104 protein-coding genes, 1 tRNA gene and 1 pseudogene (2 of these 106 running past the window's edge) are annotated in these 113707 nt (G+C 72.8%); 55 read left to right on the top strand and 51 right to left on the bottom strand.

The window, feature by feature from the left end; genetic code table 11:
* Positions 1-600 carry the beginning of a L,D-transpeptidase gene (locus GA0070613_RS02625; RefSeq protein ID WP_089010814.1) on the bottom strand. Its footprint begins 666 nt before the window's first position, so 600 of the gene's 1266 nt are visible here — the first part of the coding sequence; its start codon is at positions 598-600; the stop codon falls past the left edge of the window.
* A gap of 187 nt (positions 601-787) precedes the next feature.
* Between GA0070613_RS02625 and GA0070613_RS02620 the strand changes: the two genes are divergently transcribed.
* Positions 788-863: transfer RNA gene (locus GA0070613_RS02620), tRNA-Lys, on the top strand.
* Between the two features lie 82 nt (positions 864-945).
* On the opposite strand, the gene GA0070613_RS32890 is transcribed toward GA0070613_RS02620, so the two are convergent.
* The 4 genes and pseudogenes from GA0070613_RS32890 to GA0070613_RS02605 all read right to left on the bottom strand — a co-directional run bounded on the left by GA0070613_RS32890 (position 946) and on the right by GA0070613_RS02605 (position 2492).
* Positions 946-1194 (bottom strand): tyrosine-type recombinase/integrase, encoded by a 249-nt coding sequence (locus tag GA0070613_RS32890; RefSeq protein WP_197699035.1) that lies wholly within the window; start codon positions 1192-1194, stop codon positions 946-948.
* A 451-nt stretch (positions 1195-1645) separates the two neighbouring features.
* A pseudogene (locus tag GA0070613_RS34280) lies at positions 1646-1843 on the bottom strand (tyrosine-type recombinase/integrase); the annotation flags it as partial.
* 239 nt (positions 1844-2082) lie between these two features.
* Positions 2083-2187: a hypothetical protein gene (locus GA0070613_RS34275; protein ID WP_231929916.1), complete on the bottom strand. Its 105-nt coding sequence runs from the start codon at positions 2185-2187 to the stop codon at positions 2083-2085.
* Positions 2188-2261: 74 nt separating this feature from the next.
* The gene (locus tag GA0070613_RS02605; RefSeq protein ID WP_197699034.1) at positions 2262-2492 is read right to left on the bottom strand and encodes a hypothetical protein; all 231 of its coding nucleotides are present in this window, start codon (positions 2490-2492) and stop codon (positions 2262-2264) included.
* 158 nt (positions 2493-2650) lie between these two features.
* Here GA0070613_RS02605 and GA0070613_RS02600 point away from each other — a divergent pair, with 158 nt between their 5' ends.
* A complete protein-coding gene (locus GA0070613_RS02600) occupies positions 2651-3517 on the top strand; it encodes a GntR family transcriptional regulator (RefSeq protein WP_089010813.1) in 867 nt (288 codons plus the stop codon).
* Entirely contained in the window at positions 3514-4731 is a 1218-nt protein-coding gene (locus GA0070613_RS02595; protein ID WP_089010812.1) for an Imm21 family immunity protein, read from the top strand. Before GA0070613_RS02600 ends, GA0070613_RS02595 begins: the two co-directional genes overlap by 4 nt.
* Positions 4732-5208: 477 nt before the next feature.
* On the opposite strand, the gene GA0070613_RS02590 is transcribed toward GA0070613_RS02595, so the two are convergent.
* The 3 genes from GA0070613_RS02590 to GA0070613_RS02575 form a co-directional block, all read right to left on the bottom strand.
* The gene (locus GA0070613_RS02590) at positions 5209-5622 is read right to left on the bottom strand and encodes a hypothetical protein (RefSeq protein ID WP_089010811.1); all 414 of its coding nucleotides are present in this window, start codon (positions 5620-5622) and stop codon (positions 5209-5211) included.
* Between the two features lie 624 nt (positions 5623-6246).
* Entirely contained in the window at positions 6247-6909 is a 663-nt protein-coding gene (locus GA0070613_RS02585; RefSeq protein ID WP_197699033.1) for a hypothetical protein, read from the bottom strand.
* A gap of 295 nt (positions 6910-7204) precedes the next feature.
* Entirely contained in the window at positions 7205-7978 is a 774-nt protein-coding gene (locus GA0070613_RS02575; RefSeq protein ID WP_157746245.1) for a hypothetical protein, read from the bottom strand.
* Between the two features lie 874 nt (positions 7979-8852).
* Here GA0070613_RS02575 and GA0070613_RS02570 point away from each other — a divergent pair.
* A complete protein-coding gene (locus GA0070613_RS02570) occupies positions 8853-9905 on the top strand; it encodes an FUSC family protein (RefSeq protein WP_231929639.1) in 1053 nt (350 codons plus the stop codon).
* Between the two features lie 1023 nt (positions 9906-10928).
* Positions 10929-11366 carry a tetratricopeptide repeat protein gene (locus tag GA0070613_RS02565; protein ID WP_172875744.1) on the top strand — a complete coding sequence of 146 codons (438 nt, stop codon included), beginning with the start codon at positions 10929-10931 and terminating at the stop codon, positions 11364-11366.
* Between the two features lie 380 nt (positions 11367-11746).
* Here GA0070613_RS02565 and GA0070613_RS02560 read toward each other — a convergent pair whose 3' ends face one another.
* Together GA0070613_RS02560 and GA0070613_RS02555 are read right to left on the bottom strand one after the other, a co-directional pair.
* Positions 11747-12403, bottom strand: coding sequence for a GrpB family protein (locus GA0070613_RS02560; protein ID WP_197699032.1), 657 nt, complete (start codon positions 12401-12403; stop codon positions 11747-11749).
* A gap of 161 nt (positions 12404-12564) precedes the next feature.
* Positions 12565-13020, bottom strand: a complete 456-nt coding sequence (locus GA0070613_RS02555; protein WP_157746244.1) for a hypothetical protein — start codon at positions 13018-13020, stop codon at positions 12565-12567.
* A 771-nt stretch (positions 13021-13791) separates the two neighbouring features.
* Between GA0070613_RS02555 and GA0070613_RS02550 the strand changes: the two genes are divergently transcribed.
* Complete coding sequence (locus GA0070613_RS02550; protein WP_089010805.1) at positions 13792-14829, top strand: IS110 family RNA-guided transposase; 1038 nt, start codon at positions 13792-13794, stop codon at positions 14827-14829.
* Positions 14830-15317: 488 nt separating this feature from the next.
* Here GA0070613_RS02550 and GA0070613_RS02545 read toward each other — a convergent pair whose 3' ends face one another.
* The 4 genes from GA0070613_RS02545 to GA0070613_RS31845 form a co-directional block, all read right to left on the bottom strand.
* Positions 15318-15908, bottom strand: coding sequence for a GrpB family protein (locus GA0070613_RS02545; RefSeq protein ID WP_089015697.1), 591 nt, complete (start codon positions 15906-15908; stop codon positions 15318-15320).
* 226 nt (positions 15909-16134) lie between these two features.
* Entirely contained in the window at positions 16135-16749 is a 615-nt protein-coding gene (locus tag GA0070613_RS02540; RefSeq protein WP_089010804.1) for a nucleotidyltransferase domain-containing protein, read from the bottom strand.
* A gap of 263 nt (positions 16750-17012) precedes the next feature.
* Positions 17013-17690 (bottom strand): hypothetical protein, encoded by a 678-nt coding sequence (locus tag GA0070613_RS31850; RefSeq protein WP_157746243.1) that lies wholly within the window; start codon positions 17688-17690, stop codon positions 17013-17015.
* Between the two features lie 372 nt (positions 17691-18062).
* On the bottom strand, positions 18063-18230 hold the full coding sequence (locus GA0070613_RS31845; protein WP_157746242.1) for a site-specific integrase: 168 nt from the start codon (positions 18228-18230) through the stop codon (positions 18063-18065).
* A 176-nt stretch (positions 18231-18406) separates the two neighbouring features.
* Here GA0070613_RS31845 and GA0070613_RS02535 point away from each other — a divergent pair, with 176 nt between their 5' ends.
* The gene (locus GA0070613_RS02535) at positions 18407-18955 is read left to right on the top strand and encodes a GNAT family N-acetyltransferase (RefSeq protein WP_089010803.1); all 549 of its coding nucleotides are present in this window, start codon (positions 18407-18409) and stop codon (positions 18953-18955) included.
* Between the two features lie 198 nt (positions 18956-19153).
* Here GA0070613_RS02535 and GA0070613_RS02530 read toward each other — a convergent pair whose 3' ends face one another.
* The 4 genes from GA0070613_RS02530 to GA0070613_RS02515 all read right to left on the bottom strand — a co-directional run bounded on the left by GA0070613_RS02530 (position 19154) and on the right by GA0070613_RS02515 (position 22463).
* A complete protein-coding gene (locus GA0070613_RS02530) occupies positions 19154-19816 on the bottom strand; it encodes a DUF402 domain-containing protein (RefSeq protein ID WP_089010802.1) in 663 nt (220 codons plus the stop codon).
* Positions 19817-19964: 148 nt separating this feature from the next.
* Complete coding sequence (locus GA0070613_RS02525) at positions 19965-20768, bottom strand: class I SAM-dependent methyltransferase (RefSeq protein WP_231929638.1); 804 nt, start codon at positions 20766-20768, stop codon at positions 19965-19967.
* Between the two features lie 95 nt (positions 20769-20863).
* On the bottom strand, positions 20864-21466 hold the full coding sequence (locus GA0070613_RS02520) for a class I SAM-dependent methyltransferase (protein ID WP_408631033.1): 603 nt from the start codon (positions 21464-21466) through the stop codon (positions 20864-20866).
* A gap of 460 nt (positions 21467-21926) precedes the next feature.
* Entirely contained in the window at positions 21927-22463 is a 537-nt protein-coding gene (locus tag GA0070613_RS02515; RefSeq protein WP_089010801.1) for an alpha/beta hydrolase, read from the bottom strand.
* A 373-nt stretch (positions 22464-22836) separates the two neighbouring features.
* Here GA0070613_RS02515 and GA0070613_RS02510 point away from each other — a divergent pair, with 373 nt between their 5' ends.
* The 4 genes from GA0070613_RS02510 (at position 22837) to eccCb (ending at position 29228) form a co-directional block, all read left to right on the top strand.
* On the top strand, positions 22837-23073 hold the full coding sequence (locus GA0070613_RS02510; RefSeq protein ID WP_231929637.1) for a hypothetical protein: 237 nt from the start codon (positions 22837-22839) through the stop codon (positions 23071-23073).
* A gap of 17 nt (positions 23074-23090) precedes the next feature.
* The gene (locus GA0070613_RS02505) at positions 23091-24230 is read left to right on the top strand and encodes an SPFH domain-containing protein (protein WP_089010800.1); all 1140 of its coding nucleotides are present in this window, start codon (positions 23091-23093) and stop codon (positions 24228-24230) included.
* 225 nt (positions 24231-24455) lie between these two features.
* Entirely contained in the window at positions 24456-24899 is a 444-nt protein-coding gene (locus GA0070613_RS02500) for a hypothetical protein (protein WP_089010799.1), read from the top strand.
* A gap of 3 nt (positions 24900-24902) precedes the next feature.
* The gene (eccCb, locus tag GA0070613_RS02495; RefSeq protein ID WP_089010798.1) at positions 24903-29228 is read left to right on the top strand and encodes a type VII secretion protein EccCb; all 4326 of its coding nucleotides are present in this window, start codon (positions 24903-24905) and stop codon (positions 29226-29228) included.
* 13 nt (positions 29229-29241) lie between these two features.
* Here the strand turns inward: eccCb and GA0070613_RS02490 are convergent, their stop codons facing one another.
* Together GA0070613_RS02490 and GA0070613_RS02485 are read right to left on the bottom strand one after the other, a co-directional pair.
* Positions 29242-29724: a hypothetical protein gene (locus GA0070613_RS02490; protein ID WP_089010797.1), complete on the bottom strand. Its 483-nt coding sequence runs from the start codon at positions 29722-29724 to the stop codon at positions 29242-29244.
* Positions 29714-30016 carry a hypothetical protein gene (locus tag GA0070613_RS02485; protein ID WP_089010796.1) on the bottom strand — a complete coding sequence of 101 codons (303 nt, stop codon included), beginning with the start codon at positions 30014-30016 and terminating at the stop codon, positions 29714-29716. Before GA0070613_RS02485 ends, GA0070613_RS02490 begins: the two co-directional genes overlap by 11 nt.
* 104 nt (positions 30017-30120) lie before the next feature.
* Between GA0070613_RS02485 and GA0070613_RS02480 the strand changes: the two genes are divergently transcribed.
* Positions 30121-30855, top strand: a complete 735-nt coding sequence (locus GA0070613_RS02480) for a Clp protease N-terminal domain-containing protein (RefSeq protein ID WP_089010795.1) — start codon at positions 30121-30123, stop codon at positions 30853-30855.
* A gap of 50 nt (positions 30856-30905) precedes the next feature.
* Here GA0070613_RS02480 and GA0070613_RS02475 read toward each other — a convergent pair whose 3' ends face one another.
* From GA0070613_RS02475 to GA0070613_RS02455, 5 genes are all read right to left on the bottom strand, one after another.
* The gene (locus GA0070613_RS02475; protein ID WP_089010794.1) at positions 30906-31424 is read right to left on the bottom strand and encodes a hypothetical protein; all 519 of its coding nucleotides are present in this window, start codon (positions 31422-31424) and stop codon (positions 30906-30908) included.
* 108 nt (positions 31425-31532) lie between these two features.
* Positions 31533-31718 carry a DNA repair protein gene (locus GA0070613_RS02470; RefSeq protein WP_089015693.1) on the bottom strand — a complete coding sequence of 62 codons (186 nt, stop codon included), beginning with the start codon at positions 31716-31718 and terminating at the stop codon, positions 31533-31535.
* A gap of 64 nt (positions 31719-31782) precedes the next feature.
* Positions 31783-32811: a sensor histidine kinase gene (locus tag GA0070613_RS02465; RefSeq protein WP_089010793.1), complete on the bottom strand. Its 1029-nt coding sequence runs from the start codon at positions 32809-32811 to the stop codon at positions 31783-31785.
* Positions 32804-33496 carry a response regulator transcription factor gene (locus GA0070613_RS02460; protein ID WP_089010792.1) on the bottom strand — a complete coding sequence of 231 codons (693 nt, stop codon included), beginning with the start codon at positions 33494-33496 and terminating at the stop codon, positions 32804-32806. Before GA0070613_RS02460 ends, GA0070613_RS02465 begins: the two co-directional genes overlap by 8 nt.
* 101 nt (positions 33497-33597) lie before the next feature.
* Positions 33598-35037: a hypothetical protein gene (locus GA0070613_RS02455; RefSeq protein WP_089010791.1), complete on the bottom strand. Its 1440-nt coding sequence runs from the start codon at positions 35035-35037 to the stop codon at positions 33598-33600.
* A gap of 148 nt (positions 35038-35185) precedes the next feature.
* On the opposite strand from GA0070613_RS02455, the gene GA0070613_RS02450 reads away from it, so the two are divergent.
* The 4 genes from GA0070613_RS02450 (at position 35186) to GA0070613_RS02435 (ending at position 38109) form a co-directional block, all read left to right on the top strand.
* Entirely contained in the window at positions 35186-35908 is a 723-nt protein-coding gene (locus GA0070613_RS02450; protein WP_089010790.1) for a glycosyltransferase family 2 protein, read from the top strand.
* Positions 35905-36669 (top strand): TIGR04282 family arsenosugar biosynthesis glycosyltransferase, encoded by a 765-nt coding sequence (locus tag GA0070613_RS02445; protein WP_089010789.1) that lies wholly within the window; start codon positions 35905-35907, stop codon positions 36667-36669. The genes GA0070613_RS02450 and GA0070613_RS02445 overlap by 4 nt, the downstream gene beginning before the upstream one ends.
* Entirely contained in the window at positions 36666-37337 is a 672-nt protein-coding gene (locus GA0070613_RS02440) for a class I SAM-dependent methyltransferase (protein WP_089010788.1), read from the top strand. Before GA0070613_RS02445 ends, GA0070613_RS02440 begins: the two co-directional genes overlap by 4 nt.
* A 106-nt stretch (positions 37338-37443) precedes the next feature.
* Entirely contained in the window at positions 37444-38109 is a 666-nt protein-coding gene (locus GA0070613_RS02435; protein ID WP_089010787.1) for a GNAT family N-acetyltransferase, read from the top strand.
* A 19-nt stretch (positions 38110-38128) separates the two neighbouring features.
* On the opposite strand, the gene GA0070613_RS02430 is transcribed toward GA0070613_RS02435, so the two are convergent.
* From GA0070613_RS02430 to GA0070613_RS02420, 3 genes are read right to left on the bottom strand one after another with little or no spacing between them, the layout of a single operon-like run.
* Positions 38129-38842 (bottom strand): TetR family transcriptional regulator, encoded by a 714-nt coding sequence (locus GA0070613_RS02430; RefSeq protein ID WP_089010786.1) that lies wholly within the window; start codon positions 38840-38842, stop codon positions 38129-38131.
* Complete coding sequence (locus GA0070613_RS02425) at positions 38769-39257, bottom strand: thiol-disulfide oxidoreductase DCC family protein (protein WP_231929636.1); 489 nt, start codon at positions 39255-39257, stop codon at positions 38769-38771. The genes GA0070613_RS02430 and GA0070613_RS02425 overlap by 74 nt, the downstream gene beginning before the upstream one ends.
* A 29-nt stretch (positions 39258-39286) precedes the next feature.
* Positions 39287-39808, bottom strand: a complete 522-nt coding sequence (locus GA0070613_RS02420) for a hypothetical protein (RefSeq protein ID WP_231929635.1) — start codon at positions 39806-39808, stop codon at positions 39287-39289.
* 161 nt (positions 39809-39969) lie between these two features.
* Between GA0070613_RS02420 and GA0070613_RS02415 the strand changes: the two genes are divergently transcribed.
* Positions 39970-40332 (top strand): STAS domain-containing protein, encoded by a 363-nt coding sequence (locus GA0070613_RS02415; protein ID WP_089010784.1) that lies wholly within the window; start codon positions 39970-39972, stop codon positions 40330-40332.
* Positions 40333-40343: 11 nt separating this feature from the next.
* Here the strand turns inward: GA0070613_RS02415 and GA0070613_RS02410 are convergent, their stop codons facing one another.
* Together GA0070613_RS02410 and GA0070613_RS02405 are read right to left on the bottom strand one after the other, a co-directional pair.
* Positions 40344-41549, bottom strand: coding sequence for a PP2C family protein-serine/threonine phosphatase (locus GA0070613_RS02410; protein ID WP_089010783.1), 1206 nt, complete (start codon positions 41547-41549; stop codon positions 40344-40346).
* A 42-nt stretch (positions 41550-41591) separates the two neighbouring features.
* Positions 41592-43043, bottom strand: coding sequence for a glycoside hydrolase family 3 protein (locus tag GA0070613_RS02405; protein ID WP_089010782.1), 1452 nt, complete (start codon positions 43041-43043; stop codon positions 41592-41594).
* A gap of 174 nt (positions 43044-43217) precedes the next feature.
* Here GA0070613_RS02405 and GA0070613_RS02400 point away from each other — a divergent pair, with 174 nt between their 5' ends.
* Positions 43218-44393 (top strand): ROK family transcriptional regulator, encoded by a 1176-nt coding sequence (locus tag GA0070613_RS02400; protein WP_089010781.1) that lies wholly within the window; start codon positions 43218-43220, stop codon positions 44391-44393.
* Between the two features lie 142 nt (positions 44394-44535).
* Here the strand turns inward: GA0070613_RS02400 and GA0070613_RS02395 are convergent, their stop codons facing one another.
* Positions 44536-45546 carry an ABC transporter permease subunit gene (locus GA0070613_RS02395; protein ID WP_089010780.1) on the bottom strand — a complete coding sequence of 337 codons (1011 nt, stop codon included), beginning with the start codon at positions 45544-45546 and terminating at the stop codon, positions 44536-44538.
* Positions 45543-46562, bottom strand: a complete 1020-nt coding sequence (locus tag GA0070613_RS02390; RefSeq protein WP_089010779.1) for an ABC transporter ATP-binding protein — start codon at positions 46560-46562, stop codon at positions 45543-45545. The genes GA0070613_RS02395 and GA0070613_RS02390 overlap by 4 nt, the downstream gene beginning before the upstream one ends.
* Positions 46563-46687: 125 nt before the next feature.
* On the opposite strand from GA0070613_RS02390, the gene GA0070613_RS02385 reads away from it, so the two are divergent.
* Both GA0070613_RS02385 and GA0070613_RS02380 read left to right on the top strand, forming a co-directional pair.
* Positions 46688-47530: an ABC transporter ATP-binding protein gene (locus tag GA0070613_RS02385; protein WP_089010778.1), complete on the top strand. Its 843-nt coding sequence runs from the start codon at positions 46688-46690 to the stop codon at positions 47528-47530.
* Positions 47531-47547: 17 nt separating this feature from the next.
* A complete protein-coding gene (locus GA0070613_RS02380) occupies positions 47548-48447 on the top strand; it encodes a ribokinase (protein ID WP_089010777.1) in 900 nt (299 codons plus the stop codon).
* Positions 48448-48509: 62 nt separating this feature from the next.
* Here the strand turns inward: GA0070613_RS02380 and GA0070613_RS02375 are convergent, their stop codons facing one another.
* Positions 48510-49238, bottom strand: a complete 729-nt coding sequence (locus GA0070613_RS02375) for a hypothetical protein (protein ID WP_089010776.1) — start codon at positions 49236-49238, stop codon at positions 48510-48512.
* 452 nt (positions 49239-49690) lie between these two features.
* On the opposite strand from GA0070613_RS02375, the gene GA0070613_RS02370 reads away from it, so the two are divergent.
* Positions 49691-50098, top strand: coding sequence for a nuclear transport factor 2 family protein (locus GA0070613_RS02370; RefSeq protein WP_089010775.1), 408 nt, complete (start codon positions 49691-49693; stop codon positions 50096-50098).
* On the opposite strand, the gene GA0070613_RS02365 is transcribed toward GA0070613_RS02370, so the two are convergent.
* Positions 50044-50562 carry a DUF6232 family protein gene (locus tag GA0070613_RS02365; protein ID WP_089010774.1) on the bottom strand — a complete coding sequence of 173 codons (519 nt, stop codon included), beginning with the start codon at positions 50560-50562 and terminating at the stop codon, positions 50044-50046. The genes GA0070613_RS02370 and GA0070613_RS02365 overlap by 55 nt on opposite strands.
* Before the next feature lie 98 nt (positions 50563-50660).
* Between GA0070613_RS02365 and GA0070613_RS02360 the strand changes: the two genes are divergently transcribed.
* From GA0070613_RS02360 to GA0070613_RS02345, 4 genes are all read left to right on the top strand, one after another.
* The gene (locus tag GA0070613_RS02360) at positions 50661-51434 is read left to right on the top strand and encodes an enoyl-CoA hydratase-related protein (protein ID WP_089010773.1); all 774 of its coding nucleotides are present in this window, start codon (positions 50661-50663) and stop codon (positions 51432-51434) included.
* A gap of 108 nt (positions 51435-51542) precedes the next feature.
* Positions 51543-53165, top strand: a complete 1623-nt coding sequence (locus GA0070613_RS02355) for an acetolactate synthase (protein ID WP_089010772.1) — start codon at positions 51543-51545, stop codon at positions 53163-53165.
* A gap of 152 nt (positions 53166-53317) precedes the next feature.
* Positions 53318-54292, top strand: a complete 975-nt coding sequence (locus tag GA0070613_RS02350) for an ATP-binding cassette domain-containing protein (RefSeq protein ID WP_089010771.1) — start codon at positions 53318-53320, stop codon at positions 54290-54292.
* Entirely contained in the window at positions 54289-55101 is an 813-nt protein-coding gene (locus tag GA0070613_RS02345; RefSeq protein WP_089010770.1) for an ABC transporter permease, read from the top strand. The genes GA0070613_RS02350 and GA0070613_RS02345 overlap by 4 nt, the downstream gene beginning before the upstream one ends.
* Positions 55102-55109: 8 nt before the next feature.
* Here GA0070613_RS02345 and GA0070613_RS02340 read toward each other — a convergent pair whose 3' ends face one another.
* Genes GA0070613_RS02340 through GA0070613_RS02330 form a run of 3 tightly spaced genes read right to left on the bottom strand, consistent with a single transcriptional unit; the run spans position 55110 to position 56231 of the window.
* Positions 55110-55520 carry a PLD nuclease N-terminal domain-containing protein gene (locus GA0070613_RS02340; RefSeq protein WP_089010769.1) on the bottom strand — a complete coding sequence of 137 codons (411 nt, stop codon included), beginning with the start codon at positions 55518-55520 and terminating at the stop codon, positions 55110-55112.
* A 28-nt stretch (positions 55521-55548) separates the two neighbouring features.
* Complete coding sequence (locus GA0070613_RS02335) at positions 55549-55848, bottom strand: DUF202 domain-containing protein (RefSeq protein ID WP_089010768.1); 300 nt, start codon at positions 55846-55848, stop codon at positions 55549-55551.
* Positions 55845-56231 (bottom strand): YidH family protein, encoded by a 387-nt coding sequence (locus GA0070613_RS02330; RefSeq protein ID WP_089010767.1) that lies wholly within the window; start codon positions 56229-56231, stop codon positions 55845-55847. The genes GA0070613_RS02335 and GA0070613_RS02330 overlap by 4 nt, the downstream gene beginning before the upstream one ends.
* Before the next feature lie 41 nt (positions 56232-56272).
* Here GA0070613_RS02330 and GA0070613_RS02325 point away from each other — a divergent pair, with 41 nt between their 5' ends.
* The 9 genes from GA0070613_RS02325 to GA0070613_RS02280 all read left to right on the top strand — a co-directional run bounded on the left by GA0070613_RS02325 (position 56273) and on the right by GA0070613_RS02280 (position 65172).
* The gene (locus tag GA0070613_RS02325; protein ID WP_089010766.1) at positions 56273-57070 is read left to right on the top strand and encodes a GNAT family N-acetyltransferase; all 798 of its coding nucleotides are present in this window, start codon (positions 56273-56275) and stop codon (positions 57068-57070) included.
* A 2-nt stretch (positions 57071-57072) separates the two neighbouring features.
* Positions 57073-57477 carry a hypothetical protein gene (locus GA0070613_RS02320; RefSeq protein ID WP_089010765.1) on the top strand — a complete coding sequence of 135 codons (405 nt, stop codon included), beginning with the start codon at positions 57073-57075 and terminating at the stop codon, positions 57475-57477.
* A 387-nt stretch (positions 57478-57864) separates the two neighbouring features.
* Entirely contained in the window at positions 57865-58644 is a 780-nt protein-coding gene (locus tag GA0070613_RS02315; protein ID WP_089010764.1) for an electron transfer flavoprotein subunit beta/FixA family protein, read from the top strand.
* Between the two features lie 11 nt (positions 58645-58655).
* Positions 58656-59615, top strand: a complete 960-nt coding sequence (locus tag GA0070613_RS02310) for an electron transfer flavoprotein subunit alpha/FixB family protein (protein WP_089010763.1) — start codon at positions 58656-58658, stop codon at positions 59613-59615.
* Between the two features lie 417 nt (positions 59616-60032).
* Positions 60033-61208: a cysteine desulfurase family protein gene (locus GA0070613_RS02300; RefSeq protein WP_089010762.1), complete on the top strand. Its 1176-nt coding sequence runs from the start codon at positions 60033-60035 to the stop codon at positions 61206-61208.
* Positions 61209-61244: 36 nt separating this feature from the next.
* Complete coding sequence (gene mnmA / locus GA0070613_RS02295; RefSeq protein ID WP_089010761.1) at positions 61245-62318, top strand: tRNA 2-thiouridine(34) synthase MnmA; 1074 nt, start codon at positions 61245-61247, stop codon at positions 62316-62318.
* Between the two features lie 380 nt (positions 62319-62698).
* Positions 62699-63703 (top strand): uroporphyrinogen decarboxylase/cobalamine-independent methonine synthase family protein, encoded by a 1005-nt coding sequence (locus GA0070613_RS02290; protein ID WP_089010760.1) that lies wholly within the window; start codon positions 62699-62701, stop codon positions 63701-63703.
* Between the two features lie 36 nt (positions 63704-63739).
* Positions 63740-64108 carry a VOC family protein gene (locus GA0070613_RS02285; protein ID WP_172875743.1) on the top strand — a complete coding sequence of 123 codons (369 nt, stop codon included), beginning with the start codon at positions 63740-63742 and terminating at the stop codon, positions 64106-64108.
* 50 nt (positions 64109-64158) lie between these two features.
* Positions 64159-65172, top strand: a complete 1014-nt coding sequence (locus GA0070613_RS02280) for an ADP-ribosylglycohydrolase family protein (protein WP_089010758.1) — start codon at positions 64159-64161, stop codon at positions 65170-65172.
* 48 nt (positions 65173-65220) lie between these two features.
* Here the strand turns inward: GA0070613_RS02280 and GA0070613_RS02275 are convergent, their stop codons facing one another.
* Positions 65221-65781 (bottom strand): type II toxin-antitoxin system PemK/MazF family toxin, encoded by a 561-nt coding sequence (locus GA0070613_RS02275; RefSeq protein WP_089010757.1) that lies wholly within the window; start codon positions 65779-65781, stop codon positions 65221-65223.
* Between the two features lie 215 nt (positions 65782-65996).
* On the opposite strand from GA0070613_RS02275, the gene ligA reads away from it, so the two are divergent.
* The 6 genes from ligA (at position 65997) to GA0070613_RS02245 (ending at position 76869) form a co-directional block, all read left to right on the top strand.
* On the top strand, positions 65997-68132 hold the full coding sequence (ligA, locus tag GA0070613_RS02270; RefSeq protein ID WP_089010756.1) for an NAD-dependent DNA ligase LigA: 2136 nt from the start codon (positions 65997-65999) through the stop codon (positions 68130-68132).
* A gap of 154 nt (positions 68133-68286) precedes the next feature.
* Positions 68287-70884 (top strand): putative bifunctional diguanylate cyclase/phosphodiesterase, encoded by a 2598-nt coding sequence (locus GA0070613_RS02265; protein WP_089010755.1) that lies wholly within the window; start codon positions 68287-68289, stop codon positions 70882-70884.
* Between the two features lie 214 nt (positions 70885-71098).
* Positions 71099-71404, top strand: coding sequence for an Asp-tRNA(Asn)/Glu-tRNA(Gln) amidotransferase subunit GatC (gene gatC / locus GA0070613_RS02260; protein WP_089010754.1), 306 nt, complete (start codon positions 71099-71101; stop codon positions 71402-71404).
* The gene (gene gatA, locus GA0070613_RS02255) at positions 71401-72876 is read left to right on the top strand and encodes an Asp-tRNA(Asn)/Glu-tRNA(Gln) amidotransferase subunit GatA (protein ID WP_089010753.1); all 1476 of its coding nucleotides are present in this window, start codon (positions 71401-71403) and stop codon (positions 72874-72876) included. The genes gatC and gatA overlap by 4 nt, the downstream gene beginning before the upstream one ends.
* Before the next feature lie 12 nt (positions 72877-72888).
* Positions 72889-74388 carry an Asp-tRNA(Asn)/Glu-tRNA(Gln) amidotransferase subunit GatB gene (gene gatB / locus GA0070613_RS02250; RefSeq protein ID WP_089010752.1) on the top strand — a complete coding sequence of 500 codons (1500 nt, stop codon included), beginning with the start codon at positions 72889-72891 and terminating at the stop codon, positions 74386-74388.
* Positions 74389-74511: 123 nt separating this feature from the next.
* On the top strand, positions 74512-76869 hold the full coding sequence (locus tag GA0070613_RS02245; protein WP_089010751.1) for a transketolase-like TK C-terminal-containing protein: 2358 nt from the start codon (positions 74512-74514) through the stop codon (positions 76867-76869).
* Positions 76870-76899: 30 nt separating this feature from the next.
* Here the strand turns inward: GA0070613_RS02245 and GA0070613_RS02240 are convergent, their stop codons facing one another.
* The 3 genes from GA0070613_RS02240 to GA0070613_RS02230 all read right to left on the bottom strand — a co-directional run bounded on the left by GA0070613_RS02240 (position 76900) and on the right by GA0070613_RS02230 (position 81719).
* A complete protein-coding gene (locus tag GA0070613_RS02240) occupies positions 76900-78513 on the bottom strand; it encodes a metallophosphoesterase (protein ID WP_089010750.1) in 1614 nt (537 codons plus the stop codon).
* Positions 78514-78633: 120 nt separating this feature from the next.
* Positions 78634-79809, bottom strand: a complete 1176-nt coding sequence (locus tag GA0070613_RS02235) for a PQQ-dependent sugar dehydrogenase (RefSeq protein ID WP_089010749.1) — start codon at positions 79807-79809, stop codon at positions 78634-78636.
* A gap of 98 nt (positions 79810-79907) precedes the next feature.
* Positions 79908-81719 carry a SpoIIE family protein phosphatase gene (locus GA0070613_RS02230; RefSeq protein ID WP_089010748.1) on the bottom strand — a complete coding sequence of 604 codons (1812 nt, stop codon included), beginning with the start codon at positions 81717-81719 and terminating at the stop codon, positions 79908-79910.
* A gap of 202 nt (positions 81720-81921) precedes the next feature.
* Here GA0070613_RS02230 and GA0070613_RS02225 point away from each other — a divergent pair, with 202 nt between their 5' ends.
* Entirely contained in the window at positions 81922-82848 is a 927-nt protein-coding gene (locus tag GA0070613_RS02225; protein WP_089010747.1) for a 2-hydroxyacid dehydrogenase, read from the top strand.
* A 10-nt stretch (positions 82849-82858) separates the two neighbouring features.
* On the opposite strand, the gene GA0070613_RS02220 is transcribed toward GA0070613_RS02225, so the two are convergent.
* Positions 82859-83236, bottom strand: coding sequence for a PH domain-containing protein (locus GA0070613_RS02220; protein ID WP_089010746.1), 378 nt, complete (start codon positions 83234-83236; stop codon positions 82859-82861).
* Between the two features lie 259 nt (positions 83237-83495).
* Between GA0070613_RS02220 and GA0070613_RS02215 the strand changes: the two genes are divergently transcribed.
* The 4 genes from GA0070613_RS02215 (at position 83496) to GA0070613_RS02200 (ending at position 90703) form a co-directional block, all read left to right on the top strand.
* On the top strand, positions 83496-85967 hold the full coding sequence (locus GA0070613_RS02215) for a putative bifunctional diguanylate cyclase/phosphodiesterase (RefSeq protein WP_231929633.1): 2472 nt from the start codon (positions 83496-83498) through the stop codon (positions 85965-85967).
* 66 nt (positions 85968-86033) lie between these two features.
* Positions 86034-88499, top strand: coding sequence for a glycoside hydrolase family 2 protein (locus tag GA0070613_RS02210; RefSeq protein WP_089010745.1), 2466 nt, complete (start codon positions 86034-86036; stop codon positions 88497-88499).
* 129 nt (positions 88500-88628) lie between these two features.
* Entirely contained in the window at positions 88629-88967 is a 339-nt protein-coding gene (locus tag GA0070613_RS02205; RefSeq protein WP_089010744.1) for an ArsR/SmtB family transcription factor, read from the top strand.
* A 20-nt stretch (positions 88968-88987) separates the two neighbouring features.
* Entirely contained in the window at positions 88988-90703 is a 1716-nt protein-coding gene (locus GA0070613_RS02200) for a SulP family inorganic anion transporter (protein WP_089010743.1), read from the top strand.
* A 79-nt stretch (positions 90704-90782) separates the two neighbouring features.
* Here GA0070613_RS02200 and GA0070613_RS02195 read toward each other — a convergent pair whose 3' ends face one another.
* Together GA0070613_RS02195 and ilvD are read right to left on the bottom strand one after the other, a co-directional pair.
* Entirely contained in the window at positions 90783-91493 is a 711-nt protein-coding gene (locus GA0070613_RS02195; RefSeq protein ID WP_089010742.1) for a hypothetical protein, read from the bottom strand.
* Positions 91494-91624: 131 nt separating this feature from the next.
* Complete coding sequence (gene ilvD, locus GA0070613_RS02190) at positions 91625-93472, bottom strand: dihydroxy-acid dehydratase (protein ID WP_089015690.1); 1848 nt, start codon at positions 93470-93472, stop codon at positions 91625-91627.
* Positions 93473-93601: 129 nt separating this feature from the next.
* Here ilvD and GA0070613_RS02185 point away from each other — a divergent pair, with 129 nt between their 5' ends.
* The 5 genes from GA0070613_RS02185 (at position 93602) to serA (ending at position 101624) form a co-directional block, all read left to right on the top strand.
* Positions 93602-96046 carry a putative bifunctional diguanylate cyclase/phosphodiesterase gene (locus tag GA0070613_RS02185; RefSeq protein ID WP_408631032.1) on the top strand — a complete coding sequence of 815 codons (2445 nt, stop codon included), beginning with the start codon at positions 93602-93604 and terminating at the stop codon, positions 96044-96046.
* 189 nt (positions 96047-96235) lie between these two features.
* Entirely contained in the window at positions 96236-98122 is a 1887-nt protein-coding gene (locus GA0070613_RS02180; protein ID WP_089010740.1) for an acetolactate synthase large subunit, read from the top strand.
* Positions 98123-98183: 61 nt separating this feature from the next.
* The gene (ilvN, locus tag GA0070613_RS02175) at positions 98184-98699 is read left to right on the top strand and encodes an acetolactate synthase small subunit (protein ID WP_089010739.1); all 516 of its coding nucleotides are present in this window, start codon (positions 98184-98186) and stop codon (positions 98697-98699) included.
* A 55-nt stretch (positions 98700-98754) separates the two neighbouring features.
* Positions 98755-99768, top strand: a complete 1014-nt coding sequence (gene ilvC / locus GA0070613_RS02170; protein WP_089010738.1) for a ketol-acid reductoisomerase — start codon at positions 98755-98757, stop codon at positions 99766-99768.
* A 257-nt stretch (positions 99769-100025) separates the two neighbouring features.
* Positions 100026-101624: a phosphoglycerate dehydrogenase gene (serA, locus tag GA0070613_RS02165; RefSeq protein WP_089010737.1), complete on the top strand. Its 1599-nt coding sequence runs from the start codon at positions 100026-100028 to the stop codon at positions 101622-101624.
* 66 nt (positions 101625-101690) lie between these two features.
* Here the strand turns inward: serA and GA0070613_RS02160 are convergent, their stop codons facing one another.
* Together GA0070613_RS02160 and GA0070613_RS02155 are read right to left on the bottom strand one after the other, a co-directional pair.
* The gene (locus tag GA0070613_RS02160) at positions 101691-102047 is read right to left on the bottom strand and encodes a hypothetical protein (protein WP_172875742.1); all 357 of its coding nucleotides are present in this window, start codon (positions 102045-102047) and stop codon (positions 101691-101693) included.
* 388 nt (positions 102048-102435) lie between these two features.
* Positions 102436-103311: an FAD:protein FMN transferase gene (locus GA0070613_RS02155; protein WP_089010735.1), complete on the bottom strand. Its 876-nt coding sequence runs from the start codon at positions 103309-103311 to the stop codon at positions 102436-102438.
* Positions 103312-103533: 222 nt separating this feature from the next.
* Between GA0070613_RS02155 and GA0070613_RS02150 the strand changes: the two genes are divergently transcribed.
* Both GA0070613_RS02150 and GA0070613_RS02145 read left to right on the top strand, forming a co-directional pair.
* On the top strand, positions 103534-104565 hold the full coding sequence (locus tag GA0070613_RS02150) for a 3-isopropylmalate dehydrogenase (RefSeq protein WP_089010734.1): 1032 nt from the start codon (positions 103534-103536) through the stop codon (positions 104563-104565).
* Between the two features lie 222 nt (positions 104566-104787).
* Positions 104788-105885: a branched-chain amino acid aminotransferase gene (locus tag GA0070613_RS02145; protein WP_089010733.1), complete on the top strand. Its 1098-nt coding sequence runs from the start codon at positions 104788-104790 to the stop codon at positions 105883-105885.
* Positions 105886-106260: 375 nt separating this feature from the next.
* Here GA0070613_RS02145 and GA0070613_RS02140 read toward each other — a convergent pair whose 3' ends face one another.
* From GA0070613_RS02140 to GA0070613_RS02125, 4 genes are all read right to left on the bottom strand, one after another.
* A complete protein-coding gene (locus GA0070613_RS02140; RefSeq protein ID WP_231929632.1) occupies positions 106261-107007 on the bottom strand; it encodes a tyrosine-protein phosphatase in 747 nt (248 codons plus the stop codon).
* A 66-nt stretch (positions 107008-107073) separates the two neighbouring features.
* Positions 107074-107538 carry a hypothetical protein gene (locus GA0070613_RS02135; RefSeq protein ID WP_089010731.1) on the bottom strand — a complete coding sequence of 155 codons (465 nt, stop codon included), beginning with the start codon at positions 107536-107538 and terminating at the stop codon, positions 107074-107076.
* A 151-nt stretch (positions 107539-107689) separates the two neighbouring features.
* Complete coding sequence (locus tag GA0070613_RS02130; protein WP_089010730.1) at positions 107690-108220, bottom strand: carboxymuconolactone decarboxylase family protein; 531 nt, start codon at positions 108218-108220, stop codon at positions 107690-107692.
* A 1-nt stretch (position 108221) separates the two neighbouring features.
* Positions 108222-108782, bottom strand: a complete 561-nt coding sequence (locus GA0070613_RS02125) for a peroxiredoxin (protein WP_089010729.1) — start codon at positions 108780-108782, stop codon at positions 108222-108224.
* A gap of 367 nt (positions 108783-109149) precedes the next feature.
* Between GA0070613_RS02125 and cimA the strand changes: the two genes are divergently transcribed.
* The gene (cimA, locus tag GA0070613_RS02120) at positions 109150-110730 is read left to right on the top strand and encodes a citramalate synthase (protein ID WP_089010728.1); all 1581 of its coding nucleotides are present in this window, start codon (positions 109150-109152) and stop codon (positions 110728-110730) included.
* A 6-nt stretch (positions 110731-110736) separates the two neighbouring features.
* Here cimA and GA0070613_RS02115 read toward each other — a convergent pair whose 3' ends face one another.
* Entirely contained in the window at positions 110737-111729 is a 993-nt protein-coding gene (locus tag GA0070613_RS02115; protein WP_231929631.1) for an endonuclease/exonuclease/phosphatase family protein, read from the bottom strand.
* A 184-nt stretch (positions 111730-111913) separates the two neighbouring features.
* On the opposite strand from GA0070613_RS02115, the gene GA0070613_RS02110 reads away from it, so the two are divergent.
* Together GA0070613_RS02110 and GA0070613_RS02105 are read left to right on the top strand one after the other, a co-directional pair.
* Complete coding sequence (locus GA0070613_RS02110; protein WP_089010727.1) at positions 111914-112963, top strand: AAA family ATPase; 1050 nt, start codon at positions 111914-111916, stop codon at positions 112961-112963.
* A protein-coding gene (locus GA0070613_RS02105) for a DUF58 domain-containing protein (protein ID WP_089010726.1) crosses the window boundary here: on the top strand, positions 112960-113707 show its 5' portion. Its footprint extends 260 nt past the window's final position; the window shows 748 of its 1008 coding nt (coding positions 1-748); the start codon lies at positions 112960-112962; its stop codon lies off the right edge, out of view. Before GA0070613_RS02110 ends, GA0070613_RS02105 begins: the two co-directional genes overlap by 4 nt.

Here is a 113707-nt window from a genome sequence, read left to right as displayed (position 1 = left end):
CGGGTCGGTGCTGACGAACATCCGCTTCTGCACGGCCGCGCGGTCCTTCTTCGGGATGCCCGGGGAGAACTCGGCCACCACCGGCATGCCGACCCCGTAGGTCTTGCCGTCGAACATGTACAGCCCGGAGCCGATCATCGACTTCGGCTTGGCCATCGTGGTGAAGGTGCTGGCGCCCTCGTGGGTCTGGCCGTCCGTACCCGTTCCGGAGACGGTCGCGGTGTACCGGGTGGCGTACTTCAGTGAGGTGGACGGCACCCACGACGAGCCGTCGCGGCGCATCCGGCCCTCGACGGGCTTGCCGTTGGCGGCGGTGAGCACGACCTTCGACACCTTCCCGCCGCCCGGGATCTTGGCGCTGATCTCGGTGCTGACCGGCCGGCCGTCCGCCCCGTCGGCCGGACTCACCTGGAGCGCCGCAGCGGCCGGCTGTGGTGAGGGCTCGACGCTCGCCGTCCCCTCGGCCGCCGAGACGCTGGCTGGCTGGCCGCCACTGACGAACGCCGGCTTCTTCTGGTCGTCGCCGCACCCGGTCAGTGCCAGCGACGCCGTCAGGACCAGGACGCCCACCATCGCCCCGCTCCGCGCCAACCTGCCCATCCCCACCTCTGTTCTCGCGTGCCTGGCGCACATCGTGCCCCATGAACGCCGTCACCTCGGTCCCCTCGGTCGGCGCGCTGGGCACCTTGTCCCGCTTTGCGCCTTAAGCTCGACCGAAGAGGGGAGCCGGGGATCGGATTGGAACCCGGGTCGAGGGGCGTGCTAGTGTCTTCTCCGTTGCCAGCGAGCGCCGCTAGCTCAACTGGCAGAGCAGCGGACTCTTAATCCGCGGGTTCGGGGTTCGAGTCCCTGGCGGCGCACCACTGAAGGCCCAGGCCACAGCCCATCTCGGCTGTGCCTGGGCCTTCGCGGTTTTCAGCGGTACAGCCATCGGTACAGCCAAGCTCAACCGAAGAGCCGGTCGGCGGCCGCGTCCATGGCCGCCCGCTCGACCTCGGCCAAGACGTGTGTGTACGTGTTCATCGTCAATGTGATCTGGCTGTGGCCGAGGGTCTTCATCACCGTGCGGGGGGATGCGCCCGACGCGAGAAGGAACGTGGCGCAGGCGTGTCGGAGATCGTGCAGCCGTAGCCAGGGCAGGCCTGCGCGCGCTCGCGTCGCATGCCAGGCGCGGTCGACGTTGCGCGGCTCCATGGGCGTGCCGATCGTGGAGGCGAAGATCAGGCCTTAAGTCCTGCCAACGCTCGCCCGCCTGGAGCCGTTCGGCAGCCTGCCGGCGCCGATGGGCGCGGATGAGCGCCAAGGTCTGTTCGGGAACCGGCACGGTACGACGCGAGCGTTCCGTCTTCGGTTCCGCGAAGTGGAGCTGTCCGCCAGCGCGGAGCAGGGTTTGCCGAACGGTGAGGGTGTCAGCCGCGAGATCCACGTCACTCCAGCGCAGCCCGAGCAGCTCGCCGCGCCGCAGACCGACGGTCAGGGCACAGACCCACAGCGCTTCGAGCCGATCACCCCGGATTGTTTCGATCAAGCGCCGGGCTTCCTCGACCGTCAGTGCCCGCCGCTCCTGATGGCGGATCGACGGAGCCCGGACGGCAAGCGCGGGCTTACGGTGCAACAGCTCCTCGCGTACCGCGTCGCCCAGGACATTTCGGATCATGCCGTGAATGTGACGTACGGTGGTTGCCGAAAGATCTGCGCTCGCCTTCGCGGCGAGGACGCGACGGATCATCGTCGGTGTGAGCTTGCTCAACGCCACGTTGCCGAGCGCCGGCCGAATGTGGCTCTCGATCAACCAGCGGTAGCCGCGAAGCGTGGACGGCCGAGTGCCCTCCTGAGCCTTCATAGCGATCCACTCGTCCAACCAGTCCGACAGAGTGCGCGGCTGCGCGGCGAGGTTTTCGCCCAGATCATGCCGGCGCCGCAGCTCATCACGCTTGCGGATCGCCTCTGCCTCGGATTTCGCGTAGACGTACTTGCGCCTGCGTTTGCCGTCGATCCAACCGAGGTCGACCACGGCCGCCCATATACCGGGCCGCTGCTCATACACCGAACCCTCACCATGAGAGCGGCGACGCCGGCCGGTCATGCCGCGGCCTCCTCGGTTGCCGACAGGAAGTCATCAATCGCGGCGATCGGGATGAGGCGAGCCCGACCCAGCTTCACCGACCGCAAACGCCCGGACCGCATCAGGACGTAGACGGTGTCGCGGCAGACGCCCAGCAGGGCGGCAGCCTCAGCCGGACGAACACTCTTCTTCTCCATCATGCTTGCTTCCCTTCCTGCTCCTCTGACTGAGCTGAGCCGATTGCCGAATCGGGCGGGTCGGCGGTGCGTCTGGCGGCGTCGAGCTGCGCGCGCCATTGGATGCGTTCGGATATCGCGCGCAGGACCCGGTGCGCGAGGGGTGCAACATCGGGGTCGGTGGGTTTGGCGAGTTCCCATGCGTGCCGCTGCTCTCCGCCGGCCGGGGCGGTGTCGGCGTCGGTGGTCACGCCCAGGAGTGCTTTGACCCAGTCGCGGCGGTCGGCGAGGGTCTTTCCGGACCACTGGCGGGAGATGAGGACCCGGAGGTAGGCCAGCCTGGCTAGCCAAGTCAATAGCTACGCGCCGATTCGTCTAGCTTGGCTAGCCAGCACCTACGCTGGCCGGCATGACCAGCGAACTGGAAAACCTGGCCGGGCTGGACCCGGATGACCCCAGGCCCCCGTCGCAGCAGATCGCCAATGTTCTGCGAGCTGCGATCCGTACCCGGAAGTTCGAGCCTGGCGAGCGACTGCCGTCGCAGAACGACCTGGCCGAGCGCTACAACGTCGCCCGAGAAACGGTCAAGACGGCGCTGCGCATCCTGCGCGACGAGCGCCTGATCGTCACCCGCCAGGGCAGCGGCGCATTCGTCCGCGCACAGACCGAGCGCCCGGTAGGGCTGCGGCCGCACGTCGAGGCCGCCTTCGAGCGCGCCCACGTCACGATCGATTTTGCCGGCTTTTCCGGCGAGACCCTCCACGGAGTGCTGACCGAGCCACTCGACAAGATCCGCGCAGGGCTGCTGACGCCTGAGTCCGTTACCGTTCGCATCCTGCTCCCCGACACTAGGCAGCCGATGGCCCTGCCGTGCCTGGCCGAGACGCAGTCCGACGACCCCGGCGTACGCGAGCGCGCCGAGCGGATCACCCGCCGGCATACCGAGGCAATTGTCGAGGCAGTCCGCGAACTCGGAGAGCTCGGCCTGGTCAAGGAAGCCGTAGCAGATGTGCGAGTGCACCGCGCAGCGCCGCTGTTCAAGCTCTACATCCTCAACGGCGAAGAGGTCTTCTTCGGCTTCTATCCCGTGGTCGAGCACACGGTGACGATCGAGGGGAAGGAAGTCGGGATCTTCGATCCGATGGGCAAGGACGCGATCCTGTTCCATCGGGCCGTCAGCGACGACGAGACGTCGGATGCGCAGCAGTATGTGGAGCAGGCCCGAACCTGGTTCGACTCCATGTGGTCCACGATCGCCCACGAGTTCCAGCCATGACCCCGCCACACGACCGGCTCACCGAAGTCGCTGAGCGAGCCGAGGCTGTACTCATCGACTTCGACGGTCCGATCTGCAGCGTCTTCGCAGGGAAGTCCGCGCCGAGCATCGCGGCAGACCTTCGCCAGCTGATCCTCAGCCGAGGCGTCGACCTGCCCGACGAGCTGCGAGACCAGGACGATCCGCTGGAGCTCTTCCGCGCGGCCACCGCGTTTGCGCCCCAGCTGGTCGACACCCTCAGTTCGGCCCTTGAGGCGGCGGAGGTCGAGGCCGCAGCAACCGCGGAGACGACTATCGGAGCGTTCGACGTCGTCCGGGCGTGCGTCGCCACCGGGCGAGGCCTAGCCATCGTCAGCAACAACTCCACCGCAGCCATCAGCACTTACCTCGGGCGCCGCGACCGCGCTCGGTACTTCGCCGCTGTCATCGGACGAGGCGAGCGCCCGGAACTGATGAAACCCAGCCCGATTCCGGTCGTGCAAGCACTCCAAGCGCTGAACGTCCGACCCAGCGCCGCCGTCCTGGTCGGCGACTCCACCAGCGACATCGAAGCCGCCCACGCTGCCGGCGTCCCCTGCATCGGGTACGCCAACAAGCCGGGCAAGGCCGAACGTCTTGCCGCCGCCGGCGCCGATGCGATCGTTACGGACCTGAGCCACCTGGCGGCTGTCCTCGCCCGTACGCGCAAACCACAAAGCCAGCTGCCGTGGGTCGAATCGGCCGGCGGACCACTCGTCCTCGTGCCGTCATCAGCCCTCCCCAAGTGGAGAGGCGCACCATTCGACTTCGACCCCGGCGACCTCGACACCTGGGGCGACTACGGTCGCGCTTGCCAGATCGACGGCTACGCCGGTGTCCTGGATGCCGGTGACGACCAGGCGCTCGTCCTGGGCGACGAGCCAGCATCAACCACATACCTGCCGGACCAGCGACTCTTCGTCCGGTGGATCTACGCCAGCTCCGAGGCAGACCTCATCCGTCTCATTCCCAAAGCAGTCGAGACAGCCGATTGGGAAGACGCGGGCACATGGACGACCAGCGGACCGGGGCAGTTGTTCGACTCCACGCTCGCCGGCGACGAGCTTGAGCACGAGCCCCACCTCAAGGTGGACCTAGCTCCTGGCACCTATCTGATCCGCACTGCTTACGTGGAGCCCGAGGATAGGACGGCAATGGTGCTGGTCCAACTGGCTGAGCAGAGGCCGCCAGCTTGAGCACTCGCGCGCAGGCGCGGTGACGGCGTAGGTCTATGCCCACCACATGCTTAAATCCGTCCCAGCACATGCACGACAGCTGGCCTTGGTTGCTCGGTAGTCCTGGTTACAGTGGGTGATTCCTGGGCGGCGTCGGTGCACTCACATGCCGAGTTGAGTACGTTGGCCTGCCGGTCTTCGGTCGGGGTCAGTCGAGCTGCTCGAACTGGAGGTTGGCGTGCAGGACCTCTGACGTGTTCGCGATCTCGACGCCTTCCTGGGTAAAAGTCGAACGCGGCGTGCAGTACAACGTCGATGTACTGCGAATGGGCCGCACCGAACTCCATGCGGGTGATGTCGACCGGGTTTTGGCGCCCACCCAGGTAGACGCTCGTATCAATATAGCCAGTATGCGGGTTGATCGGGAAGTCGAAGGTTCGGCAGTCAGCGCAGCGCGAGTGAGGTCTGGTTGCCGCCCAGATCAGCAGACGAGATGCCTCAGGCTCCTCCTGGGCCCGGGTACTTGAGTGTTACCTCGGCGGCCCAGCCGGTACCCCCTGGCGGTTGCTTCCACTCGGCAGCACGCTTTTTCGCGATCGGCAGGTTGGGCCACCGCTTACGCGCCGCCTGCCGGCTGGCGCCCACCGCCGCGCCAAGCTCGGGATAGCCGGCACCGCACTCCACCGCTTCCTCGGCGCTTGCCGACACGAGCTCGGCGAGCACAGCCCGCATCTGCTCGCTGACCGTCATGCGTGCGAGATGAGTCCGCATCCGCTCCGCGTAGCTCGGCTCGTGGTCCGCCCTACGCCTGGCATCCAGCCCGGGCTCCTCGAGCCGCTGTGCCCAACCGATGGCGATCGTCCTCAACTGCCATCGCATTTCCTGCCGCTCGTCAGGTGTCAGATCCCGCATGACGACCCCTCCTCAGTGGTCTCACACTTCAGAGTCCGCCCGACAATCAAGGTTGTCAACCGCTGTACGCGTATCACTGCGCCCCTGCGGCAGTCAGTGCAGACCGGTCCTTGCCGGGCAAATCAATGAACTCGCCCCGCCGGATCACCGTCTTGATGATCTCGGGCCCATCAGTGCCGGGGCGGAAGGTCGTGGGGTCGAAACGGTCGGCTGCGGAGAACGGCGCGAGCGGTACCGTGACTGCCCAGGTACCGGCAGCTGGGCCTGACCGCAGCGGTGACAGGTAGACGATCTGACCGGGCTCGCAGCCGCAATAGCTCGTCCGAAAGTTCGAGCATGACGGGCATGCTAGGCGCTGAGTCAGGCGCTCTGCCCTCATGGCCTGCGTGATATCAGTTCCGGACTGCGCCGGGCGCACTCTTCTGCCGCCGACCGTGCGCGCTGGGCCTCGATGCGCCGTGACGCTCGGTCTTCAACAGCAGCTGGCGCGGCTGGGAATCATCTGAGTGGGGTCCTCACCGAGCGATCGGCGGCGGTCTTGCGGAATCCGCAGCATGGCGAGCTGTTCATCGTTGACCAGCCGACGCAACCCTGCCCTGCCCACGCGGACGCCCGGGCCCGCGCTCAGTCCACGTCGGCCGGGATCGGCTCGAACGACGTCCCGTCCGCCGGGCCCACCTCGTGCAACCGCCCGTCCCGCACCAGGTACACGAAATTGTGCCGGGTCCGCGCGGCGAAGTCGGCCCGCTGCTCGTCGGTCCAGTCGTCGCGGTGGGTGCGGGGGTACTCGGCGTGGTCCGGTTCGGTCAGCAGCCGGACCACGTAGACGGCGTTGGCGCGCACCTCGATACGCCAGCGGTCGTCGGGCCACTCGCCCTCGGCCTCGATGACGCCGTCGACGATGTGGTCGAAGGTGAACCTGTCCAGCGCGGGCGGATACACCCTGCCGGGCACCGGGTCGACCCGCTCGCGCACGACGGTGGCGTCCTGCTTCAGGAAGGTGTGCACCAGGTACCCCATCCAGAATTCGGCATCGTAGAACTTCTCGTGCTCGTTCCAGGCGATCGCGGTGCCGTCGGCGGTCGGCGCCCACTTGCACCAGTACCCGGGCTTGCTCGGGTCTGGATCCCTGGCGTCCTCGATCTCGTCGCCGTAGCCAAGGGCGTAGGGGCCGGTGGACCGGGGTTCGTGCCTGGTCTCGGCGAACGCCAGCAGGTAGTCGATCTCGTGCTGGTTCAGCGGAGGAGTGATCGTCACCTGGCCGGCAAACGTGGTCTCGTAACCCACGGCGGTTCCCTTCCACGAAGCGTCGCATGTGTATACCAAAGCGTGGAAAGCGCTGATCCGAGCGTGCAGGAGTTCGGGAGTGGAGCTGACCGGCACGTTGGCGGAGACCCACTGGGAATCGCATCGACCTGCGATCTTCGGGGCGGCCTACCGGATCCTCGGTTCCGAGGCCGAGGCCTGCCTGTCGGCGGCGTGGCAGCGCAGGAGCCGAACGCAAGATCTGAAATCGGCGAAGACATCCGCTTCTGCCGCCGACCGCACGTACGTTCATCCTCCGCCTCGTCGAACGGGGTGCTTACACGTCGACGAGTAGAAGTCCGTCGTTGTTGAGGTTCACGTCGGGCGTGGCGGCGTCTGGAGCGTAGGTGGTCACCGCCAGGGTCCGACGGCCGTCGAAGCGAAGCTGCTGGCCGGGCACGAGGACGTGGCCTTCGGCGAGCATTCGGGCGAGGTGGTTGAGGATCCGTGCGGTGTCTTCGATACGGTCGGCGGGTACACCGGAAATCAGGTCCGGCTGGCCGAACTTGATCATGCCGCGGGTATGTACGGGGTGCCCGAACCCAGGTGCCGGATCGGTTTCCGCGATCAGACTCACCTCCTGCTGGATGGTGAACGGCCGGTGGGGTGAAAGTGACGCCAGGGCTGGCCCGGAAAGCCAGTTGCAGGCATAGGTATCCAACGTCGCGCAGCTGCCGGCGTCGGCGAGCATGGTTGCCACCGCCCAGGCAAGTTGCAGATGCGTGAGGTCCGCCGGATCGTCGACCTCCACGGTAATCGAGTAGCAACACGATGCCGCGTCGAGGCGATCAAGGTTGTCCAGTTGTCGGGCGGCGATGTTGCGCAGAGCACCGGTGCGCCAGCCGTCGATCCAGGTGGGGCTGTCCACGTACTGGTGGACGCGCAGGTCGAGCGCGGCGGTGGGGGCGGTCTTCGGGACGGCGTCGTGAAGCCCGAGGTCGGGCCGGGTGTTCAGCACGTCCTCGTCGGCGAAGGCGATCAGTGTTACGGCGGCGCGGCGACCAGTTGGGCGAAACGCAGGACGACGCCAAGGGGCGATCGGAGCAGTCACCGCGGCATCCTTCCACAGCCTTCAACGAGCCGCGCCGGCCAGCGGTCGCACACATCTGCCGCGATCCGCGCTCGGCTGTCGCAGATCAGTTGGCGGACGACTGTCGCGCATCAGTCGACGGAGGACATCTGCATCTCGACAGCTCGCCGGATGCTCGCCGGATGCTCGCCGGACGGATGCTCGCCGGATGAAGTTGCCGAATTCCGCTCTATCAGATCAAGGCGGCCCGCAAAGCGGGCCGCGCCGGCCCGGCCCCGGCCTGCTGGCGACCTCCGGCCGGCATCGGCCGGGCCAGCCGGCCACCTTTAGGACGGCCAGGACCCAGGAAGACCTCGGGGCTCCGCCCCGAACCCCGGCCCTCCTCAGAGATGCCGCCGCGGCTCACCTCGCCAGGCACCACAAGGGCTACCAGCCTCCCCGGACGGGGCCAAGGTCGTTCGTCCGGTAGGGCGCTCCACCTTGTCCCCGTCCGGGGAGGCTGGACGGTCTGGCGACTGCCCGACGAGGAGATCCGCTTCAACAGCCCGGAGCTCAGCAACCGCGAAGATCCGGCTCGACTGCTACGGAATGCACCCAACAGATACGGACAGCACCCACAGTTGTCCCGCCCTGAACGCGGCCAGCTGCTCGGCCGCCAGCTCGAAGTGCAGCGGACGCGAAGCATTCAGGGGCCAGCCGAGGCCACGAGAGACCACCGCGACCAGGCGGCCAGGCCAGTAGGCAGCCGGACATCGACAATTCAGGGATCTCGAGCATGCAACGTCTGTTGGCATAGGACGATGTCGTTGGGCAGCCGATGGACTCGCGGAGGTGAAAGGTGCTCAGCCGGCTTCGGAGCACTTCGCGGGAGAGCGTACGGCGGACAGGCCGAGATGTGTACGAGCGCCTTCGCACGTACCTCATCGTCGCGGCGCAGGCGGGTTTGGCGGCCGAGCTGTCCTGGTTCATCACGCGCGATGTGCTGCACAATGCGGAGCCGTTGTTCGCGCCCGCCGTCGCGGTCGGCACGATCGCGGGAGCCATCGGTAATCGGATCAGGCGGACGCTGGAGGTCATTGCCGGGGTGATCGTGGGGGCGGTGGTCGCGCATTTGATCACACGGACGATCGGGGCAGGGCCGGCACTAACGGGCGTGGTCGTGGCAGTGGCCATCTCGGCGGCAGTCGCGGTTCGGGGCACCGGCGCGGTCACGGCGCAGGCAGGCGGCACAGCCTTGCTGTTGGGATCGGTGGCGCAAGGACCGGATCTGGTTGTGTCGAAAACGGAAAGTGCGGTAGTCGGTGGTGTGGTCGCCATCGCCGTCGCGTACCTGATCCTGCCACTCAACCCGATGCGCGTCGCACATCGCACCGTCCGTCCGACGGTGGATGCCTTCGCCCGTGAACTGACCGCTAGCGCCGACGCACTGACCCACCGTGACCTTCAACAGGCCGAGGACGCCCTACAACGCTTCTCCGCCGCATGGGAGCAAAGACAGAAGACGTCCGAGCTGGTCGAGGCAGCGCAGCAGGTCGTGGTCCTCTCACCGTGGCGAAGACGACGACTCGGCATGCTGCGCCGGTACCAGCACGCCGCCGAGCACCTCGAAGACGCCTACAGCAGCGCATGCGAGATGCTGCAGTGGGCGACGGCGACCATACGCGCCGGTGAGCCAGTGCCGGCCGGCCTTCCCGCGTCGATCGAGCACCTCGGCCAGGCGCTGAGGCTCCTGTACCGTGACTTCCTCGCCGGCGGCGAGCCGGATCCTCCGCGCGCGCGGGCACAGCAGGCGATCAAAGACGTCAACGAGGCATGCGCCGAAGGCGTCGAGTTCTCCGGGACAGTGGTCGCCACGCGAGTGCGCGCTGTCGCCAGTGACCTGCTCCAAGCGTCCGGACTGCCACAAGCCGAGGCGAACAAGCAGGCGGGCCTAAAGGCCGACGTCTAGCCAAGACGCCTGCGATCCGACTCCTGCCGGACCGCTCCGGTGAGGTCACGCCATGCACCGCCGAGGTCTTCATCATCCGGTCGACCATCGCCCGCTGTACGTCTTCAAGGCGGCCCGTATAGCGGGCCGCGCCGGCCCGGCCCCGGCCTGCTGGCGACCTCCGGCCAGCATCGGCCGGGCCGGCCGGCCACGCTGACGGACGACAAGACCCTTAAAACCTCAGGGCTCCGCCCCGAACCCCGGCCCTCCTCAGAGATCAGCCCAAACAGCCGCGCTACATCCTCCGCGACGTCTCCACGGCCCCACGCGCCCCATGAACTACCGGGCTGGTTGATCAACGGGGATGCATGCCAACCCGCGCTCGGCGATTGACGTCCAAGCGAAGGCGGGTTATTTGAGCAGATCGGACACGACTATTACCACGAAGATCAGGATGACCGCCTCGCTGATGAGCCACGAGTGTGCGTTGGCCCAGCAACGGGTGACAGCAACGGCGCTGGACAGGCCCACGCAGCAGCGGACGAGTAGAGCGCTTCCACCAGTAGTTGCCGACGCTCCTGCACGGAACCAGACAACCCGGCCGCGGCTACGAATCAGAAGGTCGACGGTGCATGGCTGTACAGCCAGCGGTACAGTCCAGCGGGTCCGCCAAGAACGACAGCAGCGACACATCCCGACCGTGCGACCAGGCACCCGGTCCTCTGACCCGGCATCCGCGATCTTCTCTTAGTCCGCGGGTTCGGGGTTCGAGTCCCTGGCGGCGCACCAGCAATCATCTGGGCATTCACCCTCACGGGTGGGTGCCCAGATGTCGTTTCCGGGTGAGTGACAGCAACGGCGACAGCAACCGTGTCACTCGTCAGCGTCATCACCCGCCTCCGCTTCCGGCTCGCTGAGCGCCGCGTCCATGTGGCCTGCCGCCTCCTGCTGCATCGCCGGCATGACGTGCCCGTAGATGTTCATGGTCACCGCGATCTTGCGCAGCGAGCCAAGGCGTGGGCAAGGTTGGGTGACAGGCGGCAGGTGGAGACAGCCCTGGACCGGGGGAGGGCATTGCTTGAATCCCTTCCGTACCCGGAGGACCCCGATCACCACTTCGTGGCGGACCCGGCGAAGTTCGACTTCTACGCCATGGACTGCTACCGCCTCGCTGGCGAGGACCGCCTAGCAGAGATGTACGCGCGGGAGGTTATCCGCTCTTCGACCGGCCCGGACGGCACGGAACGTAAGCCCATGCGTAACGCCGAAGCGCGGATCACTCTCGGGGTGGTGGCGGCGCGATCGGGCGACCTGGAGCGCGCAGTCTCGTACGGACGCCGCGCACTAGCGGGCGATCGGAAGTCGCTTCCGTCGTTGCTCATGTGCTCTAAGGAGTTGGCGACTCTTCTGCGGGAGAGGTACCCCCACGAGCCGGAGGCGGTCTCCTACCTCGACGAGGTGCGAGCGCTCAGCGCGAGCTGACACCGTCCGCGCTGTCGTCTGTCTCTGCTCGGACTGGCCGACCACCGACGCCAGGGCGAGGGCGGCTCTCATGCCAGGAGATCACTCGGCTCGGCCGCCACATGTGGGTACGTCCGACCGTCGGATCAGGCTCCGGCATCTGGCCCCGCTTCCGGTAGTTGATCACGGTCGCCACCTTCACCCCGAGGTACGAGGCAACGTCGGAGGTCGTCCACCACTCCGCGGTCGTTTCTGGGCCGGTTCCCACGGCACCCATTCTGGCAGAAGCGGCGACCCAGCCGCCGAGGTGAGCCGGCCGGCTGCCGATGTCTAGTCCCACCACATGCTTGACGCTCGGTCTAGAAGACGCACCGATTGACGAGGTGGACCGGGGCCGGCGGTTACGTTGTGCTGCTGGGCTTGCTGATCTTCATGTCTCTGGGTGTGGCCCGCGCCCGAGCCGCTTCGGTCAGCTTCCCGATCAGGTCAGTCTTGCCCTCGGTGTACGCCTCACGGTCGTTCGGATAGCGGTCTGCCAGGTCTCGCTTGAGGGCTTCGTAGTCGGCACGGGCGTCGGGATGGGCTCGTAGGTAGTCCCGGAAGGCCAAGACGTTGACGTAACGCGGCGAGCCGGTCGGTACCAGGTGCAGGTAATGGGTCCGGTGGCTGGGGCGTGGCTTGCAGAACCAGTGCATGGCCTCAGCGAGATAGGGCCAGTAGCGGTAGCTCAGCGGCTTCAGCAGTTCGATGCAGGGGCGCGACAACTCCAGGTCCGCGACGCCAACCATGATGTCGATGACCGGCTTGGCGGCGAGCCCGGGCACTGCTGTGCTGCCGACGTGGTGGACACCGCCAGTGATCCAGGGACCGATGGTCCGGCTGATCACGCTGGCCTCCTCGTCGAACCGCTCGGCCCAGGCGGCGTCGTGCGGCTCGATGTGGATAGTGGCGTTGACCTCGTGCGAATCGCTGCTATGGCTGTCCGGCATATCGGCCACTTTGCCAGGGAAGCCGTTCCGTCGCCGCCCCAGCAGTAAGCCGACGATCATGTCAAGCATCTGGTGAACCCGCCCTGTCAACCATGTCTCGTGACGGGACACCGGCCGGCTGCCGAATGTCGGGTCTCAGGACGTGCGTGATGGCAGATCAGTCTCAGGACGTGGGTGACACGTCCGGCTAGACGATCTTTGAGTGGGGGCAGCGCTCGTGGATGCCCTGGTTAACTGGGGTTCGCAAGGACTTCGATGTCGATCGGCTCTTGGCTGTTGAGGTAGAGGACGTACCCCGCTTCTTGGTCCTCGATCGCTTCGACAGGACCCACCTCAAGCACGTAGTCCGGCCGGGGTAGGACTCCGAAGTCGGCCGGAGGGTCGAACCTCTCGATCGCAGTAACCCGCATTTCCGTCGGTGGGATGCCCACGAAACAAGGGTCACCAGCTTGGAGTTCGGAGGCGTCGGGCTCCAGTCGCCAGGGTGTATTGCGCCAGCCGTGAGCCTCAGGGTCGCGAGGGAAGCCGATGGTGCAGTCCCAGGAGTTGGCTGACTCGGGGTCAGCCTCCCACCATGGCCAGTCAATGGTCAGGCGCTGGGGTGTGGTCCTGACGACCCGTGCGTCGAACGCCTCGGCTGAGATCATGAGCAGGTCGCCGACCGTATAGCCGAGCGCCTCCGTCAACCTGACGCTATCCACGGTCTGATCTGCCCGTTTCCTCGCTCCAGCTCATGACCGACAAAGCTAGGAACTGAACCGCAGGGCGTCAAGGGACAGCGGACCCCATGGGTTGTGGGCTCGGCCCCGCGGTCGGCGTGGTCAGGGAGCGGAGTGTCACGCAGGTCCTGAGACCGCCGTGTCACGCAGGTGCCGAGACCTGACACGGCCGGCTGCCGGCGGCTGCCGGCGTAGTTGTTCAAAGTTTCTGTACGTCTTCAAGGCGGCCCTGAACGGGCCGCACGCGCCGCCGCCTGGGCGCGCGCCGGCCGCTGCCGCTGTCGCTTTGCGGCCGTCACGCCTGTGCCCGGCGGCTGGCGCGGACAGCGGAAAGCCCGAAGGGCCGCCGCAGAACGACAGACCGTTGACGGGTGAGGTGGTGGGCCGTCAGCCGGCCAAGCCGCGCGGCCAGGACCCGCGCGGCGCAGGGGAGCGCACGCTGGCCGCGTCGGCGAGCTGGCGGCGGTCGCGGGGTTGCGGCTACGGCGCCTCCGGCGGGGGCGCTCCGGCTCCAGGATGGCCGAAGATCGTCGGCAGCTGCCGGGTCCGTGGGTGGTTGCGGTAGGCCATCCCGCCTGCCATCGACCCGGGCAAGCCGAGCAGACCACCGCCCGACCCGCCAGCGTCCGAACCTGCGTCAAGGTCCGCTTGATGGCATGAAGGAGCGGGGCCTCGCTCCTCGTGGGTCCCAGGCGGGATGCTCGGGGTGCTCACGTCTCACGACGAAGGAGGCCCCTCATGCAGGCAGAGCACGACGGCCGGCAGGTCGTGGGTATCGATCTGCACCGCCGCAGGTCGGTGATCGTGCGGATGACCGAGGCGGGCGACAAGCTCGACACGGTGCGCATCGACAATGACCCGGTCGCGCTCGGGTTGGAAATCGCGAAGGCCGGCCCGGATCCCGAAGTGGTCCTGGAGGCGACCTATGGCTGGTACTGGGCCGCGGATGTGTTGACCGCGGCCGGCGCTCGGGTGCATCTGGCGCATCCGTTGGGGGTGAAGGGGTTCGCCTACCGGCGGGTGAAGAACGACGCCCGAGACGCCGCCGACCTGGCGGATCTGCTGCGCATGGGCAGGCTGCCGGAGGCGTATGTGGCCCCGCCGGCGGTGCGCGAGATGCGGGAGCTGGTGCGGTACCGGGCCAAGCTGGTGGCCCTGCGCAGCGGGTTGAAGGCATCGGTGCATGCGGTGTTGGCCAAGCAGGGCGTGCACCTCCCGGTGTCGGATCTGTTCGGCGTCGGCGGGCGGGAACTGCTGTCCCGGGCACCGCTGGACGGCGCTTATCGGGGGCGAGTGAACTCGCTGTGCCGGCTGATCGACGCGGTCGGTTTCGAGATCGACGCGGTCGGCGGTCCGATCCGAGCCAGACTCGCCGGGCACCGCGGCTACACCGCGATCCAGGCCATCCCCGGTGTCGGCCCGGTGCTGGGGGCGGTGTTCCTCGCCGAGGTCGGCGAGGTCGACCGGTTCGCCGGCCCGGCGCAGCTGACCTCGTGGGCCGGGCTGACCCCGCGGCACCGCGAGTCTGACCTTGTCGTGCACCGGGGACGGATCACCAAGCAGGGCTCGACCCTCGTTCGGTGGGCCGCGGTCGAGGCCGCCCACGGCGTCCCGCACACGGCCGGCTGGCTGACCTCCACCCGCGCCCGGGTCGCTGAGCGACGCGGACGCAACATCGCCACCGTCGCGGTGGCCCGCAAGCTGCTCACCCTCGTCTACTACGGCCTGCGCGACGGACACATCCGTGCCCTCGCACCGGCCAAGGCGGCGGCGTGAGCAGGTTCGGACGTGACCGGACGCGAGGTCGTGCCACGTCTGGCCCCCGTCGGCCGACGGCGAGGCCGCCCGCTTGATTGACCCCGTCCGGTCACGGTCGCACACCACCATGCCCCCGAACCCGCGGGGCGAATGGATGACCGGCAGCCGAACCCTCGGCCTGCCCCTCCGACATCGGTCGGGACCTGGCGACGCGACCACACCCACAACGCCGCTTCCGGCATCACCACGATGGCGTCCACGGCGCCGGCGTCAAGGCCAAGCCCCTGCCGGGGTGGGCCTACGGCCCAGCCTTGACCCCGACGCCGCACACACGCCTGCCTCGAACCCATACCGGAAGACGGGCAAAAGAGTGTCAGCAGGTCAAACCCCCAGCCTTGACCGGCCCCGCTCCTTCATGGATGACGTGGCGGGCCGGGCGGCGGCCCGCTCCCCAGTTGGGCGGGTCGATGGCAGACGGGATGGCGAGGCAGCAGTTTCGCTGCTGTTCAGCGCAGTCCGCAGCGCTTGAGGATGTCGATGATGATGGTTGTCTTTGCTTGAACGTAGAGCGCCATGTCCATGGGGTGCTCTTGGGCGATTCGGTGCTTCTCGGCTGCGTAGCGGTCGCGGTCCTCAGGGTGGGCGCGAAGCCAGTCCCTGAGGATCAGGTGTCGGAGGTGCTCATCGCAGTCAGGGCCGAAGACATGCAGATTGACGCCATGGTCGTGGGTCCAGAGGCATCGGTGCTGGTACCAGTCAGGGTCACGGGTGCGTAGGAAGTAGCCAGCGGCTTCCAGTGGAGGCACGTATGCATCTTCGTCTGCCGGGTCCACGACGATGAGGTCGATGTCGAGTCGGTTCTTGGCCGCCAGACCGGGCACGGCAGTCGACCCTACGTGTTCGACGGCAAGAGCCCGGGATCCTAGAGCCGCCCGGATTGCCGCCTCCTCTTTGGCAAACATCGTGGGCCACTCGGGGTTGTAGGCGTCGATGGTGATGGGTGAGGTCACGTTCGCCGGACGGTTGCCGACTGCTCGCTTCGCAGCCTTGTCTCCCGTTAGGTCGAGCGATGCCTTGGGCAAGGGCGGAATGCGCATTGGAGGCACCTTAGTCAGGTCACCCGTCATCCGCAGCCCCGGGCGGTGGATTTCATGAACGGCCTTAGCCATGCTCGTGTCAGGCAGGCTCTCGGGGCACACAAGGGGCACAAGAAGCCGTGAAACGTCGGCAACCAGCCGGCAATGACGCGAGCCCGAGACGGGGCGCAACCAGCCTGCTGACCAGGTCGCCGCAGGTCACGGGACGGCCGATCTAAGTTCCGCTTCAACATGTAGCCGCTCGCCGAGGTTCGTCGGCCCACGGCGAGCGCGGGTGGGCCGTACGGATGGCCCTCAGCAGCCAGCGGTGTTCATCGGGGCGTAGCAGGCCGTGGGCGACGTTCAGGTCATGCTCGTCCTGCGGGCGCGGACTTCGCGCCTTCCACAGGAGTTGGGTGGCCGGCGTCCCGGTCGGTACGCCGCAGACGGTCGCGACGGCCGAACTCCACCGGAGCGTGATTCGTGGATCGCGGCGGTACCGCCAGACCGACTCGTCGCCGTCCTCCAGGTTGATCTGAAGGACGAAGCGATCGCCGTCCTCGTCGTGGATCCAGATGTTGTGCAGTTCCGGGTCGTCGAGGTGCTCCCCCAGCGGGAGAAGGTGCCCGCTCATGGCGGCGAACGGCCGCAGGCGCGTGGGCAGGCTGCTGAGCAGGGCTGGGAGCGCCGGCCGGAGACTGCTGACGTCGATGTCGCCGTGCCGGCGGCTGACCGCCCCCAGCCAGTGGTCGATGGCCCAGCCGCCGGAAAGCCACCAGCGAGCCGGGCACCCGCCGAACAGCGAGCGCACGTCGGCGACGGAGAAAGCCGCCCAGACGTGTCGCCGAGGGTCGTACCGCACGGTCCCAGGCTGACACTCACCCAGCCCGGACGCCAGACGTTGCTCCGCATCGGAATCTGGTGGAGCTCTGCTTCAATGTCTGACCCTCGGGCTGGGTGACCGACTGAGTGACTACGGGTGCGAACAGGGCCGCACAACCACGGACGTCGGCGCACCGTTCGCGCAGATTAGAGGCTCAGTAACGCCAGCTCAACGAAGTGGAATCGTTGCCTGGGGGTCAAGGGGTCATCGGCCCGAATCCGGCCGTCCCGACAGCGGCCGAGTTAGCCAGGACTGGCGGTGCATCGAGTGTAGGGCACGTTGCCTAGATCGGGGAAACCGCCCAGGTCAGAGATGGCGATGTCACCTGCCTGTGTGTAGGTGAGGGTAAAGAGGACCGGCATTGGCGCTGGGCAGGGCATGAGCACGTCGAACGTGATCGTCAACCAGGTGATGGCGCCAGGTGGGAGTGGGTGCGGGGTCCTGGCGTCCATGTACGACAACTGACCGCAGCTTCCCCATGCGCTCGTCGTTGCTCGCAGCCCGTTCAACGGAAGGACCGGTTCGATCCGGTCAAGCGTCGCGGTGGTGGCCGATCGGTTGACAATCTCAACGCCCAGTTGCAACCTGTCGCCGAGTTGAGCCGAACACCGGTTGCCGGTCCCGGTCACCGGCTGTGCCTCGGCCGTCACAACTGAGGCGGTTGTCGGCGCGTGCGGGCCGGGTCTGGCGGTATGGGCTTGGGTCTCGGCGCGTCGGATGCCGGCGAGGTATCCCGTGATGGCCCCGACGACGAGCGCGACAGCGATGGGGCCGGCGATTCCTGGTCCCCGCCACCATGGCAGGGGCGGCCTACGAGGCCCGATCTCGATGACGTCCATCTCGTTGTCGCGAGATTGCGATCCGCTAGTGATGGCACCGACCTCCGGTCTGGTCGGTCCATCGGCATTGACGCCCTTCATGCACCCAACATATGTCGGACAGCCAGAACGCGTGGGCCCGAAGCAGCCAACCGAGCAGCCAAGCCTGCAAGTCGTGGCGGACACTGGCGGACGTCAGAAGAAGCTCGACAAGGACCGGGGCCACGCCGACAAGCAGGCCGCGGCGGACTCGTAATGCATAGGTCGTGGCGACAGCAACGGCGACAGCAACCGAAGCGCGTTGCACCAGCCACAGACGGGGATCGGCCGTCACGGCAGGCGAGGCGACACGGCGACGGCCATCGCTCGGTGTGTGCCTCTTAATCCGCGGGTTCGGGGTTCGAGTCCCTGGCGGCGCACCACTGAAGGCCCAGGCCACAGCCCATCTCGGCTGTGCCTGGGCCTTCGCGGTTTTCAGCGGTACACGTCACTCCAGCTCAGCCCGAGCAGCTCGCCGCGCCGCAGACCGACGGTCAGGGCACAAACCCACAGCGCTTCCAGACGATCACCCCGGATTGTTTCGATCAGGCGGCGGGCTTCCTCGACCGTCAATGCCCGCCGCTCCTGCTGGCGGATCGACACCGGGACCATCAGCCCGGCCGACGCTGCGCGCTGGATTCATGAGCATCTGACGCAGCTCACTGCGTGTGCCTAGTCCCACCAGATGCTTGACAAAGCCGTCCCACCACGTGCTTGACGGATTGGCCTAGGGCTTCTCTTTCGGATCATGCTCACGGTGGTGCGGTAGGTTGCTGCCGATGGCTGAACTGGGATCCGTCGCCTGGCCACCGGCCCCGATCAAGACCGAGCGGCTCGTGCTCCGCGAGCCCGAGAGCCGGGACCGCGCGGCGTTCATCGAGCTGTTCACCTCACCGGAGGTGGGCACCTACCTAGGCGGCCCTCGACCGCGTGATGAATGCGAGCGCGCGTTGCCTGAGACGCCCGAGAGGCGCCCCGGCCTTTTCGTGATCGAGCTCGACGGAGCGATGATCGGCACCATCGAGCTCAACCGGCGCAACGCGGAGCGTCGGAGTCATGTCCGTCCGGATGCCGGGGAGGCCGAACTCGGCTACCTGCTCCTGCCAGAGGCATGGGGACACGGGTACGCCACCGAGGCGTGCGTGGCGGCGCTCGGGTGGTTCGCCGACGCGCTTCCCGGCGAGCCGGTGGTGCTCTGCACCCAGACCGCCAACGACCGCTCGATGCGCCTCGCGGCGAAGCTGGGGTTCACCGAGGTGCAACGGTACGAGGCGTGGGGCGCCGAACAGTGGATGGGCGTGTGGTCCCCGGTCACGCCGCCCGCTTGAGCCTCCTTCTGGATTACCGCGCGGACCAGATGAAGATGCCCGCGACGTGTAATGCGGCGAGGTAGATGGTGGCGGTCTTGTCGTACCGAGCGGCCACCGCACGATCTTCGGTTGTCCTCACAAACCATCGATGATCACGCGGTGGCCGTCTTCATGCCTGCGCCACGCCCAACGCCGAAGCCAAGTGACGTTGGAGTACTAGAGGCGGCTCCACGGTCGGTCCCAGCCAGCGGCGGGCAGTTCGGGGGTGGGCCAGGCCGGGTCGGGACGGAAGTCCAGCCACGTGCCGTCGAACGGAAAGTGGGCTGCCTCGATATCCGCCACAACCCGCTCGCCTTCGGCGCGGATCTCCTTCGCGCCATCCTCGCCCCAGTACACGGGATGGCCGATGCGCTCCTGGTACTCATCCTCATCCTTCCAGCGCCAGGTGCGATCGGGTGGCACCACGATGTCCAGGGCGTGGTCGAAGGTGTCGACGCCGGCGAGGTCGCCGTCACGCCACGCGGCAGGGGGCGCTTCGAGGTTGACGTACCACCGGTTCAGGCTGAAGTCAGGGTTGAACATCGACCACACGGAGTGGGCCTGGCCGGGTCGGAACAGGTGCAGCACGTGCAGCCCTGTCCAGGTCATGGGCGCCAGCTGCCACTGGACCGTATGGCGCTCTCGGAACGGGATCTCTCGGCGGTCCCGGCCGTCAGCGGTCCGGCGGACGAGGTATGGCGTGCCGATCGGTCGCCAGGTAAGGATTCCCCGCTCGTCGTCGGACACCAGCCGTTGCGGGATGACCATCACAAGCGAGCCGTCGCCCCGGAAGTCTCGGTGGAGAACCTGGTCAATCACGAAGCTGACCCTATCGATCATGTGCGACACATCTCCGCCACGTGATGCGCGACAGCGCGATGAACCTAGGGGCACATCAGTGCGCCTCGGGACCTGCGGATCTGCCGATGACAGGGCGGCTAGTGCACATGCGGAGGGGGCGGCGTGCGGCGGCAGCCTGGCCCCGGACTCAGTGCGCTTCGAGGACGAAGAAGATGAAGCAGAGGAACGACGTGCGGTCCACGAGATGTGGAGGCAGGAGCTCGCGCGGAGTTTCGGGAGAGATGGGTGGTTCGCTGATGACCGAGAGGCGGAAGCCCGCGTCGGTGAGCGCATCCGTCATTGCGTGCAACGGCCGGTGCCAGTAGGTCAGCTCCGTGGTGTGCCCGTCGAACGTGTGCTCGTCTGACCAGCGCGCGAGGGCGAAGTAGTCGGAGTCCGGGTTCACTACCTCGTAGACGATCGGGTGGTTCATGGACAGGAGGAGGCGGCCGCCTGGCCTCAGGACTCGGCGCAGCTCAGCCAGGGGCGCTGTCCAGTCCTTCAGGTAGTGCAGGACCAGGGACACGACGACGTCGTCGAACGCACCGTCGGCGAAGGGGAGCGGCTCGCTGAGGTCGGCCACCAGCAGCGGGGCGTCCTCGCCCAGCCGCCGTTCGGCCAGCTCGACCATCGCCGGGCTGGAGTCGAAGCCGGTCACGATGGCCCCTCGCTCGCGAAGAGCCGCGGACAAGGGACCTGAACTGCAGCCGGCATCGAGGATCCGTCGACCGTTCACATCTCCGGCGAGTCCGATCATCGCGGGCCGCTCGTAGTAGCCGTTGATCAGGTTGGATTCGTTATCCGCGGAGTAGCGCTCCGCGAAACTGTCGTAGTGGTCGGCCTTCAGCAGGCTGTCTCCATAGCATGTCCTCTGAGGTCGAGAGCACGACGCTGCCATGGAGGCGGAGACGCCGCTGCCCCCGCGCGGCGGTGCAGTCGGACGCGCGCTCATGCCCCGATCCGGTCGCTACGCGGCGCAACAGTCCGCGCCAACGGCTTGGCGTGCGGACACGCCGATGTGAGTGCACGGAGACTCGCCGACTCAGCTCACCCTTCGGTCGCGATTGCCGCGACGGCGGCGTGTGGCCGATGAGTGCCTTCGCTGGGCCGCTGCAGGCGCTCAACTTCCGTGAAGCCGGCTCGCGTCAGTCGCTCGGAGAACTCGTCGACGGGCCAGCGATACGCTGTCACGACTTTGTGGTCGAAGGCGGCGACCTCGTCACCTACGAAGAGACCAAGCACTAACGTTCCGGCCGGAGCCATCACTCGCCGGAACTCAGCGAGCACGCCGTCGAGGTCTTGCGGCGGCAGATGAATCAACGAGCCCCAGACCAGGATGCCGGCGATGGAGTGGTCGGCAACGGCGAGATTTTCCATCGACCCGAGTTGGTAGCTACCGCCCGGGTGGGCTGCCCGCGCATGGGCAATGAACTCGGGGACCATGTCGATTCCCGTTGCATCGACGCCCAGCGAACGAAGGTAACCGGTGATATGGCCAGGCCCACAGCCCAGATCGAGCACCGTGCCAGGCCGGCCCGCCAGATGCCGCCCGATGAAGGCGAGGTCGTCGGCATGTACCTGCTGGCTTGTACCGAACAGCCCGATGTAGAGCTCCGCGACGGACGCATATGCCTGCAGAACCTGCTCCATGTCCACCACGCGACTGTATGGGCTCTCGGACTGGCAGAGCAGGCCGGGGCCGGCGCGGGGACGCGTCGATTGTCGCGGTGCCCGCATCCGGCGATCCGAGGGCAAGGCCGGATGAGCACATCTGCCGCGATCAGCGCGCGGAGGTGTCGCAGATCAGTTGGCGGACGAGTGTCGCGCATCAGCCGACGGAGGACAGCAGCTCACTGCATGACGTTGCCGAATTGCGCTCTATCAGATCAAGGCGGCTCGCAAGCGGGCCGCGCCGGCCCGGCCCCGGCCTGCTGGCGACCTCCGGCCGGCATCGGCCGAGCCGGCCGGCCATGCTGACGGACGAACAGGATCCGGAAGACCTCGGGGCTCCGCCCCGAACCCCGACCTTCCTCAGATCAGCCGCGGATCCCCTTGTGGTGCCCGTCGAGGGGATCCGCTCCTAGGTACCAGGCCATGCGGGGCCAGATGCCTAGCTCGGCCAGCCAATCGCGTCGAGGAACTCCTCCACGGCGACCACGACTCGACCGAGCACTGCGATCGACTCGGTAAGCGGGCCGGGTACGTACATACCGTGGTCCGCGCATTCCACCTCTAGCACATGGGGTGACAGCCGGCGGGCGATGTCACCGTCCCATAGCTTGTCGGCAGTGCCACCCACGAGGAGGAACGGCGCGGTTGCGCGGCCCAACGCATCAGCCACCCACGGCAGGGTGAGCAAGGGCGTGAGCCACACGGCGGGCAAGGATCTTTCGGCGGCAATTGCTGCCGCGTTCGTGCCGAGCGACTTGCCGATCAGCAGTGGGCGATTGCCGATGGTGTCGATCAGTGGAACGATCTCACCGCCAACCCAGCTCTCGATTTCTGGCTGATCAGGCTTAGGAAACCCCTGGGACCACGAGTATCGATGTACCGTCGCGCCCCGCTGCTCCGCCACATCGCCGGCATACATCAGCAGGGGAGCGCCCGGTCCGAACCAGGCGCCGGGAATCACGACAGCGTCAGCCATGCGGACGACCTTACCTACCGGTCAAGACAGGTCCAGCGTGCTGTCCACGGGCGACAGGGGCGGCATCGTCCGGCCATTCACGGGCCACAACGCGGTGTCAGCAGGGGTCACACCAGACCAGGTGAGACCATGTTGGCAAGGGGAAACGCTGGTCCAAGGTCCATCGGTGTCCAATTCCCAAGCTGACAGTCTGGGAGCCACGCGTGGGAGCCAGCGGGGCGGACTGCACCGGACGGGACGGGACGGATCGAGTTCGCTTTTGCGACGGATCTACAGCACGCTCCTGCTGTCGTCGTATTCCCTGGCACCCGGTCCGGGCGGAGAATGATCCGCGAGCGGCGCGGACACGCGTCGGCGCACGGTCGCGGGGAGCATGGTGGACGGTCGGACGCTGGTGGGCAGGATCGCGCGGGTGGTGCACGCACTGCGCGGCGGTGACCGCCCGGGAGAGGTCCGCGTCGTCGTGGACGGCATCGCGCACTATTACCTCGCGTACGCGTCGACGCCGGTTCCGGCCGGCGCCGAGGTACTGATCATCAACAACCGTGGCGGGCGCCAGGTTGACGTCGAGCCATGGCCCACCGTGGCCGGGGGCGAGGGCTCCCGGTAGGACAGAAGGGTCGTCCAGTGTTCGGATACCGCGTGCCCGCCCCGAACGAGGCGTTGCTCATCAGCGGACGCAAGCAGCGGGGAGCGGATGCGCTGCCTTTCAAGATCGTCACAGGTCACGGCGTCTTCGTGGTGCCGGTCTTCTCCAAGGCCACCCGGCTCACGCTGGCCATGCAGGAGGCCGAGGTGGTCGAGGACTGCTACACGAAGCAGGGCATCACGCTGACCGTGCAGGCCGTCATCGCGTTCAAGGTCGCTGACGACCACGAGTCCATCGCCGCCGCCGCCCGGCGTTTCCAGGGCGACCAGAGCCAGATGCCCACCCTGGTCGGGCGGATCTTCAGCGGTCACCTGCGCAGCATCATCGGCAGCATGACCGTCGAGTCGATCATCCGCGAGCAGCAGACCCTCGCGGACGCCATCGTGGACGCCAGCAAGACCGAGATGGCCCGGATCGGCCTGGCCGTCGACTCCCTCCAGATCAGCAGCATCGACGACAAGGGCGTCGGCTACATCCGCGCGCTCGCCGCGCCGCACCAGGCCAAGGTCGACCAGGACGCCAAGGTGGCGCAGGCCGCCGCGGACCAGGCCAGCGCCATGGCGCAGCAGGAGAGCGTGCGGCACCAGGCCGAGTACGCCCGGCAGACCGCGATCGCCCGAGCCCAGTACCAGGCCGAGATCGACCAGGCGCAGCAGACGGCGGCCCAGGCCGGCCCGCTGGCGGCTGCCCGGGCCCAGCAGGAGGTGCTGGTCGAGCGCGCCCTGGTCGCCGAGCGCAACGCCGAGCTGCGGCAGGCCGAGCTGATCGCCGAGGTGATCCGTCCCGCCCAGGCCGAGGCGGAGCGGATCCGCACGCTGGCCGAGGCGCAGGCCGACGCGACCAAGCTCTCCGCCGAGGCGGCCGCCGCGCAGGACCGGATCGCCCTGGACCAGCGGGTCATCGAGCAGCTGCCCGACATGCTGCGCGCGGCCGCCGCCGGCCTGCAGGGTGCCAATGTCACCGTGCTCAACGGCGCCGAGGGGCTCAGCGGCGTGGTCGCGTCGCTGGCCGGTCAGGGCATGGCGCTGCTGGACGCGGTCCGCACCGGGGTCGCGCCGGCCACCGGACAGACCGTGGAGCGGCCCGCGGTGAACGGCACGCCGGTCAGCGCCAACTGATCATCGGTACGCGGGCCCGGCCGACACCCCGGTCGTGGTGCGGGTCCGCCCGTGGGCGCCGGCTTGGGTGCTGCCTGACCGTGCTCGACTCGATGTCCCGGATGTGGCGGTGTCCGGTGCGCGTGGACAAGCCCGGCGAGGTCGTGCGCGCCCCGGCCCTTCAGGGACCGGGGCGCTTCGCGTCGGTGGTGTTGAATGTAGACAGTCTGCTGCCGGAGGTGTGCTGTGCCCGAACTTGCCCTGCTGATCGAGCCGTCCGGGCCGCTGCCCGCCGACCGGGTCGAGGCGCTCACCACCGGGCTCGCCGAGGACCTGCGCACGGTCCGGGGCCTGCGGATCGGGCACGCGCAGTCGCCGGCCACCTCGCACGGCAAGTCGCCGCAGACCTGGGAGCTGGGCATGCTGGCCGTCGGCGGGCTCTTCTCCGCCACCACGATGCAGGCGCTCGCCCGGATCGCGGTCGCGTACGCGGACCGGGTCCGGGCGCGCTCGATCCGGCTCCGCAGCGGCGACAACGAGCTGGTCGTCACCGGGTCGACCCGGGTGGACCCGCAGCTCGTCGAGCAGCTGGCGCGGCTGCTGGGCGTACCCGCAACGACCGATCCCTCGGCGGGCCCGGCGCTGCCCGCGCCGCGCGGGAGCGGCGGGGGCGCCCCCACCGGGAGCTGAGCCGTGGGACAGCGACGGGCACTGCTGATCGCCAACGACCGGTACATCGACGAGTCGCTGGCGGACCTCTACGCGCCCCGCGAGGAGGCGCGGGACCTGCTCAGCCTGCTGGCCGACGCGGACGTCGGCGCCTTCGACCAGACCGTGCTGCTGGAGAACGAGTCGAAGAGCTCCATCGAGCGGGCGATCGAGTCGATGCTCCGGGCGGCCGGCCCGGAGGATCTGGTGCTGCTCTACTTCTCCGGCCACGGCGTGCGCACCAGCAAGCGGGGACGGTTGCACCTGGCGGTGGCCAACACCGAGATGGACCACCTGTCGTCGACCGCCATCTCCGCCTCCTTCGTCCGGGAGTTGCTCGACGAGTCGGACGCGGCCAGCTCGGTCATCCTGCTCGACTGCTGCTACAGCGGGGCGTTCGAGGGGCACGGCCTGAAGACCACCGACGACCTGGCCATCGACGGTGAGCTGAAGACCGGGTACGGCCGGTATGTCATCACCGCGACCAACTCGGTGGAGCGTGCCGACGACGGACGTCCGGCCTCCGACACCGAGCCCAGACTGCGGTCGGCCTTCACCGAGACGCTCATCCAAGGGCTGAGCACCGGCGCGGCGGACATCAGCGGCCAGGGCCGGATCACCCCGGACGACCTCTGGCGGTACGTGCACCTGGAGCTGCCGAAGCGGTCGGCGCAGACGCCGTGCCAGTTCGGCAGCGCGAGCGACGAGATCCACATCGCCCTGTCCCGGGACGGGCACCACCGCCAGCGCCGGCGCCGGGACCAGCGGGACCCGCGCCTCGGCGATCTGCTCGGGCCGCTGGAGCCGGCCGGCGAGGTGAAGCTCTGCGCCACGGCCTGGCGGCGGCGCGGCCTGCTCAAGGTGCCGGTCGGCCAGGCGCAGCGGATCGACCAGCCCGCCGGGGAGCCGGTCTGGCTGGACCTGGCCTCCTCCGATGGGCACCTGCTGGTCGTCGGCCGCGCCGGCACCGGCAAGACCACCCTGCTGCGCACCATCATCGGCGGGCTGGCGCTCACCCACTCCGCCGACGAGGTGGCGTTCAACTGCCTGGAGTCCGGCGGGAACTGGCTCGGGCCGATGCGCCGGCTGCCGCACGTGCGGGAGGTGCGTGGCGACGACGAGGTGGGCGAGGTCAGCAAGCTCCTCGACCGGCTGGAGCAGGACGTCCTCGACCGCAAGCAGCTCTTCCGCCACCACGAGCTGGAGTCACCGGCGAGCCTGCGGGCCCGGCGGGCCGACCTCGACCCCGGGCTCTGCCCGGACGTCTTCCTGGTCGTCGACCGCTGGCAGGACTTCGCCAACCTGCTGCCCAGCTTCACCGCGCGCGTGGTCGACCTGGCCAACAAAGGCCTCGGGTACGGGGTCCACGTCGTCATCGCGGAGCGCAGCTGGCGGGTCATCCCAGAGGAGCTGCGGGAGCTGCCGCAGATCCGGATCGAGACCCGGTTGTCGCAGCCGCACGAGTCGTTGATCAACCCGGACCAGGCGGCCCGCCTGCCGCTCAACCTGCCCGGCTGGGCCATCCACGGGCGGCGTACCTTCCGCATCGCGCTGCCGGACCTGTCCGCCGGCGACGCCGACGGCGACGCGGAGGTCGAGGTCGGCGTGCCGGACAGCGGCGGGGTGATGGTGTCGCTGATCGCCGAGGCGTGGGGGACGGACGCGGTGGGGACCATGGCCGCCACCGGTGCGGCCCTGGCCGAGGCGCAGCCGGACGAGACGCTGCTCGTCCTCGGTGTGCCGGACCGGGCGGCGCTCTGGCAGTTCGAGGGCCGGCGCACGCCGCTCGGGCCGGACTACCTGCGCGTGCCCGTCGGTCTCGACGAGTCGGGGTGCCCGCTGCTGCTCGACCTCAAGGAGTCCGCCCAGGACGGGATGGGCCCGCACGGCCTCCTGGTGGGGGCGACCGGGTCCGGCAAGAGCGAACTGCTGCGGACGATCGTGCTGGCCCTTGCGGCGGGCCATACCCCCGACGAGCTCAACCTCGTGCTGATCGACTTCAAGGGCGGCGCGACCTTCGGTCCGCTGGCCGAACTGCCGCACGTGAGCGCCCTGATCACCAACCTCGCCGACGACCTGGCGCTGATCGACCGGCTGGCGGACGCGCTGACCAGTGAGCTGCTGCGTCGGCAGGAGGTGCTCCGCGCCGCCGGCAACCACGCCAGCCGCTGGGAGTACGAGCGGGCCCGGGCGGCCGGCGCCGAGCTGCCCCCGCTGCCCACCACGCTGGTGATCTGTGACGAGTTCTCCGAGCTGCTCACGGCGCGACCAGAGTTCATCGACGTCTTTGTCCAGATGGCCCGGGTCGGCCGGTCCCTCGGGGTGCACCTGCTGCTCGCCAGCCAGCGCCTCGAGGAGGGGCGGCTGCGCGGCCTGGAGGGCCACCTGTCGTACCGGATCGGTCTGCGGACCTTCTCCGCGATGGAGAGCCGGGTCGTGCTCGGTGTGCCGGACGCGTACGAGTTGCCGAGCGCGCCCGGCCACGGCTACCTCAAGGCGGGCACCACGACGGCCCGCTTCCGCGCCGCGTACGTCTCCGGGCCGCCGGTCGCGGACGGCGCCGCCGTCCCGCCGGAGGTGGTCGGACGCAGTCCGCTCGACATCGTCGTGGCGCGGCTGCGCGGCCTAAGCGCCCGGGCCCACCAGATCTGGCTGCCACCGCTGGCCGAACCGCCCACCCTGGACGAGCTTCTTCCGCCGCTGTCGCGGGACCCGGTCCGGGGCCTCACGGTCGCCCGGGACCGGCGGTTGCTGACCGCGACCGTCGGCCTGGTCGACGTGCCCAAGGAGCAGCGCCGCGGGCCGCTGCGCCTGGAGTTGGCCGGCAGCGATGGCAACGTCGGCGTGGTGGGCGCGCCGCTGTCCGGCAAGAGCATCATGCTCCGTTCGATCGTGGCCTCGCTGGCGCTGACCCACACGCCGCAGGAGGTGCAGTTCTTCTGCCTCGACCTCGGTGGCGGGGCGTTGCGGGCCCTGGAGCGGTTGCCGCACGTCTCCGGCGTCGCCACGCGCCGGGACGCCGAGGCGGTGCGGCGTACGGTCGCGGACGTGAGCGCGGTCCTCGACTCCCGGGAGGCCCGGTTCGCGTCGAGCGGGGTGGAGTCGATGGCCGCGTACCGCGCCCGCCGGGCGGCCGGGGAGTTCGCCGACGACCCGTTCGGTGACGTGTTCCTCGTAGTGGACGGGTGGACCGCGTTGCGGCAGGAGTACGAGGAGTTGGAGGAGGTCGTCACCGGCCTCGCCCGACGGGGTCTGGGCTTCGGGGTCCACGTGGTGCTCACCGCAGCCCGGTGGCTGGAGGTCCGGCCCACCCTGCGGGACCTGCTCGGCAGCCGGTTGGAGCTGCGCCTCGGTGACCCGAGCGAGTCCGAGATCGACCGGCGCGCGGCGGTGAACGTGCCCCGGTCGCCGGGGCGGGGGCTGGCTCCGGGCCGGCTGCATTTCCTCGGCGCGCTGCCCCGGATCGACGGCCGGCGCGGTGTGGACGACCTGGCCGAGGCGACGGCCGTGCTGGCGGACCGGGTCGCGGAGGCGTGGCCGGGACGACCGGCCCCGCCGGTGCGGCTGCTGCCGCGTCAGTTGTCGGTGGTCGAGCTGGACGAGCTGAGCGACCCGTCCGGGACCGGGCTGCCGATCGGGTTGGACGAGTCGTCGCTCGCCCCGGTCCACCTCGACCTGGAACGCGAACCGCACCTCGTCGTCTTCGGCGACGCCGAGTGCGGGAAGACCAACCTGATCCGGCTCATCGCCCGGCAGATCGTGGCACGTCGTACGCCCGCCCAGGCCCGGCTGGTCATCGCCGACTACCGTCGCGGGCTGCTCGGCGCGGTCGAGGGTGACCACCTGCTGGCGTACGCCCCGTCCCGGCAGGTCCTCGCCGACGGGCTCACCTCGATCCGCGAGGCGATGACGAGGCGGCTGCCCGGCCCGGACGTCACCCCGCAGCAGTTGCGCGACCGGAGCTGGTGGCAGGGCCCCGACCTGTACCTCCTGGTGGACGACTACGACCTGGTTGCCAGCGGCGGCAGCAACCCGGTCAGCGTGCTCAACGACCTGCTGCCGCTGGCCCGGGACATCGGCCTGCACGTGATCATCGCCCGCCGGGTCGGCGGCGTCGCCCGGGCGCTCTACGAGCCGGTGCTGCAACACCTGCGCGAGTTGGACTCGCCGGGCCTGCTGATGTCCGGCAACCGGGAGGAGGGGGCGATCCTGGGCGGGCTGCGTCCGCAGCCGATGCCGCCCGGCCGGGGGACCCTGGTCCGCCGCCGCGACGGCGCGCGGGTCGTCCAGACCGCCTGGTCGGAGCCCTGACCGACGCCAGGCGTCAGTGCGGTGAGGGCAGCGCATCGAGCAGGTCGGCCGCCCGGGCCCGCGCCGCTGCCGCGTCCGCGACCGCCTCGGCGACCACGGCGGACAGCCGGCGGGCCAGCGCCCGTACGGCCATCGGGGCGCTGCCCGCCGCCGTGACCGCGCCCTCCGGGGTGACGACGAGGCCGACCCGCCGGGCCTCGACCAGGGTCTCGGTGATGACCGCTCGGGCCCGGGTCAGCTCCCGGTCCCGCGCCGCGAGCGCCTCGGCGACGAGCCGGTACGCCTCGGCCGCCGCCTCGAGCCGCTGGGCGACCCGGCGCAGCGTCTCGTCGGCGTCGTCCCGGCCCCGGCCCGCCCGCCAGTGCTCGGGCAGTTCGCGGCGTACCCGGTGCAGGTCGTCCGCGGCCGCCCGGGCCACCCGGGCGGTGTCCGCCCAGTCCGAGGCGGGTTGCCGGTCCGACCCGGCGAGCAGGGGGTGGTGCGGGTCAGCGGTCATCGGACCGGTCCGTGCCGAGTCGGGCGAGCCGGGCGGCCAGTCGTTCGTCGACCGCCGCCACGGCGGTCGCCACCGCGCGGAGCAGCCCGGCGAGTTCGTGGAGGTCGAGGGCGGCGCGTGGCAGCTCGTCCAGCCAGAGCTCGGCCAACTCCACGGGTGCCCGGCCGGTCGGGCCGGCGGGCAGCTCGTCGGCGTCGGGCCGCCGGGTCGCGGCCAGCAGTTCCGCCACCTCGGTCAGGCGCCGCGCCAGCCGTAGCAGCTCCGGCGGATCCACGTCCAGCCGGTCAGCCATGCCACCTCCCGTCGCCGCCTGTGCGGAGCAGCCTAGTGCCAGGCCACGAGTCGTACCGTCAACCGATGGTTGACGAGCCGGCACCGTCAACCTATGGTTGACGCATGACGGATCCCGTGCAGATGAGCAACCCGGTACGCCTCGACGAGCTGATCGAGGCCATCAAGAAGGTGCACACCGACGAGCTGGACCAGCTCAGCGACGCGGTGCTGGTCGCCGACCACCTCGGCGACGTCGCCGACCACCTGATCGGCCACTTCGTCGACCAGGCCCGCCGCTCCGGCGCCTCGTGGACGGAGATCGGGCGCAGCATGGGCGTCACCAAGCAGGCGGCCCAGAAGCGCTCCGCCGCCAAGGCGGAGACCGCCGCCGCCCTCGACCCGAACGCCGGCTTCGGCCGCTTCACCGATCGGGCCCGCAACGTCGTGGTGGCCTCCCAGAACGAGGCGCGGGCCGCCGGCAACGCTGAGATCAGCGCCGAGCACCTGGCCCTCGGCCTGCTCGCCGAGCCGGACGGGCTCGCCGCTCGGCTGATCATCGCCCGGGGCGTACCCCTGGAGCGGCTGCGGGAGGTCGTCACCACGACCCTCCCGGCGGCGGCCGACCAGGTTCCCGACCTGATCCCCTACGACGCACGCGGCAAGAAGGTTCTCGAGCTGACCTTCCGGGAGGCGCTGCGACTCGGCCACAACTACGTCGGCACCGAGCACATCCTGCTCGCCCTGCTCGAGGCGGAGGCGGGTGAGGGCGTCCTCACCGGTCTCGGCCTGGAGAAGTCGGACATGGAGGCGGCCGTCACCGGTGCCCTCGCCGAGGCCGCGCGCCGGCGCCAGCCCTGACCTTCCGCCCGCCGGGGTGCGCCGGGCGCGCATCCGAGCGGGCGGCGGGGTCAGTCGACGGTGGGGAAGCCGTAGCGGGCGGCGTGCTCCGGGTCGGCCGGGTCGAGCTGGCGGATGCCGGCGTCGGCGAGGCGCTTGTTCACCTCGTCGAGCCGCTCCCGCACCAGCCGGGCCTCCTCCTCGGTGACCCGGCCGCGGTGCGGCCTGCCGGCGTGCTCGATGGTGCCGTAGTCGACCTTCTCCGCGCTCCTGCGGGCCTTCGGTGGCTTCACCCGCTCGGCCGTCCGCAGCAGTTGGGCCATCGGCACGTCGGTGGCCATCGCGTCGAACTCGCTGGCGGTCAGCACCACCCGGCGCGGCTCACCGCCGCCGTGCCGGTCGTGGATCTCCACCACCGCCACGTCCAGCGCGCCGTCGTCGATGCTCTCCACCTCGACCGGGGTGGCGTCCAGCTGCACGGGGCCGGCGACCAGGTCAGGGTGCTCCAGCACGACGACGCGGACCACCTCGTCGTCCGGCCGCAGAACCGTGCCGCTGAAGTCGGAGACGTGGATCGTCTTCTTGCCCATGCGCGGAGCTTCTCCTGTCGTAGGCCGAGTTTTCGGACCAGGAGACGCTACCCGACAAGTGTGCGAACGGCCCGGCTGGAGCGCCCGGGTGTGTCGCCGCGTACCCGGTCAGTGGGCGTTGAGGCCACGCCGGGTGGTGGCGGGTGGCAACGCGTTCAGCTCGGCCCAGGAGAGCGCGTCGCCCGGCCGGGCCTCCCGGTACGACGGTTGCGCCGGGAACCGCCCGGCGGCCCCGGCCGCCCGCCAGCTCCGCTCGGTGTCCTGCTGGTACCGGTCATTCGGCTGATTCGGCATGACCATTACCGTCCCAGAGAAAGTTGTACATGTATGGAAATAGGTATGACGCTCGATCGATGCGTCAGGTTCCCGCGGCCGGCAACCGGACCACGAACCGGCAGCCATCGGTGATGTTCTGTACGTCTACCCGCCCGCCGTGCGCCTCAATCAGCCCGCGCACGATCGCCAGCCCCAGCCCGCCCGACCCCTCCCCGCCGCCGTTGCCCGGGCGCGGGGTCCGCGCCGGCTCCCCCCGGAACGCCACGTCGAAGAGGCGGGGCAGGTCCGCCTCGGGGATGCCGCCGCAGGTGTCCGCCACCGCCAGCCACGCGGTGTCCGCGTCCCGGCCGGCGTCCACCCGGACCGTGCCGTCCTCCGGCGTGTAGCGGACCGCGTTCAGCAGCAGGTTGCCTACCACCCGGGCCAGCTCCGGCTCGCTGGCGGTCACCGTCGGCCAGCCCGACTCGGCGGCGACCAGCCGGATCCGCCGGGCCGCGGCCAGCGGGGCGGTGCTCGCGAGGGCGTCGGAGACCACGTCGCCCAGCGGCACCGCGGACAGCGAGAGCCGCAGCGCGCCGGCGTTGATCCGGGACAGCTCGAACAGGTCGTCGACCAGCCGGGTCATCCGGTCGGTCTCCACCCGGATCCGGCGGTGGTACTCGTCGACGGTCTCCGGGTCGCGGACCACCCGGTCCTCCAGCGCCTCGGCCATCGCGCGCAGCCCGGCGAGCGGGGTACGCAGGTCGTGCGAGACCCAGGCGACCAGGTCCCGGCGGCCCTTCTCGATCCGCCGCTCCCGCTCCCGCGCCTGGGCCGCCCAGACCGCCGCGGCGGCCAGCCGCCGGCCGAAGAGCCAGCCGACCGCGAGGCTCACCACGGCGGCGGCGGAGACGGTGATCAGCACGACCTCAAGGTCGTGCGGGGAGAGGAACATCGCCTCGGCGATCACCGCCACCCCGGCCACCACCGCGGAGACGGTCATGGCCAGCAGCACGACGACGTGCACCAGGATCGAGCGGCCCCGCAGCAGCCGCAGGGCGAGCGCCCCGAGCAGCCCGACGCAGAGCGCGGCGGCGAGCGCCGCCCCGAAGATCAGCGCCAGGTCACGCATCGGCCGGCTCGTACCGGTAGCCGACGCCCCAGACGGTGACGATCCGCCGGGGGTTGGCCGGATCGGCCTCGATCTTCTCCCGCAGCCGGCGTACGTGGACGGTGACGGTGGACTGGTCGCCGAAGCTCCAGCCCCAGACCCGGTCCAGCAGCTCCGCCCGGCGGAACGCCCGCGCCGGATGCCGCATCAGGTGGGCCAGCAGGTCGAACTCGCGCAGGGTGAGGGTCAACTCCCGGCCGTGCAGCCGGGCCACCCGGGGTCCGGTCCGCACCTCCAGGCCGTCGTCGGTCAGCACCTCCGGCGGCGCGACCGGCTCCCCGCCGGCCCGGCGCAGCACCGAGCGCACCCGCAGCACCAGCTCCCGAGGGGAGAACGGCTTGCTCAGGTAGTCGTCCGCGCCCAGCTGGAGGCCGAGGATCCGGTCGGCCTCGTCGCCGCGCGCGGTCAGCATGACGATGGGTACGCCGTCCGGCCGCTCCCGCAACCGGCGGCAGACCTCCAGCCCGTCCAGGACCGGCAGCATGAGGTCGAGTACCACCAGGTGCGGTGGTTGCCGGGCCACGGCGGCCAGCGCGGCAGCCCCGTCGCCGACGTGGTCGACCTGGTAGCCGGCGTGCTCCAGGTACCGGCACACCACGTCGCTGACCGTCCGGTCGTCGTCGACCACCAGCACCCGCTGCGCCACTGGCGTACCTCCCCCCGAGGTGGTCAGCGTAACGACGGGTGGATCAGTCGAGCCATTGCGAGGTTCTTACGGACGGCCAGACCCCCGGCTCCCGCACCCGGTCAGGAGACCGTCCAGAGCAGGTGGTTGATCGCCAGCGCGCTGACCGCCTGCCCGGCCAGCCACCAGCGCTGGTCGCCCACCGGGAGCCGGGCGACGGCGACCACCAGCCAGACCGCGAAGGGCAGCCAGATCCGTTCCACCTCGGCCTTGGAGAGCCCGGAGACGTCGGCGGCGGCCACGGTCAGCGCGGCGGCCAGCGGCAGCCAGACGGCGGGGCCGGCCGGGCGGGGCGGCCCGACCTGCGGCCCGGTCGACGCCATCCTGCCCGGGTCGCGCGGACCGCCGACCCCCACGGCGACCGGGGCGGCGGTCCGGGCGGCACTGCCGAGCGCGACGAGCCGGGTGCGGGCCCCGGCCAGCGCCGGGCGGAGGGTGCGGGCCAGGGCCGGGCCGGCCACGGGGCCGGCGCTGAGCAGCAGCGCGGCCAGGTTCGCCCAGACCCAGAAGGCGTACGGGCGGTCCGCTGCCCAGCCCTGGTAGTAGCGCCGCACCACCAGGTGGTACCCGTCCAGCCACCAGAAGCCGTAGCCGACGAACACGGCGGTCACCGCGGCCACGCCCAGCCCGGCGGCGAGCAGCGCGCGGACCCGGTCGGCGGCCCGCAGCGCCAGCACGGTCAGCGCCAGCAGCCCGGCCAGCACCAGCCCGTACGACAGGTGCAGGGCGACGCCGAGCAGCAGCCCGCCCACCCCCGGCGCCCAGCGTCCCGGGCGGGCCAGCAGGGCGAGCCCGGCGGCCAGCACGGCGGCGAAGATCCCGTCGGCGGAGGCGCCCACCCAGACCGCGCCGGGCAGCAGCACCAGGAACGGCAGCACCACGCGGGCGGCCGGCTCGTCCCCGAGCGCACGCAGCGCCACCGGCACCGAGACGGTGACCGTCGCCCCGACCAGGACGCAGGCCAGCGCGGCTGCCATACCGCCGCCGAGGCCGATCCGGTCCAATCCGACGAAGACCAGCAGCGCGCCCGGTGGGTGCCCGGCGGTGTGGGTCGACCAGGAGTCGGGCCGGAAGTCGAGGATCCGCCCGGTGAAGTCGGCGAGCATGGCGGGCACGTCCCGCACCCGGGGCACCTCGTGCAGGTACTCCGCCTGCACGGTGAGCCGCTCGGTCAGCCCGGCCCGCCAGCCGTCGACCAGGGCCAGCGACAGGGTCCAGGCGATCGTGGCGAGCCAGCCGGCGGCCAGCAGCCGGGGCCAGGGGAGCCGCCGGGCGAGGTCGGGACCGCGCGACACCACGCCGGCGGCGAGCAGGACCGCCGGGAGGGTGCCCCAGCCGGCATGCGGCCGCCAGGTGGCGTAGAGCGGCGCGGCGTCGGCGTGCAGCCCGACGTCGCGGTGGTTGAGCACGGCGCCGACCGCCACCGCCGCGGCCAGCAGCGCCGCCTCGACGGCGAGCACGGTCAGGTCGCGGCGTCGACCGGCGGTCAGGTGGCGGGTCATGGTGACCGCCGAGGCTACGGCCGCCGGCCGCCGGTCGGAAGCGCTCCGAGGGGTACGTCAGCGACCCGTAAGGAACCGTTGCGGCGTAAGGGTTCCGTAACCGCGACGAGGGCGCGGACCCGGGCCGGGGCGGCCTAGCGTCCCCGGCATGGAGACAGTGGTCGACGTGGTGCTGCCGTGCCTGGACGAGGCGGCCGCCCTGCCCGGTGTGCTCGCCGGGCTGCCGCCCGGGTACCGCGCCGTCGTGGTGGACAACGGCTCCACCGACGGCTCGCCCGAGGTGGCCGCCGCGCACGGCGCCCGGGTGGTGCACGAACCCCGGCGCGGCTACGGCGCCGCCGTCCACACCGGGCTGCTCGCCGCCCGTGCCGAGCTGGTCTGCGTGCTGGACGCGGACGGCTCGTTCGACCCGGGGGAGCTGCCTGGCCTGGCCGGGCCGGTGCTGGCGGGCCGGGCCGACCTGGTCGCCGGGCGTCGCCGGCCGATGACCCGCGCCGCCTGGCCGTGGCACGCCCGCGCCGGCAACGCGCTCCTCGCCGCCGGGCTGCGCCGCCGGGGCGTACCGGTGCACGACCTGAGCCCGATCCGCGTGGCCCGCCGCGCGGCGCTGCTGGAACTCGGCGTCGCGGACCGTGCCTTCGGCTACCCGCTGGAGCTGCTGCTCCGCGCGGCCGCCGCCGGGTGGCGGATCGTCGAGCTGGACGTGCGGTACGCGCCGCGGGCGGCCGGCACCCGGTCGAAGGTCTCCGGCTCGGTCCGGGGCACCGCCCGCGCGGTGCGCGACATGACGGCGGTGCTGCGGGCGGGGGTCGCTCCGGTGAGCGCAACGCAGCGGAGCCCCGCGGTCGCGAACGAAGGACGGCTCTCATGACGGTGCTGCTGGTGCTGGCGAAGGCGCCCGTGCCGGGCCAGGTGAAGACCCGGCTCTGCCCGCCGCTCGATGCCGACCGGGCCGCGGCGGTCGCCGCCGCCGCGCTGCTGGACACCCTGGACGCGGTCCGGGCGGTGCCCGGCGTGGCGCCGGTGCTGGCCCACACCGGCCCCCTCGACCGGGCGGTACGCGGTGCGGAGATCCGGGCCGCGCTGGCCGGCTGGACCCTGCTGTCCCAGCGCGGCCGGGGCCTTGGCGAGCGACTGGCCGCCGCGCACGCGGACGCGGGTGCGGCGTTCCCCGGCCAACCGGTGCTGCAGCTCGGCATGGACACCCCGCAGGTCGGCGCCGACCTGCTCGGCGCGGCCGTGGACGCGCTGGCCGGGGCGGACGCGCTGCTCGGCACGGCCGTGGACGGCGGTTGGTGGGCGCTGGGGCTGCGCGATCCGGCTGCGGCGGCCGTGCTGCGGGGCGTGCCGATGTCCACCCCGGCGACCGGGCGGCTGACCCGGGCCGCGCTGACCGGCCGGGCCCTGCGGGTCGGGGCCCTGCCGCAGCTCGCCGACGTGGACGAGTGGCCATCCGCCCAGGCCGTCGCCGCCGCCGCGCCGGCCGGCCGCTTCGCCGCGGCGGTCCGGGAGATCGAGGGTGGGCTGACCGGCGCCTTCACCCGGGCGGTGCGGGAGGTCGAGGGTGGCTCGGCCGGACGTGCGGTGCGGCCGGAGCCGCTCTCGGCGCGCCCGGCCCGGCGCGCCCGGTGACCGGATCCGGGGTGCTCGCCGGCGGCTTCGAGGCCGCGCTGGCCGAACTCGTCGACCGCTCCAGCGAGCGCGCGCACTGGCTGGTGCTCGGCGACGGGCCGCGGGTGCCGCTGCCGGTGCGCCGGTGGCACGGGCCGCCGGAGCCGGCGTTGACCGAGGTGGTGCGGCGCTGCTCCGGGCCGACCATCGACCTGGGCTGCGGGCCAGGTCGGCTCACCGCCGCGCTGGCCGAGCGTGGGCTGGTCGCCCTCGGCGTGGACGTCTCGGCGGTCGCCGTCCGGCTGGCCCGGGGCCGGGGTGCGGCCGCCCTGCGCCGGGACGTCCTCGCGCCGCTGCCCGGCGAGGGACGCTGGGCGCATGCCCTGCTGGTTGACGGCAACATCGGCATCGGCGGCGACCCGGTACGCCTGCTGCGCCGCTGCGCCGGCCTGCTGCGTCCCGGTGGCACGGCGCTGGTCGAGCTGGCGCCGCCGGGCGCGGGCCTGTGGCGGGGGCGCGCGTGCGTCACCTCGGGCGGGCGGGCCGGCGACGACGAGTGGGGGCCGGCGTTCCGCTGGGCCCGGGTGGGGGTGGAGCTGGCCGGGCCGCTGGCGTCCGCCGCCGGCTTCCGGGTCGCCGCCGTGCTGCCGCTCGACCGCCGCTGGTTCGTCGAACTGGTCCGCCGGTAGGGGCGCCTGGCGAATGTCCGGGCCGGCCGAGATCCGGACGCCCGAGCGGCCCGCCCGGGTACCGTGATCGTCGGCGGACGGTCCGGCGGGTGAGGAGGTGGCTCCGGTGCTCGACCGGCGGTTGTTCCTGCACCTGGCGACCTGGCTGGGGCAGTGGCCGGCCGGTCCGGGGCTGCACGTGGTCCGCTCGTACCGCCGCGCGCGACCGGCCTGGGACGGCCGGCTGCGGCCCGCCATCGCGGTCGCCGCGCCCGGCTGCGCCGTCCTTTCCGTACCGCCGGACCGGGTCGAGGCGGTCCGGGCCCTGGTCGACGGACGTCCGGGGGAGAACGTCCTGCCGGAGCTGCCCGCGACGGTCGGGCTGCCGGACTGGACCACCCACGCGGGCGCCTTCCGGTGGAGCCTGGCCCCGGCGCCGCTGCCCGACGTCGGCGAGTGGGTTTCGCCGACGGGGCCGGGGCTGCCGCCCTGGCTGCGGCTGTTCGACCGGGAGGTGCTGGTGGTGCGGGACGCCGACGGGCGATACCTCGCCGGCGCGGGGATCAAGCGGCACGACGCCCACGGGCACGAGCTGGCCGTCGGCACGGTACCGGCCGCCCGGGGCCGGGGCCTGGCCCGGCGGCTCGTCGCCCAGGCGGCCCGGCGGGTGCTCGACGAGGGCGCCGTCCCCACCTACCTGCACAACTTCGACAACGCCGCGTCCGCCCGGGTGGCCGAGGCGGCCGGCTTTCCGGACCGGGGCTGGACATCGTTCGGGGTCTTCCCGCGCTGACGGGGGAGGCCGCACGTCGTCAGTGACGCAGAGTGCGGATGAGGTCGAGCACCTGGCGGGTCACCGGTCGCAGCACCCGTAGCCGGGAGAGCCCGACCAGCCGGTCGACCAGCGGCACCGCCCCGTCGATCAGCTTCCGGGTGCGGACCTGCTCCGGGGATCGGTCGTGCACCCAGTAGAGGACCACTCCCATGTACGCGAGCCAGAGCAGCTCGGGCAGCGCCGGCCGCAGCTCCGCGTCGACCCGGGCCGTGGACCCCTCCAGCACCTCCCGGAACAGCGCGATGGACGCCTCCCGGGGCGCGGAGGACTCGGCGGAGAACGGGCTCATCGGTGAGGTGGGCTCGGCGGCGGTCTTGAAGAAGCTCGCGGCGAACGAGTGGTACGGGGTGAGCACGTCGACCCCGGCGTGCAGCGCGCCGGCCAGCCGCGCGGCGAACTCGCGTTCCCGGGCGAGCACCGGCGCGGCCGCCGCCAGGTGCTCGGTCTGGGTGTCCGCGTAGAACTCCTGGATCAGGTGGTCCTTGGAGCCGAAGTAGTAGTAGGCGTTGCCCACCGCCACGCCCGCCTCCTGGGCGATCGCGCGCATGGTCGTCCGGGCGTAGCCGCGCTCCCGGAACAGCCGCATCGCCGTGTCCAGGATGAGCTGCCGGGTCTGCTCACCCCGGGCGGTCGCCGGTTCGCCGGTGGTCGGGCCACCCGCACCGGTCGTCGGGGCAGTCTGCTCGGTCATCGTCGCCACCGTATCCCGGGTCCGGTCCTGGTTCCCGGACCAGCTCGCGTATCGAGGAGGCGGTCGCCACCACCCGCCGGGCCAGCGGCAGCAGGTGGGGGCGGGCCAGCCGTTCGGCGGTGGACCGGTGGTCGGCCAGCGCCCAGAGGCAGGCGAACCAGGCGCCGTCCCCCGCGTAGATCGCGCCGGTGTCGGCGACGACGGTCAGGTCCCGCAGCGTCGCGTCGTGGTCGAGGCCGGGGAAGCGCCGCCGGGCCTCGGCCGAGCCGGCCGGCACGAACTCCAGGGGTACGAGCTGCGGCCGGGACGCCAACCACCGCCGGGCGGCCCGGCACAGCGGGCAGTGCGCGTCGTAGAGGACGGTGAACCCGCGGACCCCACCGGCCCCGTGCCCGGTGGAGTCCGCCGGGGCCACGCCCGCTCCGCCGCCGCCCGGCGGGGCGTTCATCGCGCGGGTGGGGGCGGCGTCGGGCCGGCCGGCGCGGAGCCCCCGGTCGCGGGTCCGGGCATCCCGTGTCCGGGCATCGCCGGGCCGACCGGCCGGGGGCCGGGCTGCACCGGCAGGTGACCCACCGGCGCGATCGGCGGGTGCGGGGCGAGCTGCCGCAGCCTGCTGCGGCGGTAGCGGCCGAGCGCGAAGACGTTGAAGAAGTGCAGCAGGCCGAGGACCAGCAGCACCCAGCCGACCTTCATGGAGAGCTCCTCCATCGCCTGGCTGGTGGTGACCACCGGGTCGGCGTGCTTCATGGCCACCGTCACGTAGCCGAGGTTGAGCAGGTAGAAGCCGACCACGAGGAGGCTGTTGACCGCGTCGGCGAGCCGCCGGTCGGCGAAGACCTCCTCCAGGAAGACCAGCCCGTTGCGGGAGAGCGCCCGGGCCACCCACACGGTCAGGCCGATGCTGACCGCCAGGTAGATCAGGTACATCCAGACCTTGACGTCCATCTCGCCGTCCTTCTTGAACATGTTCAAATTGAGGTCCGGCTCAGTGTAGGACAGATTTTGAACATGTTCAAGAAGGGCCCCCTCCGGTCCGTCCGGTGGTGGGACCGGGCCCCGCCCGGTATCGTCGCCCCGGCGCCCGTCGACGGTCGGGGGAATCGGTTCTCTCTCACTGGGGCGGGGTCATGCAGGTCGGAACGCGGGAGGCGGGCCCCGGCCGCGTCGTGCTGACCCCGGTCGGCGAGGTCGACCTGGCCAGCGCCCCTCGGCTCGAACGGGCGCTGGACGCCGTCCTCGACCGGCCCGGCCTGGTGGAGGTCGTGATCGATCTCGCCGACGTGAGGTTCCTCGACTCGACCGGCGTGGCCATCCTGCTGCGCGGCGCCGCCGAGGCGGTCGGCCGGGGCGGCACCCTGCGGGTGACCAACCCGCAACCGGTGGTGACCCGGGTCCTGCGGATCACCGCGGTCGACGTGCTGCTCGGCCTCCCCGGCGGCGACGCGGACGGCACCCCCACCGCCGAGCCCGGCTGGCGCCGGCTGCGCTGACCCGTCCCTCGTCAGGGCTCCACCCGCGCCGCCGCCTCGCCGGACCACTCCAGCAGCACCATCGTGGCGTCGTCGCCGGACCCCGTGCCCCGGTGTTCCGTCACCGCCCGGCTCAACCTGCGTAGCGTCTCCGGGGCCGCCAGGCCGGACCCGACCAGCCGCTCGGCGAGATCGGCCATCCGGGGCAGCCCGAACATCTCGCCGGCGGCGTTCCGGGCTTCGGTGACGCCGTCGGTGTGCAGCAGCAGCCGGTCGCCGGGCTCCAGCCGGATCTCGGCCACCTCGGCTGCGGTCGGACCGCCGAACGCCAGGCCGAACGGGATGCGCCGCCCACCCGTCAGCGCGCGTACGGCCCGACCGCGGCGCAGCAGCACCGGGGCGGGATGCCCGGCGTTGACGTACCGGAGCCGGCCGCTGTCGACGTCGAGGGAGGCCAGCTGGCCGGTCACGAACCGCCCGTCCGTCCACTGGCTGCGCAGCCCGGCGTCAACCGCCGCGGCCAGACCGGCCAGTTCCGTGCCGGCGCGCCGGGCCGCCCGCAGCGCGGAGAGCGCGACCGAGGTGGTGAGCACCGCCGGCAGGCCGTGCCCCACCCCGTCCAGGATCGCCAGCGCGAGCGTCCCGCCGTCCAACGCGTAGTCGAAGGCGTCCCCGCCGACCTCGTAGCAGGGCTCGAGGATCGCGCTGACCACCACGGCCTCGGTGGCGAAGGTCAGCGGCGGGAGCAACTGCCAGAGCAGCTCGGCCGACAGCGCCATCGGGGCACTGCGCCGGGCCCGGCGCAGGAGGTCGCCGTACGCCGTCTTGCTCGCCACCAGGTGGCCGATCAACCCGGCGATCAGGCGGCAGCCGTCGCGGACGGCGTCGTCCTCCGGATCGAGTCCGTTCGGCAGCGAGACCGCCAGCAGGCCCAGCCGTTCCGTACCGTCGACCACCGGCACCCAGAGCCGGCCGTCCTGCCCGGCGCGGGCCCGCACGTCCGTGTAGGCGCGGCCGGGCAGGCTGGTGTCGATCGGCAGCGGCTCGGGCAGCGGCCGCCCCGCCTCGGGCAGCGGGCGCAGCCACTCCTGCTCGGCGTCCACCAGGTAGGCGGTGACCGTGACGCCGAGGTCGCCCAGGGCCGCGTTCACCGCCTCCGGCAGCGTGTCCGGCGGGAGCCGGTGCGACCGGTCGAGCAGGTCAGCGAGGGCCCGGAGCCAGGGGCCGGTGGCGGTCATCCCGCTCGTTTACCCGCTACCCGGCCCGCTCAGACCGCCGGATCAGCCGGTGAGACCGAGCACCTGTGCCGCTGCTCGTCCGTTGGCGTGGCTGGCGCCGTACGTGATGACGAACGCCCGGGCGCCGGTCGGCCGCCAGCGGCCCGGCCAGCCCATCTCCACCACCGTGACCGGGTGCATGGCGGCCAGCGCGTCGACCAGCTCCGGGCCGCCCGGGAGCCGGTGCAGATGCCGGCCGACCAGCACGATGGGTCGGTCCCCGGCGAGTCGGCGCAGCGCCTCCGGGTCGGTCTCACCGGCCAACGCGCGGACCTCCTCGGCGTCGGCGATGTGCGGGCCCAGCCCCCACGGCACCCGACCCTCGGCGATGGTGGAGTCGGCGTGCAGCTGCACCACGAGCGGCTTGGTCAGCTCGGCGACGTCGCCCTCGACGCGTACCGCCCGGAGCGCCGCGGCGTACCCGAGCCCGTCGACGCCCGGCTTCGGGGTGCCGGGGGCGCTGGTCCAGGCGGCCAGGTCGGCGGCGCGGCCGGCCGCCTCCTCGACCCGGCCCCGGTCCAACCGCCCGTCGGCGAGCGCCTCGACGATCTCCGCCGCCACCTGCTCCACCAGTTCGGCGTCGACCTTCGCGCCGATGCAGAGCAGGTCGGCCCCGGCGGCCAGGGCGCGCACGGCGGCCAGTCCGACGCCGCCCGCGGCCAGCGCGGCGCCCTTCATCTCCAGCGCGTCGGTGATCACGGTGCCGGTGAAGCCGTACTCCCGGCGCAGCAGGTCGACCAGGACCGCCCGGCTGAAGGTGGCCGGGCCGTCGCCGGTCAGCGCCGGCACCCGGATGTGGGCGGTCATCACCGCGCGGACGCCGGCGTCGACGACGGCCGCGAACGGCGGCAGGTCCCGCTGGCGCAGGAGGGCCGGCGGCACGTCGACGGTGGGCAGCTCGTGGTGGGAGTCGGCGACGGTCGCGCCGTGGCCGGGGAAGTGCTTGGCGCAGGCGGCCACCCCGGCCGACTGGAGGCCGGTCACGGCGGCGGCCGAGTGGGCGGCCACCCGGGCCGGGTCGGCGCCGAACGAGCGGGTGCCGATGACCGGGTTGTCGTCCGCGGTGTTGACGTCGACGGTGGGGGCCAGGTCGACGGTGATGCCGAGGGCGGCCAGCTCCGCGCCGATCGCCGCGTACACCTGGCGGGTCAGCGTCACGTCGTCGACCGCGCCGAGCGCGGCGTTGCCTGGGTACGGGCTGCCGGTGGCGTGGGCCAGCCGGGTGACGTCACCGCCCTCCTCGTCGATCGCGATGATGACGTCCGACCGGCCGGCCCGCAGGGCGGCGGTGCCCGCCGCCACCTGGGCCGGGTCGTGGATGTTGGTGCCGAACAGGGTGTGCCCGGCGAGTCCCTCGGCCAGCAGGTCCACCGCCCAGTCGGGCGGGACCGGCCCCGGGTACGCGGCGAGCAGGGTGCCCAGCGCGAGCCGGCGAAGTCCTGGATCCAACCCCACGTGTTACCCCTTTCGGTGCCGGACGGCACGAGTGTCGCACCGGAGCGGCCGTCCCGGACGGCGTCGCTGCCGGGTCGTCCGAAGACTCCGGATCGGGGTGGCCGATACGCTAACGGGCACCCGTCTGCAGGTCTTTAGTGGTTAGCAAAGTTTACTGAAAATAGAGGACGTGGCATGAGTGCGACCCGGCTGCCCGGCACCCCTCGCCTGTTGCGGGCGCTCAATGACCGCGCGGCGCTGGAGCTGCTCCTCGAACGCGGCCCCCTCACCCGGGCCCGGATCGGCGAGCTGACCGGGCTCTCCAAGGTCACCGCCTCCCAGCTGGTGGAGCGGCTGGAGGAGCGGGGCCTGGTCACCCGGGTCGGCGAGCAGGCCGGCGGGCGGGGCCCGAACGCCCAGCTCTACGCGGTCCGGCCGGGCAGCGCCCACGTGGTCGGGGTCGACGTCGGCGCGGAGCGGGTGGTGGCGGCCTGCGCGGACATCACCGGCGCGGTGATCGGCCGGGTGGAGCAGTCCACGAAGGACACCGACGACCCGGTGGGCGTGGTGCACAACGCGGTGGTCCAGGCGGCGAGCAGCGCCGGCGCGGAGCTGTCGAGCGTACGGCGGGTCGTGCTGGGCACCCCCGGCCTGGTCGACCCGGGCACCGGGGACATCACCTTCGCGTTCAACCTGCCGCGCTGGCACAGCGGCCTGCTCGCCGCGCTCCGGGAGGACCTGCACACCCCGGTGGTCTTCGAGAACGACGTCAACCTCGCCGCCGTCGCCGAGGCGCAGTCCGGCGCCGCCCAGGGGGTGTCGGACTTCGTGCTGGTGTGGGTGGGAGCGGGCGTCGGCCTGGCGATCATGCTCGGCGGCCGGCTGCACCACGGCAGCAGCGGCGCGGCCGGCGAGATCGGCTACCTGCCGGTCCCCGGGGCGTCGATCCCGCGGGACGTCTCCAAGCGGGCCAAGCCGGCGTTCCAGCAGCTCGCCGGTGCCGACGCGGTCCATGCGGTGGCCGCCGAGCACGGCTTCGCCGCCGACACCCCGGCCGACGCGGTGCGCGCCGCCGTCGCCGCCGGCGCGGCGGGTGGCCCGGTCCTCGACGAGCTGGGCCGCCGGCTGGCCCTCGGGGTGGCCAGCACCTGCGTGGTGCTCGACCCGCCGCTGGTGGTGCTCGCCGGCGAGGTGGGCCAGGCCGGTGGGGCGGCGCTGGCCGAGCGGGTGCAGCACGAGGTCGCGGCGATCACGCTGGTCCGCCCCCGGGTGGTGCCCACCGGGCTCACCGAGGAGCCGATCCTGCGGGGCGCGCTGCGTACCGCGCTGGACGCGGTTCGCGACGAGGTGTTCGGCTCCACGGTCGGCTGACCGGCCGGCGGGCCTGCCGGCCGGTGCCCTCGTCGGTGGCGCCGCCATGTGAAGGAATTCTTCACGAGGCAACTCATCTCTGCAAGGAGTTGCCGTGCGCTGACCGGCTCCCACCGCCGGGGGCGGGAGCCGGTCAGCGCGGTCAGATCAGGTCGCGGCGACGGAACGCGGCGAAGGCGGCCACCACCAGCGCCGCCGTCAGCGCGAGCAGCACCGCAAGCCCCGGCGCCCAGCTCAGGGTGTAGAAGCCGTCGCAGAAGCCGTTCACCTCGCCCCGGCACGCGTGGTTGTCCCAGAACCGGGCCCCCCCGGTGAGCCAGGCGGCCAGATAGCTGGAGAGCATCCACTGGTCGGGGCGGGCCGCCCCGACGATCTGCAGCACCAGCCGGGCGCCCAACTCCCATACCACCAGGTACGCGGCCACCGTGCCCAGCGCCGCCGACGTGTGCCGGCCCAGCGTGGCGATCGCGAAACCCAGCGCGGCGGCCAGCAGCACCAGCACCAGCCCTCGTCCGTACGTCCCGCCCAGCGACTGCCAGAATTCGCCGTCCAGCCGGCCCGGCAGCCCGGCGGTCTGCCCGATCAGCCAGAACACGGCCAGGTACGCCGCCGACGCCACCGCCGAGAGCACCAGCAGCGCGCCGAGCAGGGTGCTGAGCTTCGCGCCGAGCACCGCCCACCGGCGGGGCCGCCAGAGGAGCAGGTTCACCACCCCGCCGGAGTTCAGGTCGGCCCCGATGTACGACGCCCCGACCAGGAAGCCGAAGAGCATCAGGAAGGCGACAAGGAAGTAGAGCAGCGGGCGGGCCTGGTTGGCGAAGGTGAAGACGCCGTTGAGGAAGTCCGCCGCCACCGGCACCCGCTCCATCCGGACCGGGTCGATCTCGCTGCAGTCCCCGGGGACGTAGTCGCTCTCCTCGGGCGCGAGCGTCCCCGCCTTGATCCGCAGGCACCGGTCGTGCGCCGCCGTCATGCTGCTCCGCTGCTCGGCGGCCTGGGCCTGGGCCCGGCTCATCTCGGCCGGGGTCGGCCGGTGCGACCCGGCGAGCGTGGTCGCGGCGGTAACCGCGAACGCGGTCAGCAGCAGCACCACCATCAGCTGCACGAAGCGGCGCGCGGACAGCCGCTCCAACTCGGCACGGACCAGGTTCACGCCCCCACCTCCCGGTTCTCGCGCGCGTCGAGGTCGATCACCAGGTCTTCCGGACCGGCGTCCGGCCGGACCGAACCGCCCACCTGGCGGGGCACCGCCGGCTGCGGCGTGGTCCCGGTCAGCTCCAGGAAGACGCTCTCCAGGTCCGGCCGGAGCGGGACCAGCTCGCGTACCCAGAGGCCCTGCTCGCCCAGCGTGCGGCTGATCAGCTCCGGCTCGTCCACCCCGGCGATCACCAGCTGGTCGGGATGCGTGGTGACCGCCAGCCCGAGCGCCCGCAGCAGCTCCGCCGCGCGCTCCGGCTCGGCCACCCGGACCTGCCACTCGTGCTGGTCGAAACCGGCGAGCACCTCGTCGACCGGCCCGGCCGCGACCCGGCGGCCCCGGCTGATGATCGTCACGTGGTCGCAGATGAGCTGGATCTCGGCCAGGATGTGGCTGGAGAGCAGTACGGTCACGCCCGCCGCGGAGAGCGACCGCATCAGGTCCCGCATCTCCCGGATCCCCGCCGGGTCCAGCCCGTTCGCCGGCTCGTCGAGGATCAGCAGTTCCGGGCTCTTCAGCAACGCCGACGCCACCGCCAGCCGCTGCTTCATGCCCAGCGAGTAGCCCTTGACCCGCTCGTCGCCCCGATCGCGCAGGCCGACCTGCTCCAGCACCTCGTCCACCCGGCTGGTCGGCACGCCCCCGGCCACGGCGAGCAGCCGCAGCGTCCGGTGGGCGGTGAAGTTGCCGAAGAACTGCGGGCTCTCCACGATCGCGCCGACCCGGCCGGCGACCTCGGGCAGCCGCGCCGGCGAGGGCGCCCCGAGCACGCTCATCCGGCCGCCGTCCGCCCCGACCAGCCCCAGCAGGGCGCGCAGCGTGGTGGTCTTGCCCGAGCCGTTGGGCCCGAGGAAGCCGTGCACCTGGCCGGCCTCGACCAGCAGGTCGAAACCGTCGACGGCGACCCGACGCCCGTGGCGGAGTGTGTGGAAGGTCTTACGGAGACCCTCAATCTCGATGACCGCGCTCATCCGCGCGGCTCCTGACAGGGCATGGACCGTCCTCCGGGTAGGTGACCAACGACACGGCGCCTCACCTTATGGTGGCGGCGCCGCCCGTGGGGGGCAGCGCACGCGGTGCGTGATTGGATGGACCGGTGACTGGTGACCTGATCCCCGGCGCCGCCGGCGCCCCCGCCGCCCCCTCGACCGTGGACGCGGATCTGGTGGTCAGCCTCGACGGGGTCGGCGTCAAGCGCTCCGGCACCGCGTTGCTGCACGACGTCGACTGGCGGGTCGAGCTGGACGAGCGCTGGGTGGTGCTCGGGCCGAACGGAGCCGGCAAGACGACCCTGCTGAGCCTGGCCGCGGGGCGGCTGCACCCGACCACCGGCGCCGCGTACGTGCTCGGCGAGCGGATCGGCCGCACCGAGGTCAACGAGCTGCGGATGCGGATCGGCCTCTCCACCGCCGCGCTGGCCGAGCGGGTCCCCGTCGACGAGCGGGTCAGCGACGTCGTGGTCACCGCCGCCTGGTCCGTGGTGGGCCGCTGGCGGGAGAGCTACGACCGCACCGACGAGGCCCGTGCCCGGGCCCTGCTCGGGCAGCTCGGCATCGGGCACCTGGCCGACCGCGCGTACGGCACGCTGTCGGAGGGGGAGCGCAAGCGGGTGCAGATCGCCCGCGCGCTGATGACCGACCCCGAACTGCTGCTCCTCGACGAGCCGGCCGCCGGGCTCGACCTGGGCGGGCGCGAGGACCTGGTGGCCCGGCTGGCCGAGCTGGCGTACGACCCGGACGCCCCGGCGCTGGTGCTGGTGACCCACCACGTGGAGGAGATCCCGCCGGGCTTCACCCACGCGCTGCTGCTGCGTGAGGGCGGCGTAATGGCGCAGGGACTGCTCGCCGACACCCTCACCGCCGACAACCTGTCGAAGACCTTCGGCCTGCCCCTGGTCGTCGAGCGCTCCGGCGAGCGCTGGACCGCCCGCGCCGCCTGAGGCGGAGAGGAACCGTCATGCAGCAGACCCGGGTGGCTGTGGTGGGCAGCGCCAACATGGACCTGGTCGGCAGCGCGCCCGCGCTGCCCCGGCCGGGGGAGACCCTGCTCGGCAGCGACTTCGTGATGCTCCCCGGCGGCAAGGGCGCCAACCAGGCGGTCGCCGCGGTGCGGGCCGGCGCGTCCTGCGTCTTCCTCGGCGCGATCGGCTCGGACGCCTTCGGGGTCACCCTCAAGGCCCGGATCACCGCCGCCGGGGTGGACACCGGCCAGCTCCGGGTGGTGTACGGGGCGTCCGGGGTCGCGCTGGTCATGGTGGGCGCCGAGGGGGAGAACGCGATCCTGGTGACGCCCGGCGCCAACGGGACGTTCGTCGGGCTGACCGAGGGCGAGCTGCACGCCGTACGCGAGGCGGACGTGCTGGTCGCCCAGCTGGAGGTGCCGGTCGAGACGGTGACCGAGGCGGCGGTGGCGGCCCGGGACGCCGGCACCCGGGTGATTCTGAACGCGGCGCCGGCCCGGCAGGTGCCGGCGGACCTGCTCGCCGCGGTGGACCTGCTGGTGGTCAACGAGACCGAGGCGCAGGCGCTCACCGGCCGGGGTCGGGACGAGCCGGCGGCGCTGCTCGACCTGGTGCCCCGGGCGGTGCTGACCCTCGGCGCGCAGGGCGCCTGGTACGTCGACCGGGACGGCCGCTCGGTGCACGTCCCGCCGGTCAAGGTCGAGGCGGTGGACTCCACCGCCGCGGGTGACGCGTTCACCGCCGCCCTGGCCGTCGCCTGGGGCGAGGGACGGGAGCTGGTCGACGCGGTGCACTGGGCGGCGGCGGCCGGGGCGGCCTGCGTACGGCGGCTCGGCGCCTCGGTGGCGCTGCCCCGCCGCGTCGAGATCGACGAGCTGTACGCCCCGCCCGCCTGACTCGCGAGGGCGCTCCGCCGCGCCGGCCGGCAGGGTGGCGGCGCGGGTCCGGCGCCGACGGGTCAGTCGGCCGGCTCGTCGCTGAGACGTTCACCCCGGCGGCGCAGCATGCCCAGCCCGGGGATGCCGGCGACAGCGAGTTTGAGGTCGCGGGTGACGTCGAGCAGGTCGTGCAGGTCCGGGCCGACCCGGTCCAGGGTGGCCAGGATCGGCAGGATGTCCGCGGTCAGGTGCTCCTTGAGCTTCGGCAGCTCGTCGACGAGCCGGATCGCCGCGGTCACCTCCTCCGGGCTGAGCTGCTCGATGAACCGGCTCGCCATGGGCGCGGCCCGACGCAGCGTCGGCTCGTACGCGGCCAGCAGTTCGGCGGCGGTGCCGGCGGGCTCCTCGGCGGCGACCACCGTGCCGGCGGCCCGCCCGGCCACCGCGTCCGCCTCGGCGACCACCGCGCCGGCGGCCCGGGCCACCCGCTCGGCCTCGCCCACCACCACGGCGGCCGCGGCGGCGACCTCGGTGGCGGTCTCGATCGCGCCGGTGGCGGCGGCGCTGATCACCGCGACCTCGCGGACCGCCGTCTCCGCGTCGGTGAGTACCCGGTCGGTGCGGTCCAGGGTGCCGTCGATCCGGTCCACCACCCCGTTGATCCGGCGCAGCAGCGCCTCGACCTCGTCGAGGACCGCGAAGGCGCGGGCCGGTACGGCGGCGAACGAGGCGGCGGAGCCGAGCGCCTGGTCCAGGGCCGAGCGGGTGAGGCCGACGACCGCGCCGGGCCGGGGGAGGGGAATCGCCATGTTCCTCAGTGTGCGTCGGCGGCGCCAGGAACGCCGGGTGACGCCGGGCGGTCCGCGTCACGTCCGCCCCGGGGTTCATCGCCGCCGACCCGGACCCCGGTCAGCGCGGCGTCCTCGCCCCGACGGGGTCATCGAGCGTTCCCCTGCTGTTCGACGGCGCGCTGCACGGCCCGGTAGATCTGCCCGAACCGTAACGCGTCCAGCGCGACCAGCGGCGGCAGGGACAGCAGCACGACCAGGCGCGTGGGCCCGCCGCCCCTCGACCGGCCGGCGGGTGTCCTGCCACGATGCTGCGAAGCTGATGTCGTGGATGAATCAGGGCCGGGTGGTGGCACTCCCGGGTGGTTCCCTGGGTGATTCACCGACGTCATCAGCTTCGTAGCGGCCGAGCGGAGTATGCGCGGCGCTGGCGGGGCGGCGCGGAAGCGGGGCCCGGCGTACGGTCGGAGCGCATGGGGGGCGATTTGCGGGAGCGCAACGTCGAGGTGGTCCGGCGGTACCTGCGGACCTTCGTCACCAAGGACCTGGCCGAGCTGGCCGAGGTGGTCGCCGAGGACGTGGAGATCTACGGCTCGGGCACGGCGGTGCGAGGGCGGCACTTCGTCGAGGGGGCCGTCTCGTCGCCGGGGCTGACCGTGCTCGACCAGGAGATCCTGGAACTGTTCGCGGCCGAGGACCGGGTCGTCATCTCGTTCGCGCAGACGTACCGGCGGGACGCGACCGGGGAGACCACGGTGCAGAGCGCCTGCAAGATGTACCGGCTGGCCGGCGGGCGGATCGTCCAGTTCTGGGGTGAGCAGGACACCTACGGCCTGCTGCGCGGCCTCGGGCTGCTGCCGGACGTGCCGATCGCCTTCTGACGGCGGGACGTCGGCGCGGACTCCATCGCCCGCTGCACGGCCCGGTAGATCTGGCCGAAGCGCAGCGCGTCGCCGGTGCACAGCAGCCGTACCGGCTGGCCGCGCCAGCGGGCCCACATCTCCAACTGCCGGCTGCCCCGGGCGTACGAGCGGTCCAGGTGTTCGAAGAGGAAGTCGGCGAGCGGCCCGACCCCGAGCCCGATCAGCACCGACACCCCGACGATGGCGACCGTGACGGTGGGGGAGCGGTGCAGCCAGAGCGCCAGCGCGAAGCCGAGCGCGGCGGCGACCAGCGGGCCGGCGAGCGCGGCGCCGATCGCGCCCCGGCCGGCGAGCACGCGCCAGGAGCGGCTGCCCCGCCGGTGCCACACCATGCTGATCTCCGCGAGCGGGAACGCCCGGCCGTCCACCCGGACGGCGGTGGAGGTGACCTGCACCGACCTGTCGTCGTAGTACGTGATCATGGCCTGACTCCCGATGTGGGGGCGGACACCAGACTACTTACCCCAACGACCCGGGTCGTAAGGTTGGCACGCGACTTCGACGAGGAAGTGAGGGCAGCGTGGGCGAGTTCGTTCGGCTGGAAACCAAGGACGGCATCGGCACCATCCGGCTGGAGCGGCCGCCGATGAACGCGCTCAACACCCAGGTGCAGGAGGAGTTGCGCGCCGCCGCGGCCGCCGCCACCGCCGACCCGGAGGTCCGCGCGGTCATCGTGTACGGCGGGGAGAAGGTCTTCGCCGCCGGCGCGGACATCAAGGAGATGGCCGACATGTCCTACGTGGACATGGCGGAGCGGGCCGCCGACCTCTCCAGCGCGCTGGGCGCGATCGCCCGGATTCCCAAGCCGGTGGTCGCCGCCATCACCGGGTACGCCCTCGGTGGCGGCTGCGAGCTGGCCCTCGCCTGCGACTGGCGGGTGGTGGCCGAAGACGCCAAGCTCGGCCAGCCGGAGATCAAGCTCGGCATCATCCCCGGCGCCGGCGGCACCCAGCGGTTGGCCCGGCTGGTCGGCCCGGCCCGCGCCAAGGACCTGGTCATGTCCGGTCGGATGGTCGACGCCGAGGAGGCGCTGCGGATCGGGCTGGCCGACCGGGTGGTCCCGGCCGCCGAGGTCTACGCGGCGGCGGCGGCGCTGGTGAAGCCCTTCCTGACCGGCCCGGTGCAGGCGCTGCGGGCGGCCAAGCAGGCCGTCGACGGCGGCCTGGACATGGACCTCAACTCGGGCCTGGCCTGGGAGAGCCAGCTCTTCGCGGCGCTCTTCGCCACCGATGACCGGCGCGAGGGCATGGCTGCGTTCGTGGCGAAGCGCAAGCCGGACTTCACCGGCCGCTGAGCCGGTCCGGGTCGGCGGCGGACACCCGCCGCCGACCCGAGAACGGTTCACATTCTTCCTACCGGCCAGTAGCGTGTGACTCCGTATCTGTGACGAAGGGGAGCGGCGATGACGGAACGGGTCGAGGGCCACGGCGGGGAGCTGGCGCTGGCGGCGCTGCGCGCGCACGGCGTACGAGAGATGTTCACCCTCTCCGGCGGGCACGTCTTCCCGCTCTACGACGCCGCGCACAAGAACGACTTCCCGATCTACGACGTCCGGCACGAGCAGTCAGCCGTCTTCGCCGCCGAGGCGGTGGCCAAGCTCCAGCGCCGCCCCGGCCTGGCCGTGCTCACCGCCGGCCCCGGCGTCACGAACGGCGTCTCCGGACTGACCAGCGCCTTCTTCAACGCCTCCCCGGTGCTGGTGCTCGGCGGCAGGGCCCCGCAGTTCCGCTGGGGCTCCGGCAGCCTCCAGGAGATGGACCACCTGCCGCTGGTCGCCCCGGTCACCAAGCACGCCGAGACGGTGTTCAGCGCCGACGACATCCCGCGCGCGATCACCGCCGCCCTCACCGCGGCGCTCACCCCGCACCGCGGCCCGGCCTTCCTCGACTTCCCCCTCGAAGCGGTCTTCTCGGTCGGCGACGCCGAGCTGCCGACCGTCTCGCCGATCGCCCCGATCGAGGCCGACCCGGACGAGGTGGCGAAGGCCGCCGGCCTGATCGCGGGCGCGAGCCGGCCGGTGATCATCGCCGGCTCCGACGTGTACGCCGGCGACGCGGTCGACGCCCTGCGCGCCGCCGCCGAGGCGCTCGGAGTGCCGGTCTTCACCAACGGCATGGGGCGCGGCGCGCTGCCGCCCACCCACCCGCTCGCCTTCGCCAAGGCCCGTCGGGTCGCGCTCAAGGAAGCGGACGTGGTCGTGGTGATCGGCACCCCGCTGGACTTCCGGCTCGGCTTCGGCGACTTCGGCGACGCCAAGGTCGTGCACGTCGTCGACGCGCCCAGCCAGCGCGCCGGGCACGTGCAGCCCGCCGCCGCCCCCGCCGGCGACCTGCGGCTCATCCTCACCGCCCTCGCGGAGCACCCCGGCGACCGGGCCGACCACGCCGACTGGATCGCCCAGCTCCGGGTCGCCGAGGACGCCGCCAAGGCCCGCGACGCCGAGGAGATGGCCGCCGAGACCGACCCGATCCGGCCCGCCCGGATCTACGGCGAGCTGCGCAAGGCCCTCGCCCCCGACGCCATCACCATCGGCGACGGCGGCGACTTCGTCTCGTACGCCGGCCGCTACCTGGAGCCGGCGCAGCCCGGCACCTGGCTCGACCCCGGCCCGTACGGCTGCCTCGGCACCGGCATGGGCTACGCGATGGGGGCCCGGGTCAGCCACCCGGACCGGCAGATCTGCGTGCTGATGGGCGACGGTGCCGCCGGCTTCTCGCTGATGGACGTGGAGTCCCTGGTCCGCCAGCAGCTCCCGGTGGTCATCGTGGTCGGCAACAACGGCATCTGGGGCCTGGAGAAGCACCCGATGCGGGCCATGTACGGCTACGACGTCGCCGCCGACCTCCAGCCCGGGCTGCGCTACGACAAGGTGGTCGAGGCACTCGGCGGCGCGGGCGAGACGGTGGAGAAGGCCGCCGACCTCGGCCCGGCGTTGACCCGCGCGTTCGACTCCGGCGTGCCGTACCTGGTCAACGTGCTGACCGATCCCGCGGACGCGTACCCCCGCTCGTCGAACCTGGCCTGACCCCCGACCCTGCCACCGCCGTCGCCGGGTGACCGGCGGCGGCGGTCGCGTATTTCTGTTCACAGCAAAATCAGCGGAATGTCAGCGGCTGTCGACGTAACGTCAGCGCCGTCGCTCATCGTGGGGTGGCCAGCGATACGACGGGAGTTCCGATGACATACGCGATCCAGGCGGAGGGACTGGTCCGCCGCTTCGGCGCGACCACCGCCCTCGCCGGAGTCGACCTCGCCGTCCCCACCGGGACGGTCTTCGGTCTGCTCGGGCCGAACGGGGCGGGCAAGACCACCGCGGTACGGGTGCTCGCCACCCTGCTCGCCGCCGACGAGGGGCACGCCACGGTGGGCGGGTACGACGTCCGCCGCGACGCGCACCGGGTCCGCCAGCTGATCGGCCTGACCGGCCAGTACGCCTCGGTCGACGAGACGCTGACCGGCACCGAGAACCTGCTGCTGATCGGCCGGCTGCTCGGGATGCGCCGGGCCGACGCCCGGACCCGCGCCCGGCAACTGCTCGCCGACTTCCAGCTCAGCGACGCCGCCGACCGGGCGGCCAAGACGTACTCGGGCGGCATGCGCCGCCGCCTGGACCTGGCCGCCAGCCTGGTGGGCCGGCCGCAGGTGCTCTTCCTCGACGAGCCGACCACCGGGCTCGACCCGCGCAGCCGCAACGAGCTGTGGGACATCGTCCGGGGCCTGGTCGCCGACGGGGTGACCGTGCTGCTGACCACCCAGTACCTGGAGGAGGCCGACCAGCTCGCCGGCGAGATCGCCGTCGTCGACCAGGGGCGGGTCATCGCCCAGGGCACCCCGGAGGAGCTGAAGGCGAAGACTGGCGGGCAGATCCTGACCGTCCGGCCGGCGGACGCCAGCGACCTGCCGACCGTGGTGTCCATCGCCGCGGAGGTCGCCGGGGGGACCCCCGAGGTCGCCCAGACCACCGTCACCGTGCCGGTGAACGACCCCGGTGTGTTGCCCGCCGTGGTGCGCCGGCTCGACCAGGCCGAGATCACGATCGCCGAGTTGGCCCTGCGCGGCTCCAGCCTGGACGAGGTCTTCCTCTCCCTGACCGGCCACCGGGCCGAGCAGGACGGCCGCTCCGACGTTGAACTGGAAGGGATTCCGGCATGACCGCCGCCACCCTCACCGCGGCCCCGCTGGCCCCGGCCCGCCGGCCGGGCCTCGCCGCCGGGCTGCGGCACACTCTCACGCTCGCCTGGCGCAGCCTGGTGCAGATCAAGCACAACCCGATGGAGTTGCTCGACCTGAGCATCCAGCCGGTGATGTTCGTGCTGCTCTTCACGTACGTATTCGGCGGGGCGATCTCCGGCACGCCGGGCGACTACCTCAAGTTCGCGTTGCCCGGGATCATCGTGCAGAACGCCTTCTTCGCCACCATGACCACCGGCTTCGGGCTGAACAACGACCTGACCAAGGGGGTGTTCGACCGGCTCCGCGCGCTGCCCATCGCCCGCTGGTCGCCGCTGGCCGGGCGGATCCTTGCCGACACGGTCAAGCAGGCGTGGTCGGTGTCGCTGCTGGTCGGGGTCGGTGCGATCCTCGGGTTCCGGCTGGGCAACGGCGCGCTCGGCCTGCTCGGGGCGTTCGCTCTGCTGCTCGCCTTCTCGCTGGCCGCCTCGTGGATCTCGGTGCTGGTCGGGGTGTTGGTCAGCGAGCCGGAGAAGGTGCAGATCTTCGGCTTCATGGTGATCTTTCCGCTGACCTTCACCAGCAACGCCTTCGTGCCGACCGAGACCATGCCGTCCTGGCTGCAACGCTGGGTCGAGGTCAACCCGGTGACCATCCTGGCCGACGCGCTGCGTGGCCTGCTGGTCGGCGGCCCGGTGGCCGGGCCGGTCGTCCAGTCGCTGATCTGGGCCGCTGCCCTCGCCGCCGTGTTCGCCCCGCTCGCCGTGCGGGCCCTCAGGCGTCGAGTGTGACCCGGCGCTCAGACCTCCGGCCGGTCCTGCTCGGTCTCCCGGCGGCGCAGCTCCTCCTCGCGGCGTCGCAGGTCGTCCTCCCAGCGGCGGAAGAGCTCCTGGTCCTGCTGCCGGGGCACCTCCCCGATGGACGACAGGAACGCCGGGTCGTCGTCCGGCGCCGCCCTCGGGCGACCGCGGTCCCGCTCGGAGAAGCCGTTCCCCATCGGCCAGGCGGTCCGGGCGCGGCCCGCGCCCGCCTCCCGACCGGCGACGAACCAGGCGATCGAGCCGACCAGCGGGAAGAACAGGATGATCAGTACCCAGGCGATGCGGGGCAGCGCCCGGATCTCGCCCTCCTCCGCGGAGAGGCAGCTGATCAGCGCGCAGATGCCGAGGACGACCTCGGCCAGGAAGAGAAGCCCGTACAGGCGAACCATGTCCGACATCATGGACCACCGATGCCGTTCAGCGCAGCCCGCGTACCACCATCAGCACGCCGAGCACGGCGAACCCGGCGGCGGCCAGCGCGGTCAGCGGGAACGACCAGCGCTGCGCCCGACGCGTCCCGGCGCCGGTGGCCCGGCGCCAGTTCAGGGCGAGCATGCCGAGCCAACCCACCACCGCCACGCCGGCCAGCAGCGCGCCGGCCAGGTCGCCGGTGAGGCCGAGCCGGACCATCAGCACGACGACCGCGGTGAACGCCAGCAGGGTCCGGCGCCAGGCCAGCCGGGTCCGCTCCGGCTGAAGCCCGGGGTCGCCGGTCACCCGAGCGCCCGGGCCAGCACCGCGACCACCAGCAGCAGCGCGCCGAGGGCGACGGAGAGGGCCAGCACGGCCGGGAAGCGGGACGCCGGCAGCTCCTCGCCGAGCCGGATCGCCCGCTCGGTACGCGCCCAGTGGTCGACGGCCCGGACGGCGACCGCCCCGCCGAGCAACAGCAGCGCGATGGCGATCACCTCGCGCAGGTGGGCCACGGGCAGCGACGGCAGGAACTGGGCGGCGGCCAGTCCGCCGGCGATCAGCGCCAGCCCGGTACGCAGCCACGCCAGGAAGGTCCGCTCGTTGGCCAGCGAGAAGCGGTAGTCGGGCCTGCTGCCGACCGACCGCACCTCGCGCGGGTCGAACCACCGCCTGATCGCCTCCCACACGTCGCCGATTATCCGCTTTGCCCGGTGAATAGCCTGGGGGGATGACCGATCTTGACGCGCGGACCCTGCGCGACGCCTACGACACCCAGCTCCGCCCGGAGATCCCGGATCCGCTGCCCGCCGGGGTGACCGTCGAACGGGACGGCCCGCTGGTCCGGATCCTCGGCCTGGACCAGCGCGGCTTCCTCACGTACCGCACCCTGGACGGCCTGGCCGGCGCGGAGCTGGACGCGCTGATCGCCCGACAGGTGGAGTTCTTCCGGGCCCGGGGCGAGGGCGTGGAGTGGAAGCTCAACGGCCACGACGAGCCGGCCGACCTGGGTGACCGGCTGCGCGCCGCCGGGTTCGTGCCCGAGGACCAGGAGACCGTCGTGGTCGGGCCGGTCTCGGCGCTGGCCGGCGCCGTCCCGCTCCCGCCCGACGGGGTACGCCTGAGCGAGGTCACCAGCCGGGAGGACCTGGAACGGATCGCCGCGATGGAGGAGGCGGTCTGGCACAGCGACCGGAGCCACCTGGTGACCGGGCTGGCGAAGGAGATCGAGGCCGACCCGCAGTCGATCACGATCGTGGTGGCCGAGGCGGGGGAGACCGTGGTCAGCGCCGGCTGGATCCGCTACCCGGCCAACACCGGCTTCGGCACCCTCTGGGGCGGCTCGACCCTGCCGGAGTGGCGCCGTAAGGGCATCTACCGGGCGCTGGTGGCGTACCGGGCGCGGCTGGCCGAGCAGCGCGGCCGGACGCTGCTTCAGGTGGACTGCTCGGAGGACAGCCGGCCGATCCTGGAGCGGCTCGGGCTGGTAGCGGTCACCACGACGACCCCGTACGTCTACACTCCGTGATCATGGAGCGGTTGACGGCGGAGGAGCGGCTCACCCTGAAGACGGGGGCGTTCGGCGCCGTCTTCCTGGTGTCGAACGCCGAGCCCGGGATGTTCGCGATGATCCGGGAGAGCATGGCCGCGTCCGGGGCGCTGAGCGATGCCAGCGGCGTGGTGAAGGAGGCGCTCACCGTCGGCCCGCTGCCGCAGTTGCCCCGGGACTCCGCGCTGGAGGTCGAGGCGGTGGCGCTGCCGGCGCTGACCCGGGCGGTGGCGATCCTGCGGGACAAGGCGCCGGGGGAGGTCGAGGCGTACCGCTCGGTGGTGCTGGCGGCGGCCGACCGGGTGGCCGGCGCCCACCGCGGGGTGGCCCTGGCGGAGGCTGCGGTGATCGACAGGATCAGGGCCGCGCTGGCCGGGCCGGCCTGACCGCGGCGCCGGACCAGAGCGCGCGGACGGTGCTCCGGACGCAGCGGTCACGGACCCGTCCGCAGGCGCAGCGGTAGGTGTCGGGGAGCATCCGGCGGCAGGATCGCCGGGCGCCGTCCGCGCCGTCCGCCGCGTGCCGGACTCCCGCCGAAGTGCCAATTTCCGACATTTACGTCACCTCCCGATTCAGGAGTTTACCCGGCGCTGCGGTCCTCGGTGAGTTGTGTCACTCTGAGGCCCCGGGGAGACGATGCTACTTGCGGGTAACATTGCGCGTGGGCAACTGCACAGCAGCCCGTGGTTGACCGACCGTCAAGTCACGCGGGAGGCTGCGCCCGAGACCGGGCGAGTGATCGCAACACCAAACAGGAGGGTCGTCGAAGCGCGATGAACATCGTCGTACTCGTCAAGCAGGTGCCCGATTCGGGCGCGGACCGCAACCTGCGTTCTGACGACAACACCGTCGACCGCGGCTCGGCGAACAACGTCATCAACGAGATGGACGAGTACGCCATCGAAGAGGCGTTGAAGATCAAGGAGGCGCACGGCGGCGAGGTCACCATCCTGACCATGGGTCCGGACCGGGCGACCGAGTCGATCCGCAAGGCGCTCTCGATGGGCCCGGACAAGGCCGTGCACGTCGTCGACGACGCCCTGCACGGGTCCTGCACCGTGGCCACCTCCAAGGTGCTCGCCGCCGCGCTCGGGCAGCTCAACGCCGACCTGGTGATCTGCGGCGCCGAGTCCACCGACGGCCGGGTCCAGGTCATGCCGCACATGATCGCCGAGCGGCTGGGCGTCGCCGCCCTCACCGGCGCGCGCAAGCTCACCGTCGACGGCGCCACCCTGACCGTCGAGCGGCAGACCGAGGAGGGCTACGAGGTGGTCACCGCCTCGACCCCGGCCGTCGTCTCCGTCTGGGACACCATCAACGAGCCGCGCTACCCGTCCTTCAAGGGCATCATGGCCGCCAAGAAGAAGCCGGTGCAGACGCTCTCCCTGGGTGACCTCGGCGTCGCCCCGACCGAGGTGGGCCTCGACGGCGCGACCAGCGCCGTGCTCGAGCACACCAAGCGCCCGCCGCGCTCCGGCGGCGCCAAGATCACCGACGAGGGCGAGGGCGGCGTCAAGCTGGTCGAGTTCCTCGCCACCGAGAAGTTCGTGTGAGAGGTCTGGACATGGCTGAGGTTCTCGTCGTCGTCGAAGCCACCAAGGAATTCGGCGTCAAGAAGGTCACCCTGGAGATGCTCACCCTCGCCCGCGAGCTGGGCACCCCCAGCGCGGTGGTGCTCGGTGGCTCCGGCGCCGCCGAGGCGCTGAGCGCCAAGCTGGGCGAGTACGGCGCGGAGAAGATCTACGCCGCCGAGGGCGAGGAGATCGACGGCTACCTGGTGGCCCCGAAGGCCACCGTGCTGGCCGACCTGGTCAAGCGGGTGCAGCCGGCCGCCGTGCTGCTCGCCTCGGCCCAGGAGGGCAAGGAGATCGCCGCCCGACTGGCCGTCAAGCTGGACAACGGCATCCTGACCGACGTGGTCGGTCTCGACGCCGACGGCACCGCGACCCAGGTCGCCTTCGCCGGCTCCACCATCGTCAAGTCCAAGGTCACCAAGGGCCTGCCGCTGGTCACCGTCCGGCCGAACTCGGTCAACCCGACCCCGGCCCCGGCCACCCCGGCGGTGGAGCAGCTCACCGTCGCCGTCACCGACGCCGACAAGCTGGCCAAGGTCGTCGACCGGGTCGCCGAGCAGAAGGGCTCCCGCCCCGAGCTCACCGAGGCGTCGGTCGTCGTCTCCGGCGGTCGCGGTGTCGGCAACGCCGACAACTTCAAGCTGGTCGAGGAGCTGGCCGACCTGCTCGGCGGCGCCGTCGGCGCGTCCCGCGCGGCCGTCGACTCCGGCTTCTACCCGCACCAGTTCCAGGTCGGCCAGACCGGCAAGACCGTCTCCCCGCAGCTCTACGTCGCGCTGGGCATCTCCGGCGCGATCCAGCACCGGGCCGGCATGCAGACCTCGAAGACCATCGTCGCCGTGAACAAGGACGGCGAGGCCCCGATCTTCGAGCTGGCCGACTTCGGTGTGGTGGGTGACCTGTTCAAGGTCGTTCCGCAGGCCGCCGAGGAGATCCGCAAGCGCAAGTGACCTGCCCGGTCACGAAAGAGCCGCCGTCCGGGGTTCCGGGCGGCGGCTCTTTCCGTGTTGCGGCCCTTCCGTGCGGTGGAAGGGAGCTGATCGGCGGGCCGGGGAGCTGAGCCGGCCCGCCGATCAGCCCGTCAGGGTGCCCCTCAGCGAACTGTCGCCGGAGTGGGCGGGCTTGTTGTCGTGTTCGAGGGCATCGACAGCAACTCGTCTCCCGAGCCCTCGCTCAGCGTACCGACCCGGAACATCCGCATCGTCTCGGGATCGGTCAGCCCGACCTCGTAGTACCCCGGAACCCTCGGGAGATTCGCGACGTGCTGGTGGAGTTGGGTGTCCCGCAGCATCCGCGCGGCCGCCCCGTACGCCGAGCGGCACTCCGGCATCCGGCGTGCCGGGTCTCGGCCGTTAGGCTGAACGGTGATGGCTTACCTGGATCACGCGGCGACGACCCCGATGCTCGACGAGGCACTCGAGGCGTACGTCGCCACCGCCCGCGAGGTCGGCAACGCGTCTTCGCTGCACGCGGCGGGCCGGCGTGCCCGCCGGCGGGTGGAGGAGTCCCGTGAGCGGGTGGCCGCCGTGCTCGGCGCCCGCCCCTCCGAGGTGATCTTCACCGGGGGCGGCACGGAGAGCGACAACCTCGCGGTGAAGGGCATCTTCTGGGCCCGTCGTGCCGCCCGCCCCGAGCGGACGCGGGTGGTCTCCAGCGCGGTCGAACACCACGCGGTGCTGGACGCGGTGGACTGGCTGGCCGGCCACGAGGGCGCCGAGGTGGGCTGGCTGCCGGTCGACGCCGCCGGCCGGCTCGACCCGGAGCGGCTCGGCGCGGAGCTGGCCGCCCACGGCGACCGGGTGGCCCTGGTCACCGCCATGTGGGCCAACAACGAGGTGGGCACCGTGCAGCCGGTGGCCGACCTGGCGGCGGTCGCCGCCGAGCACGGCGTGCCGTTCCACACCGACGCCATCCAGGCGGTCGGCCAGGTGCCGGTCGACTTCGGCGCGAGCGGCATGGCTGCGCTGACCGTGACCGGGCACAAGCTCGGCGGGCCGGCCGGGGTCGGTGCGCTGCTGCTGGCCCGGGACGTCGCGGCCACCCCGCTGCTGCACGGCGGCGGCCAGGAGCGGGACGTCCGCTCCGGCACCCTCGACACCGCCGGCATCGTGGCCTTCGCGGTCGCCGTGGAGACCGCGGTGAAGGGCCAGCAGGAGTACGCCGCCCGGGTTGCCGCGCTCCGCGACGAGTTGGTCGAGCGGGTCCGACACGCGGTGCCCGAGGTGGTCTTCAACGGCGACCCGGTCGACCGCCTTCCCGGCAACGCGCACTTCTCCTTCCCCGGCTGCGAGGGCGACGCGCTGCTGCTGCTTCTCGACGCCCAGGGCATCGCCTGCTCGACCGGTTCGGCCTGCTCGGCCGGGGTGGCCCAGCCCTCGCACGTGCTGCTGGCGATGGGCGCCGACGACGACCGGGCCCGCTCCTCGCTGCGCTTCACCCTCGGCCACACCAGCACCCGCGCCGACGTCGACGCCCTCATCGTCGCCCTCCCGGCGGCGGTGGACCGCGCCCGCCGGGCTGCCGCCCTCCGCACTCCCCGCTGACCCGGATACGCTCGGTGGGATGAGGGGAGTGGGCTGGTGAGGGTTCTGGCGGCGATGTCGGGCGGGGTGGACTCCGCCGTGGCGGCGGCGCGCGCGGCGGAGGCCGGGCACGACGTGACCGGGGTGCACCTGGCGTTGGCCCGCAACCCGCAGACCTACCGCACCGGCGCCCGTGGCTGCTGCACGCTGGAGGACTCCCGGGACGCCCGGCGGGCCGCCGACGTGATCGGCATCCCGTTCTACGTCTGGGACATGGCCGACCGCTTCCACTCCGACGTGGTGGACGACTTCGTCGCCGAGTACGCGGCCGGTCGTACCCCGAATCCCTGCCTGCGCTGCAACGAGAAGATCAAGTTCGCCGCGGTGCTGGACCGGGCCGTGGCCCTGGGCTTCGACGCGGTGGTCACCGGCCACCACGCCCGCCTCGGCGCCGACGGTCTGCTGCGGCGCAGCGTCGACCTGGCCAAGGACCAGTCGTACGTCCTCGCGGTGCTGACCCGCGCGCAGCTCGACCGGTCGATCTTCCCGCTCGGCGACTCCACCAAGGCCGAGGTCCGCGCGGAGGCCGCTCGGCGCGGCCTCGCGGTGGCCGACAAGCCGGACTCGCACGACATCTGCTTCATCGCCGACGGCGACACCCGCGGCTTCCTCGCCCAGCGGCTCGGCGAGGCCCCCGGCGCGGTGGTCGACGCGGTCACCGGCGCGGTGGTCGGCAGCCACACGGGCGCGTACGCCTACACCGTCGGCCAGCGGCGCGGGCTGCACCTGGACCGGCCGGCCCCGGACGGTCGGCCCCGCTACGTGCTCTCCATCACCCCGAAGACCAACACGGTGACCGTCGGCCCGGCCGAGGCGCTGGAGGTCGCCGAGGTCCGGGCGACCCGGCCGGTCTGGACGGGCGGCGAGCGGCCGACCGCGCCGGTCGAGTGCGAGGTGCAACTGCGGGCGCACGGCGACGTGGTGCCGGCCACCGTCGAGGTCTCCGCCGACGGGCTCGCCGCCGAGCTGCGCCGCCCGGTCCGCGGGGTCGCCGCCGGCCAGGCGATCGTGGCGTACCGGCCGGACCCGGCTGGGGATGTGGTGCTGGGCTCGGCCACCATCACCGGCTGATACACCCGCATCACGCTATGAAGCTGATGTCGTGAATGAATCAGGCCCGGGGAGGCGACGCGCGCAGAGACCTTCTTCGCCGAGTCGCCGAGGACAGCCGATCCATTGACGTCATCAGCTTCGTAGCGTGGTGTGGCAATGGTGTCGGCAGCGGACCGGCCGGCCGTCGCGGTGGCGTCACAGGCGCCTCTCCCGTCCGACCGCCTGGCTGCCCGGACGGCTCCACCCCCTGCCGCCCGACGGGTGCGAGCCGTTCGACGCCGCGCCGGGGGACGGTGGGGGCGCGCGGTCACCGGGGACCGCCGCCCGGCCGGGGCCGTCACTCGGCGGGGAGCGCCGTCCCGCCGGGCAGTGGCCGGCGCAGCGGATAGTCTTCGCGCGTGACTGATCACGTATGGCCCTGGCCCGCCGGGGCGGCGACCGGCATCGGCTCGCTGCCCGGCACCGACATCGCCGAGGCGCAGCGGATCGTGCTCGGTGAGCTGCCCGCCCTGCCGCACCTGCCCGAACTGCCCGCCCGGGGGCCGGGCGCCGACCTGATCGGCCGTACCGGCGGCCTGCTGGTCGAGCTGCCGGTCGAGCTGTACGCGGCCCGCTGGCGGATCGCCCCGCGCCCCGGCAAGGACCTGCGCCGCGCCCGCGACCTGATGGAACGCGATCTGGACCAGCTCGCCGAGCAGGCCGAGGAGTACGCCGGACCGGTCAAGGTGCAGGCCGCCGGCCCGTTCACCCTGGCCGCCGCGCTGGAACTGCCGATCGGTGGCAAGCTGCTGCGCGACCCGGGCGCGGTGCGCGACCTCACCGGCTCGCTCGCCGAGGGGCTGCGCGGGCACGTCGAGGCGGTACGCCGCCGGCTGCCCCGCGCGTCGGTGCTGCTCCAGCTCGACGAGCCGTCCCTGCCGGCGGTGCTGGCCGGCCGGGTGCCCACCGAGAGCGGCTTCGGCACCCAGCGGGCCGTGGAGTCCGAGGTCGCCCGCACGCTGCTGCGCACGGTCGTCGAGGCGGCCGGGGCGCCGACCGTGGTGCACTGCTGCGCCCCGGACGTGCCACTGGAGCTGATCCGTACCGCCGGGGCGGTCGGGGTGGCGCTGGACCTCGGCCTGGTCACCGACCTGGACCCGCTCGGCGAGGCGATCGACGCGGGGCTCGGGCTGCTGGCCGGCGCCGCGCCGGCCCTGCCGCCGCCCGCCGGTCGCGCGCCGACGTCCACCCAGGTCGCAGACCGGGTACGCCAGCTCTGGGACCGCCTCGGCTTCCCCCGCCGCCGGCTCGCCGAGCAGGTGGTGGTCACCCCGGCCTGCGGCCTCGCCGGTGCCACGCCGGGGTACGCCCGCGCGGTCCTCGTCGCCTGTCGGGACGCCGGCCGCCGGCTGTACGAGGAGTGAGGTTTTCCGTCGTACCTCCGGGGCAGGATGACCGGCATGATTGGACAGCTGCGTTCCATGGTGATCGACTGCCCCGACCCGCGGGCCCTGGCCGGCTTCTACGCCGAGCTGCTGGGCCTGCCGATGATCGAGGACAACTCCGACGGTGACGACTGGGTGGTGCTCGGCGGTCCGCCCGGTCACCTGCCGCGACTCGCCTTCCAGCGGGCGCCCGGCCTGCGCGCGCCGGCCTGGCCCGACCCGGAGCGGCCCCAGCAGTTCCACCTCGACGTCACCGTCGACGACATCGAGACCGCCGAGAAGGCGGCGCTGGCGCTAGGCGCCCGGCGGCTACCGGGCCAGGGCGACGGCTTCCGGGTGTACGCCGATCCCGCCGGACACCCGTTCTGCCTCTGCTGGGACTGAACCGGGGTCTTCGGGCGGCCCGCCCTGGTGCGGGCTTGCGGCCACCGGGCATGATCGCCACCGTGATCGACTCCTCGCTCCGGCGGGCCTCCGGCTCGCTCTTCGGTCTCGCCTACGGGGACGCCCTGGGCAAGCCCACCGAGTTCCTCAGCGTCGCCGAGATCGTCCGCCGGTACGGCCCGGCCGGCCCCCGGGAGCTGGTCGGTGATCCCGCGCTGGTCACCGACGACACCCAGATGGCCCTCGCCGTGGGCTGGGCGCTGCAGGACTCGCCCGCGTTCACGCCGGAGGCGGTGGAGACGCCGCTACGGCGGCGCTTCCTCGAGTGGGCGGCCAGCCCCGACAACAACCGTGCACCCGGCATGACCTGCCTGCGGGCCTGCGCCGAGCTGGCCCGGGGCACCCGCTGGCAGGAGGCGACGGTGGTCGACTCGAAGGGCTGCGGCGCGAACATGCGGGTCACCCCGATCGGCCTCCTCGACGTCGACCTGGACACGCTCGCCGGGCTGGCCCAGCTCCAGGCCGGCCTGACCCACGGTCACCCGACCGGTCTGGCGGCCAGCGAGCTGACCGCGTACGCGGTCCGGCTGCTGCGCGACGGCGCCGCGCTGGCCGACGTGCCCGGGCTGCTGACCGTCCGGGCCCACGAGCAGCGCCGGACCTACCGGGGCGACTGGCTCGGTGACCTCTGGCAGCGTCCCGGGGTGGCGACGCCGGAGGAGTTCATCGCCCGCGGCTGGGACGAGTGCCTGCACGCGCTCGCCCGGCTCGACGCCGCGCTCGGCCGCGCCGACGACGGCGGCGACCCGTGCCGGCACACCGGGGAGGGGTGGATCGCCGAGGAGGCCCTGGCGACCGCGCTGCTCTGCGCCGTGTGGCACGCCGACGACCCGGTCGGCGCGCTGGCCCGTGGCGCCACCACCGCCGGCGACTCCGACTCCATTGCCGCCCTGGCCGGCGCCTTCGTCGGCGCGGCCCACGGCATGCCCGCCTGGCCGGCGGACTGGGCCGCCCGCGTCGAGTACGCCGACCAGCTCACCACCCTCGCCACCCCCCACGACTGACCCGCCACCCCGCCACCCCTCCCCGGCCGCGGCCCGTCACGGGTGGGGTCAGGTGGCTAGCTGGGGGAGTTTGCGCAGCTGGCGCCAGAGGGTGGGGTCGCAGGTGCCGGCCCGGTCCTCGAAGGCGGTGGTGGGGACGCGGATGGGTGCGCTGACGTCGAGAAAGCTGTCGTGGTCGGCGTCGGCGTCCCAGCCCCGGGTCGGGATGCGGACGTGATCGTCGCGGTCCGACTTGTCCTGACTGGTGATCTTCAGGACGTCGGCGCCCCGGTCGTCGGCGCGCAGCACCAGGCAGGGGCGCACCTTCGAGCCGGTGCCGTCCGCGTACGGCACGTCTGCCCACCAGATCTCGCCGGGGCCCGGCACGGTGGCCGGTCGCCGGTCCGCCCCGCGCGGCCGGGGCGGGGCGGTCGTCCCACCCCGTTCGCCGCCGGGGCGGGTGCCGGCGCCGCCGGATCGGGTGCCGCCGCGACCGGGGCGGGTGCCGGTCCGGCCGCCGTCCCGCCGGGCGGACCGGCGTCCGGCGGCCCGGCGGCGCCACTCGTTCCACAGCCAGCCGGCCGCGACGGCCAGCACGATCGCCGCCGCCCACGGCACCCACTCCGGCATCGGTTCCCCTGCCTCTCGCCCTCCGGCGGGCGCACCTCGCCGCCGTCCGGCGATCCTCGCACGCCCCCGGCCGCCGCGCCGGTCGGCGCGGCGGGGGTGGCGTGGGGGCCGCGACCCTGGTCAGGGCGGGTGGCAGGACGGTTGTCCGACCCGGGCGCTACCGTGCGGGGGAGCACGATCACTTGAGGTCGACAGCGGTGTCGGAAGGCGGCAGGGTGTCCGAAGAAGCGGTTCCCCAGCAGGTCAGCCCCGCGCAGGAGGCGGCGGCGGGCGCCGAGCCGACCCCGGAGGCGCGGGAGCGGCACGCCACGCTGAGCCAGGAGCTCACCGACCACCAGTACCGCTACTACGTGCTCGACGCGCCGACCGTCTCCGACGCCGAGTTCGACAAGCAGCTGCGCGAGCTGGAGGCGCTGGAGGCGGAGTTCCCGGCGCTGCGCACCCCCGACTCGCCGACCCAGCGGGTCGGCGGCACCTTCTCCACCGACTTCACCCCGGTCACCCACGCCGAGCGGATGCTCTCGCTGGACAACGCCTTCGCCGACGAGGAGCTCGCCGCCTGGGCCGAGCGGGTCGAGCGGGACGCCGGGGGTCCGGTGCCGTACCTCTGCGAGCTGAAGGTCGACGGCCTGGCGATCAACCTCACCTACGAGCGCGGGCGCCTGGTCCGGGCCGCCACCCGGGGCGACGGGCGCACCGGCGAGGACGTCACCGCCAACGTCCGCAGCATCAGGGACGTGCCGGCCCGGCTCACCCCCTCCGACGACTTCCCCGACGTGCCGGAGTTCCTGGAGGTCCGGGGCGAGATCTACTTCCCGGTCGCCGCCTTCGCCGACCTCAACGCCGGCCTGGTCGAGCAGGGCAGGGCGCCGTTCGCCAACCCGCGCAACGCCGCCGCCGGCAGCCTGCGGCAGAAGGATCCGCGGATCACCGCCTCCCGGCCGCTGCGCCTGGTGGTGCACGGCATCGGCGCCCGCAAGGGCTTCCAGCCGGCGGCGCAGTCCGAGTCGTACGCGGCGCTGAAGGCGTGGGGGCTGCCGACCAGCGACCGCTGGCGGGTGTTGCCCGACCTGGCCGGCGTCGCGGAATACATCGCCTACTACGGCAAGCACCGGCACGACGTCGAGCACGAGATCGACGGCGTGGTGGTCAAGGTCGACCCGGTCGCCATCCAGGGCCGGCTCGGCTCGACCAGCCGCGCCCCGCGCTGGGCGATCGCCTTCAAGTACCCGCCGGAGGAGGTGACCACCAAGCTCATCGACATCGACGTCAACGTGGGGCGCACCGGCCGGGTCACCCCGTTCGCCGTGCTCGAGCCGGTGCGGGTGGCCGGTTCGACGGTCGCGCTGGCCACCCTGCACAACGCCCGCGAGGTCGAGCGCAAGGGGGTGCTGATCGGCGACACCGTGGTGCTGCGTAAGGCCGGCGACGTCATCCCCGAGGTGCTCGGCCCGGTGGTCGACCTGCGGCCCGCCGACGCCCGGCCGTTCGTCATGCCCACCACCTGCCCGGCCTGTGGCACCCCCCTCGCCCCGGCGAAGGAGGGCGACGTCGACATCCGTTGCCCCAACGCGCGTACCTGCCCGGGCCAGATCCGCGAACGGATCTACTACCTGGCGAGCCGCAGGGTGCTCGACATCGAGGTGCTCGGCGAGAAGGGCGCGGCCGCGCTGCTGGACGCGCAGATCATCACGAACGAGGGTGACCTGTTCTCCCTCGACGCCGAACAGCTCGCCCGCTCGCCGTTCTTCGTCAACAAGGACGGCAGCCTGGGCAGCAACGCCACCAAGCTGCTGGACAACCTCGCCGTGGCCAAGGAGCGGGACCTGTGGCGAGTCCTGGTCGCGCTCTCCATCCGGCACGTCGGCCCCACCGCGGCGCAGGCCCTCGCCCGGCACTTCCGCTCGATGGACGCCATTGAGGCGGCCACCGAGGAGGAGCTGTCCTCGGTGGACGGTGTCGGCCCGACCATCGCCGCCAGCATCAAGGAGTGGTTCGCCGTCGACTGGCACCGCGAGGTGGTGCGCAAGTGGGCCGAGGCGGGCGTACGGATGGCCGAGGAGGCGGTGGACGAGGGGCCGCGCCCGCTGGAGGGGCTCACCGTGGTGGTGACCGGCACTCTCGCCGGCTTCAGCCGGGACCAGGCGTCCGAGGCGATCCAGAGCCGGGGCGGCAAGGTGACCGGCTCGGTGTCCAAGAAGACCAGCTTCGTGGTGGTCGGGGACAATCCTGGTTCCAAGGCGGACAAGGCCGCCGGCCTCAAGCTGCCCGTCCTCGACGAGGAGGGCTTCCGGGTGCTGCTGAACTCCGGCCCGGACGCGGCCCGGGACGTCGCCCGCACCGAGGAGTGACCCGGAAGGCTCGGGCGGGGCCTGTGGCGTATACCAACTTAATTACGACTACGACCGATTCGTGACTGTCGTATCGGGGAAATCGGGACCGAGGGCGTTTCATTGGTGCACGGCGTGTGTGCGGAGCACGCCACGGCCGATCCCGGGAGGTGTGATGGCGGCCGCCGATCCGCGAAACTCCGTCCCACCAGGGCGGGTGACGCCGTTCTTCGGCTTCGTCGCCGCGGTCTTCGCCCTCGCCGTGCTCCTCTCGGCCGGTCCGCTGGCCGGGCTGCCCGACCGGCTGCCCGACCTGCCGGCGGCCTTCTGGACCATGGCGGCCCTCGCCGTGGCCTGCGACGCGCGTCCCTTCGTCCCACCCGGCCGGCGGCAGACCTCCGCCGTCTTCCCGTCGACCTGCTTCAGCTTCGCCATCCTGCTCGGTTGGGGGCTCGGTCCGGCGGTCGCCGTCCAAGCGGTGGCGGTCGCGGTGTCCGGCTGGCGGCTCGGGTACGCGCCGTGGCGGACCGCGTTCAACGCCGCCCAGTACGCCTGCGCCCTCGGCGCCGCATACGGGATCACCCGGCTCAGCCCGGGCGCCATCTTCGACGGCGGCCGGCTGCACTGGACGGACGTCGCGGCCGTCGGCGGCGCCACCGCCGCCTGGTTCGCGGTCAACTACGGCCTGGTGAGCAGCGCGATCCGGCTGCGATTCGGGGACCGCTGGTGGCCCAGCGTCCGGCTCGGCCTGGCGTACGAGCTGATTTCCACCGGCTCGCTGCTGCTGCTCGCCCCGGTGCTGGTGGCCGCCGCGCGGGCCAGCGCGGCGCTGATCCCGCTGGTGCTGGTGCCGCTCTTCGCGGTCTACCGGATGGCCCGGCTCTCCACCGAGCAGGAGCAGCTGGCCGCGCTCGACCCGCTCACCGGGCTGCCCAACCGCAAGGCGCTGCTGGCCGAGGTGGCCGAGCAGGTGCACCTGCACGGCGAGCGGACCGCCCGGGGTGAGCCGGGCGCCCACCTCGCCCTGCTGCTCATCGACCTGGACCGGTTCAAGCACGTCAACGACGCCCTCGGGCACGCGGTGGGGGACCGGCTGCTGGTCGAGGTAAGCGCCCGGCTCACCGACGTGGTCCGTGACGGCGACCTCGTCGCCCGGCTCGGCGGGGACGAGTTCGCCATCGTTGCCCCGGGACTGACCGGCATCGAGGAGGCCCGTGGGCTGGCCGAACGGGTGGCCGCCGCGCTCACCGAGCCGGTCTCCCTGGACGGCCTGCCGCTGGACGTCGGCGGATCGATCGGCATCGCCATCTTCCCCGAGCACGGCGAGGACTTCGCCACCCTGATGCGCCACGCCGACGTGGCGATGTACGACGCCAAGCACCGCAACGACACTGTCGCCGTCTACGCCGCCGAGTCCGACCACAACTCGGCCGAGCGGCTGAGTCTCCTGGCCGACCTGCGCCGCGTACTGGAATCGGGGCCGGTGGGGCCGCCCGGCGGCCCGGGTGACGTCGCGGGACCGCAGGCCGGGGTGCGCGGCGGGGACGGCGCCGCCCTCGCCCCGACCGGCCGGCTGGCCGACGGCGCCGCGGGGACGGACGACGACCTCGCCGCGCCCGGGGTAGCCCCCGGGCGGCGGCGGTGGCGTCGGCGGCGGGACCGGGTGGAGCTGCGGCACGACGACGAGCTGATCAACCGGATCGTCACCGGGGCCGACCCGATCCGGCGCCGCGCCGCCCGGGCGGCCTCGAACGGCGTTCGTCCCGGGGACCCGGTCCCGGACCCGGGCGCCGGCCTGCCGGCGCCGGCCGACCCGTTCGCCGATCCGGTGCCGCCCGATCCGCACACCGACCGGGCCGCGCCCGTGGCCGACGACACCGTGGCCGACCACGCCGGGACCGGCGACACCGGGACCGGCGACCGGCCGGCCGGCGGCGCCGCCGCGGGCGGCGGGAGCGGCGGCCCGGCCCGGTGGAGCGACGAGGGCGACGACCCGGGCGAGATCACCATGTACTACCAACCGCAGATCGCCATCGCCACCGGGGAGGTCGTCGGGGTCGAGGCGCTGCTGCGCTGGCGGCACCCGCGCCGCGGCATGGTCGATCCGGGGGAGCTGATCCAGGTCGCCGAGCAGAGCGCGGTGATGCGGCTGCTCACCCGGCGGGTGGTGGACGACGTGGTCGAGCAGTTGGCGAAGTGGTCGGCGGCGGGGATCAACCTGCGCGCGGCGCTCAACGTCAGCGTCCGCGACCTGCACACCGGGGAGATCGCCGACCAGATCGCCGACCGGCTCGCCCGCTACGCGGTACGACCGGACCGGTTGCAGGTGGAGATCACCGAGGGGGCGCTGATGGCGGACCCCCGACGGGTGCTGGCCAGCATCACCCAGCTGCACCGGATCGGGGTGGGGATCGCGCTGGACGACTTCGGCACCGGCTACTCGTCGCTGCAGCACCTGCGCCGGCTGCCGCTGTCGGAGGTGAAGGTGGACCGGTCGTTCGTGCTCGGCATGGCCGACGACCCCGACGACGCCGCGATCGTCCGCTCGATGATCGAGCTGGCCGGGGCGCTGGGGCTGCGGGTGGTGGCCGAGGGCGTGGAGGACGAGCGGACCTGGCGGCTGCTCCACGCGGCCGGCTGCGACGTGGCGCAGGGCTGGTTCCACGCCCGGCCCATGCCGGCCGAGGCACTGGTGACCTGGCTGGCCCGGTACCGGCCGGTGCGCCCAACGGTGACGGCGGACGCGGAGGTTCCCCGCCGGCCGACCCGGTGACCGCCCGCGACGGGGCGGGCGGGGGCCCCGTGAGCGCGCTACGGACCCGCTGTCGTGGACGACTCGACGTCCCGGCGGGCGGGTGGAGGGGGAGTCGGAGGCGTCGGCGCGGGCGCAGGACAATAGACTCGCTCCGGTCACCGCGCGTCATCTCCACCTCGACCGCGCGGCCGGCACACGCAGACGCAGCAGGACAGCCACGAAGGGGGCACCGATGGCCGCCATCTCCCGCGAGGAGGTCGCGCACCTGGCGCGACTGTCGCGGCTCGCCGTCACCGAGGAGGAGCTGGACACCTTCGCCGGTCAGCTCGACGTGATCCTCCAGTCGGTCGCCCAGGTCGGCGAGGTCGCCGCGGCGGACATCCCGCCGACCTCCCACTCGGTGCCGCTGACCAACGTCCTCCGCGAGGACGTGGTGACGCCGTGCCTGACCCCGCAGGAGGCGCTGTCGGGTGCCCCTGACGTCGCGGAGCAGCGGTTCCGCGTCCCGCGGATCCTGGACGAGGATGTGGCCTCATGAGCGACTTGATCAAGCTCGGCGCGACCGAGATCGCGGGGCTCGTCGCGAGCGGGGAGACCTCCGCCGTCGAGGTGACGCAGGCCCACCTCGACCGGATCGCCGCCGTCGACGACCGGGTGCACGCGTTCCTGCACGTCGACACCGACGGCGCGCTGGCCGCCGCCCGCCGGGTGGACGAGCGGCGGGCCGCCGGCGAGGCGCTGGGCCCGCTGGCCGGCGTGCCGGTCGCGGTCAAGGACGTGCTCACCACCAGGGGCGTGCCGACCACCGTCGGGTCGAAGATCCTGGAGGGCTGGCGCCCGCCGTACGACTCGACGATCGTGCAGCGGCTGCGCGACGCCGGCACGGTGATGCTCGGCAAGACCAACATGGACGAGTTCGCCATGGGCTCCTCCACCGAATACTCGGCGTACGGCCCGACCCACAACCCGTGGGACCTGGACCGGATCCCGGGCGGCTCCGGCGGTGGCAGCGCCGCCGCGCTCGCCGCGTACGAGGCGCCGCTGTCGATCGGCTCGGACACCGGCGGCTCGATCCGCCAGCCCGGCGCGGTCACCGGCACCGTCGGCGCGAAGCCCACCTACGGCGGCACCTCCCGGTACGGCCTGGTGGCGTTCTCCTCGTCGCTGGACACCCCCGGCCCCTGCGCGCGTACGGTGCTGGACGCCGCGCTGCTGCACCAGGTGATCGGCGGGCACGACCCGCGTGACTCCACCTCCATCCCGCAGCCGGTGCCGGACGTGGTGGGCGCGGCGAGGCTCGGCGCGACCGGCGACCTGACCGGGGTGAAGCTCGGTGTGGTCACCGAGTTCACCGGCGAGGGCGCCGAGCCGGGCGTGATGGCCGCGTTCCGCGAGTCGGTCGAGGCGCTCGCGAAGCTGGGCGCCGAGATCGTCGAGGTCTCCTGCCCGCACTTCAAGTACGCGCTGCCGGCCTACTACCTGATCGCGCCGAGCGAGTGCTCCTCCAACCTGGCCCGCTTCGACGGCGTGCGGTTCGGCCTGCGGGTCGGCGACGACGGCAACCGGTCGCTGGAGGAGGTCATGTCGCTGACCCGGGAGGCCGGCTTCGGCCCCGAGGTCAAGCGCCGCATCATGATCGGCACGTACGCGCTCTCCTCCGGCTACTACGACGCCTACTACGGGCAGGCCCAGAAGGTCCGGACGCTGATCACCCGGGACTTCACCTCGGCGTTCGAGCAGGTGGACGCGCTGATCTCGCCGACCACCCCGTTCGTGGCGTTCCCGATCGGGGCGCGCACGTCCGACCCGTACCAGATGTACCTGGCCGACCTGTTCACCATCCCGACCAACCTGTACGGCGGGCCGGCCATCTCGGTGCCGTGCGGCCTCTCCGAGGGGCTCCCGGTCGGCCTGCAGATCATGGCCCCGACGATGGCCGACGACCGGATGTACCGGGTCGCCGCCGCGCTGGAGTCCACGGTCGGCACCTTCACCCCACCGGCACTGTAGGCAGGAGCTCAGATGACGACGACACTGCCCGCGTACGACGAGGTCGTCGCGCGCTACGAACCGGTGATCGGCCTGGAGACCCACGTCGAGCTGGGCACGAACACCAAGATGTTCTGCGGCTGCCCGACGGACTTCGGCGGCGAGCCGAACACCCGGGTCTGCCCGGTCTGCCTGGGCCTGCCCGGCTCGCTGCCGGTGGCGAACAAGGCGGCCATCGAGGCGACGATCCGGATCGGCCTGGCGCTGAACTGCTCGATCGCGCAGTGGTGCCGGTTCGCCCGGAAGAACTACTTCTACCCGGACATGCCGAAGGACTTCCAGATCAGCCAGTACGACGAGCCGCTCTGCTTCGACGGCTACCTGGACGTCGAGGTCAACGGCGAGCTGGTGCGGATCGGCATCGAGCGGGTGCACCTGGAGGAGGACACCGGCAAGACGCTGCACGTCGGTGGCGCCACCGGTCGCATCCACGGCGCGACCGAGTCGCTGGTCGACTACAACCGGGCCGGCATCCCCCTGGTCGAGATCGTCACCAGGCCGGTCCCCGGCACCGGCGCGCTGGCGCCGGAGGTGGCCCGGGCGTACGTCACCGAGCTGCGCGACGTGATCCGCTCGCTGGGCGTCTCCGACGTCCGGATGGAGGAGGGCTCGCTGCGCTGCGACGTCAACACCTCGCTGAACCGGCCGGGCGAGGAGTGGGGCACCCGCACCGAGACCAAGAACGTCAACTCGCTGCGTTCGGTCGAGCGGGCGGTCCGGTCGGAGATGCTGCGGCAGGCCTCGGTGCTCGACGCCGGTGGCAAGATCACCCAGGAGACCCGGCACTTCCACGAGGAAACCGGGGACACCACGCCGGGCCGGTCCAAGGAGACCGCCACCGACTACCGGTACTTCCCGGAGCCGGACCTGGTGCCGCTCGCGCCCGACACCGCCTGGGTGGCCGAGCTGAAGGCCGCCCTGCCGGAGCTGCCGCGGCTGCACCGCCGTCGGCTGCAGGAGCAGTGGGGCCTGTCCGACCTGGACATGCAGTCGGTGCTCAACGCCGGCGCGGTCGAGCTGATCGAGCAGACCGTGGCCGCCGGCGCCACCCCGGCCGCCGCCCGCAAGTGGTGGCTGGGCGAGCTGTCCCGGCGGGCCAACGAGACCGGCATGGAGCTGGCCGACGTCGGTGCCAGCCCGCGCCAGGTGGCCGAGCTGCAGGGCCTGGTCGACGCGGGCAAGCTCAACGACAAGCTGGCCCGGACCGTGCTGGAGGGCGTGGTGGCCGGTGAGGGCTCGCCGACCGAGATCATGACCAACCGGCACCTGGAGGTCGTCTCCGACACCGGCGCGCTCACCGCCGCCGTCGACGAGGCGATCGCCGCCAACCCGGTCGTCGCCGACAAGATCCGCAGCGGCAAGGTCGCCGCGGCCGGCGCGCTGGTCGGCGCGGTCATGAAGACCACCCGCGGCCAGGCCGACGCCAAGACCGTCCGCGAGCTGATCCTGGAGCGCCTCGGCATCCAGGGCTGAGTCCCACCCGGAGCGGGCCGCCGTCGCAACCCGGCGGCGGCCTTCCCGCTTCCCCGAGTACGCGCGCGCGACCCGCGCCACCCCTCGCGAGGGCGTCAACGGCGACGCCCGGATGGAGTCACCGTGAACCAGCACGACCTCGACGTCCTCGACGACATCCAGCGCCGGGTGCTCTGGCTCGCCACCCGGATCGTGGACGCCGCCAACCACGACCGGAACACCGGCGACGGGGTGAAGGTCGGCGGGCACCAGGCGTCCAGCGCCTCGCTGGTCACCGCGATGACCGCGCTCTGGTTCGCCCACCTGGACGCCGAGGACCGGGTGGCGGTCAAGCCGCACGCCTCCCCGGTCTTCCACGCCATCCAGTACCTGCTGGGCAACCTGGACCGGTCGTACCTGCCGAAGCTGCGGGCGCGTGGCGGGCTCCAGTCGTACCCGTCGCGGACCAAGGACCCGGACGAGGTGGACTTCTCCACCGGCTCCGTCGGTCTCGGCGCGGCCGCGCCGCTCTTCGCCGCGGTCACCCGCCGCTACGTCGACGCGCACTTCGGCGCCCGGCCGCACTCCCGGTTCGTGGCGCTGATCGGCGACGCCGAGCTGGACGAGGGGAACATCTGGGAGGCGGTGGCCGACCCGGCCACCACCGGGCTGGGCAACGTGATGTGGCTGGTCGACTTCAACCGCCAGTCGCTGGACCGGGTCGTGCCGGGCATCCGGATCAACCAGTGGCGGGGTCAGTTCGAGGCCGCCGGCTGGCACGTCGTGGAGGTCAAGTACGGCCGCAAGCTCGCCGAGGCGTACGCCCGGCCGGGCGGGGCGGTGCTGCGCGACTGGATCGACCGGATGCCGAACGAGCAGTACCAGTCGCTGTTCGGGCTGGCCGGGCCGGCGCTGCGCAAGCAGTTCCTCGACGGCGCGCCGGCCGAGGTGTCCGCCTTCGTCGCGGACATCCCGGACGACGAGCTGGGCCCGCTCGTCACCGACCTGGGCGGCCACGACCTGCAGGCGATGCTCGACGCGTACGCCCAGTGCGACGCGGTCACCGACCGGCCCAGCGTGGTCTTCGCGTACACGGTCAAGGGTTGGGGGCTGCCGATCGCCGGCAATCCGCGCAACCACTCGGCGCTGCTCACCACCGAGCAGGTCGACGCGCTGCGCGCCGCGCACGGCCTCACGCCGGGGACCGAGTGGGACCGCCTCGACCCGGCGTCCCCGGCCGGCATCCGGGCCGGCGAGCGTCGGGAGGCGCTGTCCCGCGCGCCTCGCGAGCGGGCGCTCCGGGTCACCGTCCCGGAAACCACGAAGGTACGCGCGAACAAGCCGGTCTCCACCCAGGAGGTCTTCGGCCGGGTGCTGGTCGACCTGGCCAGGGACGAGAACGTGGCGCCCTACCTGGTGACCACCGCGCCCGACGTGGCCACCTCCACCAACCTCGCCGGCTTCATCAACAAGACCGGCGTCTTCGCCCCCACCGAGCAGCGCTCCTGGACCGAGGACCGGATGCTGCGCTGGACGGAGAGCCCGTCGGGCCAGCACATCGAGCTGGGCATCTCGGAGATGAACCTGTTCCTGCTGCTGGGCCAGCTCGGCCTGTCGTGGGACCTGTCGGGGCAGCCGCTGCTGCCGGTCGGCACGGTCTACGACCCGTTCGTGCTGCGCGGCCTGGACGCATTCCTCTACGGCACCTACTCCGGCTCCCGGTTCGTGGTGGCGGGCACCCCGTCCGGCATCACCCTGGCCCCGGAGGGCGGCGCCCACCAGTCCACCATCACCGCCTCGGTGGGGCTGGAGCTGCCCGGGGTGACCTTCGTCGAGCCCGCCTACGCGGGCAGCCTGGACTGGCTGCTCTGCGACGCGCTCGGCCAGATCGCCGGCGGAGCGGCGCCCGCCGCGACCGCCGCGCCGGCCGAGGACGGGGCGTACTACTTCCGGCTCAGCACCCGACCGATCGACCAGGCGCCGTTCGAGGCGGCCCGGGCCCGGATCGGCGACGCGGTGCTGCGCCGGCAGGTGGTCGCCGGGGCGTACCGGCTGGTGGACGCGCACCAGGCGTACCCGCAGCTGGCGGACGCGCCGGTGGTGCAGCTCGCCGCCTCCGGCGCGGTGCTGCCGGAGGTCCTCGCGGCCGCCGCGGAGCTGGCGGAGGAGGGGGTGGCCGCGCACGTCGTCGACGTCACCTCGCTGGACCGGCTCTACCGGGCCTGGCAGCGGACCCTGCGGCAGGGCGTCCGGACCGCGACCGTGCCGAGCGTGCCCGGCGCGCTGCGGTCGGCCTTCGCGGACCGGGTGCCGGTGGTGACCGTGCACGACGCGGCCTCGCACGCGATGGCCTGGCTCGGTTCGGCCGTCGGCGCCCCGGCGGTGCCGCTCGGGGTGGACGAGTTCGGCCAGTCCGGCAGCGTGCAGGAGCTGTACGAGCTGCACGACCTGCTGCCCGGCAGCATCGTCAACGCCGCTCTGGCCGCCCTGTCGCTGCGCTGATCCGGCACCGGCCGGGGCGCGCGTGCTCGGTCAGCGGGTCGGGCTCGGGCTGGCCGACTCGGGCCCGCCGCGGGTCGGGGTCGGGGTGACCGGCACCTCGGCGCCCTGCGTCGGGTCCTTGATGATGTGCCGCTCCAGGTTGACCTGCGCCTGGCCGGTGCCGCCCACGGTGATGTCGTCGTACGCCTGGAGCATCTTCTGCTGGTCGAAGTAGAGCACCGACATCGACAGTGGGGTGGGCTTCTCGCCCTCCAGGCCCCGCAGCCCGGCGCCACCGGTGGAGCCCTCCACGAACAGCTGCGTCGGCTGCTTCCCCGGCACCTGCGGCAGCTTGGACACCTGCCGGGCGTGGGTGTGCCCGGCCAGCACCAGCGGGCAGGTGCCGGAGAGCGGACCGGCCGAGGCGGGGTCGTGCACCAGCGCGATGTTCACCGGGCGCGGCGAGCCGGTGACGGTGGTGGCCAGCTTCTCGCCGGCGCCGATCACCTGTTCGGCCACCTGCTTGGTCAGGCCGCTGCCCGCCGGTGAGGTGTTCTTGTCCGGGGTGAACCGGGGGTCGCCGATCCCGGCCACGGTCAGCCCGGCCACCGTGGTCGTCGAGTTGTCCAACACGATCGCGTTCGGCTGCTGGGCCACCGCCGCGGCCGTCCGCGCCGAGTCGTGGTTGCCGCGGATGTAGACGTACGGCTTCTTGAGCAGGCCGATCGAGCCGACGAAGGACGCCTCCGGCTCGCTGCCCCAGTCCGTGATGTCGCCCGTGTCGATCACCACGTCGATGCCGAACTGCTCCACCACCGTCCGGATCAGCTGCCACCCGGTGGGGTTGAGGTGCATGTCCGAGACGTGCAGCACCCGCGTGGTGCCGGGCGCCGGTTCGTAGACGGGCAGCGCCGAGACGGTGGTGTAGAGCTGGCTGACGTTGCCCACCAGCCGCTGGAGCTGCTCGGCGTACTTGGTGTAGTCGTTGGCGATCCGGCGGGCGTCGCCGACGATCGCCGGGGCGTTGACCAGCAGTCCCTCGTACCGGGGCTCCTCGATCGCCTGCGGGCGCATGGTCACCGCGGCCAGCCCGAGGCTGCCGGCCGTGATCACCAGGGCCAGCCCACCGGCCCAGGCCGTCCGCCGGATGTCGCGGAAGACCAGCCCCGCCAGCAGCAGGGTGGCCAGCACCGCCGCGCCCAGCGTCTTCAAACCCAGGCGCATCACCCCGGCCCGGATGTCGGCGACGGCGGACTGGCTGGCCCGGCTGATGCTGGCCGGGTCGTCGATCAGCGCCTGGGTCCGCCGCTGGTCGAGCGCGCCCAGCCGGACGGTGAGGTAGGTCGGCCCGTCGTGGCTGTTCAACAGCAGCGCGCCCAGCGGCGGGACGTCGACGGTGGTGCCACCCCGCAGCGACGGGCTCAGGTCGAGCTCCGCCCGGAACGGTCCGATGTCGGTGCCGACGTGCCCACCGGCGTACGTGCCGGCGACCACCCCGCCCAGGGTGACCGCCAGGACGGCCAGCGCCACGCCGAGCCGCCGCAGCCAGCCGGTCCGCCCCGACCGTCCGGTACGCCACGGCCAGCTCGCCCAGCGCCGGGCACGTCCGCTCGCCGGGGCGCCCTCGTCCCCGGTGTCGCGCTGCTCGTTCTCCTGGCCGTCCATGCTGAAATTCTGACCTGCCCGTCTAGGGATCTTGGCAAACCCGAAAAAGCCGGCGCGTCCCGACCTCTCCGGCCCGGCGTGTCGGCCCCCGCGCGGGGGCCGACCGGCTACGACGGGTCGTCAGCTGCGCCCGGCGCCGCCGTCGGCGAAGACCAACCGCAGGATGCGGTCGTCCTCCGGCGCCGGCCGGCCCCGGCCGTCCCGGTTCGAGGTGGTGACCCAGAGCGACCCGTCCGGGGCGGTGGCCACCGCCCGGAGCCGACCGTACTTCCCGGCCAGCAGCTCGCGGGGCTGACCGAGCACGGTGCCCGTGTCGGTCAGCTCGACCAGCCAGAGTCGCTCGCCGCGCAGGCACCCGGTGACCAGCAACCGCTCGGCCACGGCGAGCCCCGAGCAGGAGGCCTCGGCGGTGCGCCACTGCACGATCGGGTCGACGTACCGCTTGTCGCCGGCGCGGCCCTCGACCTGCGGCCAGCCGTAGTTGCCGCCCCGGGTGATCTGGTTGATCTCGTCCCAGGTGTTCTGGCCGAACTCGACGGCGTACATCCGCTTGGCGGCGTCCCAGGCGAAGCCCTGGACGTTGCGGTGCCCCAGCGACCAGACCGGCGAGCCGGGGAAGGGGTTGCCGGCGGCCGGCTTGCCGTCCGGGGTGATCCGGAGGATCTTGCCGCCGAGGCTCTTCCGGTCCTGGGCGTTCGCCTGCCTGCCGGCGTCGCCGGTGCTGGCGTACAGGCTGCCGTCCGGGCCGAAGCCGAGCCCGCCGCCGTTGTGGTTCCGGGCGGCCGGGATGCCGGTGAGGATCGGGGTGGGCCGCCCGCCGAGCTGCAGCCGGGCGATCCGGTTGTCCTGGGCGGTGGTGTAGTAGACGAAGACCGTGCGGTCCCGGGCGTAGGACGGGGAGGCGGCGATGCCCAGCAGCCCGCCCTCGCCGCCGGCGGCCACGTCCGGCACGGTCTGCACGACGGTGACGGTCAGCCCCTCCGGCCCCGAGCCGGGGCCGACCTGGAGGATCCGTCCGCTGTCCCGCTCGGTGACCAGCGCGGCGCCGTCGGGGAGGAAGGCGATGACCCACGGCACCCGCAGCCCTTTCGCCAGCACCGTGGCGACCACCTGCTGACCGGCGCCGCCCGCGCTGGCCGTGGCCGACGGCGTCGGGAGGTTCGGCGGCTCGCCGGCCGGGTCGGGCTCGGGCTCGCCGAAGGCGCAGCCGGCGGTGCCCAGCAGCAGCGCCGCGCAGGACGCCGCCAGCGCCGCCCGGAGGCGGCCGATGCGGGGGTAAGGGGGACGGGCGCTCACCCGGCCCAGCCTAGACCGGTCGGCTGACTGTCCGGGCACGACGGAGCCACCAGGTCCGGGCGGCGGCGCCCGTCCGGGTCGACCCGGTGTGCTCTGGCTCAGCGGGCCCGGAGGGCGAGCAGGGCGACGTCGTCCTCCCGACGGTGCGCCGCGGCGAGCAACCGGTCGCAGAGGTCACCGAGCGGGAGCCTCGCCGCCCCGGCGAGCCGGTCGACCAGCTCGGCCAGCCCCTCGTCGATCGAGCGGTCCCGCCGCTCGATCAGACCGTCGGTGTAGAGCAGCAGCGTGTCGCCCGACGCGAGCGCCAGCTCCCGGCTGGTCCGCCGGCCCTGGCGGGCCAGGCCGAGCAGCGGCTCCCGCGCCCCGTCGAGCACCTCGACCCCACCGTCGGCGCGGATCAGCAGCGGCGCCGGGTGCCCCGCGTTGCACCAGGTCACCGCGAGCCCGTCGGCCCCGGCCGGGCGTACCCGGGCCAGGGTGGCGGTGGCCACCGTGGGGATGCACAGCCCGCGGATCGCCCCGTCGAGGTGACTCATCAGATCGCCCACCGCGTCGGTGCGGCCGTACGCGTTGCCCCGGACCAGGTTGCGGAGCTGACCCATGGTCGCCGCCGCCTCGATGTCATGGCCGGCGACGTCACCGATGGCGGCGATCAGGTCGCCGTCGGGCTGGACGAAGGCGTCGTACCAGTCGCCGCCCACCTCCACCCGGTCCGCGGCGGCCAGGTAACGGGCCGCGAGCTCGATGTCGGGCACCACCGGCAGGTGCGGCAGCATGCTGTGCTGCAGCACCTCGGCGACGTGTCGCTGCTCGCCGTACATCCAGCTGTTGCCGACCGCCTGGCCGGCGCGCCGGCCGATGTCCAGCGCGGTCTGCAGGTCACCGTCGTCGAACGTCCGCCGTTGCGCCCCGCTGACCAGGCTGATGCAGCCGATCGTGCCGCCCCGCCCGGGCGCGGTCACCGGCACGCTGAGCTGGGAGGCGATGTCGAGGCGGGTCGCCAGCGGCGGCAGCTCGGGGTCGATGGTGCCGCGCTCGACGTCGGCCACGCCGGCCGCGCTGCCGAGGACCGGCCGACCGGTACGCAGCACCGACCGGATGATCGACTCCGGGCCGAGGCCGGTGACCATCAGCTCGGCGAAGCGCGCCACGTCGGCGGCCCGGTCCGGGTCCCGGTGCACGGCCGAGACGGTGCGCGGCGCGCCGGTCGGGTCGACCAGGGTGATCAGGCACCAGTCCGCCAGCAGCGGCACCATGGCGTGACTCAGCCGGCTCACCGCCGTGGTGATGTCCAGCGTGCCGGCGAGGGTCTCGCTCATGCCGGCGAGCATGGCGAGCCGGTCGTGTGCCTCCTCGGCGCCTCGGCGGGCCTGCTCGGCGCCCTTCAGCGCGATCCGCAGCCGCAGCTCGGAGGAGCAGGCGGCGGCCAGGTCGGCGAGGGTGCGCAGCTGCTCGGCGGTCCAGGCCCGGGGTTTGCTGTCGATCGCGCAGAGCGAGCCGAGGACCCGGCCGTCCAGGTCGGTCAGCGGGATGCCGGCGTACGCGACCACGCCCAGGTCCTCGATGGCCAGGTTCCGGCGGACCCGCGGGTAGAGCCGGGCGTCCGGCAGCACCATCGGCACTTCGATGTCGACCACGTGCTGGCAGAACGAGTGGCTCAGTGGGGTCTGCCGCCGGCCGGCCCACGGCTCGGGCAGGCCGATCGCGCCGGGGAAGAACTGCCGCTCCGGGGAGACCAGCGAGACCAGCGCGACCGGCACGTCGAGCAGGTCGCTGACCAACCGGGCGATTCGGTCGAAGGCCTCGTCGGGCGTGGCGTCCAGCCGGGTCTCGGCGAGTGCCCGCAGCCGGTCCGGATCGGTGAGCGCCGGGATGGGCGCAGCCGAACGGTCGGCGGGTTCCTCGGTCATCGGTCACCTGTCTGCGCGCGTGGGAACACCGGGCGGCGCTCCGGCATCGGTTATACCCGGCAGGGCGGTCCGGCAACTCGGTCGCACCGCAGTCGTCATCGTCACGTCGCCCGCCGCCGGGGACGGCGGACCGACCGGGTATGACCGGCATATCTGGACACCCCGCGGCCGGCGGTGGCGGCGACGGTTATCGTCGGCGGTCGTGAAGGTATGGATCCCGCACCGCGCCGGTCACGCCCTCCTCGGTGAGCTGCCCGCGGGCGTTCGCGTGGAAGTGATGGACGACCCGGCCCGGCTCCCGTCAGCCCCGGACGACGTGCGGTTCTGGGTGCCGCCGTTCCTCTCGGGTCCCGACGCCGGCGCCCTGCTGGCCGAGTTGCCCGACCTTGAGGTGGTGCAGCTGCTCTCCGCCGGGGCGGACGCCTGGGTGGGCCGGATGCGCGAGGGGGTCACGCTCTGCGACGCCCGCGGCGTGCACGACTCGGCCACCGCCGAGTGGGTGGTCGCCGCCGTCCTGTCGCAGCTGCGCGGCTTCGGTCCGCTGGCCCGGGCGCAGGGGCGCCGCGAGTGGGCGTACGACGAGGTGGCGCCCACCGACGAGCTGGCCGGCAAGCGGGTGCTGATCGTCGGTGCCGGCTCGATCGGCGCGGCGGTCCGGGCCCGACTGGCCCCGTTCGAGGTCACCTTCACCCTGGTCGCCCGCACCGCCCGGCCGGCCGAGGGGGTGCACGGGGTGGACGAGCTGCCCGGCCTGCTGCCGGAGGCGGACGTGGTGGTGCTGCTGGTGCCGTTGACCGAGCGGACCCGGGGGCTGGTCGACGAGAAGTTCCTCGCCGCGATGCCCGACGGCGCGCTGCTGGTCAACGCCGCCCGCGGCCCGGTGGCCCGGACGTCGGCGCTGGTCGCCGAGCTGACCACCGGTCGGCTCCGGGCCGCGCTGGACGTCACCGATCCCGAGCCGCTCCCCGCCGACCATCCCCTGTGGGGGCTGCCGAACGTGCTGCTCACCCCGCACGTCGCCGGCTCGGTGCGTGGGCTCCTGCCGCGGGCGTACCGGCTGGTGGGGGAGCAGCTGGGCCGGTTCGCGGCCGGCGAGCCGCTGGTCAACCGGGTGGTGGACGGCTACTGACGGGGCCGGCTCAGCGGGTGTTGTCGGGCAGTTCCTGGCCGGTGGCGGCGATCAGCCGGGGCAGGTCGGCGGCCCGGACGGCGGGCAGCACCAGGCGCTCGCCGTCGTCGAGCCGGACGATCGCCCGGCCGCGCCCGTCGGCGGTCAGCTCCGCGACCCGGTCCCAGGCGATCCGGCGCTGCCCGGCGAGCGCCCGCAGCCGCAGCTCGCGCGGGTCGGCCTCGGTGCCGGACCGCCAGGCCCAGACCGCGACGGCCAGCGGGATCAGCAGCACCCAGAGCAGCCACCAGCGGGCGGTGGCCAGCGGCAGGGCGCCGATGAACGCGACGATCGCGGCGACCAGGATCGCCTGGTTGGGCCGGAAGCGGACGGTGTCGGCGGGACTCACCCCCCGATGATCGCACCCCGGCCCGGCCCGGCTCCGCCCGGGCGGCGAGGCGAAGGCGCGGTGCCCGGATGTGACCGGCGTCACCGCAATGACCCGTAACCGCTCGTCGTAGGAGTCGTTGGTTCGCGTGGTCGCGCCCAGGTGCCGCCCGCCGGCCCCGTCGCATCACCGTTGCCACCGTCCGACCCCGTACCGCCGACACACCCCGCACGTCGTTCCGAAACGCACCGCCCCGTGCCCCCTCACGAAGGCGACCGTCGTGTCCGTCGCGTACTCCTCCGGCGAGCACCGTCGCCGACCGTCGCCGCCCGACCTCGTCGTGCTGGCGGTCGGCACGCTGCTCGTCCTGGCCGGCGCCGTCGGCCTCGTCCCGCCGTCGGCGGCCCTGGCGCTCGCCGTCGCGGCCGGTTCCGCAGTGGCCTGCGTCCGGCTCTCCTGGCTCGCCGGCACCCCGGTCACCCCGTCCGCGCCGGCCCCGTCCGCCGGCCCGGTGCCGCCCGTCCGGGTCGGCGCCGCGCAGCCCGCGTGGAGCGGCGCGGGAGCGCCGCCCGGCGGCGCCGCCCATGCGTCGGTCTGCATGGAACACCGCCCGCCGGCGGCAACCGAACCGAGCCCGCCGACCGGGCGGCACGCCCGGCGGCTCGCGTTGTCCCGCCGGGTGGTGGCGAGCCTCGACGCGGCCGTGCTGGCGGCCGGGCTCACCGTCGCCGTGCTGCCGCTGACCGAGGCGGCGCACCGGCCGCCGGTCGTGCTGATGGGGCTGGCCGTCGTCGCCGCGCTCCAGGCCGTGGGCCTGTTCCGGCTGCCCGGGCGCTCCCGGCTCGCCGGCCCGCAACGGCTCCGCCGGACCGTGGACGTGGTCGGCCTCGGCGTCAGCCTGATCTTCGCCGGCTGGGTGCTGCTGCCGGCGGGCCAGGTGCCGCCGCTGGCCCGGACCGTGAGCGTCGCCGGCGCGGCCGGGCTGGCGGTGCTGGTCGTCGCCGCGCTGGCCGACCGGCGGCACCGCCCGGGCGCGGCGCTCTGCCGGGCCGGAGCGGCGGCCACCCTGTCCGGGCTGGCCGGTCTCGCGGTGCTGCTGGCCTACGCGGCGCCGGAGCGCGCCGTCCTCACCGTGGTGCCGCCGCTGGTGGCGGGCGCGCTGCTCACCGCCGCGGGGGCCCGGCGCGCCTCGGTCGGGGAGGCCCTGCGCCCCGACGGGCCGCCCGCGACCTGGCCCCGGGTGACCGCCCCGGCGGGCATCGCCGCGCTCGCCGCCGGCCACCACCTCTGGGCGGTGGGGGAGTTCACCGCACCGGCGATCGCGCTCGGGTTGGCGGTGATCCCGCCGATGGTCCTGCAGGAACTGCTGACCGCCGCGGACCACCGCCGGCACGCCGAGCGGCTCATCGCCCGCGAGGCGCGGCTGCGGGAGCTCGTCGGAGACCTCGACGAGCGGGACCAGCGGGCCCGGACGGTGCGCCGGCTCACCGCCACCGACCAGCTCACCGGGCTGGCCACCCGCCGGGAGTTGCTGCGCGGGCTGGCCGGCCGCGATGCGGGAAAGCCACCCGGGACGCTGCTCGTCGTCGACCTGCACCGGCTGAGCATGGTCAACGACGGGTCGGGGCACGCGGTGGGCGACGAGGTGCTGGTGGAGGTCGCCGGTCGGCTCCGGGCCGACTGCGGTCCCGCGGACCTGGTGGCCCGGCTGACCGGTGACGAGTTAGCGGTGCTCACCGACGTCGGGCCGGTGCTGGCGTACGCGCTGGCCACCCGGCTGATCGCCGCGCTGACCGAGCCGTATCCGCTGCCCGGCGGGGCGACGCGCCTGCAGGCCACCGTCGGGCTGGCCGAGACCGCCGGAGGTGATCCGGAGGACGTGCTGCGCCAGGCGGACCTGGCCCGCCGCCGGGCGGTGCAGCTCGGCCGGGACCGGGTCGAGTGGTACGACGCCTACCTGGAGGAGCAGCTGGTCCGCCGGCTGGACCTGGAACGCGAGCTGCCCGGGGCGATCGCCCGGGGCGAGCTGGACCTGGTCTACCAGCCGGTGCTGGCCCTCGCGGACCGGCTGCCGGTGGGCACCGAGGCGTTGCTGCGCTGGCGCAGCCCGGTGCTGGGGACGGTGCTCCCCGCCGAGCTGCTGCCGGTCGCGGAGGACCTGGACCTCGTTGGCGAGGTGGGCCGCTGGGTGCTCCACCGCGCCTGCCGGCAGCTCGCCGAGTGGTCCGACGGCGGTCGGGAACTCTGGATGTCGGTGAACGTCGGGCCCCGGGAGCTGGCCGCGCCCGACTTCGTGCCGCGTACCGCCACCGCGCTCGCCGCGTACGGCGTGCCCGCGGACCGGCTGGTGGTCGAGGTGGCGGAGCCGGCGGTCGTCGCCGCCGAGCTGCCCACCGTGGTGGCCCGGCTGGCCGGGCTCCGCTCACTGGGCGTGCGGACGGCGCTGGACGACTTCCGGGCCGAGCACGCCTCGCTGGCCCAGCTCCGCAAGCTCCCGATCGACCTGCTCAAGGTCGGCCCGCACCTGGTCGGGGCGGCCGGCGACGCGCAGCGGCCGCTGATCGACGTGGTGGTCAGCCTCGGTGACCGGCTGGGGGTGGACGTGGTGGTCGAGGGGCTGGAGTCCGAGGCCGGGGTCGCCGGGGCGCGCCGGGCCGGCTGCCGGTACGGCCAGGGCTTCGCGCTGGCGCGGCCGGCGACCGCGGAGCGGGTGGAGGCGTGGTTCGAGGAGTTACCGTCGACCTCCCGTTGAGCCGGCTTGTTCAGGAAGTGCCGTGGGCGCCATCGTTCGCGGGATCATGGAAGGCGTGGTGAAGTCGTGAGCCGTCAAGTGCTGCGCGAGGGCTGGGTGCTGCGGGCCGTATCCGGTCCGCAGGTGCCGCCGGAGATCGCCGACCAGGCGGTGCCGGCCACCGTGCCGGGCTGCGTGCACACCGACCTGCTCGCCGCCGGCCTCATTCCCGACCCCTATCTCGACGACAACGAGACCGGACTGGCCTGGATCGGGCGCACCGACTGGGTCTACGAGACGACCTTCGCCTGGCAGCCCGGCGGCGACGACCGGGTGGACCTGGTCTGCGCCGGGCTGGACACCGTCGCCACGGTCACCCTCAACGGCGCCGAGGTCGGCCGCACCGAGAACATGCACCGTGGTCACCGGTTCGGTGTCCGGTCGTTGCTGCGGTCCGGCCAGAACACGCTGACCGTCCGCTTCGACTCTGCGTACCGCTACGCGGAGGCGCACCGGGACCGGCTCGGTGACCGGCCGAACGCCTACCCGGAGCCGTTCAACTTCATCCGTAAGACGGCGTGCAACTTCGGCTGGGACTGGGGTCCCACCGTGGTGACGGCGGGCATCTGGCAGGAGATCGGGCTGCACGCCTGGTCCACCGCCCGGCTCGGCACCGTCCGGCCGCTGGTCACCGTCGCCGACGGCACCGGCCGGGTGGAGCTGCACGTCGAGGTCGAGCGGGGGACCGAGGCGCCGGTCACCGTCCGCGCCACGGTCGCCGACGCGGCCGGCGAGGCGACCATCCCGGCGGGGGAGCGCGCGGCCGTGCTGACCCTCACGGTCCGCGATCCCGCGCGGTGGTGGCCCCGGGGGTACGGCGAGCAGCCGCTCTACCCCCTCGACGTAACCCTCTGCGCGGAGGACGGCCGGGCGCTGGACGCGTGGTCCCGCCGGATCGGATTCCGCTCGGTACGCCTCGACACCGCCCCCGACGCGCACGGCTCGGCGTTCGCCCTGCACGTCAACGACGTGCCGGTCTTCGTCCGCGGGGTCAACTGGATCCCCGACGACGCCTTCCCGAACCGGGTGACCCGGCAGCGGCTGGCCGAACGGTTCGACCAGGCCGCCGGGGCGAACATCAACATGCTCCGAGTCTGGGGCGGCGGCCGGTACGAGTCGGCGGACTTCTACGAGCTGGCCGACTCCCTCGGCCTGCTGGTGCAGCAGGACTTCCTCTTCGCCTGCGCCGCGTACCCGGAGGAGGAGCCGTTCCGCTCGGAGATCGAGGCGGAGGCGGTCGAGCAGGTGACCCGGCTGGCCGCCCACCCGTCGCTGGTGCTCTGGACGGGCAACAACGAGAACATCTGGGGCTGGCACGACTGGGACTGGCAGGAGCCCCTCGCCGGCCGCACCTGGGGGCGCGGCTACTACCTGGAGCTGCTGCCCCGGATCGTCGGCGAGCTGGACCCGACCCGGCCGTACTGGCCGGGCAGCCCCTGGTCGGGCAGCGAGGAGGTGCACCCGAACGACCCGGCGCACGGCACCACGCACATCTGGGACGTCTGGAACACCGACGACTACCCGAAGTACCGGGAGTACCTGCCGCGCTTCGTCGCCGAGTTCGGCTACCAGGCGCCCCCGGCGTACGCGACGCTGCGCCGGTCCATCTCCGACGAGCCCCTCGCCCACGACTCGCCGGGCATGGCGCACCACCAGAAGGCGATCGACGGTGACCTCAAGCTTCAGCGCGGGCTGGACGCTCACCTGCCGGCGCCCGCCGACTTCGACGACTGGCACTACCTGACCCAGCTGAACCAGGCCCGGGCCATCCAGCTCGGGGTGGAGCACTTCCGGTCGCACCGGCCCGTCTGCATGGGCACCATCGTCTGGCAGCTCAACGACTGCTGGCCGGTCACCTCGTGGGCGGCCGTGGACGGCGACGGCCGGCGCAAGCCGCTCTGGTACGCGTTGCGCCGGGCGTACGCCGACCGGCTGTTGACCGTGCAGCCGCGGGACGGCGGACTGGCCCTGGTGGCGGTGAACGAGACCGGCGCTGCGTGGCGCGCGCCGGCCACGGTCACCCGGCTCACCCTGGCCGGGGAGCCGAGGGCCAAGAACTCGGTTGAGCTGGACGTCCCCGCGTACGGCTCGGTGGTGCTGGCGCTGCCGGCGGAGCTGGCGCGGCCGGACGACGCCCGGCGCGAGCTGCTGGTCGCCGACGCCGGCGACCCGGCGGAGCGGACGCTGTGGTTCTTCGCCGAGGACCGGGAGGTGCAGTGGCCGGCGGCGGAGCTGGACGCGCTGGTCGAGCCGGTTGATGACGGCCAGCGGGTCCGGGTGACCGCCAGTACGATGCTGCGCGACCTGGCCCTCTTCCCGGACCGGCTGGACCCGTCCGCGCAGGTGGACCAGGCGCTGGTCACCCTGCTGCCGGGAGAGTCCGCGACCTTCACCGTGCGGGCCGACGCGCCGCTGGACCCGGCGGCGCTGACCGCCCGCCCGGTGCTGCGCTGCGTCAACGACATCACCGGCCGCGTCTCGCAAGCGGGCTGATCACGCATAGTCTTCCCCGGCCCCGACACGCCGCCCCGGGTCGGAGCGGCCCCTCCGCCGCGACGCCACTGGACGGACTTGAAGAATTCTGCAAGTGCTAAAGTCTTCAGGGTCTTCGGGGAGGTTCTCATGTCGGTACCGCTGTACCAGGCGAAGGCGGAACTGTTCCGCACCCTCGGGCATCCGGTCCGGATCCGGGTGCTCGAACTGCTCCAGGACGGGCCCAAGCCGGTCCGGGACCTGCTCGCGGCGATCGACGTCGAGGCGTCCAACCTCTCCCAGCAGCTCGCCGTGCTGCGCCGCGCCGGGATGGTCACCTCCCACCGCGATGGCCCGCTGGTCATGTATGCGCTCAGCACCCCCGACGTGGCCGACCTGCTGGCCGCCGGGCGGCGCATCCTCGGCGCGGTTCTCACCGACCGGGACGGCCTCCTCGACGAGCTGCGCGCCTCGGGAGGGGACCGGTGAGCGGACCGGCCGTGGGCCAAGTGACGCGGCAGGCCACCGGGCGAGCTGTCGCTGATTTCGTCCGGGACCGGGTGCTCGGACTGCTTCCCGCGCGGGCCGATTGGGCGGCGGTCCGCCGCTCGCCCCGGCAGGACCTGCTGGCCGGGCTGACCGTGGCGGTGGTGGCGCTGCCGCTGGCCCTGGCGTTCGGCGTCACCTCCGGACTGGGCGCCCAGGCGGGGCTGGTCACCGCCGTGGTTGCCGGCGCCGTGGCCGCCGTCTTCGGGGGCTCCAACCTCCAGGTCTCCGGCCCCACCGGGGCGATGACGGTGGTGCTGGTCCCGGTGGTGCAGCGCTTCGGCCCCACCGGGGTGCTCATGGTCGGGGCGATGGCCGGGCTGGTGCTGATCGCCCTCGCTCTGGCCCGCCTCGGCCGGTACGTCCGCTACCTGCCCACCCCGGTGATCGAGGGCTTCACAGCCGGCATCGCGGTGGTGATCGCCCTGCAACAGGTGCCCGCCGCGCTGGGCGTGACCGACGCCCACGGCGAGAAGGTCTGGGCGGTGGCCGCCGACGCGGTCACCCGGTTCGTCGTTCACCCGAAGCCGGCGGCCCTGGCGGTGGCCCTCGCCGTCGCGGCGCTGATGCTGCTCGGCGCCCGGTGGCGGCCCCGGCTGCCGTTCTCGCTGCTCGGCGTGGCCGCCGCGACCGTCCTCGCCGAGCTCGCCCCGGTCGACCTGGTCCGGATCGGCGCGCTCCCGCAGGGCCTGCCCGCGCCGTCGCTGGGGTTCCTCGACCTCGACGCGGTGGGCGTGCTGCTGCCCAGCGCGCTCGCGGTGGCCGCCCTCGCCGCGCTGGAGAGCCTGCTGTCGGCCACCGTCGCCGACGGGATGACGGTCGGCCAGCGGCACGACCCGGAGCGGGAACTATTCGGCCAGGGCCTGGCCAACCTCGCCTCCCCGCTCTTCGGCGGCATCCCGGCGACCGCCGCCATCGCCCGCACGGCGGTGAACGTCCGCGCCGGGGCGGCCTCGAAGCTGGCCGCCCTCACCCACGCCCTCGCCCTCGCCGCGATCGTGCTGGCCGCCGCGCCGCTGGTCGGCCGGATTCCCCTCGCCGCGCTGGCCGGCGTGCTGCTGGCCACCACCGTGCGGATGGTCGAGGCCGGATCCCTCTGGGCGCTCGCCCGGGCGACCCGCGGCGACGCGGTCGTGCTGGTGCTCACCTTCGCCGTCACCGTGATCTGGGATCTGGTGACCGCGGTGGCCGTCGGTCTGGCCGTCGCCGTCGTCCTCGCGCTGCGCGCGGTCGCCCGCAGCGCCCGGCTGGAACAGGTCCCCCTCGACCCCGGCGAGCACCGCGCCGAGGAGCACGCGCTGCTGGCCGAGCACATCGTGGCCTACCGGCTGGACGGGCCGCTCTTCTTCGCCGCCGCGCACACCTTTCTGCTGGAGCTCTCCGAGGTCGCCGACGTCCGGGTGGTCGTCCTGCGGATGTCCCGGGTGACGACGATGGACGCCACCGGGGCGCACGTCCTCGGCGACGCGATCCGCCGGCTGCGGGGACGCGGTATCACCGTCCTGCTCTCCGGCATCACCCCCGGCCACGAGCAGGTCCTCAGCACCCTCGGGGTCGCCGACGAGCTGCGTCGCGAGGGGCTGGTCTTCCCGGACACCCCGGCCGCGATCCGCCACGCCCGCACGATCGCGCTGGGCGCAGCCGATGTCGGTGCCCCCGCGGCAGCCGCCACCGTCTGACCCGGCCGGCCGGTCCCTCCCGGTCGGGGACGCCGTCGGCGGGCTGGTGCCCCGCCGATGATCCGGACGGCAGGGGTCGTCAGCTCGGCAGCGCGCCCAGGGCGGCGAGGAGTTCCCACCGCTCGTCGACGTTGAGCACGGCGTAGGCCGGCTCGTCGAGGCGGTCGGTCTCGGCCTCGATCGTCTGGCGCTGCGGCCCGTCCGGCAGCGCCCGGATCTGCTCGACGGTCAGCCCGGCGGCACGCCACGCGGCCCGGTGCGCGTCCGCCCGGTGGTGGCGCAGCGCGCCGAGCCGGGTGACCAGCCGCATGGCCGGCGAGGCGTCGTCCGGCTCGTAAACCGGGGTCATCGCCCGGAACGCCGGCCCGCCGGTGGCCAACCCGGCCTCCAGCACCCGGCCGACCAGGTCCGCCAGCCGGGGCGCCGACGACAGCCCGGGAAGCATGCTCGGCCCGGAACTCCAGCGTTCCGCGGCGGCCTCGGCGGTCGCCCGCTGCGCGAAGAGCGCCAGCTCCCGGCCCCGTTCGGTCAGCCGCCAGGCGCCGTCCTCGTCGATGACGACCACGCCCTGGGCCAGCTCGGCGGTCATGTCCCCGTCCGTGTAGACCAGGGCGTCGGCCAGCGCCTCCGCCGGCATCGGCCGGGCCAGCACCCCGGAGAAGAAGCTGTATTCGAAGCCGAGGCCGGCACCCCGGTCGGCGTAGAACGCCTCCATCCGCGGCCGGGCCGCCCAGCGCGCGCTCACGTACACCCGGTCGATGACCGGTCGGATCAGTCGTGCGTAGCTCATGATCGCCTCCCCGGCGCCGGACGCTACCCGTCCCGGGCGACCCGTGGGGGCCTTGTCGGCCGCGGAGAATGGCGTGACCGGAACGGGCGGGCTGCGGGCTACGCTCCCGCGTCAGCCCGGACCCGGACCGCTCACTCCGGCACGCGGCGGTAGGCGCCGTCGCTGGCCGAGGTGGCCATCGAGGCGTACGCGCGCAGCGCCGCCGACACCGGCCGCTGCCGGTCGGTCGGGGTGTACGGGCGGTCCCGCTTCTCCTCGGCGACCCGGCGGGCCTGGAGCACGTCGTCCGGCACGTTGAGCTCGATCGACCGGCCGGGGATGTCGATGACGATCTCGTCGCCCTCGCGGACCAGCGCGATCAGCCCGCCCGACGCCGCCTCCGGGGAGACGTGCCCGATCGACAGCCCGGAGGTGCCGCCGGAGAACCGGCCGTCGGTGAGCAGCGCGCAGGACCGGCCCAGCCCCCGACCCTTGAGGAACGAGGTGGGGTAGAGCATCTCCTGCATGCCGGGGCCGCCCTTCGGGCCCTCGTACCGGATCACCACCACGTCGCCGGCGACCACCTGCTTGGCCAGGATCGCCGACACCGCGTCGTCCTGCGACTCGTAGACCTTCGCCGGGCCGCGGAACGTCAGGCACTCCTCGGGCACGCCCGCGGTCTTCACCACGCAGCCGTCCGGGGCCAGGTTGCCGTGCAGGATGGCCAGCCCGCCGTCGGCGGAGTACGCGTGCTCCCGGTCCCGCACGCACCCGCCGGCCGCGTCCGTGTCGAGAGACGACCAGCGGTTGGTGGTGGAGAACGGCTCGGTGGTGCGCACCCCGCCCGGGGCGGCGTGGAACAGCTCGACCGCCTCCGGCTTCGGCGACCCGCCCCGGACGTCCCAGTCCGTGAGCCACTGCGCGAGCGAGGGGGAGTGGACCGCGTGCACGTCCCGGTTGAGCAGGCCCGCGCGCTCCAGCTCGCCGAGGATGGCCGGGATGCCGCCGGCCCGGTGCACGTCCTCCATGTGGAACTGCGGGGAGTTCGGCGCCACCTTGGCCAGGCAGGGCACCCGGCGGGAGATGGCGTCGATGGCGGCCACGTCGAAGTCCAGCTCGGCCTCCCGGGCGGCGGCGAGCAGGTGCAGGATCGTGTTGGTCGACCCGCCCATGGCCACGTCCAGGGCGACCGCGTTCTCGAAGGCGCTCCGGCTGGCGATGGCGCGGGGCAGCACCGAGGCGTCGTCGCCGTCGTACCAGCGCTTGGCGATCTCCACGACGGTGCGGCCGGCCTCGACGAAGAGCGACCGGCGGGCGGCGTGGGTGGCCAGCGTCGACCCGTTGCCGGGCAGGGCCAGGCCGATCGCCTCGGTCAGGCAGTTCATCGAGTTGGCGGTGAACATGCCGGAGCAGGATCCGCAGGTCGGGCAGGCCGAGCGCTCGATCTCGCCGAGCTGGTCGTCGGTGACCGCCTCGTTGGAGGACGCGATCATCGCGTCGATCAGGTCGATCTTGGAATGCACGATCCCCTCGATCGCCACCGTCTTGCCGGCCTCCATCGGGCCGCCGGAGACGAAGACGGTCGGGATGTTCAGCCGCAGCGCGGCGAGCAGCATCCCCGGGGTGATCTTGTCGCAGTTGGAGATGCAGACCAGGGCGTCCGCGCAGTGCGCGTTGACCATGTACTCCACCGCGTCGGCGATCAGCTCCCGGCTGGGCAGCGAATAGAGCATGCCGCCGTGGCCCATGGCGATGCCGTCGTCCACCGCGATGGTGTTGAACTCCCGGCCCACGCCGCCGGCCTCGGCCACCGCGTCGGCGACCAGGCCGCCGAGGTCCTTGAGGTGTACGTGACCGGGCACGAACTGGGTGAAACTGTTGGCGATGGCGACGATCGGCTTGCCGAAGTCGTCGTCGGTCATCCCGGTGGCCCGCCACAGGGCCCGGGCACCGGCCATCGTCCGACCGTGGGTGGAGGTCCTCGACCGCAGCTCAGGCATGCCTACCAGTCTGACACTGGACTGGCGGCGACCCCCGGGCGCGCGTGGCGTGTCCCAACAGTTGCACACCCGGTGCCCCACGGAGCGCGCCCGTCCGGCACAGTTGATGTCGTGCACTTCCCCCCGGGCATGGTCGCCGTCGCGGTGCTGAGCGGGCTCGTCGCGGCCGTCGCCACCGCACTGCTGGCCGCGTCGGCCCGCCGCCGGGTCGGGCCACACCGCCAGGCCCACGTGCTGCTCGCCGCCGCGGCCGGGATCGCGCTGCTCAGCCTCGTCGTCGGGGTCGGCGCCACGCTCGCCCACAGCGAGCACTGGGCCCACCAGCAGGGGCAGCGCACCAACTTCGCGATCCTGGTCTCGGTCGGCACGGCGCTGTGCGGGCTCGCCCTCGGCGCCGCCCTGCTCCGGCTGCCCGGGGCGGCCACGGCCGGGCCCGCCACCGCCCGGCTGCTCCTCGACGGCCTGATCATGGCCAGCGCGCTCTGGTTCGTCGGCTGGGTGGCCTTCGCCGAACCGACCCGGCTGCTCGGTGCGGCCACCCCGACGGCCTGCGTACCGATCGTGCTGGCCACGGTGACCGCCGCGCTCACCATCGGGCTGACCATGATCATGTTGCTGCGGGCTGCTCCGCCCCGGCGCCGGCTCGCCCTGCTCGGCGCCGGTGTCACCGCGGTGAGCTGCGGCGGGCTCGGCCTCGCCGCCGGGCTCTGCCAGGCCGGCCCGGCGATGGCGCTGACCGGCGCGGCGGTGCAGGCGGCGGGGCTGCTCGCCACCGTCGTGGCGGTGCACCGGGCCGATCTGCCCGGTCAGGTGGACGTCGACCTGATCCGCCGGGACGGCGAGTACGCCTTCGTGCCCATGTTCGCCATGGTCGCCTCGGCGATGTTCCACCTCTTCCAGGGCGGCCGGTTCGACGTGTTCGGCATCGTCGCCGGCAGCGTGGAGGGCTTCGCGCTGGTGGCCCGGCAGTACCTCGCCCTCAACGACGTGCGCGGCTACGCCGGCCGGCTGGCCGAGCGGGAGGCGCACTTCCGCGAGCTGGCGCACACCGACCCGCTGACCGGCCTGGCCAACCGGCGCGGGCTGCTGCGGGCGCTGCAGCGCTGCGTCGAGGCCGACGTGCCCTGCGTGCTGCTCGGCCTCGACCTGGACGGCTTCAAGAACATCAACGACATGCGCGGCCACGACGTCGGCGACGCGGTGCTCGCCGAGGTGGGCCGCCGGCTGCGCGGCAACCTGCGCCCGGGCGACCTGGCGGCCCGGCTGGGCGGCGACGAGTTCGCGGTGCTGATGCACGGCTCGACCGACGCGGACCGGGTGGCCGAGCGGCTGCTCGGGGTGCTGGGCCGCCCGTACGACCAGCCCGAGGGGCCGGTCTTCCTCTCGGTCAGCATCGGGGTGGCCGGGCACTGCGGCGAGCCCGACGTGGAGCTGCTGCTGCGCAACGCCGACCTGGCCCTGCGCTACGCCAAGCAGCGGGGCAAGAACCGGATCGAGCGGTACGACGCCGCGTACGACCAGCTGCTGCGCCGGCGTACCAAGCTCGAGCACGAGCTGCGCGGGGCGATCGAGCGCGACGAGCTGCGGCTGGCGTTCCAGCCGGTGGCGTCGCTGCCCTCGGTGCGTCCGGTCGGCGCCGAGGCGCTGCTCCGCTGGCGCCACCCGGAGCTGGGCAACGTCCGCCCGGACGAGTTCATCCCACTCGCCGAGGAGTGCGGGATGATCGCCAAGCTCGGGGCCTGGGTGCTGCACCAGGCCTGCTACCAGCTCTCCCGCTGGTTGGCCGACGGCCACGACGTCTGGGTCTCGGTGAATGTCTCCCCGCGTGAGCTGCACGCCCCGGAGTACGTCGTCCAGGTCGCCGACGCGCTGCGCGCCCACCACGTGCCGCCGCAGCGGCTGGTGCTGGAGGTCACCGAGCACGTCGTCGCCACCGATCTCGACGAGTTGATCCGGCGGCTGGCGGCGCTGCGGCTCACCGGGGTCCGGATCGCGTTGGACGACTTCGGCGCCGGCTACTCCTCGCTGGGGCAGCTGCGCCGGCTGCCGATCGACATCCTCAAGATCGACCACAGTCTGGTCGCCGAGCACGAGCCGGTGCGTCCGGTCGGCCGGGACGGGCCGGCGTTCGCGCCGATGGTCGACATCGTCATGCGCCTCGGTCACCAGCTCGGGCTCGAGGTGATCGCCGAGGGCGTCACCAACCCGACCGAGCTGGCCGCGGTGGTCGCCGCGGGCTGCCGGTTCGGCCAGGGGGCGCTCTTCGGCTGGGGGGTGCCGGCCGAGCACCTGGAGGCGATGCTGGAGGCGGCGACCTCGCCCGGCGCGCGCCCCGCGCCGCTGCCCCCCGGTCCGCCGCCCGCGCCGGTCCGCCCCGCGCCGTCGCCGCTCCTGCCGCGCCTGCGGTCGAACCCGCCGGCGCCGACGCCGCCGGTGCCCGCCCCACGCGCTTCGCAGGAGGGTTTCCCGCAGGTGGGAGTGGCTCGGGATGCCACGTCCGGGTACGACACGCCCACGTCCGTGAACCAAAATGTGGGATCAGTTGACTCATCGCGTGAGATGCGTCAGGCTTAGCCGCATGTCGTCGAACCGGTCGCTGCGAGTACTTACCTGAGCGCACTCTCCCTCATCGAGAGTGCGCTGGCCCCGTGCATCTGCACGTGGGCCGTTTTTATTGCCGTCGGACCCCATCGGGGCGGGCCCCGCCCGCGTCGCACCTGTGTGAAAGAGCCTCACCCACTCCAGCCGAAGGCCTGAACCGCCATGACGAGACCCACGCCAGAGACCCTTGCCCACTCCGTCCGGCGAGCCCGCCCGGCCTCCGAGCCGGCGAGTGACGCCGACCACGCCCACACCCCCCGCAACGGGGCCGCCCCGGCCGCCCCGGCGGTACGGCAGCCCGAGTCGGCGCAGGTCTCCGGCGCCGGATCGCTGGTGCGGTCGCTCGAGGCGCTCGGCGTCGACGTCGTCTTCGGCATTCCGGGCGGTGCGATCCTGCCGGCGTACGACCCGCTCTACGACTCCACCGTGCGGCACATCCTGGTCCGGCACGAGCAGGGCGCCGGCCACGCCGCCACCGGCTACGCGCAGGCGACCGGGAAGGTCGGCGTCTGCATCGCCACCTCCGGCCCCGGCGCGACCAACCTGGTCACCCCGATCGCCGACGCGTACATGGACTCGGTGCCGATGGTGGCGATCACCGGCCAGGTCGCGCGTCCCTCGATCGGCACGGACGCCTTCCAGGAGGCGGACATCCAGGGCATCACCCTGCCGATCACCAAGCACAACTTCCTGGTGCAGACCGCCGAGGAGATCCCGCAGGTCCTGGCCGAGGCGTTCCACCTGGCCTCGACCGGTCGGCCCGGCCCGGTGCTGGTGGACATCCCCAAGGACGTCCTCCAGGCGCCGACCACCTTCGCCTGGCCGCCCACCCTGGACCTGCCCGGCTACCGGCCGACCCTGCACCCGCACGGCAAGCAGATCCGCGAGGCGGCCCGGCTGATGACCAGCGCCCGCCGCCCGGTGCTCTACGTCGGTGGCGGCGTGCTCAAGGCCGGCGCCACCGAGGGCCTGCGCCGGCTGGCGGAGCTGACCGGCATCCCGGTGGTCACCACGCTGATGGCGCTCGGCGCGTTCCCCGACTCGCACCGGCAGCACCTCGGCATGCCGGGCATGCACGGCACCGTCGCCGCGGTGTACGGCCTGCAGAAGGCCGACCTGATCGTGGCGCTGGGGGCCCGCTTCGACGACCGGGTCACCGGCAAGCTGGACTCGTTCGCGCCGGACGCCACCGTGGTGCACGCCGACATCGACCCGGCCGAGATCGGTAAGAACCGGCACGCGGACGTGCCGATCGTGGGCGACGCCCGGCACGTGATCGACGAGCTGATCGCCGCGGTCACCACCGAGCAGGCCGCCCGGCCGGCGGCCGAACTCGGCGACTGGTGGACCCAGCTCGGCGACCTGCGCAAGCGCTACCCGCTCGGCTACGAGGAGCCGGCCGACGGCACCCTCTCCCCGCAGTACGTGATCAAGCGGCTGGGCGAGATGGCCGGCCCGGACACGATCTTCGTGGCCGGCGTCGGGCAGCACCAGATGTGGGCCAGCCAGTTCATCTCGTACGAGAAGCCGTACACCTGGCTCAACTCCGGTGGCCTCGGCACCATGGGGTACGCGGTGCCGGCGGCGATGGGCGCCAAGGTCGGCAAGCCGGACACGGTGGTCTGGGCGGTGGACGGCGACGGCTGCTTCCAGATGACCAACCAGGAGCTGGCCACCTGCGCGCTGGAGGGCATCCCGGTCAAGATCGCCGTGATCAACAACGGCAACCTGGGCATGGTCCGGCAGTGGCAGACGCTCTTCTACGGCGAGCGCTACTCCAACACGGAGCTGGGCACCCACAAGCACCGCATCCCGGACTTCGTGAAGCTCGCCGAGGCGCTCGGCTGCGTCGGGCTGCGCTGCGAGAACGCCGCCGACGTGGACAAGACCATCGAGGCGGCCATGGCGATCAACGACGCCCCCGTGGTGATCGACTTCGTGGTCGGCAAGGACGCCATGGTCTGGCCGATGGTCGCGGCCGGCACCAGCAACGACGAGATCATGTTCGCCCGGGGCGTCCGCCCCGCCTTCGACGAGGACGAGCTGTAGTCATGACCGATCGCACCGAGCGCAGCGAGGGCCGTGAGGGCATGACGAGGAAGGCACAGCCATGACCCTGCACACTCTGAGCGTCCTGGTGGAGAACAAGCCGGGTGTCCTGGCCCGGGTCTCCGGCCTGTTCTCCCGGCGCGGCTTCAACATCGACAGCCTCGCCGTGGGCGAGACCGAGAACCCGGACGTCTCCCGGATCACCATCGTGGTGAACGCCGAGTCCTCCCCGCTGGAGCAGGTCACCAAGCAGCTCAACAAGCTGGTCAACGTACTCAAGATCGTTGAGCTGGATCCGCAGGTCTCGGTCGCGCGGGAGCTGCTGCTGGTCAAGGTCCGGGCGGACCGCAACGGCCGGGCGCAGGTGCTGGAGACGGTCGCCCTGTTCCGTGCCCGGGTGGTCGACGTCGCCCCGGACACGCTGACCATCGAGGCCACCGGCACCCCCGACAAGCTCGACGCGCTGCTGCGCGACCTCGAACCGTTCGGCATCAAGGAGATGGTCCAGTCCGGCACGGTGGCAATCGGGCGCGGCTCGCGTTCGATCACCGCCGGGCCCGCGCTGCGCGCCGCCTGACCACCACACAAGTCCACGACGGGCCGCTGCGGACCGCCGTACGAAAGGGAAGTCAATGAGCGTTGAGGTGTACTACGACGACGACGCCGACCTGGGCCTGATCCAGGGCCGCAAGGTCGCCGTGATCGGGTACGGCAGCCAGGGGCACGCCCACGCGCTGTCGCTGCGCGACTCCGGCGTCGACGTGGTGATCGGCCTGCCCGCCGGTTCGAAGAGCCGGCCGAAGGCCGAGGAGCAGGGCCTGCGGGTGCTCACGCCGGCCGAGGCGGCGGCCGAGGCCGACGTGATCATGATCCTGGCGCCGGACACCGCGCAGCGGGCGCTCTACGCCGACGCGATCGCCCCGAACCTGGCCCCCGGCAAGGCCATCTTCTTCGGCCACGGCTTCAACATCCGGTACGGCCTGATCACCCCGCCGGCCGACGTGGACGTGGCGATGGTCGCTCCGAAGGGCCCGGGTCACCTGGTCCGCCGCCAGTACGTCGACGGCAAGGGCGTGCCGTGCCTGGTCGCCGTCGAGCAGGACGCCACCGGCACCGCGTTCCAGCTCGCCCTGGCGTACGCCAAGGGCATCGGCGGCACCCGGGCCGGCGCGATCCGGACCACCTTCACCGAGGAGACCGAGACGGACCTCTTCGGTGAGCAGGCGGTGCTCTGCGGCGGCGCGGCGGCGCTGGTGCAGACCGGTTTCGAGGTGCTCACCGAGGCCGGCTACGCCCCGGAGGTGGCCTACTTCGAGTGCCTGCACGAGCTGAAGCTCATCGTCGACCTGATGTACGAGGGCGGCATCGCCCGGATGCGCTACAGCATCTCCGACACCGCCGAGTACGGCGACCTCTCCCGCGGCCCGCGGGTCATCGACTCCCGGGTCAAGGAGGAGATGCGCAAGATCCTCGGCGAGATCCGGTCCGGCGAGTTCGCCCGCGAGTGGGTGGCCGAGGACGAGGCCGGCCGGCCGAACTTCGCCAAGTGGCGGGCCGAGGGCGCGGCGCACCCGATCGAGGAGACCGGCCAGAAGCTGCGGGCCATGATGAGCTGGGTCGACCGGCCGATCACCGAGACCGCCTGACCGGCACGGTGGCGGGTTCGGCGCTCTCCCCGGCGCCGGGCCCGCCACCGCCTGCGTTCCGCCCCCGTCCAGCTCCGGGACATGTCGGGTTTGTGAGGGCCCTCACCCCGCCGTCCCGGACACGCCGGCCGGCCCGCGCCCTACGATCCCAGGTAGGTGCGTAGCCGGCACCTGACGGCCATGGCACGGCTCACCGCAGGGCGCAGCGCGGCGTCCGCCGCCGCAGCCGACCGCTCTGACGACATCTACGAGGACCGATGAATCCTGTCGTACTGATCGCCGAAGAACTCGCTCCCGCCGCCATCGAGGTGCTCGCGCACGACTTCGACGTACGCCACGTCGACGGCACCGACCGCCCGGCCCTGCTCTCCGCGCTCGCCGAGGCCGACGCGGTGATCGTGCGCAGCGCGACCCAGATCGACGCCGAGGCCATCGCCGCCGCGCCGCGCCTCAAGGTGGTCGCCCGGGCCGGCGTCGGCCTGGACAACGTCGAGGTGCCGGCCGCCACCGCGCGGGGCGTCATGGTCGTCAACGCCCCCACCTCCAACATCGTCTCCGCCGCCGAGCAGGCCGTCGCGCTGCTGCTCGCCGTCGCCCGGAACACCGCCGCGGCCAGCGCCGCGCTGAAGGCGGGGGAGTGGAAGCGGTCCAAGTACACCGGCGTCGAGCTGCAGGGCAAGACCGTCGGCGTGGTCGGCCTCGGCCGCATCGGCGTGCTCTTCGCGCAGCGGATCGCCGCGTTCGGCACCCGGCTGATCGCGTACGACCCCTACATCCAGCCGGCCCGCGCCGCGCAGCTCGGGGTCCGCCTGGTCGGGCTGGAGGAGCTGCTCCGGGAGGCCGACTTCATCTCCATCCACCTGCCCAAGACCCCGGAGACCGTGGGCCTGATCGGCGAGAAGGAGCTGTCGATCGTCAAGCCGGGCGTCCGGATCGTCAACGCCGCCCGCGGTGGCCTGGTCGACGAGCAGGCCCTGGCCGACGCGATCGCCGAGGGCCGGGTGGCCGGCGCCGGCGTCGACGTGTACGCCAAGGAGCCCTGCACCTCCTCGCCGCTGTTCGCCTTCGACAACGTGGTGGCCACCCCGCACCTGGGCGCCTCCACCCACGAGGCGCAGGACAAGGCCGGCCTGGCCGTGGCCAAGAGCGTCAAGCTGGCGCTCCAGGGCGAGTTCGTGCCGGACGCGGTGAATGTCCAGGCCGGCGGCCTGGTCGCCGAGGACGTCCGCCCGCTGCTGCCGCTGGCCGAGAAGCTCGGCCGGGCCTTCACCGCGGTGGCCGGCGGGGTGGCCGCCAGCGTCACCGTCGAGGTGCGCGGCGAGATCGTCAACCACGACGTCTCGGTGCTCAAGCTCGCCGCCACCAAGGGGCTGTTCAGCTCGGTGGTCGAGGAGCAGGTCACCTACGTCAACGCGCCGCACCTGGCCGCCGAGCGCGGCGTCGAGGTCACCCTCGCCACCCAGCCCGAGACCGTTGACCACCCCAACCTGGTGACGGTCCGGGGCGCGCTGCCGGACGGTCGTACGGTCAGCGTCTCCGGCACGGTGACCAGCACCGGCACCCGGGACGTCATCAAGCTGACCGAGGTGGACGGTTTCGACGTGGAGATCGGCGCGGAGGGCATCCTGGTCTTCCTGCGCTACGTCGACCGGCCAGGCGTGGTCGGCACCGTCGGCACCCTGCTCGGCGAGGCCGGGGTCAACATCGCCGCGATGCAGGTCGCCCGCCGGGAGGCCGGCGGCGAGACGCTGATGACGCTCACCGTCGACCAGGCGCTCGGCGCGGACCTGCTCACGTCGGCGGCCGACTCGATCGGCGCTGGCGCGGCCAGCGCCGCCGACCTGCGCGACGAGTAGTCCACCCGCGACACATCGGGGGCCCGGCCGGCACGGCCGGGCCCTTCGTCGTGCCGGGACCGGGGGTCAGGGGGTCACGCGGGCGGGGGGTGGGTAGACCGAGCCGTCCTGGGCGTCGAAGAGCATCAGGTCGTGCTCGCCGGCCAACCGCTCGATGTCGAGCAGAACCTGGTCCTCGCAGGTCGGGAAGAGGTTCAGCTCCACATGGTCGGCGCCCGCGTGCAGCGGGGTGACCTCCCACGGGCTGGCCGGGCCGGCCGGGCGGTCGGGATAGGCGGCGGTGACAGCCCGGTAGAAGCGGACCACCCTGGGATCGGGGTGACTGTCGCCGTGCCGCCCCTCGCGGCACCGCTGTACCGCTGCCCGCACTTCGGCGGGCGTGGCCCCTTCCGGCAGGGCCCACACGCTCAGATCGAAACTCACGGCGGACAGCGTGCCATCCCGGGTCCCCGCCGTCACCCCTGCCCCGCCGCCGGCCAGTGGCGGACTGGTCCATCCGGGGCCGTGACGGTCCGCTGTGGAGACTCTTGCGTCGAGTTGCGCCGATTCGCTAGCGTACCGGTGCGGTCGCCGGCTGAGTCGCGGTGTCGGCCCGTCTTCGGGTGGCGTGGTCGGACGTCCGGCCCACCGGTCCGCACCCCTCGATTGCGCGAGCCACGCGCACTCGTCGCTGACCGGCCTCCACGGTCGTTGCCGAGACCGTGGGGGCCGATCGCGGCACCGATCCCGCGCCGAGCCCGCCCGCCATGCTCACACCCCGCGCGGCCGTGATGCGAGAACGGCCGATCGGGCGGGGGCGTGCCGCGGACCGTCAGCGGCGGCGGTGGGCGAAGAGCGCCCGATAGTCCGAGCCGTTGCGGAACCAGGCCAGCCCGGCCGGGCCGGCGGCGTAGAGCGCGGTGGCGTAGGCGTCGGCCACGGCGAGGTCGGGGCCGACGACGGTGGCGGCGACCAGCTGGTCGGCGGGCTCACCGGTGTGCGGATCCACCACGTGGCCCCGGCGACCGGTGACCCCGGAGGTGCCCACCGCCCCGGCGGTCATTTCCAGCACGAGCGGGGCCCGGTGGGCTTCGGTCGGATGGTGCACCGCCACGCGCCAGGGGCCGCCGTGCGCGGCGTGGCCGCGTACCACCAGGTCGGCGCCGCTGAGCACGGCGTAGTCGTGAATGCCGGCGGCGCGCAGCCGGGCCGCGGCCCGCTCCACCGCCCAGCCGCCGAGCAGGCCGCCCGGGTCGAAGCCGCCGGGCACCGCCCAGGCGTCGAACCAGCCGTCGGTGACCGCGCGCATCGCGGCGCAGCGGTCGACCAGGTCGGCCAGCGGCGGGTACGACTCGGGGGTGATCTCGCCGCGCCGTAGCTTGGAGACCAGGCTGTCCGGCCGGGCCGGCCCGTAGGTGAGGTCGATGGCGCGCAGCTCGGCGACGGCGTCCCGGAGCGCCTCCCCGACGATCCGGCGGCCGAGCCATTCCGGCGCGTTGAGCAGCAGCGAGTAGTCGGCGGTGGAGGTGCGGACGGTGTGCCGGGCGGTGATCCGGTCGACGGCCGTCCCATCGGACCGGTCCAGCCGGTGGCTGCGGGTGCCGAGCCGCAGGTCGGGGCGGCGGCTGCGGAATGCGCTCTGGTCGACCCACCGGGTCCGGGGCTGCTCGTCGACCCATCGGGCCCGTGGCTGCTCGTCGATCCGCATCGCACCTGCTCCCTCGCTGACGACGCCGCAGCGCCGCGGCGAAGCCGGTCACGGGCCCCCGTGACCCGTTCCCCACCGACCCTAGGCAGTGGAGTTGACCGCACCATGAATGCCACCTGGGAGCCTGCTGAGCATTTCGGTTTCCCATAGTCTGGAAGACGCGTACCGGGGGCCGGGACGTCGACGTACCGTTCACGGGAACGACGAGGTGAGGAGCGCCAGGTGGCACGGATCGCGGTGGTGGCCGGGGACGGGATCGGGCCCGAGGTGGTCGCGCAGGCCCGCAAGGTCATCGACGCCGTGCTCCCCGGGGTCGAGGCCACGGAGTACGACCTCGGCGCCGCACGCTACCACCGCACCGGCGAAGTGCTGCCCGACTCCGTGCTGGCCGAGCTGGCCGGGCACGACGCCATCCTGCTGGGCGCGGTCGGCGACCCGACCGTCCCACCGGGCGTGCTGGAGCGGGGACTGCTGCTCAAGCTCCGGTTCGCCTTCGACCAGTACGTGAACCTCCGCCCGTCCCGGCTGTGGCCGGGGGTGTCCGGGCCGCTGGCCACCGTCAAGCCCGGCGAGGTCGACCTGGTGGTCGTCCGCGAGGGCACCGAGGGCCTGTACGCTGGCGCCGGCGGCTCGCTGCACCGGGACACCCCGGCCGAGGTGGCCACCGAGGAGAGCCTGAACACCCGGCACGGCGTGGAGCGGGTGATCCGCGACGCCTTCGTCCGCGCCCGCCGCCGCGAGCGGCGCAAGGTCACCCTGGTGCACAAGACCAACGTGCTCACCCACGCGGGCTCGCTCTGGGCGCGCGCGTTCGCGGCGGTCGCCGCCGAGCACCCCGACGTCACCACCGAGTACCAGCACGTCGACGCGGCCGCGATGTTCCTGGTCACCCAGCCCCAGCGGTACGACGTGGTGGTCACCGACAACCTCTTCGGCGACATCCTCACCGACATCGCCGCCGCGGTCACCGGCGGCATCGGCCTGGCGGCCAGCGGCTCCATCAACCCGACCGGGACGTACCCGTCGATGTTCGAGCCGGTGCACGGCTCGGCGCCGGACATCGCCGGCAAGGGCGTCGCCGACCCGGTGGCCGCGGTGCTCTCCGCCGCGCTCCTGCTCGACCAGCTCGGCCACGCCGACGCCGCTGCCCGGGTCACCGCCGCGGTCGGCGCGGAGCTGGCCGGCCGGACCCCGGGCACACCGCTGCGCACCGCCGAGGTCGGCGACCGGCTCGCCGGGTACGCCGTAGCCTGACCGGGGCCGCCCGCCGGTCCGGATCCGGGCCGCCAGACCCGCTCCCGGGCCCACCCCGCGAGGTCGTCCGCGGCCGTGCCCGACCCCGCTCGTTCCCGCCATTCGACGTGCTCGATCTGCCGGGGCGGAGCTATCCGCTGAACGACCGTTCGGGGTAAGTTTTCTGGCACCAGATACGGCGTGCGGTCGCGCATGTCGTGAACCCGCAGGGAGGTCAGCGCGATGAGCGGTGGTGACAAGCTCGATTTCGAGATCCGTCCGAATCCCGCGCCGGTATCCGCCGCCGATCGGGCCGCCCTGCTGGCCAACCCCGGCTTCGGGCGGGTCTTCACCGACCACATGGTGACGATCCGGTACGCCGACGGGAAGGGCTGGTACGACGCCCGGGTCGAGGCGCGCGGGCCGATCCCGATGGATCCGGCGAGCGCGGTGCTGCACTACGCGCAGGAGATCTTCGAGGGGCTCAAGGCGTACCGGACCGCCGAGGGCGCGGTGACGATGTTCCGCCCGGAGGCCAACGCGGCCCGCTTCGCCGCCTCCGCCCAGCGGCTGGCGATGCCCGAGCTGCCGCAGGAGACCTTCGTCGAGTCGCTGCGCCGGCTGGTGGAGATCGACCGGGACTGGATCCCCGAGAGCGAGGACGCCAGCCTCTACCTCCGGCCGTTCATGTTCGCCAGCGAGGTCTTCCTCGGCGTCCGGCCGGCCAACGAGTACCTCTACGTGGTCATCGCCTCGCCGGCCGGGGCTTACTTCGCCGGCGGGGTCAAGCCGATCACGGTCTGGGTCTCCCCGGACTACACCCGGGCCGCACCGGGCGGCACCGGCGCCGCGAAGTGCGGCGGAAACTACGCCGCCTCGCTGGTCGCCCAGGCGGAGGCGATCGAGGCGGGCTGCGACCAGGTGGTCTTCCTGGACGCGGTCGAGCGCCGGTTCGTCGACGAGCTGGGCGGCATGAACGTCTTCTTCGTCTACGACGACAACACCCTGGTCACCCCGCCGCTGACCGGAACCATCCTGCCGGGCATCACCCGCGACGCGATCCTCACCCTGGCCGCCGCGGCCGGGCACCGGATCGAGGAGCGGCCGATCAGCTTCGCCGACTGGCAGGCCGACGCGGCCAGCGGCCGGCTGCGCGAGGTCTTCGCCTGTGGCACCGCCGCCGTGATCACCCCGATCGGTCAGGTGCGCTTCCCCGACGGCGAGTTCCTCGTCGGCGGTGGCGAGCCGGGTCGGTCCACCATGGCGCTGCGGCAGCAGCTGGTGGACATCCAGCGCGGCCGGGTCGAGGACCCGTACGGCTGGGTGCAGCGGGTGCTCTGACCCGCCGCCAGCTTCACGTCCAGCTCGCCACGGCCGGCACCGTCCACGACGGCGCCGGCCGTTCGGCTTTCCGAGGTCACCGCGGTTGCCGGCACCGGCTGCGGCCGAGCCCCGGCCAACGGGCCTGCGGGGCGGCGGTGGTTGAGCGGGTGACCTGGGGCTCGCGGGTGCGGCCGGCAGGTTGCTCCGGACTCCGTATGAAGCTGATGTCGTGAATGATTCAACGGACGCTCGGGGGCCGTCCACCGACCGGGGCCGCCGCGCCTGTGGCCCGGCGCCTCTTGCCCCGCGCCGTCCTGAGTCGTTCGCGTCATCAGCTTCGTAGGGAGTGCGCGGAGCATCCGGCGTCACCGCTGGCGAGTCATCCGCTCCGCGTCAGTCGAGCAGGTGGTCGCGGAGCGCGGCGAGCTGTGCGTCGGTGATCCCGGCGTGGCGCAGATAGCCCTCCACCGAGCCGTACCCCGCGCGCAGCTCGGTGAGGAAGAGCGTCATCGCCTCGGCGGGGGAGGCGAGGAACGGCGGGGGCAGCTGCTCGGCCGCCGGGGTGGTGGCGGCGGCCCAGGCGCTGAACCGCGCCGACGCCTCGGTGCTCAGCGCGTAGTCGGTGGCGATGTCGGCGTCGGCGACCCCCAGCACGGCGAGGGTGAGGGCGCAGACGATGCCGGTCCGGTCCTTCCCGGCGACGCAGTGCACCACCACCGGGGCGGTCGCGCTGTCGGCGATCAGGCCGACCGCCTCGGCCAGCCCGGCGGTGCCGGTCTGGGCCAGGTCGGCGTACCGGTCGGCGAGGTAGCGGGCGAGGCTCTGCGCCGGGTCGTACCGGATCTCGGCCCAGTCCCGGTGTTCCGGGTGGATGTGCCGGTAGGTGAGCCCGTCGTACGCGGGCACCCGGCCGTCCCGCTCCACCTCGGCCGGTCGCCGCAGGTCGATGACGGTCCGGACGCCGAGGGCGGTGAACGCCTCCCGGTCGGTCTCGTCGATGCGGTGCAGCGAGTCGGAGCGGTAGAGCCGGCCCCGGCGGACGGTACGCCCGTCGTGGCCGGTGTGTCCGCCGACGTCGCGGAAGTTGAAGAGGGCGGGGAACGGGCTCCGGCTGGTCTCGGTGGTGTCCACCCTTGACACGGTAACGGCCGGTGGGGCGTCGCCCCACCGGCCGTTCTGCCCGATCGCGGACCGGGCCGCGTGTCGTCAGACCCGCGCCGGGCCGTCCGGCGGCAGCGCGGACCAGTTCTCGCCGTAGTAGCCGCCGAGCTTGTCCCGGTAGGCCGGGTCGGCGTGGCTCGACTCGTCGTACTCCGGGGCGGCCTTGATCTGGTCCTTCTCCCGGTCGACGTAGACCTTGCGCTCGTCGTGGTCGACGTGGCTCACGGTGCCCGCCGGCAGCATGACCTTCTTGCCGAAGATCCACGGGCCGGTGTCGACCACCAGGTAGCTGTCGTTGACCTCGTGGCTGGCGCTGTCGATCTTGCCGATGCCGCCGTCGGTGGCCTCGACGTGGTAGCCCACCAGGTCGGCGCTGGACACGCCGGCCTCGTCCCGGTAGCGCCACGGGTCGAACGCCCCGGCCGGGGCGCCGCCGGCGACGACGCCCTGACCGCCGTCGATCATCGGTTCGGTGGTGCCGTGCGTGGTGTGCGGATCAAGCCTGTCCATGAGGGACCTCCTGTCCCGACTGTGCTAGTCGTCGCGGAGAGTGCGTTTTCCGCTGTCACAGGAACTTCTACCCAGCTGTCGGTTTTCCAACCCCCACGACGACCGAAGGCCGGCGCCGCGGTCGCGGCGCCGGCCCTCCGGGTCTGCCGACTCAGGCCAGCGCGGCCTGGGCGTCGAGGGCGACCGCGGCGGCGTGCACGACCGCGGCGATCCGCAGCCCCTCGTGCACCTGCTCCCGGGTGAACCCGGCGCCGCGCAGGGTCTTCTCGTGCGACTCCAGGCACACTCCGCAGCCGGTGATGGCCGAGACGGCGAGGCACCAGAGCTCGAAGTCGGCCTTCTCCACGCCGGGCCGGGCGATGATCTGCATCCGCAGCCGGGCCGGCATCGAGGCGTACTGCTCGTCGCCGATCAGGTGCTTGGCCCGGTAGTAGATGTTGTTCATCGCCATGATCGTGGCGGCGCCCTTGGCCGCCTCGATCGCCTCCGGCGTGAGGTGGTCGGCCGCCTCGGCGGCGATCTCCTTCAGCACCACCGGGTTGCGCGCGGCGACCGCGCAGGCCAGGGCCGTGCCCCAGGCCTGCTCGGGCTTGAGCGTCGAGGTGGCGATGGTGGAGCCGAGGTTGAGCTTGATGTCCTTGGCGTACTCCGGCAGGGCCGCCTTGACCGCGTCCAGACCCATGTCAGGCCCCGGCGCCGGCGAGCAGCGCGTTGGCGTCCAGGGTGGCGCCGCCCTTGTTCCAGTTGCACGGGCAGAGCTCGTCGGTCTGCAGTGCGTCGAGCACCCGCAGCACCTCGGAGACGTTCCGGCCGACCGAGCCGGCGGTCACCATGGCGAACTGGATCTCGTTGTCCGGGTCGACGATGAAGGTGGCCCGCTGGGCGACGCCGTCCTCGCCGAGCACGCCGCAATCGGCGGTCAGCTCGCGCTTGATGTCGCTGAGCATCGGGAAGGGCAGCTCACGCAGGTCCGGGTGGTCCTTGCGCCAGGCGTAGTGGACGAACTCGTTGTCCACCGAGACGCCGAGCACCTGGGCGTCCCGGTCGGCGAACTCGCCGTTGAGGCGGCCGAACTCGGCGATCTCCGTCGGGCAGATGAAGGTGAAGTCCTTCGGCCAGAAGAAGACCACCCGCCACTTGCCCTCGTGGGACTTGTGGTTGATCGTCTCGAACGCCTTGTCCGCGTCGAGCGACACGCAGGCGGTGAGTTCATACTCAGGGAAGCGGTCACCGACAGTGAGCACGAGTTTCTCCTTGGCAGCGGCTTGTCAGCGGCGCGAGGCCGGTAACTGGATCGGTTCCAGATACTTCCGCAGCGATGTTCCCGCGCGGTGGCGGCCGGGTGAATTGTGAAGTCGATCACCAGGAGCGCGTCCTGCCCCGATCCCGGCTGTCGATCGGGTTAGTGGCCGCCCTCCGTAATCTTCCCGACATGTGGATTCTGCCTCCCAAAACCGGGGTCGGGGTGGCAAAGTACCGGTCATGACCAGCTCCGTCCTGATTATTGGCAGCTAGCGCGCCGGCTTTCCCTCTCGCCGAGCGCGCAGACCTCCCGCATCCCGCGGGGGGTCTTTTTGTTGCTCCCCGCCGTGGTTCGAGAAGAGGACTTCCATGACCTTCCAGGTGTACGACACGACGCTGCGCGACGGCGCCCAGCGCGAAGGGCTCAGCTACTCGGTGGTCGACAAGCTCGCGGTGGCCCGCCTGCTCGACGACTTCGGGGTCGGCTTCATCGAGGGCGGCTGGCCGGGCGCCGTGCCGAAGGACACCGAGTTCTTCCGTCGGGCGCGTACCGAGCTGGAGCTGCGGCACGCGATCCTGGTCGCCTTCGGCGCCACCCGCAAGGCCGGCCTCGCCGTCGACACCGACCCGCAGGTGCGCGGCCTGCTGGACGCGCAGACCCCGGCGGTCGCCCTGGTGGCCAAGGCGGACCTGCGGCACGTCGAGCGGGCGCTGCGCACCACCGCCGCCGAGAACCTGGCGATGATCTACGACACGGTCACCCACCTGGTGGCCGAGGGGCGCCGGGTCTTCGTCGACGGCGAGCACTTCTTCGACGGGTACCGGTACGACCCGGCGTACACCGCCGCGGTGGTGGAGACGGCGCTGGCCGCCGGGGCGGAGCGGTTCGTGCTCTGCGACACCAACGGCGGAATGCTGCCCTCCCAGATCACGGCCGCCATCGCCGACGTCACCGCGCGCACCGGCATCGCCCCGGAGCTGCTCGGCATCCACTGCCAGAACGACACCGCGTGCGCGGTGGCCAACACCATCGCCGCCGTCGAGGCCGGGGTGCGGCACTTCCAGGGCACCGCCAACGGATACGGCGAGCGTCCCGGCAACGCCGACCTCTTCGCGGTCGTCGCCAACCTCCAGCTCAAGCTCGGGCTGCCCGTCCTCCCGGACGGCTGCCTGGAACAGATGGTGCGGGTCTCGCACGCCATCGCCGAGATCGCCAACATCGCCCCCGACACCCACCAGGCGTACGCCGGGGCCGCCGCCTTCGCCCACAAGGCGGGGCTGCACGCGAGCGCGATCAAGGTCGACCCGTTGCTCTACAACCACGTGGACCCGTCGGTGGTGGGCAACGACATGCGGATCCTGGTGACCGAGATGGCCGGCCGGGCCAGCGTCGAGCTCAAGAGCCGCGAGCTGGGCCTGGACCTGGCCGGCCATCCGGAGGCGCTGACGACGGTGACCAAGCGGGTCAAGGAGCTGGAGGCGGGCGGCTGGTCGTTCGAGGCGGCCGACGCCTCGTTCGAGCTGCTGGTCCGCTCCGAGCTGCCGGACCGGGCCGCGTCCCGGCCGTTCGCCCTGGAGTCCTACCGGGTGCTGGTGGAGCACCGGGAGGACGGCGCGGTCGTCTCCGAGGCCACCGTCAAGATCCGGGTACGCGGCGAGCGGGTGATCGCCACCGCCGAGGGCAACGGCCCGGTCAACGCCCTCGACGAGGCGCTGCGGGTCGGGCTCGCCCGGCACTACCCGGAGCTGCGCGAGTTCGAGCTGGCCGACTACAAGGTCCGCATCCTGGAGGGCAGCCACGGCACCGGCGCGGTGACCCGGGTGCTGGTGGAGACCGCCGGCGCGGGCCGCGACTGGACCACGGTGGGCGTCCACCCCAACGTGGTCGAGGCCTCCTGGCACGCCCTGGTCGACGCCCTCACCTACGGCCTCGACCGCGCCCGGGTGTGACGCCGGTCAGGTGGCGGGCAGCCGCAGCTCGGCGAGGACGGCGCGGTGGTCGCTGCCGGGGAGGGCGTGCACGGTGACCGACCCGACGGCGATGCGGCGGTCGGCCAGGACGTGGTCGATGGTGACCGCCGGGATGAGGTCGCCGTCGTAGGGGCCCCAGGTGCCGGCCAGCCCGGCGCCGGCCTGATCGGCGGCGTCGACGTACCCGGTGCGGATGAGGGCGCGGAGCGGGGCGTGGTCGAGCGTGGCGTTGAAGTCCCCGGCCAGGATGCTCAGCCTCCCGCCCGGGGTGGCCGGCGGCTGCGCCCGCAGGTCGGTCCACCAGTCCGGGACCACCTCGACGGCGTACGGGGCGGCCGGGTGCGCGGACTCGACCCGGAGCGGCGGCGCGCCCGGCACGGCGAGGGTGCCGTATGCCTGGCTGAAGAAGAAGCCCTGGTTGCGGCGCACTCCCGCCTCGGTGATCGGGAACCGGGCGTAGAGGCCCGATCCGGTGGTGCCCACCTCGGGGTTGAGCTGCCGGTAGGGCAGCAGCTCGGCCAGCCCCAGCCGGTCCAGCTCGGCGGCGATCCCCGGGGTGAACTCCTGCACGGTCAGCACATCCACCCGGTGCGCGCGGACCAGGTCGACCAGGGTGGGCGGGTCGGCGCTGCCCTTGAGCAGGTTGGCGGTGAGTAGTCGCAGGGTGGGTCCGCCTACCGGCGGCTGCCCGGAGGCGAACGCGCGGGGCGTCACCACCCCGACCAACGCCAGCGCCACGAGGGCCGCCACGACCGCGGGCCAGCGGCGCCGCAGGGCGAGCGCCAGCACGAGCGGGGCCAGCGTCCCGACGGCGACGTACGGGGTGAAGGCGACCGCCTGCACCAGCGGTCCCCGTTCCAGCCCGGCGAGCCGGAGCAGCGCCCAGGCCGCCCCGGGCCCGACGCCGAGCCAGCATGCCGCCGTCGTCGCCCGGCGGCTTCGCCATTCGACCCGCCGCTGACGCGTCCCCGTGGTCACCGCGTCCACCGTAGCGGTCGACTGGGCACGGCGGCACAGTCCCGTCCGGGCCCACCTGCGTCGGGGCGTACCGCCCGCGCCGTTGCGGGCCGGTCGGGGGAGTTGTCCCGACCCGGGCGACAAAGGCCGCCAAGGGGTCGATAATCCGACGTTTGCCACACCGTCCGCACGGGAAGCAAGCACCGTGACGGACATCTCGGACACCCTGGCCAGCGTGCCCAGCCCGGTCGATGCCGACGGGAGCGGCGTCGACCTGGACCAGACCCTCTTCGAGGTCAAACGCGTGATCGTGGGGCAGGATCGACTCGTCGATCGGCTGCTCACGGCCCTGATCGCTGAGGGGCACTGCCTCCTGGAGGGAGTGCCCGGCGTCGCGAAGACGCTCGCCGCCCAGACCCTCGCCCGGGTCGTCGGCGGCAGCTTCTCCCGGATCCAGTTCACCCCCGACCTGGTCCCCTCGGACATCGTCGGCACCCGCATCTACCGCGCCTCCACCGAGACCTTCGACGTCGAGCTCGGTCCGATCATGGCCAACCTGGTCCTCGCCGACGAGATCAACCGGGCGCCGGCCAAGGTGCAGTCGGCGCTGCTGGAGGCGATGGCCGAGCGGCAGGTCTCGATCGGCGGGCGGAGCTGGGCGGTCCCCGACCCGTTCCTCGTGCTGGCCACCCAGAACCCGATCGAGTCGGAGGGCGTCTACCAGCTCCCCGAGGCGCAACGCGACCGGTTCTTGATGAAGGTCGTCGTCGACTACCCGAGCGACGCCGACGAACTGGCCATCCTCTACCGGATGAGCACCGACCGGCCGAAGCCCCGGCAGGTGCTCGACCCGGCCCGGCTGCGTGAGCTGCAGCGGCGCGCCGGCCACGTCTTCGTGCACCACGCGCTGGCCGAGTACGTCGTCCGGCTGATCCTGTCCACCCGGGACCCCGGCCGGTTCGGGCTGCCCGAGATCGCCCCGCTGCTGGCGTACGGGGCGAGTCCCCGGGCCACCCTCGGACTGGTTGCCGCCGCCCGGGCCCAGGCGCTGCTGCGCGGCCGCGAGTACGTGCTGCCGGAGGACGTCCGGGAGTTGGCCGTGGACGTGCTCGCGCACCGGCTGGTGCTCTCCTTCGACGCGGTGGCGGACGGGGTCTCCGCGGAGGCGGTGGTGCGCCGGCTGGTCGAGGCGGTGCCGCCGCCCCGGGTCGCCACCGGCCAACCCGAGATGGCGCCCGACCTGGCTGCGGCATGAGGCGGCGCCCCGTCCCGCCCCGCCCGGCCGAACCCGGCCTGGCCGACCTCGCTCCCGACCAGCAGCTGCGCCGGCTTGAACTGACCGTTACCCGCCGGCTCGACGGGCTGCTGCACGGGCAGCACCGTGGCCTGCTGCCCGGGCCGGGCAGCGAGATCGCGGGCAGTCGGGAGTACCGCCCCGGCGAGGACGAGGTACGCCGGATGGACTGGGCCGTCACCGCCCGGACCACCGTCCCGCACGTCCGTGAGGTCGACGCCGACCGGGAGCTGACCACCTGGCTGCTGGTGGACGCCAGCCCGAGCATGGAGTACGGCACCGCCGCGCTGGACAAGCGGGAACTCGCGGTGGCCGCCGTCGCCGCCGTCGGCTTCCTCACCGCCGGCGTCGGCAACCGCCTCGGCGCGCAGGTGCTCGGCCCGGACGGCCTGCGCCGGTTCCCGGCCCGCAGCGGACGTACCCACCTGCTCGCGCTGCTCCGGGCGCTGCTGGCCGCCCCGCGGGCCGGCGGGTACGACGAGGAGACGGCTCCGCTCGTGCCGCCGACACTCAACGACGGGCTCGACGGCGTGCAACGGGTGGCGAACCGGCGCGGGCTGGTCGTGGTGGTCTCCGACTTCCTCGACGGGCTGCCCGACGACCCGGCCGGCGCCCCGCCGTGGGAGGCGGCCCTGCGCCGGCTGGCCGTCCGGCACCAGGTGCTCGCCGTCGAGGTGACCGACCCGCGCGAGCTGGAGCTGCCGG

The sequence above is a fragment of the Micromonospora inositola genome (genome assembly GCF_900090285.1).
In the GTDB taxonomy this organism is placed as follows: domain Bacteria; phylum Actinomycetota; class Actinomycetes; order Mycobacteriales; family Micromonosporaceae; genus Micromonospora; species Micromonospora inositola.
This window is presented reverse-complemented; position numbering and strand designations above follow the sequence as displayed.

Coding starts and splice junctions, on each gene's coding strand:
- GA0070613_RS32890 (WP_197699035.1), bottom strand. CDS start 1,194: ATGGAGCCGCGCAACGTCGACCGCGCCTGGCATGCGACGCGAGCGCGC.
- GA0070613_RS34275 (WP_231929916.1), bottom strand. CDS start 2,187: ATGCGGTCCGGGCGTTTGCGGTCGGTGAAGCTGGGTCGGGCTCGCCTC.
- GA0070613_RS02600 (WP_089010813.1), top strand. CDS start 2,651: ATGACCAGCGAACTGGAAAACCTGGCCGGGCTGGACCCGGATGACCCC.
- GA0070613_RS02595 (WP_089010812.1), top strand. CDS start 3,514: ATGACCCCGCCACACGACCGGCTCACCGAAGTCGCTGAGCGAGCCGAG.
- GA0070613_RS02590 (WP_089010811.1), bottom strand. CDS start 5,622: ATGCGGGATCTGACACCTGACGAGCGGCAGGAAATGCGATGGCAGTTG.
- GA0070613_RS02560 (WP_197699032.1), bottom strand. CDS start 12,403: ATGCTTGACATGATCGTCGGCTTACTGCTGGGGCGGCGACGGAACGGC.
- GA0070613_RS02550 (WP_089010805.1), top strand. CDS start 13,792: ATGCAGGCAGAGCACGACGGCCGGCAGGTCGTGGGTATCGATCTGCAC.
- GA0070613_RS02545 (WP_089015697.1), bottom strand. CDS start 15,908: ATGCGCATTCCGCCCTTGCCCAAGGCATCGCTCGACCTAACGGGAGAC.
- GA0070613_RS31850 (WP_157746243.1), bottom strand. CDS start 17,690: ATGAAGGGCGTCAATGCCGATGGACCGACCAGACCGGAGGTCGGTGCC.
- GA0070613_RS02535 (WP_089010803.1), top strand. CDS start 18,407: ATGGCTGAACTGGGATCCGTCGCCTGGCCACCGGCCCCGATCAAGACC.
- GA0070613_RS02530 (WP_089010802.1), bottom strand. CDS start 19,816: ATGATCGATAGGGTCAGCTTCGTGATTGACCAGGTTCTCCACCGAGAC.
- GA0070613_RS02525 (WP_231929638.1), bottom strand. CDS start 20,768: ATGAGCGCGCGTCCGACTGCACCGCCGCGCGGGGGCAGCGGCGTCTCC.
- GA0070613_RS02520 (WP_408631033.1), bottom strand. CDS start 21,466: ATGGAGCAGGTTCTGCAGGCATATGCGTCCGTCGCGGAGCTCTACATC.
- GA0070613_RS02515 (WP_089010801.1), bottom strand. CDS start 22,463: ATGGCTGACGCTGTCGTGATTCCCGGCGCCTGGTTCGGACCGGGCGCT.
- GA0070613_RS02510 (WP_231929637.1), top strand. CDS start 22,837: ATGGTGGACGGTCGGACGCTGGTGGGCAGGATCGCGCGGGTGGTGCAC.
- GA0070613_RS02490 (WP_089010797.1), bottom strand. CDS start 29,724: ATGACCGCTGACCCGCACCACCCCCTGCTCGCCGGGTCGGACCGGCAA.
- GA0070613_RS02485 (WP_089010796.1), bottom strand. CDS start 30,016: ATGGCTGACCGGCTGGACGTGGATCCGCCGGAGCTGCTACGGCTGGCG.
- GA0070613_RS02480 (WP_089010795.1), top strand. CDS start 30,121: ATGACGGATCCCGTGCAGATGAGCAACCCGGTACGCCTCGACGAGCTG.
- GA0070613_RS02475 (WP_089010794.1), bottom strand. CDS start 31,424: ATGGGCAAGAAGACGATCCACGTCTCCGACTTCAGCGGCACGGTTCTG.
- GA0070613_RS02470 (WP_089015693.1), bottom strand. CDS start 31,718: ATGCCGAATCAGCCGAATGACCGGTACCAGCAGGACACCGAGCGGAGC.
- GA0070613_RS02465 (WP_089010793.1), bottom strand. CDS start 32,811: ATGCGTGACCTGGCGCTGATCTTCGGGGCGGCGCTCGCCGCCGCGCTC.
- GA0070613_RS02455 (WP_089010791.1), bottom strand. CDS start 35,037: ATGACCCGCCACCTGACCGCCGGTCGACGCCGCGACCTGACCGTGCTC.
- GA0070613_RS02450 (WP_089010790.1), top strand. CDS start 35,186: ATGGAGACAGTGGTCGACGTGGTGCTGCCGTGCCTGGACGAGGCGGCC.
- GA0070613_RS02445 (WP_089010789.1), top strand. CDS start 35,905: ATGACGGTGCTGCTGGTGCTGGCGAAGGCGCCCGTGCCGGGCCAGGTG.
- GA0070613_RS02430 (WP_089010786.1), bottom strand. CDS start 38,842: ATGACCGAGCAGACTGCCCCGACGACCGGTGCGGGTGGCCCGACCACC.
- GA0070613_RS02420 (WP_231929635.1), bottom strand. CDS start 39,808: ATGTTCAAGAAGGACGGCGAGATGGACGTCAAGGTCTGGATGTACCTG.
- GA0070613_RS02415 (WP_089010784.1), top strand. CDS start 39,970: ATGCAGGTCGGAACGCGGGAGGCGGGCCCCGGCCGCGTCGTGCTGACC.
- GA0070613_RS02410 (WP_089010783.1), bottom strand. CDS start 41,549: ATGACCGCCACCGGCCCCTGGCTCCGGGCCCTCGCTGACCTGCTCGAC.
- GA0070613_RS02400 (WP_089010781.1), top strand. CDS start 43,218: ATGAGTGCGACCCGGCTGCCCGGCACCCCTCGCCTGTTGCGGGCGCTC.
- GA0070613_RS02390 (WP_089010779.1), bottom strand. CDS start 46,562: ATGAGCGCGGTCATCGAGATTGAGGGTCTCCGTAAGACCTTCCACACA.
- GA0070613_RS02380 (WP_089010777.1), top strand. CDS start 47,548: ATGCAGCAGACCCGGGTGGCTGTGGTGGGCAGCGCCAACATGGACCTG.
- GA0070613_RS02375 (WP_089010776.1), bottom strand. CDS start 49,238: ATGGCGATTCCCCTCCCCCGGCCCGGCGCGGTCGTCGGCCTCACCCGC.
- GA0070613_RS02370 (WP_089010775.1), top strand. CDS start 49,691: ATGGGGGGCGATTTGCGGGAGCGCAACGTCGAGGTGGTCCGGCGGTAC.
- GA0070613_RS02365 (WP_089010774.1), bottom strand. CDS start 50,562: ATGATCACGTACTACGACGACAGGTCGGTGCAGGTCACCTCCACCGCC.
- GA0070613_RS02355 (WP_089010772.1), top strand. CDS start 51,543: ATGACGGAACGGGTCGAGGGCCACGGCGGGGAGCTGGCGCTGGCGGCG.
- GA0070613_RS02350 (WP_089010771.1), top strand. CDS start 53,318: ATGACATACGCGATCCAGGCGGAGGGACTGGTCCGCCGCTTCGGCGCG.
- GA0070613_RS02345 (WP_089010770.1), top strand. CDS start 54,289: ATGACCGCCGCCACCCTCACCGCGGCCCCGCTGGCCCCGGCCCGCCGG.
- GA0070613_RS02340 (WP_089010769.1), bottom strand. CDS start 55,520: ATGGTTCGCCTGTACGGGCTTCTCTTCCTGGCCGAGGTCGTCCTCGGC.
- GA0070613_RS02325 (WP_089010766.1), top strand. CDS start 56,273: ATGACCGATCTTGACGCGCGGACCCTGCGCGACGCCTACGACACCCAG.
- GA0070613_RS02320 (WP_089010765.1), top strand. CDS start 57,073: ATGGAGCGGTTGACGGCGGAGGAGCGGCTCACCCTGAAGACGGGGGCG.
- GA0070613_RS02315 (WP_089010764.1), top strand. CDS start 57,865: ATGAACATCGTCGTACTCGTCAAGCAGGTGCCCGATTCGGGCGCGGAC.
- GA0070613_RS02310 (WP_089010763.1), top strand. CDS start 58,656: ATGGCTGAGGTTCTCGTCGTCGTCGAAGCCACCAAGGAATTCGGCGTC.
- GA0070613_RS02300 (WP_089010762.1), top strand. CDS start 60,033: ATGGCTTACCTGGATCACGCGGCGACGACCCCGATGCTCGACGAGGCA.
- GA0070613_RS02285 (WP_172875743.1), top strand. CDS start 63,740: ATGATTGGACAGCTGCGTTCCATGGTGATCGACTGCCCCGACCCGCGG.
- GA0070613_RS02280 (WP_089010758.1), top strand. CDS start 64,159: ATGATCGCCACCGTGATCGACTCCTCGCTCCGGCGGGCCTCCGGCTCG.
- GA0070613_RS02275 (WP_089010757.1), bottom strand. CDS start 65,781: ATGCCGGAGTGGGTGCCGTGGGCGGCGGCGATCGTGCTGGCCGTCGCG.
- GA0070613_RS02265 (WP_089010755.1), top strand. CDS start 68,287: ATGGCGGCCGCCGATCCGCGAAACTCCGTCCCACCAGGGCGGGTGACG.
- gatC (WP_089010754.1), top strand. CDS start 71,099: ATGGCCGCCATCTCCCGCGAGGAGGTCGCGCACCTGGCGCGACTGTCG.
- gatA (WP_089010753.1), top strand. CDS start 71,401: ATGAGCGACTTGATCAAGCTCGGCGCGACCGAGATCGCGGGGCTCGTC.
- gatB (WP_089010752.1), top strand. CDS start 72,889: ATGACGACGACACTGCCCGCGTACGACGAGGTCGTCGCGCGCTACGAA.
- GA0070613_RS02240 (WP_089010750.1), bottom strand. CDS start 78,513: ATGGACGGCCAGGAGAACGAGCAGCGCGACACCGGGGACGAGGGCGCC.
- GA0070613_RS02230 (WP_089010748.1), bottom strand. CDS start 81,719: ATGACCGAGGAACCCGCCGACCGTTCGGCTGCGCCCATCCCGGCGCTC.
- GA0070613_RS02205 (WP_089010744.1), top strand. CDS start 88,629: ATGTCGGTACCGCTGTACCAGGCGAAGGCGGAACTGTTCCGCACCCTC.
- GA0070613_RS02195 (WP_089010742.1), bottom strand. CDS start 91,493: ATGAGCTACGCACGACTGATCCGACCGGTCATCGACCGGGTGTACGTG.
- ilvD (WP_089015690.1), bottom strand. CDS start 93,472: ATGCCTGAGCTGCGGTCGAGGACCTCCACCCACGGTCGGACGATGGCC.
- GA0070613_RS02185 (WP_408631032.1), top strand. CDS start 93,602: ATGGTCGCCGTCGCGGTGCTGAGCGGGCTCGTCGCGGCCGTCGCCACC.
- GA0070613_RS02180 (WP_089010740.1), top strand. CDS start 96,236: ATGACGAGACCCACGCCAGAGACCCTTGCCCACTCCGTCCGGCGAGCC.
- ilvN (WP_089010739.1), top strand. CDS start 98,184: ATGACCCTGCACACTCTGAGCGTCCTGGTGGAGAACAAGCCGGGTGTC.
- ilvC (WP_089010738.1), top strand. CDS start 98,755: ATGAGCGTTGAGGTGTACTACGACGACGACGCCGACCTGGGCCTGATC.
- serA (WP_089010737.1), top strand. CDS start 100,026: ATGAATCCTGTCGTACTGATCGCCGAAGAACTCGCTCCCGCCGCCATC.
- GA0070613_RS02155 (WP_089010735.1), bottom strand. CDS start 103,311: ATGCGGATCGACGAGCAGCCACGGGCCCGATGGGTCGACGAGCAGCCC.
- GA0070613_RS02145 (WP_089010733.1), top strand. CDS start 104,788: ATGAGCGGTGGTGACAAGCTCGATTTCGAGATCCGTCCGAATCCCGCG.
- GA0070613_RS02135 (WP_089010731.1), bottom strand. CDS start 107,538: ATGGACAGGCTTGATCCGCACACCACGCACGGCACCACCGAACCGATG.
- GA0070613_RS02130 (WP_089010730.1), bottom strand. CDS start 108,220: ATGGGTCTGGACGCGGTCAAGGCGGCCCTGCCGGAGTACGCCAAGGAC.
- cimA (WP_089010728.1), top strand. CDS start 109,150: ATGACCTTCCAGGTGTACGACACGACGCTGCGCGACGGCGCCCAGCGC.